Annotated in this window: 100 protein-coding genes and 2 pseudogenes (1 of these 102 cut by a window edge); 31 read left to right on the forward strand and 71 right to left on the reverse strand. The window is 37.2% G+C overall.

The window, feature by feature from the left end:
* Both coxB and cyoE read right to left on the reverse strand, forming a co-directional pair.
* Positions 1-891 carry the 5' portion of a cytochrome c oxidase subunit II gene (gene coxB / locus JOC76_RS17185; RefSeq protein WP_205179490.1) on the reverse strand. 174 nt of this gene lie to the left of the window's left edge, so only the first 891 of its 1,065 coding nucleotides appear in the window; it begins with the start codon at positions 889-891; its stop codon lies off the left edge, out of view.
* A gap of 200 nt (positions 892-1,091) precedes the next feature.
* The gene (cyoE, locus tag JOC76_RS17190) at positions 1,092-2,030 is read right to left on the reverse strand and encodes a heme o synthase (RefSeq protein ID WP_239557778.1); all 939 of its coding nucleotides are present in this window, start codon (positions 2,028-2,030) and stop codon (positions 1,092-1,094) included.
* A gap of 565 nt (positions 2,031-2,595) precedes the next feature.
* Between cyoE and JOC76_RS17195 the strand changes: the two genes are divergently transcribed.
* Positions 2,596-3,504, forward strand: coding sequence for a COX15/CtaA family protein (locus JOC76_RS17195; protein WP_205179491.1), 909 nt, complete (start codon positions 2,596-2,598; stop codon positions 3,502-3,504).
* A 289-nt stretch (positions 3,505-3,793) separates the two neighbouring features.
* Here the strand turns inward: JOC76_RS17195 and pyc are convergent, their stop codons facing one another.
* The 3 genes from pyc to JOC76_RS17210 form a co-directional block, all read right to left on the reverse strand.
* Positions 3,794-7,285: a pyruvate carboxylase gene (pyc, locus tag JOC76_RS17200; protein ID WP_205179492.1), complete on the reverse strand. Its 3,492-nt coding sequence runs from the start codon at positions 7,283-7,285 to the stop codon at positions 3,794-3,796.
* A 14-nt stretch (positions 7,286-7,299) separates the two neighbouring features.
* Positions 7,300-8,508 (reverse strand): FtsW/RodA/SpoVE family cell cycle protein, encoded by a 1,209-nt coding sequence (locus JOC76_RS17205; protein ID WP_205179499.1) that lies wholly within the window; start codon positions 8,506-8,508, stop codon positions 7,300-7,302.
* 161 nt (positions 8,509-8,669) lie between these two features.
* Positions 8,670-8,951 carry an Fpa/YlaN family protein gene (locus JOC76_RS17210; protein ID WP_101647471.1) on the reverse strand — a complete coding sequence of 94 codons (282 nt, stop codon included), beginning with the start codon at positions 8,949-8,951 and terminating at the stop codon, positions 8,670-8,672.
* Between the two features lie 198 nt (positions 8,952-9,149).
* On the opposite strand from JOC76_RS17210, the gene JOC76_RS17215 reads away from it, so the two are divergent.
* Positions 9,150-9,647 (forward strand): peptidyl-prolyl cis-trans isomerase, encoded by a 498-nt coding sequence (locus tag JOC76_RS17215; protein WP_205179500.1) that lies wholly within the window; start codon positions 9,150-9,152, stop codon positions 9,645-9,647.
* 84 nt (positions 9,648-9,731) lie between these two features.
* On the opposite strand, the gene JOC76_RS17220 is transcribed toward JOC76_RS17215, so the two are convergent.
* Positions 9,732-11,060 (reverse strand): PhoH family protein, encoded by a 1,329-nt coding sequence (locus JOC76_RS17220; RefSeq protein WP_205179501.1) that lies wholly within the window; start codon positions 11,058-11,060, stop codon positions 9,732-9,734.
* A 200-nt stretch (positions 11,061-11,260) separates the two neighbouring features.
* On the opposite strand from JOC76_RS17220, the gene JOC76_RS17225 reads away from it, so the two are divergent.
* A complete protein-coding gene (locus tag JOC76_RS17225; RefSeq protein WP_205179504.1) occupies positions 11,261-11,860 on the forward strand; it encodes a YhcN/YlaJ family sporulation lipoprotein in 600 nt (199 codons plus the stop codon).
* Between the two features lie 211 nt (positions 11,861-12,071).
* Here the strand turns inward: JOC76_RS17225 and JOC76_RS17230 are convergent, their stop codons facing one another.
* On the reverse strand, positions 12,072-12,527 hold the full coding sequence (locus tag JOC76_RS17230) for a pyridoxamine 5'-phosphate oxidase family protein (RefSeq protein WP_205179507.1): 456 nt from the start codon (positions 12,525-12,527) through the stop codon (positions 12,072-12,074).
* A gap of 168 nt (positions 12,528-12,695) precedes the next feature.
* On the opposite strand from JOC76_RS17230, the gene JOC76_RS17235 reads away from it, so the two are divergent.
* A complete protein-coding gene (locus tag JOC76_RS17235) occupies positions 12,696-12,896 on the forward strand; it encodes a YlaI family protein (protein ID WP_205179509.1) in 201 nt (66 codons plus the stop codon).
* Between the two features lie 184 nt (positions 12,897-13,080).
* Here the strand turns inward: JOC76_RS17235 and JOC76_RS17240 are convergent, their stop codons facing one another.
* Genes JOC76_RS17240 through typA form a run of 3 tightly spaced genes read right to left on the reverse strand, consistent with a single transcriptional unit; the run spans position 13,081 to position 15,560 of the window.
* Positions 13,081-13,371 (reverse strand): hypothetical protein, encoded by a 291-nt coding sequence (locus tag JOC76_RS17240; protein ID WP_205179511.1) that lies wholly within the window; start codon positions 13,369-13,371, stop codon positions 13,081-13,083.
* A complete protein-coding gene (locus tag JOC76_RS17245) occupies positions 13,372-13,722 on the reverse strand; it encodes a YlaH-like family protein (RefSeq protein WP_205179513.1) in 351 nt (116 codons plus the stop codon). It abuts the gene before it with no gap.
* A complete protein-coding gene (typA, locus tag JOC76_RS17250; protein WP_205179515.1) occupies positions 13,722-15,560 on the reverse strand; it encodes a translational GTPase TypA in 1,839 nt (612 codons plus the stop codon). The genes JOC76_RS17245 and typA overlap by 1 nt, the downstream gene beginning before the upstream one ends.
* 145 nt (positions 15,561-15,705) lie before the next feature.
* On the opposite strand from typA, the gene JOC76_RS17255 reads away from it, so the two are divergent.
* Positions 15,706-15,891 carry a YlaF family protein gene (locus JOC76_RS17255; protein WP_205179517.1) on the forward strand — a complete coding sequence of 62 codons (186 nt, stop codon included), beginning with the start codon at positions 15,706-15,708 and terminating at the stop codon, positions 15,889-15,891.
* Positions 15,892-16,213: 322 nt separating this feature from the next.
* Here the strand turns inward: JOC76_RS17255 and JOC76_RS17260 are convergent, their stop codons facing one another.
* A complete protein-coding gene (locus JOC76_RS17260) occupies positions 16,214-17,011 on the reverse strand; it encodes an inositol monophosphatase family protein (RefSeq protein ID WP_205179519.1) in 798 nt (265 codons plus the stop codon).
* Positions 17,012-17,262: 251 nt separating this feature from the next.
* Complete coding sequence (locus JOC76_RS17265; RefSeq protein ID WP_205179521.1) at positions 17,263-17,457, reverse strand: YkzI domain-containing protein; 195 nt, start codon at positions 17,455-17,457, stop codon at positions 17,263-17,265.
* Between the two features lie 181 nt (positions 17,458-17,638).
* On the opposite strand from JOC76_RS17265, the gene JOC76_RS17270 reads away from it, so the two are divergent.
* The gene (locus JOC76_RS17270) at positions 17,639-18,271 is read left to right on the forward strand and encodes a YktB family protein (protein WP_205179522.1); all 633 of its coding nucleotides are present in this window, start codon (positions 17,639-17,641) and stop codon (positions 18,269-18,271) included.
* A 237-nt stretch (positions 18,272-18,508) separates the two neighbouring features.
* Here the strand turns inward: JOC76_RS17270 and JOC76_RS17275 are convergent, their stop codons facing one another.
* A complete protein-coding gene (locus JOC76_RS17275; protein ID WP_205179524.1) occupies positions 18,509-18,781 on the reverse strand; it encodes a UPF0223 family protein in 273 nt (90 codons plus the stop codon).
* Positions 18,782-18,820: 39 nt separating this feature from the next.
* Entirely contained in the window at positions 18,821-19,780 is a 960-nt protein-coding gene (locus JOC76_RS17280) for an NAD(P)H-dependent flavin oxidoreductase (protein ID WP_205179526.1), read from the reverse strand.
* A gap of 210 nt (positions 19,781-19,990) precedes the next feature.
* On the opposite strand from JOC76_RS17280, the gene JOC76_RS17285 reads away from it, so the two are divergent.
* Positions 19,991-21,463 carry an aminotransferase class I/II-fold pyridoxal phosphate-dependent enzyme gene (locus tag JOC76_RS17285; RefSeq protein ID WP_205179529.1) on the forward strand — a complete coding sequence of 491 codons (1,473 nt, stop codon included), beginning with the start codon at positions 19,991-19,993 and terminating at the stop codon, positions 21,461-21,463.
* Between the two features lie 592 nt (positions 21,464-22,055).
* Here JOC76_RS17285 and JOC76_RS17290 read toward each other — a convergent pair.
* Positions 22,056-22,178, reverse strand: a complete 123-nt coding sequence (locus tag JOC76_RS17290; RefSeq protein ID WP_205179532.1) for a GapA-binding peptide SR1P — start codon at positions 22,176-22,178, stop codon at positions 22,056-22,058.
* Between the two features lie 270 nt (positions 22,179-22,448).
* On the opposite strand from JOC76_RS17290, the gene JOC76_RS17295 reads away from it, so the two are divergent.
* Entirely contained in the window at positions 22,449-22,883 is a 435-nt protein-coding gene (locus JOC76_RS17295) for a DUF1885 family protein (protein ID WP_205179534.1), read from the forward strand.
* Between the two features lie 487 nt (positions 22,884-23,370).
* On the opposite strand, the gene lpdA is transcribed toward JOC76_RS17295, so the two are convergent.
* The 5 genes from lpdA to JOC76_RS17320 all read right to left on the reverse strand — a co-directional run bounded on the left by lpdA (position 23,371) and on the right by JOC76_RS17320 (position 29,381).
* The gene (gene lpdA, locus JOC76_RS17300; protein WP_205179535.1) at positions 23,371-24,786 is read right to left on the reverse strand and encodes a dihydrolipoyl dehydrogenase; all 1,416 of its coding nucleotides are present in this window, start codon (positions 24,784-24,786) and stop codon (positions 23,371-23,373) included.
* 4 nt (positions 24,787-24,790) lie between these two features.
* Positions 24,791-26,077: a dihydrolipoamide acetyltransferase family protein gene (locus tag JOC76_RS17305; RefSeq protein ID WP_205179537.1), complete on the reverse strand. Its 1,287-nt coding sequence runs from the start codon at positions 26,075-26,077 to the stop codon at positions 24,791-24,793.
* Between the two features lie 113 nt (positions 26,078-26,190).
* Positions 26,191-27,168, reverse strand: coding sequence for an alpha-ketoacid dehydrogenase subunit beta (locus tag JOC76_RS17310; RefSeq protein ID WP_205179539.1), 978 nt, complete (start codon positions 27,166-27,168; stop codon positions 26,191-26,193).
* 3 nt (positions 27,169-27,171) lie between these two features.
* Positions 27,172-28,287: a pyruvate dehydrogenase (acetyl-transferring) E1 component subunit alpha gene (gene pdhA / locus JOC76_RS17315; RefSeq protein WP_205179541.1), complete on the reverse strand. Its 1,116-nt coding sequence runs from the start codon at positions 28,285-28,287 to the stop codon at positions 27,172-27,174.
* A gap of 464 nt (positions 28,288-28,751) precedes the next feature.
* Complete coding sequence (locus tag JOC76_RS17320) at positions 28,752-29,381, reverse strand: YkyA family protein (protein WP_205179542.1); 630 nt, start codon at positions 29,379-29,381, stop codon at positions 28,752-28,754.
* Positions 29,382-29,582: 201 nt separating this feature from the next.
* On the opposite strand from JOC76_RS17320, the gene def reads away from it, so the two are divergent.
* The 3 genes from def (at position 29,583) to rnjA (ending at position 32,498) form a co-directional block, all read left to right on the forward strand.
* Entirely contained in the window at positions 29,583-30,137 is a 555-nt protein-coding gene (gene def, locus JOC76_RS17325) for a peptide deformylase (RefSeq protein WP_205179543.1), read from the forward strand.
* A 477-nt stretch (positions 30,138-30,614) separates the two neighbouring features.
* Positions 30,615-30,827 carry a DNA-dependent RNA polymerase subunit epsilon gene (locus tag JOC76_RS17330; protein ID WP_205179545.1) on the forward strand — a complete coding sequence of 71 codons (213 nt, stop codon included), beginning with the start codon at positions 30,615-30,617 and terminating at the stop codon, positions 30,825-30,827.
* Positions 30,828-30,830: 3 nt separating this feature from the next.
* Positions 30,831-32,498 (forward strand): ribonuclease J1, encoded by a 1,668-nt coding sequence (rnjA, locus tag JOC76_RS17335; RefSeq protein WP_205179546.1) that lies wholly within the window; start codon positions 30,831-30,833, stop codon positions 32,496-32,498.
* Between the two features lie 206 nt (positions 32,499-32,704).
* On the opposite strand, the gene JOC76_RS17340 is transcribed toward rnjA, so the two are convergent.
* The 9 genes and pseudogenes from JOC76_RS17340 to JOC76_RS17380 all read right to left on the reverse strand — a co-directional run bounded on the left by JOC76_RS17340 (position 32,705) and on the right by JOC76_RS17380 (position 39,024).
* Positions 32,705-33,175, reverse strand: a complete 471-nt coding sequence (locus JOC76_RS17340; RefSeq protein ID WP_205179547.1) for a TlpA family protein disulfide reductase — start codon at positions 33,173-33,175, stop codon at positions 32,705-32,707.
* Between the two features lie 11 nt (positions 33,176-33,186).
* Positions 33,187-34,305: an N-acetyldiaminopimelate deacetylase gene (locus JOC76_RS17345; RefSeq protein ID WP_205179548.1), complete on the reverse strand. Its 1,119-nt coding sequence runs from the start codon at positions 34,303-34,305 to the stop codon at positions 33,187-33,189.
* A 99-nt stretch (positions 34,306-34,404) separates the two neighbouring features.
* Positions 34,405-35,106, reverse strand: a complete 702-nt coding sequence (dapD, locus tag JOC76_RS17350) for a 2,3,4,5-tetrahydropyridine-2,6-dicarboxylate N-acetyltransferase (RefSeq protein ID WP_205179549.1) — start codon at positions 35,104-35,106, stop codon at positions 34,405-34,407.
* A gap of 76 nt (positions 35,107-35,182) precedes the next feature.
* Positions 35,183-36,070, reverse strand: coding sequence for a transcriptional regulator CcpC (ccpC, locus tag JOC76_RS17355; RefSeq protein ID WP_205179550.1), 888 nt, complete (start codon positions 36,068-36,070; stop codon positions 35,183-35,185).
* A gap of 161 nt (positions 36,071-36,231) precedes the next feature.
* Positions 36,232-36,354, reverse strand: a pseudogene (locus JOC76_RS17360) (MFS transporter); the annotation flags it as partial.
* A 132-nt stretch (positions 36,355-36,486) separates the two neighbouring features.
* Positions 36,487-36,930: a cyclic-di-AMP-binding protein CbpB gene (gene cbpB / locus JOC76_RS17365; protein WP_205179554.1), complete on the reverse strand. Its 444-nt coding sequence runs from the start codon at positions 36,928-36,930 to the stop codon at positions 36,487-36,489.
* Positions 36,931-37,048: 118 nt separating this feature from the next.
* Complete coding sequence (locus JOC76_RS17370) at positions 37,049-37,285, reverse strand: YkuJ family protein (protein ID WP_098526949.1); 237 nt, start codon at positions 37,283-37,285, stop codon at positions 37,049-37,051.
* Positions 37,286-37,502: 217 nt separating this feature from the next.
* The gene (locus tag JOC76_RS17375; RefSeq protein WP_205179555.1) at positions 37,503-37,742 is read right to left on the reverse strand and encodes a hypothetical protein; all 240 of its coding nucleotides are present in this window, start codon (positions 37,740-37,742) and stop codon (positions 37,503-37,505) included.
* A gap of 70 nt (positions 37,743-37,812) precedes the next feature.
* Positions 37,813-39,024 carry an EAL domain-containing protein gene (locus JOC76_RS17380; RefSeq protein ID WP_205179687.1) on the reverse strand — a complete coding sequence of 404 codons (1,212 nt, stop codon included), beginning with the start codon at positions 39,022-39,024 and terminating at the stop codon, positions 37,813-37,815.
* Positions 39,025-39,160: 136 nt separating this feature from the next.
* Between JOC76_RS17380 and JOC76_RS17385 the strand changes: the two genes are divergently transcribed.
* From JOC76_RS17385 to JOC76_RS17405, 5 genes are all read left to right on the forward strand, one after another.
* Complete coding sequence (locus tag JOC76_RS17385; protein ID WP_307784738.1) at positions 39,161-39,988, forward strand: C39 family peptidase; 828 nt, start codon at positions 39,161-39,163, stop codon at positions 39,986-39,988.
* Between the two features lie 128 nt (positions 39,989-40,116).
* Positions 40,117-40,986 (forward strand): metallophosphoesterase, encoded by an 870-nt coding sequence (locus tag JOC76_RS17390; protein WP_205179556.1) that lies wholly within the window; start codon positions 40,117-40,119, stop codon positions 40,984-40,986.
* Between the two features lie 137 nt (positions 40,987-41,123).
* Positions 41,124-41,603: a YkyB family protein gene (locus JOC76_RS17395; protein ID WP_205179557.1), complete on the forward strand. Its 480-nt coding sequence runs from the start codon at positions 41,124-41,126 to the stop codon at positions 41,601-41,603.
* Positions 41,604-41,878: 275 nt separating this feature from the next.
* Positions 41,879-42,073, forward strand: coding sequence for a protein YkzT (locus JOC76_RS17400; RefSeq protein ID WP_205179558.1), 195 nt, complete (start codon positions 41,879-41,881; stop codon positions 42,071-42,073).
* Positions 42,074-42,223: 150 nt separating this feature from the next.
* The gene (locus JOC76_RS17405) at positions 42,224-43,375 is read left to right on the forward strand and encodes an aminotransferase A (protein WP_205179560.1); all 1,152 of its coding nucleotides are present in this window, start codon (positions 42,224-42,226) and stop codon (positions 43,373-43,375) included.
* Between the two features lie 38 nt (positions 43,376-43,413).
* Here the strand turns inward: JOC76_RS17405 and JOC76_RS17410 are convergent, their stop codons facing one another.
* The 8 genes from JOC76_RS17410 to ykzS form a co-directional block, all read right to left on the reverse strand.
* Positions 43,414-43,593, reverse strand: coding sequence for a hypothetical protein (locus JOC76_RS17410; protein ID WP_205179561.1), 180 nt, complete (start codon positions 43,591-43,593; stop codon positions 43,414-43,416).
* Between the two features lie 76 nt (positions 43,594-43,669).
* Entirely contained in the window at positions 43,670-44,548 is an 879-nt protein-coding gene (locus JOC76_RS17415) for an NAD(P)-dependent oxidoreductase (RefSeq protein ID WP_205179563.1), read from the reverse strand.
* 172 nt (positions 44,549-44,720) lie between these two features.
* Positions 44,721-45,194, reverse strand: a complete 474-nt coding sequence (locus JOC76_RS17420) for a hypothetical protein (RefSeq protein ID WP_205179565.1) — start codon at positions 45,192-45,194, stop codon at positions 44,721-44,723.
* A gap of 175 nt (positions 45,195-45,369) precedes the next feature.
* Entirely contained in the window at positions 45,370-46,005 is a 636-nt protein-coding gene (locus JOC76_RS17425) for an FMN-dependent NADH-azoreductase (RefSeq protein ID WP_205179567.1), read from the reverse strand.
* A 361-nt stretch (positions 46,006-46,366) separates the two neighbouring features.
* A complete protein-coding gene (locus JOC76_RS17430; protein ID WP_205179569.1) occupies positions 46,367-46,513 on the reverse strand; it encodes a hypothetical protein in 147 nt (48 codons plus the stop codon).
* A gap of 123 nt (positions 46,514-46,636) precedes the next feature.
* Positions 46,637-48,349 (reverse strand): phosphoenolpyruvate--protein phosphotransferase, encoded by a 1,713-nt coding sequence (ptsP, locus tag JOC76_RS17435; protein ID WP_205179570.1) that lies wholly within the window; start codon positions 48,347-48,349, stop codon positions 46,637-46,639.
* A 4-nt stretch (positions 48,350-48,353) separates the two neighbouring features.
* Complete coding sequence (locus tag JOC76_RS17440; RefSeq protein ID WP_205179572.1) at positions 48,354-48,617, reverse strand: phosphocarrier protein HPr; 264 nt, start codon at positions 48,615-48,617, stop codon at positions 48,354-48,356.
* A gap of 369 nt (positions 48,618-48,986) precedes the next feature.
* The gene (ykzS, locus tag JOC76_RS17445; RefSeq protein ID WP_205179574.1) at positions 48,987-49,181 is read right to left on the reverse strand and encodes a protein YkzS; all 195 of its coding nucleotides are present in this window, start codon (positions 49,179-49,181) and stop codon (positions 48,987-48,989) included.
* Between the two features lie 218 nt (positions 49,182-49,399).
* Between ykzS and JOC76_RS17450 the strand changes: the two genes are divergently transcribed.
* Positions 49,400-49,588, forward strand: coding sequence for a YkvS family protein (locus JOC76_RS17450; protein ID WP_205179576.1), 189 nt, complete (start codon positions 49,400-49,402; stop codon positions 49,586-49,588).
* Positions 49,589-49,675: 87 nt separating this feature from the next.
* Here JOC76_RS17450 and JOC76_RS30070 read toward each other — a convergent pair whose 3' ends face one another.
* On the reverse strand, positions 49,676-49,795 hold the full coding sequence (locus JOC76_RS30070; protein WP_239557780.1) for a DUF6254 family protein: 120 nt from the start codon (positions 49,793-49,795) through the stop codon (positions 49,676-49,678).
* Positions 49,796-49,941: 146 nt separating this feature from the next.
* Here JOC76_RS30070 and JOC76_RS17455 point away from each other — a divergent pair, with 146 nt between their 5' ends.
* Entirely contained in the window at positions 49,942-50,553 is a 612-nt protein-coding gene (locus JOC76_RS17455; protein WP_205179578.1) for a CPBP family intramembrane glutamic endopeptidase, read from the forward strand.
* A gap of 22 nt (positions 50,554-50,575) precedes the next feature.
* Here JOC76_RS17455 and JOC76_RS17460 read toward each other — a convergent pair whose 3' ends face one another.
* Positions 50,576-51,625, reverse strand: a complete 1,050-nt coding sequence (locus JOC76_RS17460; RefSeq protein ID WP_205179580.1) for a YkvI family membrane protein — start codon at positions 51,623-51,625, stop codon at positions 50,576-50,578.
* A 189-nt stretch (positions 51,626-51,814) separates the two neighbouring features.
* Here JOC76_RS17460 and JOC76_RS17465 point away from each other — a divergent pair, with 189 nt between their 5' ends.
* The gene (locus JOC76_RS17465; protein WP_205179582.1) at positions 51,815-53,971 is read left to right on the forward strand and encodes an ATP-dependent Clp protease ATP-binding subunit; all 2,157 of its coding nucleotides are present in this window, start codon (positions 51,815-51,817) and stop codon (positions 53,969-53,971) included.
* 36 nt (positions 53,972-54,007) lie between these two features.
* Here JOC76_RS17465 and JOC76_RS17470 read toward each other — a convergent pair whose 3' ends face one another.
* Together JOC76_RS17470 and JOC76_RS17475 are read right to left on the reverse strand one after the other, a co-directional pair.
* Positions 54,008-55,702: a M3 family oligoendopeptidase gene (locus JOC76_RS17470; protein ID WP_205179584.1), complete on the reverse strand. Its 1,695-nt coding sequence runs from the start codon at positions 55,700-55,702 to the stop codon at positions 54,008-54,010.
* A 92-nt stretch (positions 55,703-55,794) separates the two neighbouring features.
* Positions 55,795-56,235: a MarR family winged helix-turn-helix transcriptional regulator gene (locus JOC76_RS17475; protein WP_205179585.1), complete on the reverse strand. Its 441-nt coding sequence runs from the start codon at positions 56,233-56,235 to the stop codon at positions 55,795-55,797.
* A gap of 229 nt (positions 56,236-56,464) precedes the next feature.
* On the opposite strand from JOC76_RS17475, the gene JOC76_RS17480 reads away from it, so the two are divergent.
* A complete protein-coding gene (locus JOC76_RS17480) occupies positions 56,465-57,700 on the forward strand; it encodes an MFS transporter (protein WP_205179586.1) in 1,236 nt (411 codons plus the stop codon).
* A gap of 59 nt (positions 57,701-57,759) precedes the next feature.
* Here the strand turns inward: JOC76_RS17480 and JOC76_RS17485 are convergent, their stop codons facing one another.
* Positions 57,760-58,284 carry a hemerythrin domain-containing protein gene (locus tag JOC76_RS17485; RefSeq protein WP_239557781.1) on the reverse strand — a complete coding sequence of 175 codons (525 nt, stop codon included), beginning with the start codon at positions 58,282-58,284 and terminating at the stop codon, positions 57,760-57,762.
* A gap of 228 nt (positions 58,285-58,512) precedes the next feature.
* On the opposite strand from JOC76_RS17485, the gene JOC76_RS17490 reads away from it, so the two are divergent.
* Together JOC76_RS17490 and JOC76_RS17495 are read left to right on the forward strand one after the other, a co-directional pair.
* Complete coding sequence (locus tag JOC76_RS17490) at positions 58,513-58,860, forward strand: hypothetical protein (protein ID WP_205179587.1); 348 nt, start codon at positions 58,513-58,515, stop codon at positions 58,858-58,860.
* Between the two features lie 227 nt (positions 58,861-59,087).
* Positions 59,088-59,393 (forward strand): hypothetical protein, encoded by a 306-nt coding sequence (locus JOC76_RS17495; RefSeq protein WP_205179588.1) that lies wholly within the window; start codon positions 59,088-59,090, stop codon positions 59,391-59,393.
* A gap of 119 nt (positions 59,394-59,512) precedes the next feature.
* On the opposite strand, the pseudogene JOC76_RS17500 reads toward JOC76_RS17495, so the two are convergent.
* From JOC76_RS17500 to JOC76_RS17525, 6 genes and pseudogenes are all read right to left on the reverse strand, one after another.
* Positions 59,513-59,796: pseudogene (locus JOC76_RS17500) on the reverse strand (ferredoxin family protein).
* Positions 59,797-59,985: 189 nt separating this feature from the next.
* A complete protein-coding gene (locus JOC76_RS30075) occupies positions 59,986-60,162 on the reverse strand; it encodes a tyrosine-type recombinase/integrase (RefSeq protein ID WP_239557782.1) in 177 nt (58 codons plus the stop codon).
* Positions 60,107-60,718 (reverse strand): tyrosine-type recombinase/integrase, encoded by a 612-nt coding sequence (locus tag JOC76_RS30080; protein WP_239557783.1) that lies wholly within the window; start codon positions 60,716-60,718, stop codon positions 60,107-60,109. Before JOC76_RS30080 ends, JOC76_RS30075 begins: the two co-directional genes overlap by 56 nt.
* Positions 60,706-61,035 (reverse strand): Arm DNA-binding domain-containing protein, encoded by a 330-nt coding sequence (locus JOC76_RS17515; protein WP_205179589.1) that lies wholly within the window; start codon positions 61,033-61,035, stop codon positions 60,706-60,708. The genes JOC76_RS30080 and JOC76_RS17515 overlap by 13 nt, the downstream gene beginning before the upstream one ends.
* A gap of 118 nt (positions 61,036-61,153) precedes the next feature.
* Complete coding sequence (locus JOC76_RS17520) at positions 61,154-61,399, reverse strand: hypothetical protein (RefSeq protein ID WP_205179591.1); 246 nt, start codon at positions 61,397-61,399, stop codon at positions 61,154-61,156.
* A 191-nt stretch (positions 61,400-61,590) separates the two neighbouring features.
* Positions 61,591-61,803, reverse strand: a complete 213-nt coding sequence (locus tag JOC76_RS17525; protein WP_205179698.1) for a hypothetical protein — start codon at positions 61,801-61,803, stop codon at positions 61,591-61,593.
* Positions 61,804-62,252: 449 nt separating this feature from the next.
* On the opposite strand from JOC76_RS17525, the gene JOC76_RS17530 reads away from it, so the two are divergent.
* Positions 62,253-63,464 carry a Ger(x)C family spore germination protein gene (locus tag JOC76_RS17530; protein ID WP_205179593.1) on the forward strand — a complete coding sequence of 404 codons (1,212 nt, stop codon included), beginning with the start codon at positions 62,253-62,255 and terminating at the stop codon, positions 63,462-63,464.
* A 542-nt stretch (positions 63,465-64,006) separates the two neighbouring features.
* On the opposite strand, the gene JOC76_RS17535 is transcribed toward JOC76_RS17530, so the two are convergent.
* From JOC76_RS17535 to JOC76_RS17565, 7 genes are all read right to left on the reverse strand, one after another.
* Positions 64,007-64,258: a hypothetical protein gene (locus JOC76_RS17535; protein ID WP_205179594.1), complete on the reverse strand. Its 252-nt coding sequence runs from the start codon at positions 64,256-64,258 to the stop codon at positions 64,007-64,009.
* A gap of 89 nt (positions 64,259-64,347) precedes the next feature.
* On the reverse strand, positions 64,348-64,527 hold the full coding sequence (locus tag JOC76_RS17540) for a hypothetical protein (RefSeq protein WP_205179595.1): 180 nt from the start codon (positions 64,525-64,527) through the stop codon (positions 64,348-64,350).
* 452 nt (positions 64,528-64,979) lie between these two features.
* Positions 64,980-65,264, reverse strand: a complete 285-nt coding sequence (locus JOC76_RS17545; protein ID WP_202653741.1) for a ferredoxin family protein — start codon at positions 65,262-65,264, stop codon at positions 64,980-64,982.
* Entirely contained in the window at positions 65,264-66,559 is a 1,296-nt protein-coding gene (locus JOC76_RS17550) for an FAD-dependent oxidoreductase (RefSeq protein ID WP_205179596.1), read from the reverse strand. Before JOC76_RS17550 ends, JOC76_RS17545 begins: the two co-directional genes overlap by 1 nt.
* The gene (locus JOC76_RS17555; RefSeq protein WP_205179597.1) at positions 66,552-67,583 is read right to left on the reverse strand and encodes an electron transfer flavoprotein subunit alpha/FixB family protein; all 1,032 of its coding nucleotides are present in this window, start codon (positions 67,581-67,583) and stop codon (positions 66,552-66,554) included. Before JOC76_RS17555 ends, JOC76_RS17550 begins: the two co-directional genes overlap by 8 nt.
* Positions 67,584-67,615: 32 nt before the next feature.
* The gene (locus JOC76_RS17560) at positions 67,616-68,440 is read right to left on the reverse strand and encodes an electron transfer flavoprotein subunit beta/FixA family protein (protein ID WP_205179601.1); all 825 of its coding nucleotides are present in this window, start codon (positions 68,438-68,440) and stop codon (positions 67,616-67,618) included.
* Positions 68,441-68,963: 523 nt separating this feature from the next.
* On the reverse strand, positions 68,964-69,188 hold the full coding sequence (locus JOC76_RS17565) for an aspartyl-phosphate phosphatase Spo0E family protein (protein ID WP_205179602.1): 225 nt from the start codon (positions 69,186-69,188) through the stop codon (positions 68,964-68,966).
* 465 nt (positions 69,189-69,653) lie between these two features.
* Between JOC76_RS17565 and JOC76_RS17570 the strand changes: the two genes are divergently transcribed.
* Positions 69,654-70,439, forward strand: a complete 786-nt coding sequence (locus tag JOC76_RS17570) for a carbon-nitrogen family hydrolase (RefSeq protein WP_205179603.1) — start codon at positions 69,654-69,656, stop codon at positions 70,437-70,439.
* A 22-nt stretch (positions 70,440-70,461) separates the two neighbouring features.
* Here JOC76_RS17570 and JOC76_RS30740 read toward each other — a convergent pair whose 3' ends face one another.
* The 3 genes from JOC76_RS30740 to JOC76_RS17585 form a co-directional block, all read right to left on the reverse strand.
* Positions 70,462-71,583 carry an ATP-binding protein gene (locus tag JOC76_RS30740; RefSeq protein WP_205179604.1) on the reverse strand — a complete coding sequence of 374 codons (1,122 nt, stop codon included), beginning with the start codon at positions 71,581-71,583 and terminating at the stop codon, positions 70,462-70,464.
* Between the two features lie 185 nt (positions 71,584-71,768).
* Positions 71,769-74,063 (reverse strand): thiamine pyrophosphate-dependent enzyme, encoded by a 2,295-nt coding sequence (locus JOC76_RS17580; RefSeq protein ID WP_205179605.1) that lies wholly within the window; start codon positions 74,061-74,063, stop codon positions 71,769-71,771.
* A complete protein-coding gene (locus tag JOC76_RS17585) occupies positions 74,063-75,076 on the reverse strand; it encodes a 2-oxoacid:acceptor oxidoreductase family protein (protein ID WP_205179611.1) in 1,014 nt (337 codons plus the stop codon). The genes JOC76_RS17580 and JOC76_RS17585 overlap by 1 nt, the downstream gene beginning before the upstream one ends.
* Before the next feature lie 345 nt (positions 75,077-75,421).
* Between JOC76_RS17585 and JOC76_RS17590 the strand changes: the two genes are divergently transcribed.
* Positions 75,422-77,158, forward strand: a complete 1,737-nt coding sequence (locus JOC76_RS17590; protein WP_205179616.1) for a B12-binding domain-containing radical SAM protein — start codon at positions 75,422-75,424, stop codon at positions 77,156-77,158.
* 32 nt (positions 77,159-77,190) lie between these two features.
* On the opposite strand, the gene ykzE is transcribed toward JOC76_RS17590, so the two are convergent.
* Together ykzE and ykzP are read right to left on the reverse strand one after the other, a co-directional pair.
* Positions 77,191-77,319 carry a protein YkzE gene (ykzE, locus tag JOC76_RS30530; RefSeq protein WP_275591372.1) on the reverse strand — a complete coding sequence of 43 codons (129 nt, stop codon included), beginning with the start codon at positions 77,317-77,319 and terminating at the stop codon, positions 77,191-77,193.
* Positions 77,319-77,480 carry a protein YkzP gene (gene ykzP / locus JOC76_RS17595; RefSeq protein ID WP_205179617.1) on the reverse strand — a complete coding sequence of 54 codons (162 nt, stop codon included), beginning with the start codon at positions 77,478-77,480 and terminating at the stop codon, positions 77,319-77,321. Before ykzP ends, ykzE begins: the two co-directional genes overlap by 1 nt.
* A 133-nt stretch (positions 77,481-77,613) precedes the next feature.
* Here ykzP and JOC76_RS17600 point away from each other — a divergent pair, with 133 nt between their 5' ends.
* Complete coding sequence (locus JOC76_RS17600) at positions 77,614-77,967, forward strand: DUF3905 domain-containing protein (protein WP_205179618.1); 354 nt, start codon at positions 77,614-77,616, stop codon at positions 77,965-77,967.
* Positions 77,968-78,139: 172 nt separating this feature from the next.
* Complete coding sequence (locus tag JOC76_RS17605; RefSeq protein WP_205179619.1) at positions 78,140-78,343, forward strand: alpha/beta-type small acid-soluble spore protein; 204 nt, start codon at positions 78,140-78,142, stop codon at positions 78,341-78,343.
* A 57-nt stretch (positions 78,344-78,400) separates the two neighbouring features.
* On the opposite strand, the gene JOC76_RS17610 is transcribed toward JOC76_RS17605, so the two are convergent.
* From JOC76_RS17610 to JOC76_RS17625, 4 genes are all read right to left on the reverse strand, one after another.
* The gene (locus tag JOC76_RS17610) at positions 78,401-79,447 is read right to left on the reverse strand and encodes an anti-sigma-I factor RsgI family protein (RefSeq protein ID WP_205179622.1); all 1,047 of its coding nucleotides are present in this window, start codon (positions 79,445-79,447) and stop codon (positions 78,401-78,403) included.
* Positions 79,444-80,190: an RNA polymerase sigma factor SigI gene (gene sigI, locus JOC76_RS17615; protein WP_205179623.1), complete on the reverse strand. Its 747-nt coding sequence runs from the start codon at positions 80,188-80,190 to the stop codon at positions 79,444-79,446. Before sigI ends, JOC76_RS17610 begins: the two co-directional genes overlap by 4 nt.
* Positions 80,191-80,443: 253 nt before the next feature.
* Positions 80,444-80,923 (reverse strand): hypothetical protein, encoded by a 480-nt coding sequence (locus JOC76_RS17620; RefSeq protein WP_205179625.1) that lies wholly within the window; start codon positions 80,921-80,923, stop codon positions 80,444-80,446.
* A gap of 143 nt (positions 80,924-81,066) precedes the next feature.
* The gene (locus tag JOC76_RS17625) at positions 81,067-82,647 is read right to left on the reverse strand and encodes a peptide chain release factor 3 (protein WP_205179626.1); all 1,581 of its coding nucleotides are present in this window, start codon (positions 82,645-82,647) and stop codon (positions 81,067-81,069) included.
* A 241-nt stretch (positions 82,648-82,888) separates the two neighbouring features.
* On the opposite strand from JOC76_RS17625, the gene JOC76_RS17630 reads away from it, so the two are divergent.
* From JOC76_RS17630 to JOC76_RS17640, 3 genes are all read left to right on the forward strand, one after another.
* Positions 82,889-83,149: a hypothetical protein gene (locus JOC76_RS17630; RefSeq protein WP_205179627.1), complete on the forward strand. Its 261-nt coding sequence runs from the start codon at positions 82,889-82,891 to the stop codon at positions 83,147-83,149.
* Positions 83,150-83,284: 135 nt separating this feature from the next.
* The gene (locus tag JOC76_RS17635) at positions 83,285-85,021 is read left to right on the forward strand and encodes an AAA family ATPase (RefSeq protein WP_205179631.1); all 1,737 of its coding nucleotides are present in this window, start codon (positions 83,285-83,287) and stop codon (positions 85,019-85,021) included.
* Between the two features lie 86 nt (positions 85,022-85,107).
* Positions 85,108-85,560, forward strand: coding sequence for a YkvA family protein (locus JOC76_RS17640; protein ID WP_205179633.1), 453 nt, complete (start codon positions 85,108-85,110; stop codon positions 85,558-85,560).
* A 72-nt stretch (positions 85,561-85,632) separates the two neighbouring features.
* Here JOC76_RS17640 and JOC76_RS17645 read toward each other — a convergent pair whose 3' ends face one another.
* Together JOC76_RS17645 and JOC76_RS17650 are read right to left on the reverse strand one after the other, a co-directional pair.
* Positions 85,633-85,782: a YjcZ family sporulation protein gene (locus JOC76_RS17645; RefSeq protein WP_205179641.1), complete on the reverse strand. Its 150-nt coding sequence runs from the start codon at positions 85,780-85,782 to the stop codon at positions 85,633-85,635.
* A 20-nt stretch (positions 85,783-85,802) separates the two neighbouring features.
* A complete protein-coding gene (locus tag JOC76_RS17650) occupies positions 85,803-85,907 on the reverse strand; it encodes a YjcZ family sporulation protein (RefSeq protein WP_205179645.1) in 105 nt (34 codons plus the stop codon).
* A gap of 243 nt (positions 85,908-86,150) precedes the next feature.
* On the opposite strand from JOC76_RS17650, the gene JOC76_RS17655 reads away from it, so the two are divergent.
* The gene (locus tag JOC76_RS17655; RefSeq protein ID WP_239557784.1) at positions 86,151-86,969 is read left to right on the forward strand and encodes a glycerophosphodiester phosphodiesterase; all 819 of its coding nucleotides are present in this window, start codon (positions 86,151-86,153) and stop codon (positions 86,967-86,969) included.
* Positions 86,970-87,200: 231 nt separating this feature from the next.
* Here the strand turns inward: JOC76_RS17655 and phaP are convergent, their stop codons facing one another.
* The 5 genes from phaP to JOC76_RS17680 form a co-directional block, all read right to left on the reverse strand.
* Positions 87,201-87,773: a polyhydroxyalkanoic acid inclusion protein PhaP gene (phaP, locus tag JOC76_RS17660; protein WP_205179646.1), complete on the reverse strand. Its 573-nt coding sequence runs from the start codon at positions 87,771-87,773 to the stop codon at positions 87,201-87,203.
* Positions 87,754-88,191 carry a poly-beta-hydroxybutyrate-responsive repressor gene (gene phaQ / locus JOC76_RS17665; protein ID WP_205179655.1) on the reverse strand — a complete coding sequence of 146 codons (438 nt, stop codon included), beginning with the start codon at positions 88,189-88,191 and terminating at the stop codon, positions 87,754-87,756. The genes phaP and phaQ overlap by 20 nt, the downstream gene beginning before the upstream one ends.
* 124 nt (positions 88,192-88,315) lie before the next feature.
* A complete protein-coding gene (ppc, locus tag JOC76_RS17670; protein WP_205179657.1) occupies positions 88,316-91,075 on the reverse strand; it encodes a phosphoenolpyruvate carboxylase in 2,760 nt (919 codons plus the stop codon).
* 185 nt (positions 91,076-91,260) lie between these two features.
* Positions 91,261-92,577 (reverse strand): cadherin-like beta sandwich domain-containing protein, encoded by a 1,317-nt coding sequence (locus tag JOC76_RS17675; RefSeq protein WP_205179659.1) that lies wholly within the window; start codon positions 92,575-92,577, stop codon positions 91,261-91,263.
* Between the two features lie 180 nt (positions 92,578-92,757).
* Complete coding sequence (locus JOC76_RS17680) at positions 92,758-93,207, reverse strand: SRPBCC family protein (protein ID WP_205179661.1); 450 nt, start codon at positions 93,205-93,207, stop codon at positions 92,758-92,760.
* Positions 93,208-93,542 lie beyond the last annotated feature (335 nt).

Genomic DNA, 93,542 nt, shown 5'->3' on the forward strand with positions numbered 1-93,542 from the left:
CGATCTGTCACCAAAGTTCGTTAAGTTAGGTGCAACACGAGCAGTGTCCGGCATTTTATTTGCAGGTGTTACAGCATGACAGCCAATACAGCTCTTATTAAATATTTCTTGCCCCTTTGCTGCTGACGCTGAAGTTGCTTTTTGTGGTGCTTTTACATTCTGCATCGCTGTAACCCAGGCATTAAATTTATCACGGCTCATGGCTTTAACTTTAAAGTCCATTAAGGCATGTGATGGACCGCAAAGCTCCGCACATTTCCCATAAAAAAGATTTCCGGCTTCATTTGCACGCTTGTTATCAAATTCCAACCAAAACTTATTCACATTATCAGTATTGGTATCCATTTTACCGCCGACAGCCGGTATCCAGAATGAGTGTTTAACATCCATTGACTTTAAGCTAAAATACACTTTTTCATTTGTAGGAACGACTAATTCCTGACTAGTCACAATTTTTTGACCAGGGTATTCAAAATCCCACCAATATAAATGCGATCTTACATTTACAACAAGGGCCTTTGAATTCTTTTTATCCATCTGGTCCACATTTGCAAGTTTAAAGGTTGAGGCAACAGTTGGAACAGCCAAAATGAGAAGTAATAAAATCGGAATTGTTGTCCAAATAATTTCTAATCGATGACTTCCCTCAACTTGCTTGGGAATGGTATCGTCTTTTCTTCTAAAACGGATAAATACTAAAACAAAAATCACTACAACTACTAGGATTACTCCGACCATAACATAGGTACTTAATTTCATTAGATCGTATTCCATGTCTGCAACTTCACCGGCTGGTTGTAAAGCAGATAAATATGGTTTTCCACACCCGGAGAGTATAAGCGCTAAAATCGCAAATAACGAAATCAGACGCCACTTTGCAAGCCTTTTCATGCTTAATCAAACCCCTCTTTCGTTTTTGAATTCTGATGAATATACTGTTTGGTCAAAGAAGTATGTAAGTTGATTCTCCCCTTCATCAGTATTAGGTGGGCAGCTGTTTTTATTTATATGTATATGACCGCCGTCCATCAACTAATTAGGAAAAAGAACAGACAACCTTTCTTTTTCCTGGTTTGAATCTGTGGGCAAAACTAAATTAATGTTACTATAACCATCGCCACAAAAATAATTGTTAAATATTGCAAAGAATAGACAAACATTAGTTTCGCCCACTTAATGTCATCTTTGACTCTATATCCATAAATCCCTAATACTAACCAGCCGATATTTAAAACGGTAGCTAGAATTAGAAATAGGATTCCTAGTTTAGCAAGAAAAAATGGGATTGGTAGAAGAAGCGCTACCCACACAATAATGTGGATTTTGGTTGTTTTAAAACCTTTCACAACTGGCAGCATTGGAACACCTGCTGCTTTATATTCTTTTACTCTTCTCATAGCAAGAGCATAAAAATGGGGAGGCTGCCAAACAAACATTAGGATAAACAACGCCCAAGCCATCGTATCTAAATTGGGATCAACAGCTGCCCAGCCAATTAACGGAGGCACAGCACCTGAAATGCTTCCAATAATTGTATTAGATACCAATTGTCTTTTAGACCACAGCGTATAGAGAAAAACATAACTAAAAACTCCAAGCAGTCCAATTACTGTTGCAGTCACGGTTGTAAAGAATAAACACAAAGTACCCAGTCCAATAAGTAGAATACCAAGTACAAGAACCTTAGCAGGCATGACCTTTCCTGTGACTGTTGGTCTTGATTTGGTCCGTTCCATTAGATGATCAATATCACGGTCAACATAGTTATTAATCGCACACGAACCGGCAATAATCAGCGAAGAACCCGCTACGGTTAATAGGATTATGTCTAAATTATTTAAGAAGCTTAATCCAGAAAAATGCAGTGCCAGCCAAAGACCCGTAAAGGTAGTAATTAAATTAGAATTAACAATTCCTATTTTAATTAGGGCCAGAAAGTCCTTCCATGCAGTAGTTTTTTCTATCGTTCCATGCAGGCTTGCAGCACCATTTTCTATGGCCGAATCTCCAAAAGCCTTTGAGTTGGACATAATTTTTCCTCCTAATCCTACTATCAAATATTCACCAAATAAGCGACATCAATACTTCTAGAATTATTAATATATAGTGCTGACTAGGTATATAGATAAACCTTTTTATTGTTTTAAAAATCTATGACATAAATATATTTAAACGAAAAAAGCACATTTCACAAAACACTTTCTCTGTATATTAAATCACATTTTTTACTATTTTTGTGAATTTTTTTCGAATAATTTTAAGCTAAAATGTGACAAGGAATGAATAAAGTGGTTAATCCTTCCATTTGGTTAGATTATTATTTATTCCTTTTTCCATACTTTTAGCATACCTTTATTGATTATTTTACAGTCATAAAATTAAGATTCAACCATTCTCACTATTTTCACAATAATAATAGTGATATATAGTTATTTTTCATCTATTACTTTATTTCTAATTATCGGCTAAAATTCTGTTCTTTTTTGGTAATTTTGGTTATGATTAATAGGGACTTTTCAATCTAGTTTCTTTTTCATTAATTATACTGTCAGGATTAACCAATGACAAATTATTGAACTTTAAGAGGTGAACTTTTTGCGGCGGTCTTTAAAGTGGTTAGCGGTTGCAACGACAATCGCAATGATCTTTATTTTAATCGGCGGTGCCTTGGTAACAAAGACAGGATCTGGAATGGGATGCGGAAGGTCTTGGCCGTTATGTAACGGCAGCTTTGTTCCCTCGGAAATAACTCCAAAATTGGTCATCGAGCTAGCCCATCGGCTTGTCTCAGGTGTCGGTGGTATTATGGTGCTAGCCTTATCCGTTTGGTCTTGGATAGCAATAGGTCATATTAGAGAAACAAAATTTCTATCCTTACTCTCATTTTTCTTTTTACTGTTACAAGGATTAATTGGAGCAGCCGCGGTCATTTGGGGTCAATCAAGTTTTGTCCTCGCCCTGCATTTTGGAATTTCACTTATCTCCTTTGCAGCTGTTTTTTTACTTACGCTGCTAATATTTGAGGTTGATAAGAAATTTGATGCTGAAAAACTCTACATTGATAAACGGATGGGATTTCATATTGTTGGGGTTTCTATCTACAGTTACTTAGTTATTTATTCAGGTGCATTAGTCCGCCATATGAAAGCAAGCCTTGTCTGTCTCGATTGGCCTTTCTGTTCAAGTGACAAATTGTCCTTGCCAGCAGATATTTACCAATGGGTGCAAATGGGGCATCGTGCGGCAGCTGGGTTAATTTTTATCTGGATAGCTTATATTTTTTACCTTGCAGCACGTTATTATAGACAAGAGAAGGTAATTTATTGGGGATGGATGATTGCTTTCATCTTAGTCACCTTACAAGTGATTGCGGGTGCTTTGATTATTTTTAGTTTGTTAAACCTTTACATAGCTCTTCTGCATGCTTTTTTTATTACCTGTTTGTTTGGAGTATTAAGTTATTTTCTCCTTTTGTATTCAAGATCGCGACGAAATCACCATTAAAAAAGTTACCGGTATCCCGGTAACTTTTTTTATTCTTTAGCTGTGTTAAAACTGAATGTTGATTTCCGCTACAGGCGCTCAGCAAACCCGCGGGCGTGCCGGGGAGCCTCCTCGACGCAGAAGCGTCTGCGGGGTCTCCCCAGCCCCGTACTCCCGCAGGATATTGAAATTCTTCCTCGAATCCGCCCACGCACGAAGAAAATGCGATAGCATTTTAGAGGAGTCGAGCGCCTTCCGTTTCAATCAACATTGTTACAAAACAACAATTGCCTTTAATACAGCTAAATCTTTACGCTCTTGTTAGTTCAAGTAAAAGATCTCCTGTAAGAATGGAGTCTCCGCTTTTTACGTATAAATCTTTTACAACACCAGAAAATGGAGCTTGAACGGTTGTTTCCATTTTCATTGCTTCGGTAATCAGCAAATGATCCCCTCGTTCTACTTTCTCTCCTTTTTCCACTAAAACTTTAATAACAGTTCCCGGCATCGTAGCAGAAAGATGCTCTTCGTTTTTGGGGTCACCCTTTAATCTTGATACAACCGTCGCTTTAATACTATCATCTTTAATTGATACCTCACGCGGCTGGCCATTTAGCTCAAAATAAACGACTCTTGTACCATCTGCCTGCGGCTGACCGATTGAAACAAGCTTAACAATTAACGTTTTACCTTTTTCAATTTCTACCTCAATTTCCTCACCAAGCCTCATTCCATATAGGAATGTTGGTGTATCTAGCATCGAGATATTTCCATACCGTTCAACAGCCTTAACATAATCTAAAAATACCTTTGGATAGAGCGCATAGGATAAGATCTCAAAATCTGTTACCTGTCTGCCAAGTTCCCCATACAATTCTTCTCTAAGCTTGTCAAAATCTACTTCTTCCAGAAGTTCTCCAGGGCGAACCTCCAAAGGCTTTTTGCCTTTTAGAATCACTTTTTGAAGCTCTTCTGGGAAACCTCCATATGGCTGTCCTAAAGACCCTTCAAATAATTCAACAACAGAGTCAGGGAAATCCAGACTATTTCCTTTTAATAAAACATCTTCTTCCGTTAGTTCATTTTGAACCATAAACAAGGCCATATCCCCAACAACTTTTGAAGAAGGCGTTACCTTGACAATGTCCCCAAACATTTTATTTACTCGGGAGTACATGGTTTTAACATCATCCCACTTTTCGCCAAGCCCAACAGCTTTCGCCTGCTGTTGTAAATTGCTATATTGACCACCTGGCATTTCATGCTGGTACACTTCTGAATGAGGAGAAACCATTCCACTTTCAAAATCATGATAGTATTTCCGAACATCTTCCCAGTAATAGGATAGCTTCTCTACCCCATCAATATTTACAGTTGGTTTTCTCTTATTTCCATCTAGCGCATAGAATAAGGAATTCGCACTTGGCTGCGATGTTAAACCTGCCATCGTACTTAGAGCTGTATCAACGATATCGACTCCGCCTTCAATGGCACGTGCATAAGTGTAAATTCCATTTCCACTCGTATCATGTGTATGAAGATGGATTGGAATATCAACCGCTTCTTTTAATTCGGATACTAAGCGATAGGCCGCTTCTGGTTTTAAAAGACCAGCCATATCCTTTATCGCTAGAATGTGTGCACCTTGCTGCTCGAGCTCTTTTGCCAATGTACGGTAATAATTGAGATTATACTTGGCTCTAGATGGATCTAGAATATCACCAGTATAACAAATAGCTGCCTCAGCAATTTTTCCAGATTGACGGACTGCATCGATAGCAACTTCCATGCCTTTTACCCAATTTAGACTGTCAAAAATCCGGAAGACATCAATGCCAGCAGCAGCAGATTGATGAATAAATTCACGAATTAAGTTATCTGGATAATTCTTATAGCCAACAGCATTTGCACCACGTAACAGCATTTGAAATAAAACGTTAGGGATCTTTTCACGGAGAGCTAACAAACGGTCCCATGGGTCCTCCTTTAAGAACCTGTAGGCAACATCGAATGTTGCTCCGCCCCACATCTCAAACGAAAATAAATCAGGTAATAATTTTGCTGTTTCCTCTGCAATATGATAAATATCTGTAGTCCTCATTCTAGTCGCTAATAATGACTGATGGGCATCCCTGAAAGTAGTATCTGTTAATAACACTTGCTGTTGATTTTTGATCCATTGAACCAGACCATCAGGTCCAAACTTATCTAAAATTTGTTTAGTTCCATCTTGATAAGGCACATCATATTTTAACGTTGGAATTCTTGGTTTTGAAAAGACGGGTCTCTTCTTTTTTTCAATGCCAGGAAATCCATTTACAGTTACTGTTCCAATATAACTTAATAGCTTTGTTCCTCTATCCTTACTTACAGGGAAAATAAATAATTCTGGTGTATTATCAATAAACGAAGTATCATATTCACCATTTCTAAACTTTTCGTGTTTTACAACGTTTTCCAGAAACGGAATATTCGTTTTAATCCCTCTAATCCTGAATTCCTGTAAATTCCGAACCATTTTAGCAGCGGCTTGCTCAAAAGTTAATGCCCACGTTGATAGTTTAACAAGCAGTGAATCGTAATAAGGGGTAATCACAGCTCCTTGAAAACCATTCCCGGCATCAAGACGAACCCCAAATCCACCACCAGAACGATAAGCCATTATTTTTCCGGTATCAGGCATAAAATTGTTTAGCGGGTCTTCAGTTGTAACCCTTGATTGGATAGCAAAACCGTTCAACTGAATTTTCTCTTGGACAGGTATTCCAATAATTGGACCATGCAATTCGTGGCCTTCAGATACTAAAATTTGTGACTGAACAATATCAATTCCAGTTACTAATTCAGTAATTGTATGTTCCACCTGTACTCTTGGATTTACCTCAATGAAATAAAATTGATTATTGGCAACAAGGAATTCTACTGTACCTGCATTTAAATACTGGACATTACTCATTAATTTTACGGCTGCTTGACAAATCTCTTGACGTAACTCTTCCGAGATGGACACACTTGGAGCCACCTCAACCACCTTTTGATGACGTCTTTGGACAGAACAATCGCGATCATAGAGATGAATGATATTACCATGATGGTCACCAATGATTTGGACTTCTATATGCTTAGGATTTTCAATTAATTTTTCAAGATATACTTCATCATTTCCAAAAGCTGCTTTTGCTTCTGACTTTGCTCGTTCAAATGCTTCTTTCACTTCATCAGCGCTTTTTACAATTCTCATCCCACGTCCGCCTCCGCCTAGTGAGGCTTTAATGATAATTGGAAATCCATGAAGAGCTGCAAATTCTTCCACGTCATGAACATTATGAACAGGACCATTACTTCCTGGAATCACAGGAATATTGGCAAGTTCCGCCTGTTTTCTTGCTTTCACCTTGTCCCCGAACATATCCAAATGGGTTGAAGTAGGTCCGATAAAGATAATCCCTTCTTCTTCACATCGTTTGGCAAAATGGATGTTTTCTGAGAGAAACCCATAGCCAGGATGAATGGCATTCACACCGCTTTTTTTAGCAATGTCAATAATACCGTCAATATCTAAATAGGCGTCAATTGGCTTTTTCCCTTCTCCTACTAAGTATGCCTCATCTGCTTTGTATCGATGATAGGCACCTGAATCTTCTTTCGAATAAATGGCAACAGTCCGAATATTCAGTTCAGTACAAGCACGAAAAACCCGTATCGCAATCTCTCCACGATTAGCGACCAAAACTTTATTTATCTGTCTAATCACGTAAAACACCTCGTATTCTATGTATTTTAAAAACGCAAGGGAAATCATTCCCTGCGTTTTCTTTAAAGATAATAAACCTTTCCATCTTCAGTCTTCCGCTTTCTGTCAACTTGTCCCTGTTTGTTTTTATACTTACTCTCAAATTTTACAAACATCGACACATTTACAAGAATCCCTGTGGCTCCAGCAAGCATTAATAATGATGATCCTCCATAGCTGATGAATGGTAGTGGTACACCTGTCAGCGGAATCACTCCAGATACCCCTGCTAAGTTAATAAAAGTTTGAATACCAATCATACTAGAAATACCAAACGCTAATAAGCTTCCAAACGGATCTTTACATTTCATACCAATGTGTATTCCCCGTAAAACAATATAGGCTAGGAGGAGAATAACAAAACCTACCCCCCAAATTCCTAATTCTTCAGCAATAATAGCCATAATAAAATCTGTGTGGGACTCTGGCAAATAGCCTAGCTTTTGAATACTTTTCCCCAATCCAAGCCCGTTTACTCCTCCGGATCCAATCGCAATATAGGAGTTGGCCAGATGAAAGCCGGCATCCTGAACATATTTTTCATCAAATGGATTACTCATTACTTCAAATCGGCTCATTTGCTCTTTTGAAAATATCTTCCCCCATGAAACTAGAACTAGCGGCAGAAGAACTATTAGAGCCATCAGTACTAATTTCCAGATAGTTTTAAAGTTCATTCCAGAAGCAATAATAATGGTTCCACCAATTGCAGCGATAATTGCTGCGGTTCCAAAGTCCGGCTGTGCAGCAATAAGGACGCAGACGATAAATAAATAGACTAATGGTGGAAGAACTCCCTTATTAAATTGGTTAATATACGGTTGTTTTTTCGCATAAACCGAAGCTAAATAAATAATCACTGCGAGTTTTACAAATTCAGCTGGCTGAAAAAGAAAGGATCCGAGTTGATACCAGCTTTGGGCATTGTTCTTAACTTGTCCAAAAACAAAGAGACCAAGTAGGGAACCAATGGAAGCCATAACCATTGGGGCCTGAAACCCTTTCGTATAGTTCATTACTTTATATGGAACAAGTGCTGTAAATATAAAAATAACAGCAAATATTAACAAAAATACTTTTTGCCTTTGATAGAAAAAGTCACTACTTACTTGATACCTTTGAACAGCGTATGCCATGCTGGCACTATAAATCATGACTAGCCCAAACGCGCACAAAAGAATAATGGCAATAATCAAGGTATAATCATATGATTTTAATATTTTTTTCAGCATTTAAGACGTCCTCATTTTCAAAAATAGATAATATACCTAATTATAATAGAAAACCTAGTATATTACTTGAGGGAATTCTTATTTGTTACAAGATTTTAATAAAGAGATTGATATAATAAAAAACCCAAACATTACGTTGTATTGTTTGAGTTATTTAATGATTATTTTTTTAAGGATGCATCGTGAAGAGCAGATAATTCTCTCTCTAGTTGATCTAGAATTGCTTTTCCATCCTTAGCATCTATTAAGCCTAATCGTACAGCAAAGTCTATTTCTCTTGAAAGACCAAACATTTGTGTATCCAATACCTCTTCATAAAGAGGACATTGAGGCATCGTGAGATTGTCCATTTGCACTTTGATAAGCTTTAAAATTTTTTCAGCGTCAGCCTGAAGTAAGGCATAGGCTTTTTCATGGTGATTCACGATCATTTCAGACGCCAACATTGATCCCCCCATTTCAGAGCGATAATTCAACTTATCTATAAATTTTACCGTTAACCCCACAAAATTGCAAGAAAAATCAAGGATATTAACAAAAGGAGTTATACTTACTTATGACAACCACATTAAAAAAAGATATACTTAAGAAGAGTATTAACTATTATTTTAAACGCAGGTTAGACTTGAGGGGGATGGATGATGGAAAATATTTTGACCATATCTGGAAATGTAAAATACACCATAACTCTTGATCCGAGTGTGTGGATTTTTGATGACCGCCGAGTTGATTTAACCACTTACTTTACAAACAAAGTGGAAACAACAAATGCTAATGAGGCCTATACAAAAGCTGTCTCTAAACACTGGGATCGTGAAATAATGGAAGGGGCAATCTTTCCCCCAACATTAAAGACCGAAAGAAAATTCGAAAAAGAAAAAGTACTAACTGGTACTTTCGGCATTCCATTTAAACCATTCATATTAAATGCGGAGCCTGCTCCTGATGCAAAATATTTGGTGGTTCATACGTCAACAGATGAAATAGAATATCCACTTGAAACCGCCTATCATTTTATCTTAGGCTATTCAAAAAATGGAAAACCACTATCAATTGACGGACCAGTACATATTTATTTTGGTGATGGCTCAAATCAGCAAAATCCGATAAAAAATATTATCGGCTTTACCATCAAGTGACATTAGCGGGTGCCCAGTTGGCACCCGCTTTTAGATTTTAGTTTTAGCCCATCCGTTCTTCACATGTGCTTTTAACTTCTGTTCCTACAACAAATCAGCAGCCAATCTTGCCAATCCTGACCGTTCTCCTTTTAACAACTTAACATGTCCGGAAATTTCCTGATCTTTAAACCTCTCAACTACAAATGTTAATCCATTGTTATAAGCATCAAGGTATGGATGATCAATCTGTTCTGGATCCCCCATCAAAACTATTTTACTCCCTTCCCCTACCCTTGTTAAAATGGTTTTCACTTCATGCTTGGTTAAGTTTTGCGCTTCATCTATAATGATAAATTGCTTTGGTAAACTTCTTCCACGGATATACGTTAATGCTTCCACCTCGATTGACCCCATTCCCGCTAAAATGGCATCAAGCTCACCCGGTTTTTTCGTATTAAAAAGGTATTCCAAGTTATCATAAATTGGCTGCATCCATGGTCTGAGTTTTTCTTGTTTTTCACCAGGCAAAAATCCGAGATCCTTGCCAACCGGCACAATTGGTCTTGCCACTAAAAGCTTTTTGTACTCTCTAAAATCTTCTGTTTGCATTAAGCCAGATGCCAGTGCAAGCAGTGTTTTTCCTGTCCCTGCTTTTCCGGTTAATGTAACGAGCGGGATATCTTTACGTAACAACAATTCGATTGCCATCGTTTGCTGTACATTTCTAGAGTGTATTCCCCACACATGCTCCTGATTTAATGTTAACTTCTTTACTTTTTTACTAGTTTTGTCAACCATCCCGATTGCTGAAGCTGAACTGCCCAGTATATCCTTCATAATGAGAAATTGATTCGGATAAAACGGATGGTTAGCAACCTCAGAAAGTGACAACTCTCCTTTTTCGTAAAACCGTCCTAACATTTCGATTGGGAGGAGTAATTCAAAAAAACCTGTATAAATATGTTCCACTTCGACAACCCGGTCGTTTAAGAAATCCTCCGCTGCAAGTCCAATTGCATCTGCTTTTACTCGCACTAATGCATCTTTGCTGACAATGATGACAGGTTTGCCATTTTCCTTTGCTTGTTCCTCTAAGAATAAATTTTTTGCTACTGCTAGAATGCGATTATCATTTGTTTTTTCAACAAAAATGTCTTGTAGTTCGTGAAAGGATCGATGGTTTAATTCAATCCTAATCGTTCCCCCGTTCTCTAAGGGGATTTTTTCATGTAATTTTCCAGCGGCTCTAAGACCATCAATTAGCCGCGAGACCTCTCTTGCATTTCTTCCAACTTCATCCATATATCTTTTCTTTGAGTCCACTTCTTCAAGTACCACTGCCGGAATCACAACTTCATTGTCTTCAAACGAATAAATGGAATACGGGTCTTGGAGCAAGACATTTGTATCTAACACGTATATTTTACTCAAAGCAACGCCTCCTGCTTGACTGGTGTACGGCTAATAAGATTCAACAATCCTTTGCTAGATTGCACTTTGGTTAAATATATGATTATTGGAATAAAGATAGAATGCGTTCCACACAATAATTGTTATTAAGACTAAATACTTGTATAAAAGATTATTGTTCAAGCCTAATGAACCATTCATTTATTCTTGGAGGTGGTTTAATGAAGAAAATCGTATTACTAACAACCCTCAGTTTACTATTAGCCGGCTGTAATTTAACTGGTCAGAAGGAGAACGCAAATAACGGCAAACAATCACTTGTCAATGTAAAGAACAGTTATAGTGAAAATGTAGACCGTAAATCTGGGCAGGTAATTTCCAAGCGGCTTGTTGACCTAGCTACAAGTATCCCTAATGTGTCAGATGCAACTGCGGTGGTGTTAGGAAGATATGCCATTGTCGGTATTGATGTTAATTCAAAGATTGACAGGTCTCAGGTTGGTTCCATTAAGTATTCAGTTGCTGAAAGTTTACGAAAAGATCCTTATGGTGCGAAAGCTATTGTTGTAGCAGATGTGGACACGAATCAACGGCTAAGAGAAATACAAGCAGAAATAAAAAAGGGCAGACCGCTCCAAGGAATTATGCAGGAACTTGCAGATGTTGCTGGAAGATTAATACCTGAAGTACCAGGTGATATCATTACACCTAACCCTAAAAATGCAACCGAAAAATCTAATAACAAACTGCAAGGGAATGAAGAAAAAAAGCTGAAAAAAGAGCAAAATGACCAATCGAATCATTATAAGGAAAAGAAATAACTTAAAAAAACAAAAGCGCAAGCGCCTTGTTCAGCCCCAACAAGCATAAGACGTTCAGGGAAAGAAGGCGTTCTTTGCCTTCATTCCCTGAGTGGCTGTAGACCATCGAGGGGCTAGGCGCTGGAGCTGGACGTAGAAAGTCCTTATATTAACAGTTATCCACTAGGGAAAATTTTTTAATTTATAAACGATGAAAAAAGCTTAGATTCAACTAAGCTTTTTTCATTGCTTCCATGACTTGTTGGTCAAGCCTTTCAGCTGCTTTCTTATCATATGTCTTATCATACTGAACTTCAGTAACAATTTTAGACCCATAAAACATAACATCTCTAACTTCATTAATTGCAACTTCTACTAATGCCAGTTTTAATGGTACTTCTGGTAATCTTTCTTCTTTTACATGAGCTTTGCCTTGAATTGAGTATGTGGATTCGTTAGCAATTAAATTAATAACAACATTATGATTATGATTTATATTTACTAATATACGCGAACGATTATCAACAGCAAAATAGATGGTCCCTTCGTCTTTTGCCCATACCCAGGAAATAGCACTTACATTCGGACCCCCTGTTTCAAAATCAACAGTTGCCAAAGTAACAAATCTTTCCTTTTGCAGTTCATCATATAATGGCTGAATTAGTTTCGGTTCTACTTGATTTGCCATCTAACACACCCCCTTTAGTCATTCCTAAAAACAGATATTCTCATATTACTACTATCCCTATATTTCATCAACTCTAACCAATTGAATTACCAGTAGATGTTTGAACATGGTATACTATATTACAAACATTTGGTTATTCAAAAGAAAGAACGAAAGAGGTGTGCTTAAATGAGAGTAAAATGTGTAATTTGCGATAAGATAGAACCAATTGACGATGAATCCCTGATTGCCAAAAAGCTACGGAACCGTCCCATTCATACATATATGTGCCATGACTGCAGCAAGAGAATTACCCAAAAAACAAATGACCGAATCGAATCAGGAAATTTTCACCTATATAGACCAAAATCTGATAAAGATGAATGGTAAATAGAAAAGCGGAAGCGCCTTGAACAGGGGCGACAGGCATAAGACGAGCCGGCGAGAAGGCTGTTTTTTAGCCTTCTTGACGAATTGGCTTATGACCACGAGCCCCTAGGCGCCGGAGCTGGACAAGTCTCATAATAAAAAAAAACGCTTGTGATCTTAAGAAAGATCCAAGCGTTTTTTTAAATTAATCATTTGGGTAGTCTTTATATTTATCAGGCTCTAGATTAATTTGATTAATCATAATTTCAATTAGTTCACGAGGATAACGCCCTTTTTTTGTTTCATTTCCCTGTTGATAGGAAACATAATACATGACATCATCTGTTGTCGTTTCAATATTAGAAACATGATGTTGTGAGGCTAGTATCTCCTCAAAGAAATCCCGTGTCTCAATGGCTGCTGCATCATCAGGGCGGGCATCACAAACCACTTTAATGGTTAGCCAATTATAGAGTGCATCTTGTAATGACTGCATCTACTTCCCTCCTGTTACTTCGCTTTTTGACTGCTTTTTTGTTTGGTGCAGGCGTATTTTATAAACAATTAACAATAAAGCCGCAACACCTAACCCTTCTGCAATCGGTAATGCGTATGAGAAGAACAACATCAATATGCAGCCAACACATAGACTGAAATAAATTACAATATTTTTACCAAGGGGCAACTTTTTTGCAAAACCTAGACGATAAACAATAACTGATAAAATAACAATAAAAATATATTGTAAAATAACACCAGTTTTTATATCGTTTGTAAGTTCAATAAAGAATCTTAAACTCGGAGAGAAGGATTTTAATTCTTCCACGGTTTGCACCTCTTTAATCATTAACTCATTTCAGCATATTTCTTCTTTTTAGCCATTCTTTCACGTTCATTTTTATCAAGAATCTTCTTTCTTAGTCGAATCGATTCAGGTGTTACTTCACAATATTCATCTTCATTTAAGTACTCAAGTGATTCTTCTAACGTCATAATCCTAGGTTTTTTAATAACTGACGTTTGATCTTTGTTTGCAGAACGAACATTGGTTGCTTGTTTTACCTTCGTGATATTAACCGTAATGTCGTTTTCACGAGTATGCTCTCCAACAATCATTCCTTCGTAAATCTCGGTACCAGGTTCAACGAAGATTGTCCCGCGGTCTTCAACCTGCATAATTCCATAGGTAGAGGCTTTTCCAGATTCCATTGAAACAAGAACTCCTTGACGTCTTCCGCCCACCTGTCCTTGAAGCATTGGCTGGTAACTGTCAAACGTGTGATTAATAATTCCATAACCACGTGTCATAGTTAAAAATTCGGTTGTATAACCGATTAAACCACGGGCTGGAACATTAAAGATTAAACGCACTTGACCTGAGCCATTATTAATCATATCAATCATTTCGCCTTTGCGTGCTCCAATTGATTCCATTACGGCACCTGTATGTTCTTCAGGAACATCAATTTGAACACGTTCAACTGGCTCACAACGGACACCATCAATTTCTTTTACAATTACTTCTGGTTTGGAAACTTGAAGCTCGTAGCCTTCACGACGCATATTTTCGATTAGGATTGATAAATGAAGCTCACCGCGGCCGGAAACAATCCATGCATCAGGTGAATCTGTGTTATCGACACGTAAGCTTACATCTGTCTGCAATTGAGCACGTAGTCTTTCTTCAATTTTTCTTGCAGTCAAGTATTTACCTTCTCTACCCGCAAATGGACTATTGTTGACAACAAAGGTCATTTGTAATGTAGGTTCATCAATTCTTAAAATCGGTAAGGCTTCTTGGTGTTCAACTGGACAAACGGTTTCACCAACGTTTATGTCCTCCATACCGGAAACAGCGATTAAGTCACCTGCTTTTGCTTCTTCTACTTCTTGACGTTTTAATCCAAAGAAACCGAAGATTTTGGTAACACGGAATTGCTTAACAGTACCATCAACTTTCATAAGTGCAACCTGCTGTCCAACCTTCATCGTTCCACGGAATACACGTCCGATACCAATACGGCCAACATAATCATTATAATCCAACAATGCTACTTGGAACTGAAGCGGCTCATCACTATTATCAACTGGAGACGGGATATGTTCTACAATCGCGTCATATAATGACTGCATGTTTTCGTCTTGTTTCTCAGGATCAGTACTTGCCGTTCCATTAATCGCAGAGGCATAAACAACTGGGAATTCAAGTTGGTCTTCATTCGCTCCAAGTTCAATAAATAAATCAAGGACTTCATCAATTACTTCTAATGGACGGGCAAAGTCACGGTCAATTTTATTGACAACAACAATTGGGGTTAAGTTTTGTTCTAAAGCCTTTTTTAACACAAAACGTGTTTGCGGCATACAACCTTCATAGGCGTCAACAACAAGTAATACACCGTCAACCATCTTCATGATTCGCTCTACTTCACCGCCGAAGTCAGCGTGTCCTGGAGTATCCAAGATGTTAATTCGAGTATCTTTGTATTGGATAGCTGTATTTTTTGCAAGAATTGTAATTCCACGTTCTCTCTCTAAATCGTTTGAATCCATTGCACGTTCTTCAACGTGCTCATTAGTACGAAATGTTCCGGATTGTTTAAGCAGTTGGTCCACCAATGTCGTTTTCCCATGGTCAACGTGGGCAATGATTGCTATATTACGTATATCATTTCTTATATTCAAAAATTCCACTCCTACCTTTATTCATTAAAATTATTTTAATTATAGTTTTTCATATACAACTAAAACATTATACCACATTTAAAGTGGAAACCTGAAATGATTTTGTGTAAAATTATTATTAGCATGCAAAAAGGGGAATGGGCAGATGAATAATGTGAAATGGCCTTTACTTATCTATGCGATACTTGCAGCTGCAAGTATTGTCGGAATCGGAATTGCAATTAGTGAAAAAAGTTTCATTGGCGCACTAGGCTGTATTGCAGCGGTGATTATTATTATGGGTTTGGGATTTAAAACAAAAAGAAAAATGCGTGAAAATGGAGAACTATAAGAAAAGCGCAAGCGCCTTGTTCAGCCCCGACCAGCACAAGACAAGCCGGCCGAAAGGTTGCCTTTTAACCTTTTGGACGGATTGATCTAAATGTGGAGGCGACTGTTCTGGGACTTTAGGCTAAGACGCACCCTGCAAGAAGGCGTTCTTTGCCTTCTTCAGGGGGGATTATGACTTGAGTCCCAAGGAGCCGCAACTGGATAAGCTTGTGACCTCGAGGGGCTAGGCGCTGGAGCTGGACAATTCTCAAAGTCAAATGTTCTTTCTTATCTTTTAAAGAAGCCTGGGTACCCACCCAGGCTTCTTCTTAAGTTTTGGCTTATTACCATTGACCGCCTTTTAAGTAGTCATTTAAAATCGCTTGGTGTAGCCCTGGTTTCCCGGCTAACAAGGAATCAGTAGAAAGAAAGTTGAGTTTTTCCCCTCTTAAATTGGTTACCACTCCACCAAGTTCTTCTATTATAACAGCACCTGCTGCAACATCCCAGGGTGCCAGTCGCATAGAGAAATAAGCATCAACCCTGCCAGTTGCAACAAATACGAGTTCAATAGCTGCCGTGCCATAGGACCTGGTTCCCCTAGCATCTTTGACTAATGGAATCATTAGGTTATGATCAATCCGCTTATTCTCCACAACCCATGTGGCGTTCAAGGCTAGAATGGATTCTTTAATGGTTGTTTCTTTTAGTTTTGGTATTGGTTTTTCATTTATGTAAGCACCTTTTCCACGAATTGCGTGATACAACTCATCATGAACCACATCATAAATGAGACCAATTTTTCCTACTCCATTTTCATAAATACCGATAGAGATGGCAAAATTCCTTTGTTGATGAATGAAATTCATGGTTCCATCAATCGGATCGATTAACCAAACAATCCCATCCAGATTATGAAGTTTGTCGCCAAACCCCTCTTCACCCATGATTCTATGTTCAGGGTAAACCTCTTTGATTTTTTGGATAAAAAATTGTTCAATCTCTTTATCAATATTTGTAACAAGGTCATTTGGATTTGATTTCGTTTCAATATTTAACGTTGATTTAAAAGATAAACGAATTTTCTCTCCTGCCTCTTTTACCCATTGCTTTGCATGGGTATCAATTATTTCCCAATTCATAGTGTTCCTCCATTTCTTCCATGATCCAATGTATGTAGTATGAGACATGCTTGATAAATTGATGTAATTCTAGATTAATCAAAATGATCGGTAACAGCAACTTTTTGGCAAACCGAAAAGTTCAACTCCTCACACAAAGCAGCACAATAATAAACGAACTCCCCTATATCTCACTTGGAGTTCGTTTAAATCAAGCGATAAAATATTACACCATGGTTCATTCTAATTTTGTTCTCCTTAAATTGAATCAATCAGAAGGCCTTTAACCGTAATAATTCCAAACGGATCTTTTCTAATTTTTGCTTGCATTCTTTCATTTTCTTTTCATTTTTTTCTTCAATTGCCTCAAATAATGTGGCCAATTCATAATCCATTTCTAATCGTAATACGGCAGCTTTTTCCTTTTCACTAGCTTTTTTTAGGGATGTATTCATTAACTGTTTCATTAAACTCCTCCCCCTTTCTTTATTTTACTAATTTTTCTGATTATTTGTTTTAATGTATCATATGAGCCATATGGAAATGTTGCAACAAATATGTGCACTAACCTATGCGAGCAACAAATTTCTTGGAATATCTGTCTTATGCTACAATAAATGACAAACTATTTTCTATGGAGGTAAGTAAATGGATTTTAGTGGATTTACAAATGAGGATTTTGATGTTTTTTTAATAGATGGTTTAGAGGCCCGAATGGAAGCATTAAAAACTACTATTCGTCCTAAATTAGAAAAGCTGGGGGCTTCCTTTGCACCAACATTATCATCTCTAACCGGAGACGAGATGTTTGTCCATGTAGCTAAACATGCGAGACGAACCATTAACCCGCCTAAAGATACATGGGTGGCGTTTGCGGCAAATCCCCGCGGCTATAAAATGATGCCTCATTTCCAAATTGGTCTTTGGCATACCCATTTATTTATTTGGTTTGCAATCATTTATGAGGCACCGGATAAAGAAGTAATGGCTGAGCGCTTCATAAAAAAAGCCGCAAAGATTTACAAGGACATCCCAAATGAGTTTTCATGGTCCTTGGACCATACAAAGCCCGAAACAATCAAACACCAACAGTTATCAAAAGCTGATTTACTTACTCAATTCGAGCGATTAAAAACGGTAAAAAAGGCTGAATTATTATGCGGTTATACCATTGACCGAGAAAAGGCAATGGAATTAGGAGGTACGGGGTTATTAGCGCAAATAGAAGAGGTATTTCAGCACGTCTCCCCATTATATAAAATAGCTTTAAATATAAAATAAAGGAAGTATAAAAAATCGACTTTGAGAATTGTCCAGCTCCAGCGCCTAGCCCCTCGAGGTCACAAGTCAATCCGTCCAAAAGGTTAAAGAACAACCTTTCGGCCGGATTGACTTGTGCTTGGCTACAGAAAACTATCGTTTCCTGTTCGCATTAAGGAAGACTAATCTTTGGCTACGCTTTGCTTGCCATCGATAAATCTCCCTATATCGGGGCTGATCAAGGCGCTTGCGCTTTTCTTATTTCATTATAATTCGATCCCCTGAAGAGGAATCTTTAGCCTTTTTAATTGTCCGATAGGAAGAATAACCACTTTGTTCTTCAAATTCACCGCATAACGTCTTTTCTTCGGCTTTGCTCGGAACAATTTCTTTAAACCTGCGATAGGCATTCATCACCTCATCGCGTTCAATTCCTTTTTCATAGGCCTTTTCAATGGCTTCAAAAAATTTTATCACATCAACAATTTCCTCTGTTGACCAACTATAATCAATTGGATATTGATATTCCATTCAAACACCTGCCTTTTTTTACTATTGTGTATAATACCTCTATTTTCCCCATTTTGCACGTATTTGTTCCGCCTCATTAATCATCCGCTTGAAAAGCTCCGCCACAGTTGGTACATCCTTTATGAGCCCCATCACTTGTCCTGCCCAGGCAAAGCCTTCCGCTGTTTTACCATCGTATATGTACCGTTTATTGGCGTTTCCACTAATAAAATCTTTTAACTGTTCATATTCACCATTTTGTCTCTCTAGTTTTAATATCTTTCCTGTCCAGCTATTAGCAATAGCTCTGCCAGGTGCTCCCAGTGTTCTTTTGATGACTACTGTTTCGTACTCCGCACCTTCTACCAACTTTCGTTTGTAATCTTCATGTGCATGCACACACTCTTGGGTTGCGATAAATCTGGTTCCCATTTCAATTCCCTCAGCACCTAAACTAAGAGCCGCCATTAGTCCTCTGCCATCTCCTATTCCTCCTGAAGCAATGACAGGGATCGAAACAGCATCCACTACTTGAGGAATTAATACCATTGATCCTATATCATCTCTGCCAAGATGTCCTCCGCCTTCCTGACCTACAACCATCACTGCATCGGCACCTAACTCTTCTGCTTTTACTGCCTGCCTCCTTGCAGCAACGAGGACAAGTTTTTTTATTTTGGTCCCCTTTAATTGGTCAAAGATGGGGGCTGGGTTTCCCCCTGTCATGGAAACGACAGGCACTTCTTCCTCTATAGCAACTTGAAGATAGTCTGCGAATGGTCTTCCTTGCTGACCGATAGCAAAGTTTACACCAAAAGGCTTATCTGTTAATTGTCTTACTTTTTGAATCTCTTCTCTTAGTAATTCGGGATTTGCCAGAGACATCGCTGTAATTTGACCAAGACCACCAGCGTTCGAGACAGCAGCCGCTAATTCAGAATAAGCCAGATAAGCTAGCCCGCCTTGAATAATTGGAAATTGAATGTTTAAGAAATCACTGACTCTTGTTTGCCATTTCATTTGGAATCCTCCTTATTTAATATTCATTTGATTATTCTTGTTATAAGGTTAATTTTCCTTTTCGAATGGGAAACTAACTTTAGGAAAAATATATATCAAAAGTTAAAATTAAATCCTTTTAAATACAAAAGATTAATGCTATAATTCCTTTGTTTTATGTCGAATCAAGACGAATAATTTTAGCATTTTAATAAAGAGGTGTATATATCATTGTCACAAGAACAAACACCGTTATTTAGCGGTTTATTAGCACATGCGAAAAAGAATCCAGTTCAATTTCATATACCTGGCCATAAAAAAGGGGCTGGAATGGATACAGAATTCCGCCAATTTATTGGAGATAATGCATTATCAATTGACTTAATTAATATTGGTCCACTTGATGATTTACATTCACCAAAAGGGATGATCAAACAGGCACAAGATTTAGCAGCTGAAGCTTTTGGCGCAGATCGTACCTTTTTTTCTGTCCAGGGCACAAGCGGCGCTATTATCGCCATGATTATGGCAGTATGTGGACCTGACGATAAAATTATTGTCCCTAGGAATGTTCATAAATCGATTATGTCGGCTATCGTTTTCTCAGGAGCCATTCCAGTGTTTATTCACCCTGAAATAGATAAAGAATTAGGGATCTCACACGGAATTACAACAGACTCTGTCGAAAAAGCCTTAAAGCAGCACCCAGATGCAAAGGCTGTTCTAGTCATTAACCCCACATACTTCGGTATTTCAGCCGATTTGAAGAAAATTGTGGAAATTGCCCACTCCTATCATGTTCCTGTTCTGGTTGATGAAGCCCATGGTGTCCATATTCATTTTCATGATCAACTACCACTTTCAGCGATGCAGGCAGGGGCGGATATGGCAGCAACAAGTGTTCATAAACTTGGTGGTTCCATGACACAAAGCTCGATTCTTAACGTACGAGAAGGCCTTGTATCCGCAAAACATGTTCAAAGTATCCTAAGCATGCTTACTACTACTTCTACATCGTATTTACTGCTGGCTTCTCTGGATGTTGCTCGTAAACAGCTCGCAACGAAGGGAAAAGACTTAATTGATAAAACGATTAGATTAGCTCAGTCCACCCGCAAGAGAATTAATGAAATTGACCACATTCATTGTGTTGGTGAAGAAATTCTAGGATCTAAAGCAACATTTGATTACGATCCAACAAAATTAATTATTTCCGTTAAAGATTTAGGCTTAACGGGCTATGAGGTCGAAAAGTGGTTAAGGGAAAACCATAATATCGAAGTCGAATTATCAGACCTTTATAACATCCTTTGCATCATCACATTAGGAGATACCGAGGCGGAGGCTGACATATTAGTTAATGCATTAAAAGAGCTTGAAATGGAATGTGAGCATCGTGTTGGGCAGATTGAACCTCTAGAAGTTCTTCTTCCAGAAATTCCTGTCCTAGCCTTAACACCTAGAGATGCTTTTTATTCCGAAACTGAAGTGGTTCCATTGGAAGAATCTGTAGGACGAATTATTGCAGAATTTGTCATGGTTTATCCTCCTGGTATTCCTATCTTTATTCCAGGTGAAATCATCACCAAGGAAAATTTACATTATATCCGTAAAAACCTTGAAGTTGGTTTGCCCGTTCAAGGACCTGAAGATGATGAAATTAAAACCATCCGTGTTATTAAAGAATACAAAGCCATTCAATAAACTGCAAATAAAAAGGATTCAAAATAAAGGAATCCTCAGATTGTCGAGAAAAGGTATTTTTCTCGGCAATTTTTTATGTTGTCAGAATCTAAATACAAAATTTATAGTTTGCCCCTGCAATTGGGCCTGTTGATTTCCGCTACGGGCACTCGCTTTCCGTGGGGAGGTTCTGAAGCCTCCGCGGCACTTAGGCACCTGCAGGGCCTTCAGTGACGTCTCTATCCCGCAGGAGTCGAGTTCCCTCCGCTCCAATCAACAGAGAACAAATCAACTTAAAGAATTGCAACACACTTTTTCTAACCTTACCGAGTGTGTTGTAATCTTTTTATATTCTAACTGTCTACAGTAAGATGAGCGTGTTCACTTGTCTTCTTCAACTCCGTAACCGACAGTAGCGAAGCCAGTGCAGCTCTTTCCGAGTTATCGAAACTTCACTCAATTTTACTTTCTAAAATAAAGCATTTTTCCCGAACTAATATTCTAACAAATTAACGCGGTTGCTCATTAAAGGAAAAAGATAAAATAAAATAGGCTATCGAAATTATCGATAGCCTGAGGATTCCGAATAAGGAATCCTTTTTATTATTGCTTGTTATATTTCTTCGTCTTGTTTGAATTCATCGCAGCAGCTGCATTTAGCGTAAAGCACTGTTACTTTTTCATCTTCAAAATGATCAATAGTAGAATTACATGATTGGCATACAATAGTACCCATTTGTTCATCCCCTTTTTAATTTTATCCAAATTAAAACGCTTTCTAATATCCTTAAATCAATAATAATATATCACATTAAAGTTTTCAAGCCCAATTTGTATAACACATTAAAATATTTTTTCATATAAAAAGACCATTTTGTGGTCTATTTTTATCGTTTTGAAAATAGAGGATGATAAGAAATTTATTTTATTGTTTAATGTTGTCAGTACTTTTTAAACAGTGCTAGAATAGAATTGCATAAGACATGTTCGAAAAGGGGGAATGGTGATGGCTGTTAATGCATTTATTAAGCTCGTGCCCTCATCTGTTAAACAAACAATCACGACCGAGGAAGTAAAAGATTTATTTCATTATTATAAAGATATAACTGCCAAAACGGGCAATCAATTGAATTGGCAGTATGGGGAATCCGCATTTCCTTATGAAATAAAAGAAACGAATGAAAGTAAGGAAAAGGCATTTTATTTATACTCTGATCATGAACGCTACCATGTTATTTTAATTGGTATCGATAAGGAAATGATTAAAGAGGAAGAGGGCACAGAAAGAGAACAACAATACATACAAGTGACACTTCCAGATCAATCAACAACAGGCGATAAAGGAAAAGCAAATGAATTTTGCAAATTCCTTGCCAAAAAACTGCAAGGAGAACTTCATCTGTTTAATGACCGTGTCATGTACTATTATCCAAGAAAATAGCAAAGTATAGACCCTTAACAGCGGGGTCTTTTTTAATGAACAAAAAGAGCCAGCGTATAATGAATAGAGGTATAAATTACTAGGCTAAGCGCTGTAATGAATAGTGTTTTCCGCTTGGATTTGGTCACATAATTCCCAAGCATAAATGCTAAGTAAAAGAAGACAAAAAACATTATTACCTTATAAATAAGTTGATCATGCTTTGAAAGCCATTCAATGAATGTATAACCGCTCCAAATCATAAATTGTAATATGATTACTACATAGACTTTCATTATTCTCACCACGCAAATACGTTAATCCTTCTGTTAAGAACAAGGTCATTGGCTATGTGTTTTAAATATATGTTCCATTTTTAGCGGTTAGAGATAATTTCAAAATTTCTTTACCTTCCACCTTCTCTCAACTTACGTTATTTACTAGATAAATTCGATAGTAAATAAAGAAAGTCCTCTCCCTTATTGAGGGAAAGGACTTTTTATTCTAATTACTTAATGATATGAATCGGAGTTCCTAGAACAACTTCAGCTGCTTCCATGGTAATTTCACCAAGAGTTGGGTGAGCATGGATTGTAAGAGCTAAATCCTCTGCTGTCATACCAGTTTCAATTGCTAAACCTAATTCAGCGATCATATCTGAAGCACTTGCCCCAGCGATTTGAGCACCAATTACTACGCCATCTTCTGCACGAGTAATTAATTTCATGAATCCATCACTGCTATCTAATGATAAGGCACGGCCATTTGCAGCAAATGGGAATTTTGCAGCTTTTACCTTAATGCCCTCTTCTTTAGCTTGTTGCTCTGTATATCCTACAGAAGCTAATTCTGGATCAGAGAATACAACAGCAGGAATACCTAAATAATCAATTTCTGAAGGATGACCAGCGATTGCTTCAGCAGCAATTTTCGCTTCATAAGAAGCTTTATGTGCTAATTGTGGACCTGCTACAACATCACCAATCGCATAGATATTGCTGATATTTGTACGGCATTGCTTGTCAATTTCAATTAAACCGCGTTCAGTTAAGTTAACACCTACTTGCTCTAAGCCCATTTCATCAGTGTTTGGTCGGCGTCCAACCATGACGAATACATAGTCAGCTTCAATTTTCTTCGCTTCACCTTTAACTTCAAAGCTTACGACTACACCATTTTCTGTTTCTTCTACACCCTTAGCAAGTGCATTTGTATAGAATTCAGCACCACGTTTTTGCATAGTGCGCTTAACAAGTGAAGCCATTTGCTTATCGAATACACCAAGGCCTAAAATTTCGTCAGCACCCTCAAGGACGGTTACTTGGCTTCCAAAGTTCGCATAGGCACCACCAAGTTCAATCCCAATAACACCGCCGCCAATTACAACGATTTTTTCAGGGATTTCATTTAGATTTAAAGCGCCTGTAGAATTTAGAACGCGTTTTGAATATTTAAAAGTTGGCAATTCAATTGGACGAGAACCAGTTGCAATAATGGCATTCTTAAATGTATAGGTTTGAGCAGAATTTTCATCCATTACTCGTAATGTATTAGCATCAACAAAGAATGCTTCACCACGTACAATGTTTACTTTATTTCCTTTTAAAAGTCCTTCAACCCCGCCGGTTAATTTTTTAACAATTCCACCTTTGAATTCTTGAACTTTTGAAAAATCTACTTTTACGTTTTCAGCTGTAATACCGAATGATTCAGAGTGTACGGCTGTTTCATAACGATGTCCTGCAGCGATCAACGCTTTAGAAGGAATACAACCAACGTTTAAACACACGCCGCCAACATATTCTTTTTCAACAATCGTTACTTTTTGTCCTAACTGAGCGGCACGAATAGCGGCTACATATCCTCCAGGACCCGCACCGATGACTATAGTATCTGTTTCAATTGGGAAATCTCCAACTACCATTTTCTTACGCCTCCATTAACAATAGTTCTGGATCGTTTAATAAACGTTTAATATGATTCATTGCATTTTGAGCTGTCGCACCATCGATCATGCGGTGGTCAAAACTTAAAGATAATGCTAATACAGGAGCAGCTACAATTTCACCGTTTAGTACGATTGGCTTTTCAGCAATACGACCAACACCTAAAATAGCAACTTCTGGATGGTTAATAACTGGAGTAAACCATTGTCCGCCTGCAGATCCAATATTAGAAATTGTGCAAGAAGCACCTTTCATTTCGTTTGGAGCAAGTTTACCATCACGTGCTTTACCAGCTAATTCGTTAATTTCATTAGAAATAGTAAACACAGATTTACGGTCAGCATCTTTAACAACTGGTACTAAAAGACCTTTTTCAGTATCAGCAGCGATACCAATATTGTAATAGTGCTTATGGATGATTTCACTTGTTGCATCGTCAAGAGATGTATTTAATACAGAGAACTCTCTTAATGCACTAGTTAATGCTTTTACGATATATGGTAAGAATGTAAGCTTAATGCCTTTAGCAGCAGCCACTTCTTTGAACTTCTTACGGTGTGCTACAAGCTTAGTCACATCGATTTCATCCATTAAAGTAACGTGTGGAGCAGTGTGCTTAGAGTTAACCATTGCTTTTGCAATAGCTTTACGGATACCGCTCATTTTCTCACGTGTTTCTGGGTATTCACCTTGTGGGATTGGAGCAGGTGCTACTTTTGGTGCTTCCTCAGCCGCTGCAGGTGCTGTTGCTTGTGTAGCTACTGGAGCACCGCCACTTAAGAACGCATCAATATCAGTCTTAAGAACACGACCGTTATCTCCCGAACCAGTTACTTGACGGATGTCAACACCTTTTTCACGCGCATATTTGCGAACAGAAGGCATAGCAACAACACGGCGATTTGGATCTGCTTCAGCTTGTGGCTGAGCTTGAGCTGCTGGAGCTTGAGCCTCTTGTGCTGCTGGAGCTTCTGCTTGTTTTGGTGCTTCTTCGGCATGATCATCGCCTTTAAATTGTAGGTTTTCATATCCTGGTGCATCAAAAGTAACAAGTACTTGACCAACTGTTGCAACTGTTCCTTCTCCAACTAGTACTTCTTGAACTGTACCCTCAACTGGTGATGGAATTTCAACTACAGCTTTATCATTTTGAATTTCACATAGGACATCATCTTCTTGGACTTTATCACCTGGCTTTACAAACCATTTGACGATTTCACCTTCGTGAATACCTTCACCGATATCAGGCATTTTAAATTGAAATGACACAGAGATTCATCTCCTATTTTTCATATATTTTAGTCAAACATTAGGAATGGGAAAAGATAACTCTTTTCCCCGTCAATATATTTTTTTCTTGAATACTGTCAAGTAGCAGTTAATTAAAAAGTTAATACTTTTTTAGCTGTTTCAAGAACATCTTTATAATTAGGAAGCCATACTGATTCTGCTTGTGGGAAAGGGAATACAGTATCAGGAGCAGCAACACGTAATACTGGAGCTTCCAGGCTAAGAATAGCACGATCGTTTATTTCAGCAACAACATTCGCTGCTATACCTGCTTGTTTTTGCGCTTCTTGAACTACAATTGCACGACCAGTTTTTTCAACAGATGCAATAATTGTTTCAATATCGATTGGACTTACAGTACGTAAATCAATAACTTCGGCAGAAAATCCTTCTTTTTCAAGTTCTTCTGCAGCTTTTAATGATTCATGAACCATTGCACCGTAAGTAACGATTGTAATATCAGTTCCTTCACGTTTTACATCAGCTTTACCTAATGGAATGGTATATTCCTCTTCAGGAACCTCTTGACGGAATGAACGGTATAATTTCATATGCTCTAAGAAAATAACAGGATCATTGTCTCGAATTGATGAAATAAGTAATCCTTTTGCATCATAAGGAGTTGCTGGGATAACAACCTTTACTCCAGGTGTTTGCGCCATAAGTCCTTCTAAGCTGTCTGCGTGCATATCAGGAGTATGTACGCCTCCGCCAAATGGTGAGCGAATCGTAACAGGAGCACTGTATCTTCCACCTGAACGATAACGTTGACGAGCTAATTGACCAGCAATGGAATCCATTACTTCAAACACGAAACCAAAAAATTGAATTTCCGGAACTGGACGGAAGCCTTGTAAACTTAGACCTACTGCTAAACCGCCGATTCCTGATTCAGCAAGAGGCGTGTCAAATACACGATCTTCGCCAAATTCCTGATGCAACCCTTCAGTCGCTCGGAAAACACCACCATTAACGCCAACGTCTTCACCGAATACTAACACATTCGGATCATTACGTAATTCCGTACGTAATGCATCTGTTATTGCTTGAATCATTGTCATTTGAGCCATGGCTTACTTCGACTCCTTTTCTTTATATAATTCATATTGCTCTTTTAAAGTAGCTGGCATTTCTTCATACATAATAGACATTAAATCAGTTACCTTTTGTTTAGGTGCTGCATCAGCTTGTTTAAGCGCTTCTTTAATCTCTTCTTTTGCTTGCTCAATTACTTCAGTCTCTTTTTCTTCACTCCATAATCCTTTGTTTTCAAGGAACTTACGGAATCGTACAAGTGGATCCTTCTTTTCCCACTCATTATCAAGATCTGCTGTACGGTAACGAGTTGGGTCATCCCCAGCCATAGTATGTGGGCCATAACGGTAAGTTAAAGTTTCAATTAATGTTGGTCCTTCGCCATTAACCGCACGCTCACGAGCTTCGCGAGTTGCAGCATAAACTGCTAAAGGATCCATACCATCTACTACGATACCAGGAATACCAGCAGCAACAGCTTTTTGAGCTAATGTTTTTGCTGCAGTTTGTTTTTCACGTGGAGTAGAAATCGCAAACTGGTTATTTTGAATAATAAAGATAGCTGGAGCTTTATATGCACCTGCGAAGTTGATTCCTTCATAGAAATCCCCTTGAGATGTTCCACCGTCTCCTGTATAAGTAATGGCAACAGCCTTAGTTCCACGCTTTTTGAATGCAAGTGCTACCCCAGCAGTTTGAACATATTGAGCACCAATGATGATTTGCGGATGAAGTACGTTTACACCTTCAGGAATGTTCATACCTTGGAAATGTCCTCTAGACCATAAAAATGCTTGGGATAAAGGTAATCCGTGCCAAACGATTTGAGGTACATCACGGTAACCAGGTAAGATAAAATCTTCGCTTTCGAGCGCAAATTGAGATGCAAGCTGTGACGCTTCTTGTCCTGCAGTTGGCGCATAGAAACCTAATCTTCCTTGACGGTTTAAAGAAATGGAGCGCTGGTCAAGTATTCTAGTATAGACCATTCGGCGCATTAATTCCTGAAGTTGCTCATCAGTCAAGTTAGGCATTGCTGCTTCATTAACCACTTCACCTTGTTCATTAAGGATTTGAAGTGTTTGGAATTGTTCTTCTACAGCTTCAAGTGCTTTTTGGGCATCAAGCTGGGCGTTCTTAAGTTTAGAAGCCATTATGTCATCTCTTCCTTTCTATTTAGGGCCTATTTTTTATAAAATAAAATCCACTATTTTAGATTACCCAAAAGTTGCGAAAGCAACATGTAATGGATGACCTTTTGATATTACATAAAGAATTGAGAATTGATGTGGATGGATACATACTTTAGAACTAGTGTCTCACTGAAAAGATAAGATAAAACGAAAAGTTCCATTTAATTTACATTTTATTCTGTACCACTATTTTATGTAACACCATTAGTACAACTTTTATCACACCTATGAGTTTACAACTTTTATTTTATGCCGTCAAATACTAATTTTCACTATTTTTCATTAAAAGTACATTTTATTAAAAATATATTCTAATCAACTGTATTACCTTAATTATCATTCTGTTATATACAGTGTCACATTTTAGACACTTGTTATAATATAGAAAAAAATCAGCTGAGGGATCAGCTGATTTTACCTTAAACTTATTTCTCCGTTTTTAGTCCTGCTTTTTTATAAAATAAAAGTTTTTTTTCATTATATTGTTCCGTATATTTATTAAATTGGTCATTTGCGGTATAAACCTTTTTATATGTTTCATTTAGTTTATTTATTTGGGCTTCAAGATCTTCAAGCGGTAAATTTTTATTTTTAAACATTTGATATAGTTCTTTATCATATTGGATGGCATCAGAGTATTGTTTATACAACTCTCTGTGAGCATCATATCTTTTCATCATTATACTTTTAAGTTCATTGACCATTTTTTTTAGTGTGGGATCATCCAATTGATCCTCTAGGTCAGAAACTTTGGCAAATTCTTGTTCCGAAGCATTAAGACTTGCTGTTTCTTTATCCAGATGCTGCTTTCTTTTATCTGCTAAGGCAATGGCTTGATCTGAAAGTTTCACAATCTGATCATATTCCTTCATTCCCTGTTTAATAATTTGATCATATAGCTCTTTTTCTTGTTTTTCTAATGTAACCAATGGCTCTTGCTGTTCTTTAAAGCTTTTTTCTACTGTAGCAACTTTTTCTAAAACATCATAGATTTTTTCAACAGGGGTCTTTTCTTGCGTACACCCTGATAAAATATAGAGAAAGGCAATGATCATGATTAGGATACGGCTTTTTCCAATCAATAACAATTTATAACCCCCTAACGACTTCAATTTCTACTATATCGATATAAAGTTTGTTTGACAATAAATAATCGAAACGAATTAAAATTAGAAACAATTAATTAACATTTTTGCTATTGTTTGATAGACTAAACCTTATGATTTAACTTTAAGGAACTTTGGGAGTGAATGTTCATGATAATGATGGAGGATATCATTCGAGACGGGCACCCAACCCTTCGAAAAGTGGCAGAAGAAGTCGTCATGCCTGCATCCGAAGAAGATAAACAAATTTTAGCCAGTCTCTTAGAATATGTAATAAACAGCCAAAACAGCGAAATGGCAGCCAAATACGGTCTACGTCCAGGAATCGGTTTAGCTGCACCGCAAATAAATGTTTCAAAAAGGATGATTGCTGTTCATCTAACAGACGATAAAGGAACGCTCTATAGCTATGCTTTATTTAACCCAAAAATCGTCAGTCATTCTGTTGAAATGGCTTATCTTGAAACGGGTGAGGGCTGCCTGTCCGTTGATGAGGCCATACCAGGGTATGTTCCAAGGTATGCTAGGGTTACAATAAAAGGAGTCACACTTCATGGAGAAGAAGTCAAACTCCGACTTCGAGGTCTTCCTGCGATTTGCTTTCAGCATGAAATCGACCATTTGAACGGAATTATGTTTTATGATCATATTGATAAACAAGACCCATTTAAACCAGTTGATGGAGCTACCATCATCGAACGTTAAACACTGGCCTTTCTGTAAGGCCAGTGTTTTTTTATTGTTCAGCGTCTTGCGCTTTTCTTGTTCATTTTTATTCCAATTATAACCATGAAAGAATACCTATTTTACTCATATAATAATAGTAAAAAAATACTTTTAATAAAAAAATTTCAATTATCTGCCATCGGTTGCTTTACTTTGGACAAGGTTCGTATAAAATATAAGTAAGGAGATGATCCACTATGTTAAAGAAGCTAAGAAAGAAGCTTTTGAAACAGTGGAATGATTTACTTAGAAAAAAATCAATTGCCTAATTTCTTTGAGAGGGCCCTTCAAACTTGCGAAGGGCTCCTTCATTATTGTAAATTGAAGTAATATGATTTTTATTTACATACTTTTCATATATGGTCCAGAGGAAAACCTTAAGAAAATAAATGAAAAAGATGAAAATATTTTATATAATAGAAAAAGTTATTGATTCAATAAGGAGCGAATTTTGTCATGATATTTAAAGTGTATTATCAAAAAAGCATTAGTGAAGTTCCAGTTCGAGAAAACACTAAAACAATCTTTGTTAAAGGTGAATCTGTAAGAGATGTTCGAAATAAAATTGCTGATCGCGGATTTAATGTAGAATATGTTGAAGAAGTTAAAGGAGCACATTTGGAATACGAACAACAAAATGAAGACTTTAAAGTATTGGAGATTGGATAATTTATGAAATTTGTAAAAAATGATCAAACTGCTGTTTTTGCCTTAGGGGGTTTAGGAGAAATAGGCAAAAATACTTATGCAGTTCAGTTTCAAGATGAAATAATACTAATCGATGCTGGCATAAAGTTTCCAGAAGATGAATTATTGGGTATCGATTATGTAATCCCAGATTACACCTACTTGGTGAAAAACGAGGAAAAAATTAAAGGGCTATTTGTAACCCATGGACATGAAGATCACATTGGCGGAATTCCGTATTTACTTCGTGAAATAAACATTCCGATTTATGGCGGTAAGCTTGCACTTGGGTTAATTAAAAATAAACTAGAAGAGCACGGTTTATTACGAAATGCAAAACTTATTGAAATTAAAGAAGATGATGTCATTAAGTTCCGCAAAACATCCGTTACCTTTTTCCGAACCACCCACAGTATTCCTGATTCCTACGGTATTGTCGTAAAAACCCCTCCAGGACAAATTGTCCATACAGGTGATTTTAAATTTGATTTTACTCCTGTTGGTGAACCAGCTAATTTAACCAAAATGGCTGAAATTGGTAAGGAAGGGGTATTATGTTTACTTTCAGATAGTACTAATAGTGAAATTCCTGATTTTACTATGTCAGAACGCCGAGTTGGTGAAAGTATTCATGATATCTTCCGAAAAGTGGATGGACGGATTATTTTTGCAACCTTTGCATCCAATATTCATAGATTACAACAAGTAGTAGAAGCAGCTGTAGTCAATGGAAGAAAAGTTGCTGTATTTGGGCGAAGTATGGAAGCGGCAATAAATATTGGGCTTGAATTAGGCTATATTACGGCCCCAAAAGAAACTTTTATTGAATCAAATCAAATAAACCGATTACCTGCTGATAAAGTGACGATTCTTTGTACAGGCAGTCAGGGAGAACCAATGGCTGCTCTTTCAAGAATTGCAAATGGTACCCACAGACAAATTCAAATTATACCTGGAGATACAGTGGTTTTCTCTTCCTCTCCAATTCCAGGCAATACGATTAGCGTAAGCAGAACCATAAATATGCTTTATCGTGCGGGAGCGGAAGTAATTCATGGTAAATTAAGCAATATCCATACTTCTGGTCACGGCGGCCAAGAAGAACAAAAATTAATGCTACGTTTAATTAAACCAAAGTTCTTTATGCCAATTCATGGTGAATACCGGATGCAAAAAATGCATGCCCAACTTGCTGTTGATTGTGGTGTTGCGGAAGAAAATTGCTTTATTATGGACAATGGTGAAGTACTAGCCCTCTCTAATGACACTGCACAGGTTGCTGGTAAAATTCCATCAGGTTCCGTTTATATCGACGGAAGTGGTGTAGGCGACATTGGAAATATCGTCTTAAGAGATCGCCGCATTCTTTCAGAAGAAGGATTAGTAGTAGTTGTAGTGAGTATCAATATGAAAGAATTTAAAATAGCGTCAGGTCCTGATCTTATCTCTAGGGGATTTGTTTACATGAGAGAATCTGGTGATTTAATCAATGATGCTCAAAACCTTATCACAAAACATTTAAATAAGGTAATGGAACGAAAAACAAGCCAATGGTCAGAAATCAAGAATGAAATTACTGATACACTCGCACCATTCCTCTACGAGAAAACAAAACGTAGACCAATGATCTTACCAATTATCATGGAAGTATAAGAAAAGCGGAAGCGCCTTGTTCAGCCTCGCCAAGCATAAGACGCGCCCAAAAGGAAGGCAAAAAGCGCCTTCCTTTTGGGCGCGTCTGTAGACCATCGAGGGGCTAGGCGCTGGAGCTGGACATAAAGAAAAGCGGAAGGCCAAATGGCGCTTCCGCTTTTTTCTTCGTTCATAAACCTGCCTCCGGTTATTCCATTCCGTCCGCGTCAGCTCAATTCACATTCTTTTGCTTTTTCCATTTCATCAACTAGGCGGATTACACGTTTTTCAAGCATTTTCATAACATTTCCGCCAGCTTGATAATGCCTGAGATTGCCTTCTCGGTCGAAAATATAATAGGCAGGAACATATTGATTCTCAAATGCCTCCGTTAGTTTGTGCTCACCATCAACAAAAATAGGCTGAGTGATTTCATGCTCTTTAGCCACCTTTATAATTTCTTGCATGTTTGTATCAGCTTCTGAACGCGGCATATGGACAGCCACCACATTTAATTTTTCTTTATAATCATCACGAAGTTGATTAACCTGGTGCATCGCTTCTTTACATAAATGGCAGCTTATAGACCAGAAGTGAAAAAGTGTGGGCCTTTCCCCAACTAGTTCATCCTTTGTAACCTGCCCATTCACCCACTCTGTTGCCCCAGTTAACTCTGGCATTTTGTCCCGTAATTTCATGGATGGACCCCCTATTTGCCTTTAAAAGAGAAATAGCTTGTAATAGCCTTTACAGCAACATCAATAGCCGCTTCATTTGGATTAAGTTTAGCATGATGTAAGCCGTACGGCGAGTCTACACCAAGCCAAAACATTAATCCTGGTATTTCTTTAAGCATAAAACCGAAATCCTCACCAGTCATAGCCTCTCGACATTCTACCACCGTTATGTCAGTCTCATTTCTTATATATTCGATAAATTCCCTCGTAACAGATGCTGTATTGTAAACTTGATGATACATCGAACCATAGTCTATTATGGCTTCACACTCATACCCCGTCTCAATCCCTTTAACAAGTGCATCAATTCGATGTTTCACCCTGTCCATGGCTTCAGGAGACAATGTTCTAATGGTTCCTTCTAGTCTTGCCCTTTCAGCAATAATGTTTTGGACAGTGCCCCCCGTTATTTTTCCAATGGTAATGACGGCACTATCCAATGGATCAATATTTCTTGAAATAACAGTTTGCAATTGATTTACGAGTGTACAAGCAGCAATAACCATATCATTGGTCTGGTGCGGATAGGCGGCATGACCGCCTTTACCCTTTAAGTCTATAAATAACTCGGATGTATTAGCAAATAATAAACCTTCTTTAAGGGCAATTGTTCCAACCGGATATTCCGGTGCAATATGAAGAGCAAAAATTAAATCCGGCAGAAACGATTGCATTTCATCCGATTGCAGCATTGGTTCGGCTCCTCCAGGACCTTCTTCAGCCGGCTGAAAAATAAACACCAAATCATCACTAATTGGATTGTTGATGAAGTAAGATAATACACCTAACGCAATCGTCATATGAAAATCGTGCCCGCAGGCATGCATTCTTTCTTCGTGAGTAGACGCACAAGCTAAACCCGTTTCTTCTGTAATAGGCAGTCCATCAATATCGGCCCTATACCCTATTGTTTTGGTTGGTTTCAGACCATGAACTTTCACTAATAATCCCGTTTTCCACTTTTTAATGGAAATACGGTCCTCGGGGAATGACTGTATGATGGAATATAAATAAGCTTGGGTTTTAAATTCTTGAAAACCAAGCTCCGGAATTTGGTGTAGATCCCTCCGTATTTCTATTAATGATTTCATGATAGTTACCTCTCTTTCCCTATAAAAGAAGCGTGGATTATAGTCCACGCTCGCTTTTTAAGCTGCAATATTATTCAAAAAACGCACAGCTTGTCCTTCTTATAATTGGCGAAGCTCCTGCATAATTTCGGTTTTTGATTTCGTTTTTTCATCAATATCTTTAATTTTTCTTGCTGGTGTGCCGGCGACAACAGTATAAGGCTCAACATCCTTCGTTACAACTGCTCCAGCTGCAACTACTGAACCTTTTCCTACCGTTACACCCTCTAGAACGACTGCATTAGCACCAATTAGAACATCATCCTCAATGATAACAGGCTTAGCGGATGGCGGCTCAATTACACCTGCCAAAACAGTTCCAGCTCCGATATGGCAATTCTTCCCGACGGTTGCTCTTCCGCCAAGTACAACGCCCATATCAATCATTGATTTCTCGCCAATAACGGCACCAATATTGATAACAGAGCCCATCATGATAACAGCATTATCACCAATTTCTACTTGATCACGAATGGTAACACCTGGCTCAATTCGAGCATTGATATGTTTAGTATCTAACAAAGGTATTGCTGAATTGCGTCGGTCATTTTCAACTACGAAATCTTCAATTTTTTCTTTGTTAGCTTCTAATGCAGCATTAATTTCAGACCATTCACCGAAAACAACGCCTGTGTTTCCATTAATAAAGGCTTTCGTTTCAGTACCAAAATTGATTCCGTCTAAATCACCTTTCAGGTAAACCTTAACAGGTGTAGATTTTTTACTATTTGCAATAAAAGCAATAATTTCATGTGCATCCATTTGCTGACTTGCCCCCTATTTCATGTACTAAAAAATACTTTAACAAACAAAAGAACTGAAAACAAGAAAAAACAACCTAATCTTTTGAAGATTCCGCGATATATTCTTTTATCAGTTCCAAAAACGCAGAAACTTGCTTTAATTGAAAAGCAGATTCATACCCTAATAACCAAGTATCTCGTTTTAACGGTACATTATTCTCATCCACTAAAGGTATTTTAAAAATATCCCTTTCGGTCTTTCTAAGAGTAATGGAAGGTAATATTGCGTATCCTATGCCATTAAAAGCCATCTGCTTGCATGTTTCAATTTGGTCTACTACTACCGTTCTTTTCGGCGATGTTTTAAAATTGCGCATCCACCAGTCCTGTATTTCCTGATAATAATTCGAGTCACTTCTAAATTGGATAAACGGGCGATCAGTCTTTAAAACTTCCTCGGGCATGGTAAATTCCCTATCGACAAGATAAAGAGGGTCATTAAATAGATGGACTTTCAACCCTTTCCAATCAGGATTTCCACGGATAATTCCTACATGTACCTGATCGTCATATAAAGATTTTAAAATTTCACTGCTCCATCCTGTTACCAGGGAAATTTTGACTTGTGGATATTTATCAATAAATTTCTTTAAAACCTCTGGAAGCCAATTTTGTCCGACAATCGATGCCACAGCGATTTTTAATGTACCAGAGACCCCTTCTTGAAGCGAATCTATCGTTTGGCGTACCTTTTCCTGTTTAATTAAAATCTCGTTCACAAAGTCAATCACATGTTCTCCCGCAGGTGTTAAGGAAAGCCCCTTTTGAGAGCGGATGAACAATTTTGTTCCCCATTCTTTTTCAATGGTTTGGAGGCGTTGTGAAAGAGCAGGCTGTGAAACAAACAGCCGCTCCGAAGCCTTTCTCATATTCATTTCTTGTGCTAAAACCGATAATAACTGAAATTCTGATAAGGAGGACATATTCAAACCTCTATAATTATTTTGTTTAAACTTCTATCTTTTAATCGAATATATTATGGAGATTCCACTTTCTTTTTAGGAATAAATAGTATAAGAAGCATACAAATAACAGCAAAAGCCAAGACAACATAATAAACATTGTGTAAAGAAAAGGTTAGTCCACTAGAAAGATCCCCCTGAATTTTTTCCCTTTCTTCAGTGGTATAAATATCACCTACAATAGTGGTAGCGATAAGTGTTACAGCTCCTGCTCCAAACCCTTGGATTAATCGAAACATGGCAAGCATGACAGAAGCTAAGACCAATAATTTCTTTATTTGTTTTCTTTTAGGTGTTCCTAACACTTCCATATCAAGACCCAATTTCTCACCTCTAATGTAAAAAAAATAGAGCTCCCAATAGGGAGCAGATTTCTTTTATTTTTTAAACCGTTTAACCAATTTATTTAATTGATTTAATACGGTGCTTCTAGGTAAAATTCCTTCAAAGAAACCTTCTTCATTTTCAATGCATAGAAATGGATGATTTACTAATAAGTCTAAACACTGACTAAGTGATGATGATATACCAACCCGCGGAATGGAACTTTTCATTACTTCTTCCACCCGCTTGTTTTCAAGCTGTTCAAATTCTATTCGTTCAAGTCCTAATATAGAATCCATAATAATAGGGGTACTTATAAGCCCATGTAGTTTGTAATGTGGATCTAGAACTGGGATAGCTGTATATCCACTTTTCGTTAATACCAATAAAGCATGTTCAAGGTTATTTCCGATTTGCACATGAGCAACACGCTCAGATGATATCATTAATTGTTTAATGGTTAAATCTAAAAATTCCCCGCTAGGAAGACTAATCATAAGTCAAATACTCCTCAATATATGTTTTTCTACAGACTTATTCTACCACAGTATCCGGGGTCCGGGATAATTTAAAAAAACGGTATTCCAACAGAAAAAAAGGAACCGCGATTGGTTCCTATTGAATTAAATCAAAGATTTCAATTGTAATCATATCAATATTGTCAAATTGGTATCTTTTCGGTTTTTCCTTTTCATTATAGATTTCCAATTCAAATGTTTCTGTCTTTGGATGAAAAGTAACCTGACATTTTCTTTCACCATTTACTTCAAAATAACGTTGGGCAGGTTCCCCACTTGTAGATTGTTCCTGAAGGTTTTTTAACCTTGTTAATATACCTTGTAACTGTGACATTAAATTATCCTCCTTTTAAAACAAAACAAACTGTTTACAGTTATGTTTCTCATTTGGCATCTTTCTATCCTAATCGAATCTTTTCAAAATTTGACAGTAGAGATTTTATGCCAATATTAAAAGAATAAAATAATAGCCTCCATTTGTCCAAGTAAAAATGAAGAAATTATGATTTTTTTAAAAACTTCATAAAAAATAGGCCCCATGAACAGGAGACCTATGAATAAAACTTTATCGCAAAAAAGAGAACAATAAACAAAAGTAAAGCAAAAAAGATTCCATAAGCAAGAAAAATCGGGTTTGTAGTATAAACATTTCTTTGAACGGGTTTTGATATTTTAGCATCTAAGTTTCCTTCGACGGCTTTATGCTGCCTGGCAACTGAAAATGTATATAGAAGAGAAAATGCTAATACAGCAATAATCACAATCGACAGGATATTGACAAAAAGATTCATGAACATGGCTCCTTCTACCCAAGGTTATCATTAAATTTCCACTTCATGAATCATTCTATACCTCGTCTATTTACAATAATTCGTCATGTTCAAATAAATATCGATAAGCGATGTCGATAAACAGATATTCGTTTTCGTTCATTGGAAACGAAAACGTTCGAATGGTTTCACCTGTTTCAATATCACGATACAAATCAGATAATCTTCCCTTTTGTTCATGCCGCAACTTGATAATATTTTCTAAAAAATATGGACGCCAGCTCCAATTTTTATTTAAATAAGCAGTTTGGACCGTCCAGCCACTTTCCTCTTTAAAAATATTAACGGTTTTTTGAAATCCATCCTCATCACATACATACATCCGGAAAGCAATATCATTCATTTCTTTTGTTAAAGCTTGAAATAGAGCATCATACCCTGCCTTTTTGTTTTTGTTTACAATTTCCTGTACCATCGTATGAAATTGGCCGGCAGAATTATAAACGGCTTCTAACTTCCGTTTCTCATAAGCAATAAAATCGTGAAATTTTTCCTTCAAACGAGATTTAAGAAGATCTCGATTAATAAATTCATCTGCGGGCGGATGTAAATAAAACCCTTGATAGTAGTGACCGCCATTTTTCCAAGCGAATTGAAGTTGAAGACTCATTTCAATATTTTCAAAAAGAAGGGCCGCCCCTATTTTCCTAGCTAAAAGAGATAAAGAAAACAACACATCATTAAAGTTAATCCCTATCGCCGTTGATTTTAGGGGTTGAAGGTTAATTTTAAGAATATCCGGTTCGAGTTGACCGATCCTTTCAAAATATTGACTTTCATCGCCTATACTCGACATCGCTATTTTTATGCCATATGTTCGGTAATATTGAAGAAGATGATCAAATTGATCTAAATCTCCCTGATAATTACGATCAGATATTTCTAAAATAATTCGTTTTAAGTTTAATCCCTTCTTTTCAAACTCCAATAGCTCCTGTAAAAACGGTTCCCCATGTCCATACATTAATAACTCAGCGTTTCGGTTCAAAAAAATCAGGATATCCTCATCAAGTTCCATTACCTTCTCAAGGGCCTTCTTGACGATAAGTAAGTCTACTTCAAATTTATATTCATCGGGAATTTGATCATCATGAAAAAAAGGTCCTAAACTGATGGCCTTTCCCTTTGAAAAATATCGTCCCAATACTTCGTAAGCAATGACACGCTGCTCATCCGCATTAAATATCGGTTGAAAATAAGGAGAGACATTTTCAAGGTCCGATAATATTTCCAATGCATCCATCCATGTTCCTCCAATAATTTTTCTCATTATACCAAACGTTTTTTTCATATCTCGTTCTTTTCCAAAAGGATACCATTATAGCATCAATGATACAATCATAACCTATAATCAGGCCCATGGAAAAGGAGGCTATTTGGTGAAAAGCCTACTCATTTTGACATCTTTACTGACCATGATTGGCTGTGGCCAATCTCACATTAATCCTTCAAACCAAGTAAATCAGGAACATAAAATGACAATTGACAACAAACAAGATTCTTTTCATATAAATCAGAAATCTACATCCACTAAACATTTGTCTAATCAACTTAAAAATGTGGAAAAGCAGAAAAAGGATGAAGGATCAGTTAGCACACTTGCAATGAAACCATCTGCCATGTTAGACGTTGTTTTAATTAGGCAGAACCCAGAATTACGGTATGGGTGTGAAGTGACTAGTCTTGCAATGGTTCTAAATTACGCAGGTGTTAGGACCAATAAAATGGATTTATATCGAAGCATCCGTAAAGACCCTGACCCTCTCATTAGTTCGTCACAAGGCGATATATTACGGTGGGGAAACCCTGCTGATGGTTTTGTTGGTGACATGACAGGAAGACGGGCAGGCTATGCTGTTTTTGACCGACCAATGATTGCTCTCATCAATCAAAAACTTCCTGGAAGAGCAGTGAATTTAACCAATCAGTCCTTTAACCGAGTGCTAGCACATGTGTCTTCAGGACATCCAGTCGTGGTTTGGACGACAGGGGATTATCGATTGCCAGACCGTTGGGAGGGTTGGTATCACGGTAATCAATACATTAAAACACCACTCGATCTGCATGCAGTCGTGTTAGTAGGGTATAGCACAAATTATGTTTTTTTAAATGACCCTTTGTCAGGACGAAAACAAGTAAAGGTCTCAAAGGCACAATTTATTAGGTCCTGGAAAGCCTTACGCTCACGTGCGGTGAGTTATAATTAAGAGCAGTCGATGACTGCTTTTTTATCATTTTTTCACATTTTTTGAATAAACACTTACAAGTAACCTTTTTTGGACAACTTTTTTATTTATGAAAAAGGAAGCAGTAAAAAGGCAGGTAGATGGTGGATATGGTTAGAAAACAGACAAGAAGAACGTTTATTAAAAGGATAGCCGGCTCAATACTTACGGTTCTAGGATTAAGTTCGGGAGGTTATTTTTATGCTAATAAAATTGAGCCTTCACTGCTAGAAATGAAAGAAATACCCATCAGGCATCCTTTAATCCCTAAAGGTTTTGAAGGAATAAAAATCATACAGTTTAGCGATACCCATCTCGGCTTTCAATACAATCTTTCTCATTTCAACCATTTAGTGAAAAAAATAAATGGATTAAAGCCGGATATTATATTATTTACTGGTGATTTAATAGACGAGCCAAATAAATATTCACAAGTGCATGATTTGCTCCCTATACTTGGCAGCCTGCAAGCACCTAAGGGAAAGTTTTGTATTTTCGGAAACCATGACCATGGCGGATATGGTTCAGAAATATACCGAAATATTATGGAATCTACCAACTTTAAGGTATTATTAAATGAATCTACGGCAATCACACTAAAGGATGGCAGCTCCATCTATCTAATTGGGATTGATGATGCTATGTTGGGAAATCCCGATTTACCGTTATCCTTAAAAAACATACCTAACAATCAATTTAAACTTTTATTATCTCATGCACCAGATCTTGCTGAATCGGCTTCAGAATATCCTATTCAATGGCAAATCAGCGGTCACAGTCATGGAGGACAAATTAAATTGCCCATCCTAGGAGCCTTGATTAGGCCTCCATTTGCACAAATGTATCCGGAGGGTCTTTATGCGGTCAAGGGCAAATTCCCCTTAACACTTTATGTCAATCGAGGCATAGGAACCACACGTCTCCCGTTGCGCTTTATGTCAAGACCTGAGCTTACTATTTATACTCTTATTTCTTCCTAGTGGACTAAGAAGTCTTATTACTTTGGTATTCGCTTTTAATTAATTATACAAAAAAACGGAAAATACCCTCAACTTATTTCTATTTTCCGAGAAAAAAGGTATAATATAGTTGTTTTTAAAGACCGAAAGGAGCCCATATGTTGAATCACGATCAGAGTTATCCTCGTACCAAATTAAATCTAACCATTGAAAACCTCTCTCAAGCTGTCTTTATCGTGAATCGTCATGCAAAAACAGCAACAAACCCCAAATTTTTATACAAATTAAAACAAGAATCATTAAAAAAATTAATTGATGAAGGAAAGGCTAAGAAGGTTGGTCTTCATTTTTCCGATCATCCGCGAAACAGCCAACAGCAATCCGATGTACTAGTCGAATGTGGAAAATATACGTTTCATATTCCTCCAACAAAATCCGATTTCCATGACCTTCCCCATTTAGGAAAGCTCGATGGAAGTGTTAGAAATCCAAAGTCTCATCTCTCACTTAATACAGCTAAAGCATTATTACAATCCTATACTGGAATCCGTGAACTGGATAATCAGACTTCTTACCCTCGAGGAAACCAACCGACCTACCAAAAACCTATTTTTAAAAAATTGGGCGAACGCTACTAAGGATGACTTTTCTAAAGCCAGAAAACTTTCTGGCTTATTTTATTTTCATCCTTTGAATAGCTCTTCCAGCTTCATGGTTTGCGTAAGAACATTCACCGGTCAAGCCCCCTCCTCTTGATAGTGCTTTTAGTTGTAAGCGATTTCCGTTTTTCGCAACAACTTCTTGATAATTTTGTGAACAACCTCCCATCCCCTAGACTCACAGGTCCTTTAAGACTTACAATAATGACGGAAAAAGTATTAAGCAGCTAAAACTAGTAAAGAGGTGCTTTATTATGAAGGGAACAGCTATTCTTTTTCAGGAGCGGAATATTACGTTTATTGAAGATGTAGAACATTCCTTTTACGAAGAAATCAAGGAACAAGGTGATTTTCGGTCCTGCAAGATTCCTAACCAGACAGTAGATTTCGGTTTCGCTTCACCCGTTTTTTGGCATGAAGATGAAATCGATTGGGATTATGGATATTAAGATAACAATATATAAATACTATACGGTCTCGGAGAAAAAACTTTGATGGCCGTTTTTTATTTGAATAATAGAAAAGAGCTCTAATGTAGAAACTCCCCCCTAAATAGTCTATAATCATGATAATTATTGTTTGGTGGAAGGATGTACATAATGGAACACTTAATAAATCAAAGAGTTAAAAACATCGAAATTTCCGGAATCAGAAAATTTTTTAATCTCGTCTCTAATATAGACGACTTAATATCATTTACGATTGGGCAGCCTGATTTCCCTACTCCTGAGCATGTTAAAAATGCGGGGATAGAGGCCATCGAAGCGGACTTTACCTCATATACCCATAATGCCGGAACACTTGAATTAAGGAAAGCAGCATCTCAATTTGTCGAAAGAAAATATGGTTTACAGTACCAACCCGAATCAGAAGTGATTATCACAATGGGAGCAAGTGAAGCTATTGATATTGCCTTTCGAACCATTCTAGTCGAAGACTCGGAAGTAATATTACCCGGACCTATTTATCCTGGCTATGAACCAATCATTAAAATGATGGGCGCTGTGCCTGTACACGCAGATATAAGGAAAAATCAATTCCGGTTCACATTAGATATGATTAAACCGTATATTACAGACAAAACGCGTTGTATTGTCTTGCCTTATCCATCCAATCCAACAGGAGTAAGCCTTACAAGCAATGAATTAAAGGAAATCGCAGAATATATTAAGGACAAAAATATTTTTATACTTGCGGATGAGATCTATAGTGAACTCACCTATGACAAAGGGCATACTTCCATTGCAAGTTACCTTAAAGATCAAACAATTGTCATTAACGGATTATCAAAGTCTCATTCCATGACAGGCTGGAGAATTGGACTGTTATTTGCCCCTGAGTGGCTTACTAAACATATTTTAAAGGTACACCAGTACAATGTGTCATGTGCCAATTCTATCGCCCAAAAAGCGGCTCTAGAGGCCTTAACAACAGGTATCAATGATGCGGAAGTAATGAAAGAGGAATATTATAAAAGAAGAGAATATGTTTATAACCGATTAACTAGTATGGGTCTTGAGGTTGTAAAGCCGGACGGTGCCTTCTATTTCTTTGTAAAAATCCCGGATAGCATTCCGTTAAATAGTTTTGACTTTGCCTTAAAACTGGTTCAAGAGACGAAGGTAGCCGTCGTACCAGGCAGTGCATTTTCAGAATTTGGGGAAGGTTACTTCCGCTTATCATTTGCCTGTTCCATGGCAAATCTTGAGCAGGGTCTTAACCGAATGGAGCCCTTTATTAAAGGAATATAAATCGAAAAAGCCCCTCAAAATTGAGGGGCTTTTTTCGTTTATTGTCCTTTATACTCGCCATTATTTTTAGAAGCTTTTTCTTTTCTGGCCTTATCTTTATGAATTTTATTCGTATCTGCAGAACCCATCTCATGGGCAAATTCTTCATTTAATGTTGCAGAATCAAAGCCCTTCTTATTTTTTTGCTGTGGATCATTCTTTTTTGTTCGTTTAGCCACAATTATCCCTCCTATCAAGAATTAGTTTCTTGATGTCAGGGTTGGTTTATGCCTCCCAATATATAGCTTTTTTCTGCTAGTTCTTCCAATACTTATAAAGCGCATGGGTTCCGCTGTTTTCTTCACCCATTTCAGTTAACTGCTCATACAAAGACTTAGCTAAAGACAAGCCAGGTACGGGTAAGTCCATTCTCTCTGCTTCCGCTAGTGCAATTTTCATATCCTTAATGAAATGTTTTATGTAAAAACCAGGTTCAAAATTTCCTTTTAACATTCTTGGCGCAAGGTTGCTTAGAGACCAGCTTCCTGCCGCTCCAGTCGAGATACTTTTTAACACATTCTCAGGGTTTAATCCTGCTTTCTCTGCATAAATGATTGCTTCACAAACACCAATCATGTTCGAGGCAATTGCAATTTGATTGGACATTTTAGTATGCTGACCAGCCCCGGCTTTACCCTGGTAAACAATATTTTTACCCATTTTTTCAAAAAGCGGCTTTACTGTATCAAATGCTTCTTGCTCACCGCCAACCATAATCGACAATGTTGCCTCTCTGGCCCCCACATCGCCTCCGGACACAGGAGCGTCAAGAGCCTGAATTCCATACTTTTTGGCCTCCTCATAAATGGCTGTAGCAAGGGAAGGAGATGAAGTGGTCATATCAATATAAAAACTTCCTGGTTTTCCTGATGCAATCAATCCGTTTTCACCTAGATAAATTTCCTCAACATCTGTTGGATAACCTATCATGGTAATTATCACTTTTGCCTTTTCTGCTACATCTTTGGGGGTTTGGGCCCATTCTGCGCCGTTTTCTAATAGTTCTTGAGCTTTTTCCTTTGTTCTAGAATAGACTATTAATGGGTAGCCGGCCTTCATTAAATGAGCTGCCATACTTTTCCCCATTACTCCTGTTCCAATAAAACCAATAACTGTATTCTCTGGTGTTAACACTATTATTCATCCTCCATTTTATTGTTTTCTCTATTTTAACATTCCTTTACTCAATTAGCGTTTGAAATGATTGCAAAAAAAAACCGGATCGTCATACGTCCGGTCTATGTGCTCCATCTCCAAATTTATGCACATACTAAGATTGTCCTATATTGGGTCCTCTTAAACATTTTTATAACTCGGATGAAAAATTTGTTAAATAAGCACGACCTAGTACTTCTTTATCATTAAATACCTCAATCGAAACGGCCTGGTCATGCTCAATCATCTTTCGCAATTCTTGAATATGTAAGTCCACTTTTAACGGAAGCGGGTCCATAAAAATATATTTCTCACGAAGTCCTTTTGACTCTATATAATCACCATTTTGAACCTGCTCTTCTCCATATATTATCTCTCTTTTTCCCATTGCCCGGGCAAGTTTATCATCATGTATGGTTACCTTTACTTTATATAATTGTTGACCATTTAATAGTTCATTATTTATCCTAAAACGGAACTGTAATTCATTATTTTTTGTTAATAGAGCGTCAGCATAGCGATTGACAATTAATTCATTTGAATAAAGTAAGCTGCATCCGCTTAGATAGACAATGAAAATGACTACTAGAATAAAAGTGCCTAATGTTCGAAATTTCTTGTACATCCCTAACACTCCCTTATATTCTTACCTTAGCCATAATACATTGGTAATAAACGTTAAGAACGGTTCAATAATCACTCCTTCCTGGTTTCTATTTTTAATATACTAGATTATTTGTGGAAACACTTGGAAAGGCAATAAAAAATGAGACAGGTTTTCTGTCTCATTTTTATATAATTTAGAACGTGTGTGCTAAATCTTTAGCTCGAGCAATGGCATTTTCTTTAATTTCCTGTGCTTTATCCGGCATAGCATTATGCCCTTCGACAAACAGACCTTCTAGTGATGGGATACCAAAGAAACTCATGATTACACCAATATAGCGATGACCCATCTCAAGTTGTGCAGCTGGCCCTTCGGAATAGAAACCTCCACGTGCTTGAATGTGTAGAGCCTTTTTATCAGGAAGAAGACCCACTGGACCACTTTCAGTATACTTAAACGTCTTGCCAGCCACCGCAACAGAATCGAGATAAGCTTTCATTACTGGAGGAAAAGAAAAATTCCAAAGTGGCGTAACGAAGACATATTTGTCAGCAGCAACAAACTGGTCACTTAATTCATTTAGCCTTCCAACCTTAGATTTTTCTTCAGCAGACAGTTGATCAAATCCTTCTCCAGAACGAAGCTTGCCCCAGCCGCTAAAAACATCCGCATCAAGATGCGGGATATTTTCCTTATAAAGATCTATGTGAATAATTTCATCATTCTGATTGACCTGTTTATATTCATCGATAAATGCCTTTCCAACAGCCATACTATAGGACTGTGTTTCATCATGCGGATGAGCGGTAATATATAAAACCTTAGCCATTTTCATTCACCTTTCATGTTAGGATGGGAAGTCATTTTAGTATGAATCAAAATAGTGGATATTAGTCAAAAGACTGTTGTTAAACATGGATGTTGATTTCCGCTCCAGGCGCTCAGCAAACCCGCGGGCGTGCCGGGGAGCCTCCTCGGTGCTGAAGCACCTGTGGGATCTCCCCTGCCCCGTACTCCCGCAGGACATTGAAATTCTTCCTCGAATCCGTCCACGCACGAAGAAAATGCGATAGCATTTTCGAAGAGTCGAGCGCCTTCCGCTCCAATCAACATCGTTCCAAAATCAACCTTTAACACAGCCAATTAAAAAGGAATTTACCCAAACGGCAAATTCCTCCTGTTTTTTTATTTTACTCATTGGTATTCAAATAATATGGATTGCGGCCAATGTTGGTTCTCATTTCATCCGTTATTTGAAATGATTCATTAGCATTTGAATCTGTTAATGTCTGATTTAGTTGTAAGCTTCCATCATAATGTATTGGTTTTTGTTCCATGTGACATTCACCTCCAACGACTCTTACGTTTTTAGCATATGTACTTTTAACCTTAATTAATTATGGACAAAAAAAAAGACCTGCCAATCACGAATGATTAGCTGGTCTTTTCTTAATGATGATTTACTTTGTCGCATTATTAACTGCTTCAATTACTTGATCAGTTGTTTGCATGTTTAATACTTCTTGGGCTAATTTCTCCATATCGGATTTTTTCAGGTTCCGAATAAGTGAGCGAGCCTTCAAGATAGAGGTTGCACTCATAGAGAATTCATCAAGACCTAAACCAAGAAGAACTGGAATAGCAGTCTCATCCCCAGCCATTTCACCGCACATACCTGTCCATTTTCCTTCAGCATGAGCAGCATCAATAACCATTTTAACTAATCTTAAGATGGATGGGCTGTAAGGCTGATATAGGTATGATACACGCTGATTCATCCGGTCTGCAGCCATTGTATATTGAATCAAGTCATTTGTTCCAATACTGAAGAAATCTACTTCTTTAGCGAACTGATCCGCTAGTACAGCTGTAGATGGAATTTCTACCATGATACCAAGTTCGATTTTTTCTGCAACTGTTTGTCCTTCTGAAATAAGCTTAGCTTTCTCTTCTTCCAGAATTGCTTTTGCAGCGCGGAATTCATCTAAAGTGGCAATCATCGGGAACATAATTTTTAAATTTCCGAAGCTAGAGGCACGTAGAAGTGCACGTAGCTGTGTACGGAAAATATCTTGTTCCTCTAAGCATAAACGAATCGCACGGAAACCTAAGAATGGATTCATTTCTTTTGGTAAATCTAAATACGGAAGTTCTTTATCTCCACCAATATCCAAAGTACGAACAACTACAGGCTTACCCTTCATTCCTTCTAAAACAGCTTTATAAGACTCAAACTGTTCTTCTTCGGTAGGAAGTTGGTCACGTCCCATATAAAGGAACTCTGTTCGATATAAGCCTACACCCTCGCCGCCATTTTCGATAACGCCCTTTAAATCATTAGGTGTTCCGATATTTGCAGCTAGCTCTACATGGTGGTTGTCTGCAGAAATAGTTGGCTCATTAACAAGCTTTGCCCATTCTGCTTTTTGAGCTTCATAATCTTCATGAACTTTACGATATTGGGCAACTAATTCAGGGGTTGGATTTATATGTACTTCCCCTTGTAGTCCATCAACAATAATAAGGTCACCATTGTTAATTTCCTCAGTAGCTGTTTTGGTACCTACGACAGCTGGAATTTCCATAGAACGTGCCATAATCGCTGAATGCGATGTACGACCGCCAATATTCGTAGTAAAACCCTTAACAAAATTACGATTTAATTGAGCTGTGTCAGAAGGAGTTAAATCCTCAGCAACAATAATAGCTTCTTCCGCAATCATACTTGGATTAACAAGCTGAACGCCTAAAAGGTGAGCGAGTACACGTTTTGTTACATCACGGATATCTGCAGCCCGTTCTTGCATATATTCATTATCCATTTGCTCAAACATCATAACGAACATATCTGCAGTTTCTTTTAAGGCAAATTCAGCGTTTACTTTGTCTGATTTGATTTTATCTTCAATCGGTGCATTTAGCTCCGGATCGCCAAGAACAAGAAGATGCGCTTCGAAAATGGCTGCTTTGTCTGCGCCAAGATCTACTTGAGCCTTGTCACGAATTGCTTCAAGTTCTGATTTTGATTTTTCCATTGCCTTTCGGAAACGCTCAACTTCAGTTGTAACATCTTCAACTGTTATTTTTTCAAACGATAAATCCGGTTCAACAAGACGGTATGCCTTCGCGATGGCAATCCCGTTTGATGCAGCAATCCCCTGTAAAAACGCCATTTTATTAAGCCAATCCTTCTTTTTTCATTGTATCTTCAAGTGCTTGTAGTGCATCGTTAGCATCATTGCCTTCAGCTGCAATCTTAATATCTGCGCCTTGTCCTACACCAAGAGACATAACACCCATAATAGATTTTAGGTTTACTGATTTTCCTTTATATTCTAAAGTAATTTCAGAATCAAATCTGCTAGCTGTTTGAACTAATAAAGTTGCTGGTCTTGCGTGAATTCCTGTTTCTGCAACTACTTTAAATTGTTTTTCTGCCATGCTAAATCAAACTCCTTTTAAAATAAATAGTAATAATTAAAACTTGCCTAATTAAAAATAAACATTTCTAATCATTTAGTCAATAAGGAAGCTAAATGATTATTAAATAAAATAGTTCATTTCGCTTATTTTTCCAAAAATAAAAACAATCATACAGAATTTTTACTTTGGTAAGCGTCATACATACATGCTAGAATACCATTTTCATCTTTTTCAGACAACTACTTATCGAAAAAAGTTGAATTGTTCACAAATTTGTCAAAAATACAAGGAAAAACGCAGAAGAACTTCTATAAATTGTTAAAATATATTATTTGTATGAAAGAAATTTGTTGGATTTCTGAAAAATTCCTAGCCATTTAGTAGCTCTTAACTTCGAGGTTCTTTTAAATATTGATAAAGAACGTCCCCGCCCCGCTGGCTGATCCCTCGGAAATGTTTAAAATCTTGTCTTTTGACTAAGACCTTCCTAAAATCCAGAAATTCATCATTCTTTACAAAATACTCTGATAGCTCCCCTTTCATCAGTTTATTTAAAATATCTGTAACCAGCTCTTCCTTCATTAGCATCCACACCCTTCCTTAATATTAAAAAAATCACTTGTTTTAACAAAAATGTAAGCGTTTCCTCTTCTTTTCTTGTAAATTTGTTCATAAACTATAATATTCTAAAAGAATTACCATAATTGTCAAACAAAAGCCTTTACGAATTGGAAAAGATAGTGCAAACTGTTATTTAAATACTCTATTATTCGTTTTCGAAGGCAAAGGAGAGAGGCTAAATGAAAAGAGCAGAAGTAGGGAATATCATTGAATTTCGCGGTGGCCTGCAAGGAATAGTTGAAAAAGTGAATGAAAACTCTGTTATAGTCGATCTAACAATTATGGATAATTATCGTGACTTGGAATTAGATCAGAGGACTGTTGTTAATCATAAAAATTATAAAGTGATAAAAGAAAGCGCTTATTAAGTAATAGTTTGGTAGAAATGGCAGTCATTGACTGCCATTTCTTTTTTCTAAGCATCTTTATTAACCGATCCACAGTCATTTATATTATTATTTACCTTGTTCGGTTTCTTTCGAAATCTGTTTTAATGACTTTACTTTTCCATGTGGATTCTGATTTTGCTTACGTACTGTCCATTCACGCTCGTATTGGCTTTGTGATTTACTCAACTCTCTCACTCCTTTCCCTTTTATTTTTTTCTATTGGTTATGTTCTTATCAGTTGAATTGGACAAAATGTTTAAAGAAATCATTTCCTTTTAAAAAACTTCTTTGTTAAAATAAATTTTATTGATTATAAAAAGGAGCTTGTTAGGATGAAAAAGTGCTTCCAAGATATTCGACTTATTTTTGGATTCATTATTGCACATGCACTTATCTATTTTTCATTTCATGAAAAAACAATATTTTGGTATATTTTTTCTGGGTCCATTCTTATCCTAATTGCCTATGCTATGCTCCAAGGAGAAGTGGATGATGAGGCATCATTCATTAAGTATATTTTTTTCGGAGCTTTATCGGGGTTAGTGTTATATTTTATTTTTTGGTTAGGGTCACATGCGATGCAGTTAATGAACCTCCCGTTTGAAAAACCAATTAGAAAATTGTACCGATGGTATGCTCCACATGAGTTCTGGCAATATATTGCCCTTGTGTTAGTGGCAGCACCAGGGGAAGAAATTTTTTGGCGCGGTTTTATTCAAAAAAGTTTATTAAAATATACTAAGCCTTTTTTAGGTATATTAATCGGTGCTATTCTTTACGCCTCCGTTCATATCTATTCTGGTTCGTTTTTATTAGTTTTTGCAGCGTTGATATCCGGGATCGCTTGGGGACTAATATATTATTGGAAAAAAAGCATGCCGCTTGTCATTGTTTCTCATATTATGTTTGATATGATGATTTTTCTTATTCTACCGTTAAAATAAACAGCTGTCTGCTGACAGCTGTTTATTTTTTTTCAACATAGTCAAACGGTTTCATCCACAATAATATAAAAAAAACCATACAAATATACCCAAACAAAGGGTATAGATAGGATAATAATGTTCCATAATTCACAAGACTTATGACATAAGAAACAAAGAAAAGCACAGCTACAGAAATAATCGTAGGTATAGGCAGATATTGCTTCAATTGTCGATCAAGTCCAAAAATATTACCAATGACTGATGTAAAAATTTCACCATAAATGACCAGCACAAAAATCCAGTAAAGAAATGGGGCGAGGTTTTTCATGATAACAGCCATTGGAATATTATACATTTCTACATCTGGCAGCATAATTAAGGTGAAATGACTTGCCCCTAGAATAAGTGTTAAAGCCGCTCCGCCGAGAATGCCTCCCCATTTAATCGTCCAATCATCTTTCACTTCCGTGGCAATAGGGACAAGTACGGCCTGAGCCAAACCAAGATTCAGTGCTACATAAGAGAAAGGTGCCACAACACTTTTCCATCCATCATCAGCATGAGGGATATATAGAAGTTTATTGATAAAACCTGGAATTTGAACTGAGAATATCATCAAAATGACACTGAAACTTATCATTAATGGAACAACAAACGTATTGACTGCGAATAATCCTTTTGTACCTATTAACATCACGATCACTGAAAGGATGATGGTTAAAAATACACCAACGCTCTTAGATAAACCTAATTGTTCCTCAAACACTGCCCCTGCACCAGATAACATCACAGCACTAACACCAAGAAGCATAAAGAGCATAAACAGATTAATGATCTTGCTAGGCCATTTTCCGAATAAATATTGATTAAATTCTTGGTATGATTTTGCATCTATAAATGCAGCTATCCTCATAAGTTTTGATCCCAAGAAGATAAAAAGATAACCGCTCATAATTATACTAATTAAGCCGAAGAAACCGAAACGTGAAAAAAACTCAACAATTTCTTTGCCTGTGGCAAATCCGGCCCCTACCACAGTTCCAACATAAACTGCGGCAATTTGTAAAGCTTGCGACCAATTTTTCTTCACACCATCTCCCCCTTATCTTCAATATATGAGCAGATGGACAAACAAAGACGAGCTTTTTCTCCTTTGGAAACTTTTTCTACAAACAAAGCACTTGAAAGTCAAAAAAGGTCAGAGTATACTAGGATCACAAGGTCAAATATAGTCAAAGTCAAACCTTTGATAAATTAGATATTAGGAGGTTATTTACTTATGCTTTGTCAACAATGCCAACAAAATCAGGCTAATGTTCAATTAAATTTCAGTATCAATGGACAACGTAAGGAAATGAAACTCTGCCACGAATGCTATGCTAAAGAAAAGCAATCACTAGGAACAGGATTTGGTTCGAGCTTAAATTCATTTCCGAACTTCCCATTTGAAAACTTGTTTATCGCTAATGGATTCCCACAAGAATCAGAAAGTATGGAAGATGCCTCTCCTGCCGGGAAAAGAGGGAATGCGCCAAAGGGATTTATCGACCAGTTTGGACGAAACCTTAACACAATAGCAAAGGCAGGTTTAATTGACCCTGTTATTGGTCGAGATAATGAAATAAAACGTGTCATTGAAATTTTAAATAGAAGAAATAAAAATAATCCAGTCTTAATTGGTGAGCCAGGTGTCGGTAAAACAGCTATCGCTGAAGGTCTTGCATTGAAAATTGCCAGCGGTGATGTCCCCGGTAAATTACGCAATAAAGAAGTTTACTTATTAGATGTTGCCTCACTTGTCGCAAATACTGGTATTCGCGGTCAATTTGAAGAAAGAATGAAGCAATTAATTTCAGAATTACAGGAAAGAAAGAATATTATTCTCTTCATTGATGAGATTCATTTACTTGTTGGTGCCGGTTCTGCTGAAGGCTCCATGGATGCAGGGAATATTCTAAAACCAGCTCTTGCAAGAGGCGAGTTACAGGTTGTCGGAGCTACGACACTAAAAGAATACCGCCAAATTGAAAAGGACTCTGCTTTAGAACGCCGCTTCCAGCCTGTACATGTGATGGAGCCAACTCCGGAAGCAGCGATAAAAATACTACAAGGAATCCAAAAGAAATATGAGGACTATCACGAGGTTACCTATTCTGACGAAGCCATTGAAGCTTGTGTACAATTATCGCAGCGCTATATCCAGGACCGATTCCTACCGGATAAAGCCATCGATTTGCTCGATGAGGCCGGTTCTAAATTAAATTTAACTTCAGATTATAAAAGTACAGAACAAATTGAAAATCGCTTAAGAGAGATTGCCCGCGAGAAAGAAGAAACACTAAAAAAGGAACAATACGAAAAAGCTGCCTCTCTGCGAGATGAAGAAGCTAAGCTTGAAAAGAAACTAAATGAAGCATCAACTGGAATCAGACCATTGGTTACCCTCGCTCATATTCAATCTATCATTGAGGAAAAAACAAATATTCCAGTTGGGAAACTTCAGCAGGATGAACAGCTTAAGATGAGAGACTTAGAAGCAAATCTTAATAAAAAGGTTATCGGTCAAGAAAAAGCTGTGAAAAAAGTAGCTAAGGCCATCAGACGCAGCCGTGCTGGTTTAAAATCCAAACATCGTCCGATTGGATCCTTCTTGTTTGTTGGTCCAACAGGGGTTGGTAAAACGGAGCTAACCAAGACACTTGCTGAGGAGCTTTTTGGAAGCAAAGATTCCATGATTCGTCTCGATATGAGCGAATATATGGAAAAACACAGCGTTTCTAAACTAATCGGTTCACCTCCTGGATATGTAGGTCACGATGAGGCCGGACAGCTTACAGAGAAAGTCCGAAGGAACCCATATAGCATTATTTTATTAGATGAAATTGAAAAGGCACATCCAGATGTTCAACATTTGTTCTTGCAAATTCTAGAAGACGGTCGACTTACTGATAGTCAAGGTAGAGTGGTAAGTTTTAAGGATACGGTCATTATTATGACAAGTAATGCAGGGGTAGGTCATAAAACCATTCACGTAGGTTTTGGGGCGAATGACGCGATTAAAGAAGCGAGCATTCTTGACTCCCTTGGCAGTTTCTTTAAGCCGGAATTCTTAAACCGATTTGACAGTATCATCGAATTTAATGCACTTGATAAGGAACATATCCTATCAATTGTCGATTTAATGCTAGATGAATTACAAGAAACATTAACAGAACAAAACATTGAATTTAGCATTACCTTAGAGGCAAAAGAAAAATTAGCTGAACTAGGATACCATCCTGCTTTCGGTGCACGTCCACTTCGCAGAGTCATCCAAGAACAGCTTGAAGATAAAATTGCTGATTTTATCTTAGAAGTGCCAAATGCGAAAAAATTAGTCACAACCAATGAAAATGGGGAATTGAAAGTAGTATCTGAAGCCATTTCGGTACAATAAGATCAAAAGCGAAGCCATTTGGCTTCGCTTTTGATCTTATAGCTTTTGATCCTCAACAGAATTTAACCATTCCTCGATAACACCAACAACCGATTCTACACATCCATCTTCAAATGGAGAAATTAAGTTGGCTGCCTTAACAAGTTTTGTAAAGGATAGACTGCCGCCAAGATTACAAAGCTTTACATAATCAGCCCATGCCTCTTCCCTATTTTCGATCGAACGCTTCCAGAATTGAAAGGCACAAATTTGGGCCAGTGTATAATCAATATAATAAAAAGGTGAATTATAAATATGCCCTTGCCGCTGCCAAAAACCGCCGTTTTCAAGATAAACATTTCCATCATAATCTTTATGAGGTAAATATTTTTTCTCAATTTCACGCCACTGATGCTTCCGTTCTAAAGGTGTAGCTGAAGGATTTTCATACACCCAGTGCTGAAATTCATCTACAGAAACTCCATATGGGAGAAATAAAAGCGCACTGCTCAAGTGAGAAAACTTATATTTGTCCGTATCTTCCTGAAAAAACAACTCCATCCATGGCCATGTAAAAAATTCCATACTCATCGAATGAATTTCAGCTGATTCATATGTTGGCCAATAATATTCTGGAATTTCAAAATGACGGCTTGAATACACCTGGAAGGCATGACCGGCTTCATGGGTTAACACATCTATATCACCGGACGTCCCATTAAAATTGGAAAAGATAAACGGAGCCTTATAATTCTCAATAAATGTACAATAGCCTCCACCTGCTTTTCCCTTCTTAGCCACTAAATCCATTAGCTTATTTTTCTGCATATATTGGAAGAAAACACCTGTTTCTTTGGACAGGCCTTCATACATTTTTTGACCATTTTCTATAATCCATTCTGGTTCCCCTTTAGGGACTGCATTTCCAGACGGAAAATTAAATCCTTCATCATAATATTTTAACTGATCTACACCAATTCTTTCCTGCTGCCGTTCTTTTAATTTGGTCGCAATGGGAACAATAAAATCCTTTACTTGCTGACGGAAGTTCGCCACCATCTCTGCATCATAATCCGTTCTCATCATCCGATAATAAGCGAGTTCCACAAAGTTTTTAAACCCTAATTTCTGGGCAATCTCTGTCCTAACCTTTACCAAATCATCATAAATTCGGTCTAATTCCTCTTCATGCTCAGCAAAGAATCCAAATTTAGCTTCACTTGCTCTTTTTCTTATGTTACGATCCTTGGTTTCAGTGAATGGGTCCAATTGGGCAAGTGTTCTTTCCTCCCCCTCAAAATGGATTTTAGCGGAGGCAAGCAGTTTTGTATATTCAGTTGACAAGCGGTTTTCTTTTTGAAGTAATGGAACAATTTCTGGTTTAAACGTTTTGAGCTGTCCCTCAGCAAGGGCAAACAGTTGTGTTCCCCACTTTGTTTCCAACTCAGGGCGAAACTTAGATTCAACCAATGCTTGATAATATTTAGTTACCAGCCCCTCAATCTCAGGCTGCATCTCATCCATATAATCCTGTTCTTCCTTATAAAATTCATCATTGGTATCAATCGAATGGCGGATATAACAAAGGTTAAACATCGTTCCTAAATCATTTCTTAATTGATTAATTTCTTCCATATACCGGCATTGAGTCTTAACTGAATCTGCATTTATAAAGCCTTCCAAAACCGTATTAAATTTTGTTGTTACTCCTTCTAAATTTGGTCTTTCGTATGTATAATTTTCAAAACTCATATCAAAATATCCCCTTTCTATTGGTCCCAGTCTATCATTTCGACAGTATTATTAATATTCCTCTAATAAAAAAAATACGACCATTGGCCGTATTAAAATTTTCCTGCTGGTATTCCTACTTTTTTCAGTAGATCTATAGCCGTCGTTTTCTCAGATTCAGAAAGGCTTGACATAAGGGTATCAATTTGTTTTGCATGATCAGGAAAAATCTCTTCAATAAATGTTTTTCCTTGCTCCGTGATTTGAGCATATGTTACCCGGCGGTCATTCGGACAAGCAATTCTTCTAAGCAGTCCTTTTTGTTCTAACTTGTCGACTACATAGGTAATACTTCCGCTGGCAAGTAGGATTTTCCCCCCTATTTGCTGCATGGGCTGGTCACCTTTATGATAAAGAAGCTCTAGAACAGCGAATTCAGTTGGATTCAAACCGTTTGCCTGAATCGCTTTATTTACATGTTCGTTAATCGCTTTATATGCTCTTGAAAGTACGATAAATAACTTTAATGACTTTTCAACTGTTTCATTTTCCATAAAAAACGCATCCTTTTAAGATTTAATAAAAATATAATATAAGGAAAATTATCTTGATTTCAAAATTAATTATAAAAAATTTTTTTATCTCTGTCAAACTCTCCTTTGTAAACGGTGTCATTTTAAGAAATCTAATTTTTAAAATTTCGAAAATAGAAATAATAATTTCTTATTTTGTTAATTTAGTAGTAAGATAGAAAAAAAATATTAAAAATAAAGAAGGGATAAAATGAATCAACCTGCAGCATTATCGGCAAAGGCTACTAAAGCATCAGAATCCACCATCTTTAAAATTCTGATTATTATTGGTATCTGCCATTTATTGAATGATGCCATTCAAGCGGTGGTACCCGCGATGTTTCCGATTTTAGAAAAGTCGATGGGATTAACCTTTACCCAACTAGGAATTATCGCATTCTCGTTAAATATGGTCTCCTCGGTTATGCAGCCGGTCGTCGGCTTTTTTACAGACAAGAAGCCCATGCCCTTTGCCCTGCCAATCGGGCTTACCTTTACACTATTTGGCATCCTAGGCTTAGGTTTTGCAGACAATTTTGCCATGATTGTTCTATCTGTTATTTTCATCGGTCTTGGCTCGGCGGTTTTTCATCCCGAAGGCTCTCGAGTTGCCTATATGGCCGCAGGGAATAAACGAGGGCTCGCACAATCAATTTATCAAGTGGGCGGTAATACCGGTCAAGCTTTAGCACCGTTGATCACAGCTCTTATATTAGTTCCACTTGGGCAGATAGGCGCATCATGGTTTACGATCGTTGCAGCAATCGCAGTCATTTTACTCATTTATATCGCTAACTGGTATCAACAAAGATTACTGGTTTCTCCACGTGAAAAGAAAAAGGATGTAAAAACAGGTAAGAACTTAGGTTTATCTAAAGATGTGAAAAACACGTTGGCTTTTATTTTGTTATTGATATTTGCAAGAACTTGGTATACTTCAGGGATCACTAACTTTTATACCTTCTATGCCATTAAAGAATATGCTTTTTCGATTAAAGAATCTCAAGTGTTTTTATTTGCCTTTTTAGTTTCAGGAGCAGTTGGAACCTTCTTTGGAGGACCACTTTCCGATCGGTTTGGCAAGAAAAATATTATTTCATTTTCAATGTTAGCAACTGTTCCTTTTTCCGTTATCATTCCGCATGTTCCACCAACACTGGCTTTTATTTTCCTAGTTCTTACAGGTTTTATTCTAATGACAAGTTTTTCGGTTACAGTTGTGTATGCTCAAGAGTTAGTTCCAGGTAAGATTGGCACGATGTCCGGTTTAACGGTTGGTCTTGCATTCGGGATGGGGGCAATTGGTTCCGTCGGGCTTGGATCGATTGCCGACTGGATTGGCTTGCAATCTATGATTACTTGGCTGGGATTCCTTCCATTACTCGGTCTAATCGCCTTCCTGCTTCCAAGTGATCAAAAAGTCCGGGAGTGGAATCAACTGGGCTGATTTTGGAGACATAATATCGTACAAAAAACTAGAAAAGGATGGGCGCCGCCCATCCTTTTCTAGTTAATCTCTTGTATCTTTAACAATAACTCCGCCTTTTCCTCATCCGATAGCATCCTTTCAGCCATTGGAAATAAGACGTTTTCCTCTTTATTAAAGTGGTCTGTTAAGATCAAATAAGCATTTTGAATTAACACAGCTAATTTCTTCTGTTCGTCTATTGTAGGTTGACCTGATACAGCTTTCTCGAGAAATGCACCAATTTGGGATTTTGCTTGGTCGTGCTCATATTCCATGACAGCAATTGGACCAGAAGTAGTACCAATATAGACACCCATCATTGGGAATAGTACCCCTTCTTCTCTTTCTGAATGCGGATCTAAGTCACTTTTAAACTCTTTTACCTTTTGGATTAACTGATGGAAATTCTTTTCCTTATCTATTTCTTGATCGATTTGTTGCGTTAAAGCAAATAATTCTTCCATCTGCTTTCTTAATGCAGGATGTTCACCTTTTAAACGGACAAGCCCTTCACTTAACAGACCTTGGGTCATTCCACCTAAACCACTCATACAACTGCTCATCTGCCAATCACCTCTACACTCTTTTCTGTGTCTTTAGTATATAAATCACAAAGAAATCATGTAGTGATTAAGGTCACTATTTTTCCTACAATTATTTACAGATTGACATAAGTGTGATAACTTTATGAAAATGTTAAAATTTTTTGAAAATTTATAACAATTATCACACAAAAAAGGAGGCATCGTTTCATATAATATAGATATACCTTAAAAGGGAGGGTAATATAGATGAAAACTCCAAATTATCATGATTTTTATGAGAAGGCACTAGTCCCAATAGGACATAAGGACCTGATATCATTACAAAAATCTGACGCTTATTGTCCTGAGAAACCCTTTACCCATTGGCTGATAGCTGTTGAAGGAGTCCTTCTACCGCAGCCCCAAATATATTATCACTGGAAAGTGAGTATTTATCCTGCAACAGATGAGGGCGATTTTAATTGGAAAAATCCGTATTATTGTTCACCTAATATGGAATCAATGGATAATGCGAATACATTGGCTTCCACTTTGGTACAGTCAAGTAAAAAAGACGAACTTTCCTCTATTACTCTTTTAGAGAAAATAAGCTAAACCACAACCAAATTCTTCTGCTTCACCTTCTTTTTTCTCTCACTTGTGAAAAAACATACATATAGTACTAAAATTCAAACACCTTCTCAAATTTGATCTTTTAAAAAAGCATTAACTTTTTATTTATCAACTTTGTTAATTCCTCGTAAAGAGTTCTAACACGGCATTCTATCCTTACCTTTTAATGAATAACTTGAAATGTAAAACTCTTTAGGAGGTAATTTTTGATGGCATATCTAAAAGATAAGTTTACTATTCAAGACACCAAAGAAATAAACGAGAGGATAAATCGCATCTTCAATCAAGTTACACACGCAAATACGACAACAACTGTTGGTGTGACTGAACTACAATTACTTGGAATTATCGATCACTTATGCAGAGTCTCTGGTATGCTTTGTGACATGGTCGAACAACAATTAGAAGGACATATCGAAACCTTTGACCCTCATAGTTATATAGATAAAAAATTAAAGAATGCGGAAATCGGGATCAGTAATTTCATTAAGATAAAAAAAATAAATGTCACTTGAATTAATTTAATAGCTGGAACAAAAAAACGATGCTGACAATAGCACCGTTTTTTTTTTAATTACAAGCTGTTAAGATCAAACTTTCTTGTGGTCATGAGGGTGACCACAAGAATATTCTTTTAAGCTAACCGAAATCCAATCCCATGACCGCCTTTAGGATACTCCCATTTAATATTCTGATATGGACAGCCAATCCGGCAGCTGCCGCATTCGTGACAGCCTTCATAACCTACTTGCATCCGTGTACCTTCCCACTTATACACTTCAGCTGGCAAAATATTGTACAAATTTTATCGGGACATTTAGTCATACAGATGTCGTGATCGAGCACTGTTAAATGGGACTTCGTATCACACTTAAACCGAAGCAGATACTGTTTTTCCTCGATATTTTTCGTTGACATTATTTCACCGCCTTCCAAGCACGAAGGCAACTTTTTTAAAAAAAAGCTTGTTTTATCAACGTTTTTTCTTATCACAAACCACTAGCGCTCACAGAAATGCTCACAAAGTATTAACCATCTCATCTAATTTATTAGCAACTTCTTGTTGCATACTTGGAAGTACATGACTATAAATATCAAGTGTAATTCCTATCCTTGCACATGTCCTAATCTTTCAGATATGATTTTCGGATTAATGTTTTTACTTATTAGCATAGTTGCATGCGTATGTCTTAGGTCATGAAACCGAATAACTGGAAGTCCCACTTTTTTAACATCCTTTTTTAAACCCTCTGTTAAGATTTGATGGTTGAACAGGACGACCATGCTTAGTACAAATGACTAAATCGTTATCTTTATAAACATTGGAGTATTTTAATTTGTTTTCGATACGTTTTTTTCTTTCTATTTTCAGTTGCTTAATTAATGTATCTGGTATAGCTATGGTACGTATGCTTGATTTTGTTTTTGCAGCATTTCTTAGTTCTTTTCCGTCATGAGATAAGGTTTGTCTGATGTAAATGATTTTGTTTTCAAAGTCAATGTCTCTCCATCTAAGACCCAATATTTCACCTTGACGCATACCAATCAAAATCGCGAGTAAATAAGCTGTTAAATACTGACTTGGTCGTTTGATATTATACACTTTACTTAAAAAAAAATTGACCTCTCCTATATCCCATACGCTCATCTCCGTCTTTTGGATTTTCAGAAGATCCACAAAGTAAGCCGGATTTTCTTTGATCACTTTAAGTTTTACGGCTCTTTTAAATGCTACCTTTAACACATCAAATAATTTATGAATGGTGCTTGTCCTTAAAGTTGTAAATTCCAATAAATCATTTACGTAATTTTGAAGAAAAATCGGTGTTATTTCAAACATTGGTAGTGTGCCATTCTTGGTGCTATATAAATGTTATAAAATGCAAGTTGGTTTTGATATGTTGTCCGCTCAACAATTGATTTTCTCTCTTTAAACCACAACTCAAAAAAATCACACACAGTCATTTTCTGTGACTCAAAATAAGTTCCTTCATTTATATCATTTAAAATTTTCGTAATGGCTTTTTCTGCTTCCTGCTTGGTTAAAAAGCCCCTTTTCATCTTTTGTTTTCTTTTTCCTGTCCCTGGGTCTTTTCCTATATCGACTACAATATCAAATTTCCCTGTTTTTGAATTTTTCTTTATGCTACCTTTCACTAGTTAGAGCCTCCTATTTGGCTCTTAAACTGTTTGTATGACAAATATTTTAACATTTAGACACGAAATAACAACAATAATAAAAAGAGTGTTGTAAGCAACTCTAATTAATTTCTTATTAAAATATTGCAATAAGCAATCCAATCAACGCTATACCAAACAGAGTTGTCTTTATTTCATCTGGAATCATTTTTTCTTTAACAACAAAAGTACCATATGCCCCCTTAACCTTAACTAATTTTATTGAACGTGGCTTTTCCTTTGGTGAAACAAACCTTCCTTTCTTATCACGTGGTAAATGAACTTTTTCAACCTCTCCCATTACCTCTCTATGATCTAATTTTTCATTTTTATTCTTAGACAAAAAAGACACCTCCACTGTATTCATAACAAGCTTGTCCGCATGCTAATATACTGTGTCTCCAAAATTTGGATTAATATACCGATGAGTCTAAAAACATATTTTAATACTAAATAATTAAAAGTAGACTGATATTTTAATACTAAATAATTAAAAGTAGACAACAAAAAAGAGCGACCAAAATTGATCACTCTTTAAGCAATAAAATTTTCCATTGTATCTTGATCAATCACATCATCAAAGTCAATTGGTTTCCTTAGACTTATCCCTCTTCGACTCATTACAGAAAATATTAAACCAAGTTCATAATACATTTGTTTAGTTAATATTCCCTTTTCAATATTTTTATTAATTTCATTGTAAAAAGCAATAAGGACAGCATTCGGTAAATTATCATAGAAATCCATTCTTTTACACCTTCTCAAAAATTACTAATTTATAAATAAATATTAAATCAAAAGGAAAGCGTTTTCAATATTTATGCAATTATTTCATTAAATTTTCATTTTTATAATTTAATCATAAAAAAAGAGTGACCCTGATTGTTAAGTAAGTGAAGCAATGTATTTCAATCAAAATCTTCCTGACAAAAGAATTATAGGAACTAACCATGAGTTTTTTTATTTACTTGGATTTTTGAACCTTATTTGGAGAAAATAACTATATATATCCTTGTATATAGAGTAAATCAGGTGTCAATACAGTCACATATCAGAGAAAAAGTATATTGTGAGCTCTCCACTCTGGGCATTTATAAATATACGGTCTTTTATCGACAATGGAAATAGACCTATTGTAAGGGTAAAAGACAGAATCTCCTAGCCACGGTGACGAAAAAACTAAAAGGGTGAAGAGAATGAAAAAAGGCATTAGCATTTTCACAATTCTGCTGATACTAATACCTTTTCTTAGTGCATGTTGGAATCAAAAAGAACTAACTGATTTGGCTTTTGTGATGGCTTTAGGAATTGATAAAGGTAAGGATAAAAGGTTTAAGCTTTCCTTTCAATTGGTTAATCCAGGTAATGTTTCTTCCGGTCAAAATGGAGGCGGGGACGGACAAGGCCTTCCCATAGCTGTTTACCGAAGTACCGGTGATTCTCTCACCCAAGCTACAAGAAACGTGACCAAAATGGTATCTCGACGAATTTATTTCGCACACACAAACCTTGTGGTCATCAGTGAAGAAATTGCCAAAGAAGATATGGATTATATTTTGGATGCATTGGATAGAGATCCTGAATTTAGAATAACGAGTGAATTGGTTGTAGCTAAGGATTGTACAGCTGAGGATCTTGTCTCAACATTAACACCTTTAGACAAACTTCCTGTCAACAAGATTACGAAACAGATTAAGTCTACAGAAACTATGCTTGGAGAAAATATGAGCAGAAATATCGATGATTTCCTTAGTGGGTTAGTGAGCAAGGGAAAACAGCCATTTGTAAATGGCTATGGCTTTAAAGGCAATAAACAAAAAGCCAGATCAGCTAAGTTTCTTCAAAATTCAATAACTGACGCCTCTCTTTCTTCAGAAGGGTTAGCAATATTCAATGGGACAAAATTACGGGGGTGGGTTGATGGTGATGAAGCACGGGGCATTATCTGGCTTCAGGATAAGCTAAAAAGCACGTATATTTATGTAAATTGGAAGAAAAAGAAGAATGCTATTGTTGTTGCACCAATCCGTTCCAAAACTAAAGTCAGCGTTCAATATATTAAAGAGAGACCAGTGATAAACATAAAGATAGATAGCGAAGGATGGATTAGTGAAGCCAATACACCTATAGATTTAAATAATCCAGAGATTATAAGCGAAATCGATAAACTGGTTGAAATAGAAATAAGCAAGGAAATATTAACCTCAGTTAAAGCTACGCAAAAACTAAAATGTGATATTTTGGGATTCGGAGAAAAAGTTCATGTATCTAATCCGAAATTATGGAAAAAGTTGGAGAAAAACTGGGACAATGAATTTGCAGAATTACAAGTTAATGCAAAGGTGGACTTTTACATTCGTCGCGAGGGAATCCGAACGTTGCCATTTTGGTCTGATATGGGAAAATAAGCTTTAATGAAAAAGAAACAAATAAATAAGGAGTGAACTTTAATTAGCCCACTCTACAAATGAAGGGATTCTTAGGAGTCCCTTTTTCGTTAAATTTCTGTATTTCACGTTTACACAATACTGAAGTTGTAGGAAAATAACGCTTCGTCAACTTAATAAATTAAAGTGCTCTAAACAAAAAGATCGTCAATGAGACGATCATACTCCTTTATCTTCAATTCAGAAAAATCCACTAGTTTAATATCATAATAATTAGAAAGCTCTGTTCAGCTCTACTTTTGATTTTACCTTTAATAATCTAGAGTACCTAAGACGCATTAGAACGATTTTTAAACACTGACCCAACAATGTTTAAGGTTTTACCACTCCTTTGCCCGTCAAGGATATGTTTCACTCATGGGTTATAAATGAAATAAACATACAAATAGAGGCAAAGGATTTCTCCACGCCTCTTAGTAGTTTCTCCAATCGTAAACAATCGCTGGCAGTTCAAAGTAGAATGTTACCATAGGGTAGTCTTTGCCCGTTCACCTTATTTTGGCTTATTTATCTAAAATGTAAGTAAATCCGTATTTGTCACCCTCCTCTTTTGACCAAAAGCGGATGTGCATGTCTTGACGTTCGTTAAGGTATGTGATTTGAACACCCGTACCAGAGACCTCGTATAACCATACAATGACCCTATTCTCCATACCGTAAGACGCTTGAGTGAACTCCTCTTGTGAGAACCCTTTGATATCAAAATCATAGTGTCCGACCTGTTTAACGCTTTCGATTGGTGCGAACTTGTTCAAACCGTCGTACAAAACTTGAATAAAATGTTCTTCCGGTGTAGGTGGAGCGGGTGCGATTGGTGGAACGGCTTGTCCAGATGGAATCTTCTTTACTTGTCCATATCCCGCTCCTTACCGCCGTATTCCTTCCCTATCGCTTGACCTTTGTTCGTTTTGACTTGTTTCTGCGGTGGAGGATTATTGATATTTTGTTGCGTCTTGTCTTTTAGCGTCTGTGTACATCCAACGAGCAATAATAGGGTCATTACTAATCCGACTAGACTTTTCATGTTGTTTGACCTCCGTTATTTTTGGTTAGGATTTGCTCCCTTCTTATATCTTTTCGCAAACATCCTTTCATCGTTACCCGTCTAATTGGTAAAGAATTGATCGATTACCAATAATAAAAAAGTTGCCGAGAATCACCCCGACAAACTTTGACCAGACACTTCTTTTTTCTTCACTTTGTTTTTATTCTGCTCTTTTGAAGATCGACCATACAAACCCTTTTATTCCAAAAAAATAAACCAGCTATTTAAACTGGCTTAACTTAGGAAACCTATACAGAAAGTTTTTTGGTAACTCAGTTTAGTAATAAATGTTGAAATATAAGGATTTCTCAACAACAAATTGGTCACAATAGAAACCAAAAACGTTTGATATACGTCTGTTTTATATAATTTTCATTGGTCACAAGTTGGTCACTGATTAGCACTAATCCTCCATTTTGAAGCCAAAAACTTTAAGCTAACCGAAAAACAATCCCATGACCGCCCTTAGGATACTCCCATTTAATATTCTGATATGGACAGCCAATGCGACAGCTGCCGCATTCGTGACAGCCTTCATAACCTACTTGCATCCGTGTACCTTCCCACTTATACACTTCAGCCGGGCAAAATATTGTACAAATTTTATCGGGACATTTAGTCATACAGATGTCGTGATCGAGCACTGTTAAATGGGACTTTGTATCACACTTAAACCGAAGCAGGTACTGTTTTTCCTCGATATTTTTCGTTGACATTATTTCACCGCCTTCCAAGCACGATAAAGATCTTGAATAACTCGAATAGTTCCTTTTTCTGCCGTAACACTCTTCATAATTTGTTTTTGTTTTTCCCGTTTTGGTGTTCCGTCCACTGTAAAGAATTTGCTCATGGCTTTATTCATCATTGGAACATAATCATTAAAATATTGCGGGTATTTCTCAAAGGTATGGGCTGCATCTTTATATTTTTCTAAGTCTTTAATTATAAAACTATCATATAGCTTTTCACGGTATAGATTGAGAGTGGCTTGTGAAAAATCACCTCGTGTTTTTGCTTCAATAACGGTTTCAGCTGCTAATAAGCCTGAATGCATTGCCATATTGGAGCCCTCACGATGAATGGCATTTACTAACTGTGCTGCATCACCAACGACTATCACTCCGTTACCGGCAACCTTTGGAACAGAGCGGTAACCGCCTTCTGGAATTAGATGGGCTAAATACTCAGCAGATTCCCCTCCAGCAATGAGCGGTTTCACCATCGGATGATTTTTTAAGTAATCAAGCAGATCGTATGGCTTTAATTTTGCTTTAATCATACTTGATAGGGTCGTTCCAACCCCGATATTTAAACTATCTTTATTGGTATAAAGAAAAGCTGTACCTAAGTTGCCTTTCGTTGAATCCCCAAAAATCTCAATCGTACAGCCTTGATTATCTTCCAAGTTAAAACGATCATTAATTTTATCTTTTGGTAGATTAATTACTTCCATGACTGTTAAAGCAACCTCATCTGGGCGAAATTCTTTATGGAAGCCTAATTGTTTGGATAAAAGGGAGTTTACTCCATCTGCAAGTACTACCACATCAGCATAAACTTCCCCATTAGGGCGATCGGTACGAACACCAACAACCTTACCGTTTTCAACCAAACACTCTATTACTACTGTTTCATTGATAAGAAGTGCGCCTGCTTCCACTGCTTTTCCGGCAAACCACTGATCAAACTGGGCACGCAGCACGGTAAAATTATTAAATGGTTCCACAGCCCATTCAAGACCTTTGTAACCGAAGGATACGACTGATTCCTTATCCATCATCCAAAAACGCTGTTCTATAACGGGCCTTTCAAGAGGAGCTTCCTTCCAAAACTCAGGTATTAATTCCTCCATTTGCTTGCGGTATAAGACACCACCCATTACATTCTTTGCCCCTGGGTACTCCCCTCTTTCAATTAGCAAAACATTTAATCCGCTTCGTGCACAAGTAAGGGCACACGCCGTACCTGATGGTCCAGCCCCTACAACAATGACATCAAATTTTTCAGGCATAACTGATTTCACCGCCCTTTTCTGTCTTGAGCTGTTTAAAATGTTCAATTAGTTTTGGTACAATCTCCAGAGCATCTCCAACAATTCCGTATGTGGCTACATCAAAAATCGGTGCATTTGGATCTTTATTAATAGCAATAATAAACTCTGAATTTTTCATTCCCACGACGTGCTGGATGGCACCAGATATACCTATGGCAAAATAAATCTTCGGTGTTACCGTTTCACCTGTTTGACCAACTTGTTGTTCATGCGGAAGCCAGCCTGCTTCAACCACATCACGAGTACCGCCGACACTGGCGCCAATCGTTTCTGCTAACTCATGAATAAGCTGAAAATTTTGCAGGTCCCCCATTCCCTTGCCGCCGCATACAATTACATGTGCTTCTGCTAAACTAGCTTTTTTTGTTACATCATTCACAATTTTAAGTACTTTGGTACGCATATCTTCTTCTTTTAAATCTATTTTTTCTTCAATAATTTTCCCGTGTCTAGCTGAATCAGGCTCTAATGCCTTCATAACTTTTGGTCTGACAGTTGCCATTTGCGGCCGATGTTTTTTACATAAGATGGTGGCCATAATGTTACCGCCGAACGCCGGTCTGCTTGCCTCAAGTAATCGGTTTGTGGCATCCACATCAAGCATGGTTGTATCAGCCGTTAAACCTGTAGATAAGTCTGTAGCAACTGCACTTGCTAAATCCTTTCCATTTGGTGTGGCTCCATATAAGATGATTTCCGGTTTGTATTTTTGGGCTAACAGCATAACCCCCTGCATGTAAGATTCCGTTCGGTAATGCTTTAAGATAGGCTGATCAATGACATATACTTCATCTGCACCATATGCAATGACCTGGTTGACTAATGGCTTAATCTCATGTCCTAATAAAAATCCTGCTAATGGTACTTGTAACTTATCCGCCAGCTTTCTCCCAGCCCCGAGCAGTTCGAGTGAAACGCCTTCAATTTTACTAGCATTTTGTTCGATAAATACCCAGACTCCCCGATAATCGTCAAAATTCATTTAAACCCCTCCCTAAAGCAGAAAATACTTTTTTATTTAGATGACTGAATCGTAAATAGGTCCTTTTTATCCATTAAGACTTCCATGAGCTGTTTTACTTGCTCATCAGGTGTACCCTCTAGTCTTTTACCGCCTTCAGGTCGTGGAGGTGTAAACATTTTTCCTACGATGGTTGGTGAGCCTTTTAAACCAAGCTGTGTGCGGTCGACATTTTCGAGGTCACTAACCGCCCAGATAATTGGCTGGTATCGTGCAGCTTTAATCATGTTAGGCATTGGTGAATATTCAATCTGATTAATTTCTTTTTCTACCGTTAACAAACAAGGAAGTTCAGATTGGATTAACTCATATCCATTTGATAATTTTCGTTTGATTAACACCGTTTTTTCCTGTTCATTAACCTCTGCCACTTCAATGACATTTGTCACTGGGGGGATATCCATTCTTCTTGCAATCCCAGGTCCAACTTGACCAGTATCACCATCAATCGCATGCTTCCCACAAATCACCATATCAACTGGAAGTTCCTTGCCGATTCGTTCTAAAGCTTTTGATAAGGCGTAACTAGTGGCTAAGGTATCAGCACCGGCAAAGGCTCGGTCTGTAATTAAATAACCTCTATCTGCCCCTATTTCAACGCTTTTTTTAATAATAGCCGTTGCTTGCGGCGGTCCCATGGACAATACCGAGATGGTACCACCCGTTTTTTCCTTAATTTTGACAGCCTCTTGTACAGCATGCTCATCATAAGGATTTAAAATGGCTGGTGCGCTCCGGCGATCAAGTGTGTTGGTCTTTGGGTTAATTTTAATGATTTTTGTATCAGGTACTTGTTTGATACAAACGACAATGTGCATCTAGGAATTTCCCTCCCCCATTTAAACTGCATTTATTGAAAGCGTTTGCTTTCTTTGGTTATTAGAAATGCTTTTATTAACGATATATGTATCGCAACACAAGCATAGTACCAAACTTAACAGTTTCTTTATCTCTTAAAAAAATTAAGCATATCAGGAATGAAGTTTGCAAATTCAAGGAGTGTTTTCGACAAAACGAAAAATAAAGTTAATGTGACTAATGGTGGTAGATTAGGAGCAGATTATATGTGAATTTTCAATTAAGTTGCTATTAATATAACTATATTAAATAATATAATATTATATAATATAAACAATGATAAAAATCACAGTTATGACCTGTATAAAACAGATTTAGAAATAAAAAGGCAACGATGAGTGATGTGTACGATTGGAGAGGACGGCATTATACAGTAAAGGGGAGAAAAAATAACGGAAGGTCTTCTTGTTAGTTGTTAGAACTCTTTTAATATGATTAAAAACTAAAGACCTTCAAATTCGCAAGTTAAACCAAAACCTTTGGTCAAACCATCACCATGTGTTTAAAGGCAATTTTGACTTCTTCAGTGGATTTTGAATTTTGTCCAATGACCTTATGATAATGATTGATTAGTTCATCAAGCTCTTGGCTGTATTTAATTGTTTGTGGACTAGTGTAACCTAGACTGTTAGCACTATTAATCATTAATTCTCTTTTTGCCTTTATCTCTTCAATCATTTCCGATTGAAGATCACTATCCTTATTCAATGTTATCTCCTACCTTACATACTTACTCTATAGCATTCTAAAAAATAGACTACTTGAAGAATTATGACAAGAAATTCCTTAAAAGTAAATACAATCGCAAAAGTAGACAAAACATTTGTTTTCTTTCAAATTTCGACATTTTTTTCATTTCTAAACGACATTCGGATATCTTAAGGCTGTGTTAAATATGGATGTTGATTTCCGCTCCAGGCGCTCAGCAAACCCGCGGGCGTGCCGGGGAGCCTCCTCGGCGCTGAAAGCGCCTGTGGGGTCTCCCCTGCCCCGTACTCCCGCAGGACATTGAAATTCTTCCTCGAATCCGCCCACGCACGAAGAAAATGCGATAGCATTTTCGAGGAGTCGAGCGCCTTCCGCTCCAATCAACATCGTTCCAAAATCAACAAAAGTCTTTAACACAGCCCTACATAAAAAAACTAAAAACATTTTTTAGAGGAGAAGATTTTTATGAATATAAAAGTTTCATGTCTGCAAATGGACATTGCATTTGGTGACCCTAATTCTAACTATCAATCTGCGGAAAAACTAATCAAAAAAGCAATGGAGAATCATCCCGATATTATCGTCCTGCCGGAGCTTTGGACAACCGGATATGACTTAGCTAGATTAGATACGATTGCCGATATGCAAGCCAGGCGGACCATCGATTTTCTCCAAACAGCAGCCAAAAAACACAAGGTCCATTTTGTAGGCGGATCGGTTGCCAATCAAGAGGAAAAAGGAGTAAAAAATACGCTGCTGATTATTTCAAAGGATGGCTCTCTCCGTTATCAATACGATAAACTCCATCTTTTTAAATTAATGGATGAACATCTTTACCTTGAAGCAGGGGCAACAAAAGGCTTATTTCAATTAGATGGCCATTTATTCGCAGGTGTCATTTGCTATGACATCCGATTTCCGGAATGGATTCGCGCCCACACATCAGAAGGGGCTGAAGCTTTATTTGTTGTGGCCGAGTGGCCAACTGCCCGATTAAAGCATTGGCGGGCTCTCCTCATTGCCAGAGCGATTGAAAATCAATGTTATGTCATCGCTTGTAACCGGTCTGGCAGTGACCCTAACAATCAATTTGCCGGACATTCATTAATTATTGACCCATGGGGAGAAGTATTGGCAGAAGCAGGAGAACACGAAGAAATTATCTCTGCTGAAATCAACTTAGAACTAGTAAAAGAAATACGAAAGCAAATTCCGATTTTTGAAGATAGAAAACCAAATTCCTATCATTAAAAGCAATCTGAGATGGTTCGGATTACTTATGATTATTTTCTGTGCGCAGGGGCAGCTCTATGGAAAAAATTGTTCCTTTTCCTTCTTCACTGTCAATCGTGATTTTGCCTTGATGTTCATTGATAATTCGATAGCTAACCATTAATCCCAAGCCTGTTCCCTGTTCTTTTGTTGTAAAAAAGGGTTCGCCTAATCTTTTTACCTTTTCCATGGTCATTCCAGTACCTTCATCCTGGATACTAATTAAAATTCGGTCATAATCCAACTTCTTCGTGTTAATGGTGATATTTCCACCATGCGGCATTACCTCAATGGCATTCTTAATTATATTAATAAATACCTTTTTTAATTGGTTAGGTTCACAAAATAATGAAGGAAGGCTATTGTCAAAGTATGTAACAAATTGAACATTATGAAGTATGGCTTGTGCCGTAAGCAAATCAACTGTTTCCCTCATAATTTGATTAAGATCCTTTTGTTGGAAAATAGTTACTTGCGGCTTGGCAAGGTACAAAAACTCATTAATAATTGAATCAATCCTTGCTAGTTCAGAGGTAATAACCTGATAATACATGGCATGCTCTTTAATGATGGTCTCTTCGAGTAACTGAATGAATCCTTTCAGTGCGGTCATCGGATTACGAATTTCATGAGCGATTCCTGCTGCAAGCTCACCGATTACATTGAGGGTGTCAGACTTATGGAGTTGCTTCTCAATTTCGACCTTTTCTGTTATATCTTTAAAAATAGTAAAATTGATTCCATCCCAGACATCAATTTCGGAAGAACATTCATAAAATCTGTTATTTCCTTCGTCATTTTTAACAATCATCGTGGAGAAGATATGTCCCTTTTCAAGGACTTGTTCAATATGCTGCAAAAACTCTTGCTCTTTTGATTCGACAATTTTCTGTAAATCATAAACCCGTTTTCCAATTAACTTTTCTTTTTTTAGGCCTATCATTTTTTCTCCAGCACAGTTCACATCAATAATTCGATGATCGGTATCCCAAAGTATAAGACTATCCACTGAATGTTCAAAGATTCTCCTATATTTTTGATCACGCTCAGGAGAAACTATTAAGCTATTTTGTTGATCATAATTACCAAGAGGTAAAGCGTTTTTTTGGACTTGCTTCTCCACGTATTGCCACCCCGCAAACTACGTTTTATCTATAATTATATTAAAGCATATTTTCTACACATATCGTGAAAAATCCTTTAAAGTCGACAATTAATTTTCCCTAAACTTTGCAATCCATAATTTTTTTTGCAAATAAAAATAAACAGAGAACGGCTATTCGTTCTCTGTTTTAGGGTGACTATTACTTATAAAAGTGGATGGTCGTGTTTTGCTTTTAGACGCTGCCATCTCTTTTCAACTTCTGCTTCAAACTCTTCTAAAATCGATTTATTTTCTTCTTTTAGAAGATGTTTTGTTTTCCCCATATATTTTAACCAATCTGAAAGTGGAACACGCTTATTCTTATCTTCTGGATTGTACGTAATGGTTGTTACACCTTGTTCAATTTCATAAAGAGGGAAGAAACAAGAATTCACAGCTTCCTCAATGATTTTCGTACCATACCGATCATCAGATTTCCAATTTAAAGGACATGTGATGAGAAGTTTACCATAGACAGGTCCCACGTTCTGGGCATACCATTGAGCCTTTGCCCCTTTTTTCACTAAATCCTGCGGGTGTGCTTCAGAACCTGTAAATACATAAGGGATATTAGTTGAAGCCATAATTTGGGCTGTATCCTTATGATGGAAGGCTTTACCCCGCTGAACCTTACCAACACCTGATGTACTTGTCATGTGTCCAATTGGTGTTGAATAGGACAATTGTGACCCAGTATTCATATAACCTTCATTATCATACTCTAACATAATTAGTTTGTGCCCTCGCAAGGCTGTTCCGATAGCAGAGCCCATTCCAATATCCATACCGCCATCACCAGTAATCATAACAAAGGTTGCATCATCTGATACATTGATTTCTCCACGGCGTTTTAATTCCATAAAGGCTTCGACCGTTCCAGATAAAGTCGCAGCACCGCTTTGGAACAAATTATGAATCATGGTTTGTTTATGTGATGTATTTGGATATCCAGTCGTGGTTACATATGCACAGCCAGTCTGGAACAATGTAACAATATCTCCCTCAATTCCTTTAAAAAACAACTCAAGACCTGCAAAAATTCCGCAGCCTGGGCACGCACCATGTCCTGAAGCAATTCGTTTCGGCTTTCCTGTGAGAGCTCGAAGTGGAGGGATTTTTACCTTTAATTTATTCGTCTCTTCATCCATTTTCACATCAATTAAACCCGTTTTGTACACATCACCATGCTGAGGTAAAATAACTGGTTTAAGGGCGTTTTCTGGAACCCCTGGAATATGTCCATAGTAATCAAATGGTTTTTCTGCAAAACCTTTTTCCATCGCATCGATGGCCATATGAAAGAATGCATGAGCATCATCAGCATAAAAGTCTTTACCACCAAGACCAAACACTCTGCTTAAAACGATTGTCTTGTTATCTTTATCATCTTGAAGGGCTGATTTCACTTCATGTGTTAAGTTTGGTCCATTTGCTCCATAGGAATCGGCACGCTCACCGACTAATAATGTTTTCACATTCTTTAGGGCCTCACGAATTTCTTTAGATGGGAATGGACGAATAATATTAGGGCTAATCACACCAGCTTTAATGCCTTTTTCACGAAGTTGGTCTACGACATCCTTTGCTGACTCGGCAGCAGAATTTAATAAAAATAAAGCTACTTCGGCATCTTCCATTTTATATAAATTTAAAACTGGATATTCTCTGCCTGATAGTTTCGCATATTCCGCAGCTACTTCTTTAAATACTTCACCGGCATTGTAAATAGCTTCAGATTGTTGATAATGGTTGTTAATAAAATCGTCGCCACTCATATGGGCACCAATTGTTACAGGCTTGCTCAAATCTCTGATAAAGTTATAATCTGTAGGGCATTCACCGACAAATTGTTGAACCACATTTCGATCCTTAAAGTATTCTACCCGGCGCTTTTGGTGAGATGTAAAGAAACCATCATACGCTACAATTACCGGTAGGCGGACTTTAGAATGTTCAGCAATTTTTAATGCCATAATATTCATATCATAGACTGCTTGAGGTGTTTTTGCCGTTAAGATTACCCAGCCTGTATTCAAGGCATAATAAAGATCGGAATGATCTCCGCGGATATCAAGTGGTCCGCTGACTGCACGAGTAACAAGGTTTAAAACCATAGGATAACGGGTGCCTGATTGTACTGGCATCTGCTCAAGCATGTAGAGAAAACCATTGGCACTTGTAGCATTAATAACACGTGCACCTGTTGCTGCAGCGCCGTAGCAAATACCGGCAGAACCATGCTCACCATCTGCTGGAATCAGTTTAATATCATGCTGACCGCGCGTTTTCATTTGATCTAAAAACTGCGCAACCTCAGTAGAAGGTGTTATTGGGAAATAACCCATGATATGATAATTAATTTGTGCTGCTGCAGTTGCAGCCATCTCATTCCCTGATTCAAAGGTTGAAACCTGCTCTGCAACACCTTGTGATGTTAATTTATCTTCTAAAATAGCCATTATCTTACCCCTCCCACGATATAAGGAAAGTTTTGCTTCACACGGTTTTCTTCCGCGTACCCAATGATTTCACGAAGATCTCCTAATGCATCTGTAGGACATGCTTCTACACATTTTAAGCATCCTTTACAATATTGATAATCAATACCCTTTAGGAACTTTTGTTTTCTTCCACGTTTATCCTCGCCCTCTTCCCAGACAAAACAAAAATCAGGACAAACATTATCACAGGCCGCACAGTGAATACATTTGTCTTGTTTGTATTCAGGAAGAAAGCCTTGCCGTGATCCGCTCAAATCTTTTAGTATACTATTAGCTTGTGAAACCATTACTCCGCCGATTTCCTGCGTCATATAGCCAAGTTGTGGAAGAGGGCGTGTAAACGATTTCCCTTCAGCACCTGCAGGTACTTCATAAGTTTTAAATTGAACTTCATTATAACCGCGGTCAAACGTTCGGATATTCGGTTCAACTAAATGTGGATATTTTTTTGAAAAGGTTTTCCGAATTACATCTCTCATGGATTCTGGATTTAAGAAGTCACAAATACGATATAGAGCCCCAAGCATCGCAGTATTTACTTTTGTTTTCTCTTCTAATGCAATCGTTAATGCATCGACAATCGCAAGTGTACCATATTCTAATTGTAAATCTTTTTTTACATCATCAAATTCTCTAGCTGTATTGACTAAGACAATTCCATCCGCGTCTAAGCCGCTGACAACATTCACTGTTTTATATAAGGCTTCATGGAAAACTCCAACAATATGTGGTTGTTCAATCGGACTATGATCTCTAATTTCAACTTCTGGGTCACAAAAACGAATAAAACTCTTCACAGGTGAACCTTTCTTTTCAGACCCATAGGATGAAAAGTTTGAGCCTCTTAAACCTAAACTTAAAACACCGGCCTCTGCTAACATTTTTCCTGCTAAGTTAGCTCCGAGACCGCCAATTGATTCTAATCGAATTTCAAAGAATCCAAGTTGATTCTTTTTCGGTAAAATAGACATTGTGTCCCTCCCCATTTCGTACCATACGAAACAATCTATTAATTGATTTTCCCATCGTTATTGTAGGACAATTTTGAAATTTAATCTGTGATAAAAGTCAAACATCCACAAAAAATTTTTATAACACATTATTTTTTTTAGAAAAATCATTATGATGTCAGACTTAAAAACGTTTGCTATTTTGTATAACAGATTTAAAATTGTGATACAACAGATTGGAGAATAAATAGATTAAGTATAGGTAAATCAGTTATACCAAGACTATTTTTTGGTTTGTCTAATATTGTTTTGGTCAAAAATAAGCTATAATTATTATTTGGTATCTTTGATAAAGGAGTAATATTAATGAAAGTAATTTGTTCTACCCTGAATGCTAAGTTTATTCATACGAATCTTGCCATTCGTTATTTAAAGGCATATGCTGCACCTGAATTTAATATCAAACTAAAAGAGTACACAATAAAGGATCCGGTTCTAAATATTGTCTCAGACCTTTATCAAGCAAAACCTGATGTCATTGGTTTTAGTTGTTATATTTGGAACATAGAAGAAACTCTTAAGGTAGTAAATATGTTAAAAAAGGTAGATCCCTCCATTTTAATTGTCTTAGGTGGACCTGAGGTAACTTACGATACAGCGGAATGGATGGAAAATAATAAGGATGTCGATTTTATTGTCATTGGTGAAGGAGAACAGACTTTCAAACAGCTTCTCACTGAAATAGCCGCTTCAAAAGAGTACCGAAATGTTTATGGAATTGCTTATCGAAAAAATGAAGAAGTTAAAATGACACCACAAATGAATAAGCTCGACCTTAAAGAATTGCCTTCACCTTATCGTTTTCGAGAGGATATAGCTGATTTAGGCAAACGTATCACTTATATTGAGACAAGCAGAGGCTGTCCATTTAGCTGTCAGTTCTGCCTCTCGTCAATCGAGGTCGGCGTAAGATATTTTGACCGCGAAAAAATTAAAGCAGACATTCGTTATCTGATGGACCATGGGGCAAAAACGATTAAATTTGTGGATCGGACCTTTAATATAAGTAGAAGCTATGCTTTGGAAATGTTCCGTTTCCTTATTGATGAACATTTGCCCGGAACGGTATTTCAATTTGAAATTACCGCAGATATCATGCGTCCTGAAGTCATTGAATTTTTAAACCAAGAAGCACCAAAAGGACTTTTCCGCTTTGAAATTGGTGTTCAGTCGACAAATGATGAAACCAATGAGCTGGTTAGACGAAAACAAAATTTTACGAAGCTTACGAGAACAGTCACAATGGTTAAAGAGGGCGGCAAAATTGATCAGCATCTCGACTTGATTGCAGGGCTACCTGAAGAGGATTATGCCTCTTTCCGGAAAACCTTTAATGATGTGTTTGAAATGCGACCTGAAGAATTACAATTAGGGTTCTTAAAAATGCTTCGAGGCACGGGGGTTCGCCTAAGAGCAGATGAACATCAATATGTATATATGGATCATTCCCCATATGAAATCTTAAGCAATAATGTGTTATCATTTGACGATATTGTCCGAATCAAACAGGTAGAAGACGTATTAGAGAAATATTGGAATGACCACCGCATGGATTTTACAATTGAATTTCTAGTCAGTCATGTTTTTTCGTCTCCATTTGATTTTTTCCAAGAATTCGGTTCCTACTGGGATGAAAAAGGATGGGCACGGATTGGACACCAGCTTGAGGATTTATTCCGCCGTTTATACTCGTTCCTAGAAGAGCGCTCTGTTCATAATTTGGATGTAATCGAAGGGCTAATGAAATATGATTATTTAAGAAATCATAAATACAAACCAAGAAAGCCTTGGTGGAGTGCAGCTTTAGAAAAAGGGGATCGCTCAAAAATTTATAAACAGATTCTTGATCATCCAGCAATGCTTGGGGATAATTTCAGCCGATTAGAACTTGATGAAAAGGAATTATTTAAGCATACAATGCTTGAGGGGTTAACCTTTGATTTACAGCATTATTTAATAACAGGAAACTTAAATAAAAATTCAGGGTACTTATTAGCCTACTTTGAACCAAGCAATGATCGAACACTCATCTTCCCTTTTTAGAATAAAGGGTAAATAAGCCGGAACATTCCGGCTTATTTATTTTTCACATTTTTCTTCAAATGTTTTTTCGTTTCATAAAGCTTGACCCCATTTACATCACCAATTTCGATACTAAACTCTTCCAATGATGTTGGAGTCGGGGTTTGAGGCACTTTCCCCATTAACTTCTACCTTTTTTGCCCTGTTTTGAATTACGATTTTGGAACCGAATTGCATTATTATTATCAGTAAACTCTGCAGAAAATTCATTATCTTGAACATTTTTATGAGGGGTTTTCGTATATTTTTCCACTGCATTAAATTCTGCTTTACGTTTCGCCATAGAATATCCTCCCAAATGATATTGATCTTACACCCTTAGTTTGAGCAAAGAGTGTGGTATCATTCCTTTCCTAATTTTTCATAAATAAATTTGTAGCGTAAACAGAAAATAAGAGAAAAAGGAGTGAACAATTTTGAAAAAATCTGATCCTAAACAGTCCCGAGAAAAGGTAACGATTGAAGATACTATGCCACATCAAATAAGTGCGCCTAGCTTTGAAGGCACGGGAATCAAAATGGAAGCCCCATTTACGAATAAATATGGGGTAACGATTGGTGATAGTAAATATGCATCAGAAAACTCACCTTTGGAAAATTGGTCAAAAGATACAGATCCCTCCATTATGTCTGGGGATGAATGGGTTCATCCCACAAACGATATTGGCTGGAATACAGCTGAGAATCGAGATCTGCTTGAGAGCAAAAAAAAGCCGCAAGCCTATCCATTTATGCACCCGACCAAAGATGTCAGTATTGGCTCCGATTAATGAAATTATCCATAACCGAAAAACATTACCACTCATGAAAATTTTATGGTAAATAGATACTATTACTACAGAGGACAAAACATCCTCTATTCCCTTAAATTCAACTAAGGGTTTAACGAATATCAAAAAAAAAGAAAAGAATGGTTTTTCTTAAAACAAAGGAGTGTAATCAATGGCGAATAGCAGTAATAAATTATTAGTTCCTGGAATTGAACAATACTTAGACCAGGTAAAATATGAAATTGCCCAAGAATTTGGGGTGCAATTAGGCTCTGATACCGTTTCAAGAGCAAATGGATCTGTAGGCGGGGAGATTACTAAAAGATTAGTTCAACAAGCACAAGCACAAATGTCAGGTCAGTATAACAACCAATAATTTAATAACAATGGAAAAAGTCCGGTTTATAGCCGGACTTCCGTCATTTGTACTTTTTTATTTGGTTTTCTTTGGCTGATTCACGGGTTTAACTGGTTTACTTTTTGCATTTGTTTTAGTGTTCTTATTTTGGTTCTGTTGTTGCTTCGGTTTTGGATTCTGTGGTTGTTTCGGCTTTGGATTCGGTTCCTGTTCCGGCTTTACCTGCTGTTTGGACTTTTGTGTCATTGACGTTGGATTTTTCTGAGTTTGATTCTTTTCTTTTAGTTGTGCTGGTGGTACAACCTTAACAATTGGTGAAATCTGACTTGCAGTCTTTTTCTCGTTAACGGAATTAGTAATCACTGGTTTTTCATTCTTTTTCTTTTGCTGTCCAGGTGGTAGTGCCACACTTTTTGGTGAAATCGTAGTAGGTTTTTGATCTGCATTTTTCTTTGGTGGGGATGGGTTTATCCTTTGCTTATATTTCCCAGTGGAAATACCAAGGTTTCGTGCCTTTTTGCGTTCTTCCTTTGTTGCTTTTATAACCCTAAGATCTATTTCTTTTCTACTTGCGACAGCTTTAATTTCATTAATATCCATTTGAAGTTTCTTTTTACTTTGCTCATCTTGCTCTTTTGTAGCAACAGTAGAAATTATAACGGGCTGCTTATTTTCGGTTGGATTAATCTTCGCTAAAATTTCCTGAGTTACTTTCGTTACATCTTCTTTCTTCCATTCACCGAGCTCTGAAATGGTCGCCTTACCCTCTCTATTTAATCCAGTTAATTCTACAACTTGCATATTCTTATTTACTCCAAGTTCAATACTGGAGTTCGAATCGATGGACATATAGGCATATGCCTTATTATCTTTGTATATCGGAATAAAAGAACCTAGTATGATAAACAAAGCCGCTAAAACGGCCCAAACCGGTCTAGCTACAAAAATATTTTTTAATAAAGATAATGATTTCCTTTTTTGAACATTTACGTGTGGTAAGAAGTTTATTTCCTGGCCAATGTTATAAATTTGATTTTGTTTTTTGGATCGTAAGAATTCGCCCTCGGGGGTTAAAAGCGTTAAGTAAGCATCGCCTATTTCCATAATAATTCCTTTTTTCATACATCTAACACCCCCTTTATATAATCCTTCATGTAGACATAATCACTAGATAAAATAAGTGCAATTGCGATGATATATTTCCGATTACGTTCAATCGTTTTGCGGCTGACATTAACCTTGGTTTCTAATTGTTTAATCGGCAGACGCCTTTTTTCTAGTAAAAATTCCTTTAATTCTTGATTTGCTACTAGTGTTTGGGCAGTTAGGATTGCACTTTTACGGGCATCTGCATGTTTGGGTGAATTTTCAACTAAGTCACTAAAACTTAAATCAAACGTGGTTAATATTTTTTGGAAATGAATGATTTCCTCTTTTCTTAATTGATCATCGTTCTTCTTATGATATTCATCAAGAGAAAGTTCATTTACAATAACGGTTCCCGGTGATTCTTCCTCTTGCTGGGGATTCGTAATATCGATACTAATGTGTTGATTTTTGGTTTGCTTACGTATATAGTCGATAACTCTTCGCTTAATAATTACTTCGGAAAAACTTAATAAAGAGCTTCCCCGTTCTGGTAAATATTTCTCAATCGCTTCATTAAATGCGATAAGTCCAATACTAAATTCATCATCGGATTCATATATATAACGTCTGCATACGGAAGAAACAGTTTTGGCTATAAAAGGCTTATACGAATCAATTAATTGATCAAGCAGCTCGCGATTACCTTGTTGAATTAAAAGAACGGTCTCTTCCAAAGTTCTTTTTTTCTTCTTGGTCAAAAACAATAAACTTAGCATTTGCTCACCTCTATTCGACCCATTATACCATATATGTAGGTACATAAGACTTTATAGGGGAAAAGCCATTTTGAAAAAGATAACCCCAAGAATGGCTATCTTTTCTCGTTTATTGTTGTGTTTAAGTATGTTTTAAGTATTTTCATTACATATGTACGTTTGCTATGGAACCGTTTTGGGGGTTGTAAAAATAAAAATTCACAAGATGAAATAATCATAATAAAAAGCTTTAAACACCTGTGATTTAAAGCTTTTAATTTGGCATTTTTAGTTTTGCGTCTCGTAACATTAAAAGTTTTTTTATGATTCCACCCACAAGCAGACCGGGAATCAAGAAGAGCATGGGTAGAAAAATGGGTCCCGGATGTATGTTCAATATAGTCACCTTTGGCGATACCATTAAACCCACCGTTACAAAGTAGGCTCCGAAAACAAATGGTAAATAGGAATACTTTTCATCTGCTGGCATCGCAAATCGATAGGCATCCCACATCGAAAACATGTACATACATGGATAAAACATTAACCACTGATAATTAATAACCATTTCTGCCTGTTGAATTTCACCCAAGAAGCTGTGCATAATCGCCCGGTTAAAATGACTATTTACATTCATAATAAACTCTAAAACAACAAACATTACTCCTTTAATATACTGACCTGTTATTAATTGTGAAAAACCAGGAAAAGCAATATTCCACAAAACAGCTTCCAATTTGCTCATTTTTTTCATTCATCTATCCCGCTTCATTATGGCATTTAAGTGAGGAAAACTCTCCACTCGCTTATATTTCCCCACTAACTCACCATCCATGTAATTATCCAGATTAAGTTAAAAAAAAACAGCGGAACAATTTCCGCTGTTTTTTAATATGCCTATTCATGCTGGTCCATCGGGTTATAAAGTTTAATGTCAGGATTTTTTTCTTGGAACCATCTTAAAGCAAAATCATTTTCAAATAAGAAGACATAATGATCATATCGATCCTTAACCAGTAAGCTTCTCGAACTGGATAAATTTTCGTCTATTGTGTCATTTTCAACCCATCTTGCGATTTTTGAGCCCATGCGCTCCATTAATACCTCAGCATTATACTCATTTCTCATCCGGTGCTCAAATACTTCAAATTGAAGCTGACCGACCGCACCTAATAAATACTCTTCCATTCTAACTGTTTTAAAGAGCTGGATGGCTCCTTCCTGGACAAGCTGTTGAATTCCTTTGTAAAAGGATTTTTGCTTCATGACGTTTTTAGCCGATACTCTCACATATAATTCTGGAGTAAACTGCGGCAAACGCTCATATTGGAAGTTATCCTTGCCTGTTGTAAGTGTGTCGCCAATTTGATATGTTCCCGTATCGTATAATCCAATAATATCACCGCTGACAGCTTCATCGACCGTATTACGTTCTTCAGCCATAAAAGAAGTAGACTGGGATAGCTTTAATTGCTTTCCTAAACGTGGGATATTAACCGTCATACCTCGCTCAAACTTACCTGAACATACACGCACAAAGGCAATTCGGTCGCGGTGGGCTGGATTCATATTTGCTTGAATCTTAAACACGAACCCTGAAAATTGTTCCGATAATGGATCCACTTCACCAATTGATGAGTTACGTGCTTTTGGCGGCGGTGCAAATTGCAGGTAGGACTCAAGGAAAGTCTGTACACCAAAGTTTGTTAAAGCACTGCCAAAAAATACAGGTATTAATGCGCCCGCAGCTATTTTTTCAGATGAAAACTCATTTCCAGCTTCATTAAGCAGTAAAATTTCATCTATTGTTTGATCATAAAGACCTGTTGTTTTTAAAGGATGGTCTCCTTCAATTTCACCATTATCATTTAAAGGAATAAATCGTTCTTCATCATTTACACGGAACTGTTCCACCCGTTTATGAAAACGGTCATAAATGCCTAGAAACTCTTTTCCCATTCCAATAGGCCAATTCATTGGATAGGATTCGATACCTAGAACCTCTTCTAATTCAGCAAGAAGTTCTAGTGGTGTTTTACCTTGGCGATCCAGCTTATTTATAAAAGTAAATATTGGAATTCCACGCATACGACAAACCTTAAAAAGCTTTAAGGTCTGTTCCTCAATCCCCTTCGCTGAGTCAATAATCATGACGGCACTGTCAACAGCCATTAGTGTTCGATAAGTATCTTCACTAAAATCCTGGTGTCCAGGGGTATCAAGAATATTGACCCGAAACCCATCATAATCAAATTGCATCACACTGGAGGTAACAGAAATACCACGTTGCTTTTCGATTTCCATCCAGTCACTTGTGGCAAACTTTCCTGTTTTTTTTGCTTTTACCGTACCAGCATCTCTTATAGCTCCACCAAATAATAATAATTTTTCTGTTAATGTTGTCTTACCAGCATCAGGGTGGGAAATAATCGCAAATGTCCGGCGTGACAATACTTCTTCTTTAAAATTGTTACCCATCTTGTATTCCTCTCTTTAACCAAAAAAGTCAAACTTCTTTAAATAAAATTCATTCCCTTTTATCAAGGTAATAAATCGATTTGTAATCGTGTAGCGATAAATTTTTATCCATAACTTCAATCATATCTTGCAATCAGCAACTTTGCAATACATTGATGGTTGTTAACTCATGATTTTTCTTTAAACATGGATGGTAAAAGAATATAATAGACCTAATAAAATTTATCCTATGGGAGGAACTATGCATAATAAGCCAGTCGACCAACAAACCTTAAACTTATTACATAAAGCTTTCGAAATTGTTCTTGCACAAAATAATATTTCCTATAATAAAATTGGAATTGCTGAAGAAGGCGAGCAACTCTTATTTTTGTATGAAGCAAAAGATGAAAAGGTGCACATTTTTAAATGGAGTAAGGCATCATCCATTGGAATGAGCATTGGCACATTAGCACAAAGTGTCCTTACACCCATTATTCCACAGCTTCGATTATTATCATAAATTCTTAAACACACTTCCTATATTGGGATAGTGTGTTTTTTAATCCAGTCTTTCTTCCACTGATTCCCATATCCATTTTTCTGGAAATGGCTTTATAATGAAATATATAACTCTGCTAGAAGGAGATGAAGTGAATTGAATAAAAGTAAAAAGATAGTTTCAAAGTTTATACCGCTTATTACAGCGTTAATTATAGTGATTTCAGGTATTGTCTGGTACATTCAAACTTCTCATAATCAAATCTCAATCCCTTTCTCTTCAGTAGAGAAAACAATACAAGCACAAAATGGAAAGGTTGTTTCCCTTACAGAGTATGCGGACGGCAGCTTATACCTAAAAACAGGAAACACGGAATATGTTTCTCATATTCCGCCGAATAGTCAAGCGATTGAGAAACTTGTTGAAAATTATAATATTAATTACACCTATACCACCAGCAGCCGTTATGGTAAATGGATCATGGGCGGTATTATTCTCTTACTTGCCGGCGCTGCTTTTGCCGTCCAAAAAACAAAGGGTGGTTTCAGCATTCATAACTCCATGAAAAATAGTGTTGCTACGTCACGCCCACTTCCTTCTATTAGCTTAGAAGATGTAGGTGGACTTGGGGAAGAAATGAAAGAAGAAATCCTTCAAACTTTATCGACCATAAAAGAACCTGAGCGTGCGATTAACCTAGGAATCAAGCCGCCAAAAGGAATCCTTTTGTATGGACCTCCAGGAACTGGTAAAACCTTATTAGCCCAAGCAATTGCACACGAGTTAAATGCATCGTTCTTCTCTGCAAGTGGTTCAGCATTTAATGAATTATTTGTCGGTGTGGGGGCAAGTCGGGTTCGCTCCTTATTTCAATCGGCTCGAAAACAAAAACCTGCTGTTATTTTTATTGATGAAGTCGATGCTCTAGCAGGAAAGCGTAAAGCCCATGGCGGTGAAGAAGCAGAAAAAACCTTGACTGAACTTCTTGTTCAGCTTGATGGCGGTCATTCTAATGACGGGATTTTATTTATTGCTGCGACAAATCGAAAGGACATGCTTGATGAAGCCTTTATTCGTCCTGGACGTATTGACTTCTCCTTCCAGGTACCACTTCCTGATACAAAAGGAAGACGAGAAATTATTGGAATCCATACGAAAGGAAAAGCTCTTGCAGAAGATGTGTTTGCATCCCTAGATGATTTAGCAGAAAGCACCTCTGGCTTTTCGGGTGCAGAACTACAATCCCTCTTTGAAACAGCCTCAAGAAGAGCGGTAAGAAATGGACAAGATATAATTACAAAACAAGACCTAGATTATGCTCTTGACCGGACGATATTAGGCAGTACTTCCCGTTCACTGCATGATCATGATACAAAACGAAGGGTTGCCATCCACGAAGCTGGGCATGCCATTGTTGCATCGTTAACGAAACCAGGCTCCGTTCGAAAGGCGACGATTATTCCTCGTGGTGAAGCACTTGGCTATGTGGCGCCGATTCCAAAAGAGCTTCATTTATCTACCACCAGTGACTTGCTCGATCGAGTTGCTATGGTATTAGCAGGTGGTGTAGCTGAGCGTATTTTCCTTGGAGAACATAGTATCGGAGTTAGTGGTGATGTTCAGCAAGCAAAACACCTCATTGAACAAATGGTTGATATAGGTATGCTCCAGGACGGATTTACACTAACCTTTAACAAACAGGACAAAGAAAGCAAGATGCAAGAACTTTTTACAAAAGGATTAGAGCAAGCAGAAACTCTGATTAAGAATCATCAACTACAGTATCAACAATTAGTCGATGCTTTATTAAAGAAAGAAACCTTAGAAGGCACAGAAGTAGAAGCAATTGTTGGCAATACTTCATACAGTACTGATCATATTGCATTTGCATAAATGAACCAGGTGCATAAACTGCACCTGGTTTTTTCCTATGAATAAGCTATTTGCCTAATGAAATTCCAATTTGGTGGTAAACTAAGGTGGAATTCCGTAAAAAGGAAGTGATTCATATGTACACCAATGATGAATTAATTGAAAAAGAGCAGCACAAATACATTCAAAATGCTAAACAATTTATCGGCAATCCTGAGAAAATAAAAAATTTACTCCAAAAGGTAATCAGTAAAGCTACTGATAGGAAAGGCTATCTAGGAGATGCTTGGGAAAAGATACAATTATTTGTTGATTTAGTTAAGGCATACTCCAAAGGGGAGTACAAGAATGTACAACCAAGCACCATTGTTACCATTATTGGTGCCTTATTATATTTTATTTCCCCCATCGATATCGTTCCTGATTTTATTATTGGTCTTGGACTTTTTGACGATGCTGCAGTGATTGGTTATACATTAAAAAAATTATCGAAAGAACTGAATGAATTTGAAAAATGGAAAGATACAATCCCCAATATACTAGAAGACCCGCTGGATTAACCGAGCGGGTTCTCTAGTTACATATCTAATGAACGCATAAAGCGACTAATTCCTTAAATAGGCTCTTGCCCATTACCATCTAAAGCAAGATGCACCTACAATAATTAATAAGATGAATAATACGACGATTAACGCAAAGCCACCGCCGAAACCAAATCCACCACCATAGCCACAGCCACAGCCACCGAAACCGTAGCCGCCATAACCACCATAACCGTACATTTTATTTCCTCCCTTTCAAATTAATACCAACCGCAACCCCAAGAAGCTCCAATAATAATTAATAAAATGAATAATACGACTAGCAGGGCAAATCCGCCGCCATAGCCACCAACTGCACCAGACATTTCCATTACCTCCTTTATCGATTTCCATATATCCTATTCACCTAGTTATCGATGTGCGATAGACAAATATCCAGATTAGGCTTGTGTAATTAAAAAGAATAAGCCCATTCTTGAACCATATCTGCTAAGAATGATGGGTATTAAACCAAAAATTGCAGCAATATATTTAGTCTTATACCCAGGTTGACAAGAAGCTATATTTTTCTTACCATGTTCAAAAAAGGCAAATGGGGGTAAATCTATTTGAAATTTACTACAGCCATTTGGAATTGGATTTATTTATCGGGAGCTCGAAAAGGTTGGGCCCCAAAAAAGATAAAAAGTTCTTCCCAATTTCATGAACCAATAAAAATAGGACACAGGGGAGCAGCAGGATATTGCCCTGAAAATACCTTTGCTTCTTTTCATAAAGCTCTTCAAATGGGGGTCGATTATCTAGAATTAGATGTTCAGATGACAAAAGATGGGGAGTTAGTGGTTATTCATGATGCAACTGTAAATCGAACCACCAATGGGAAAGGAAAAGTGAAAGATTTTACCTTGAAAGAAATTCAATCGCTAGATGCAGGGAGCTGGTTTGACCCTGAGTTTAAAGGTGAAACAATCCCTTCTTTTTCCGAATTTTTAGATATGTTTGCTGATAAGGCCGGTATATTACTGGAAATTAAAAATCCGCACCTCTACCCTGGAATTGAAGAAAAAGTAGCGAATGAGCTCCTTTTAAAGGGACTGACAAACCAAGAACACTCTATAGTCATTGTTCAATCATTTGATCAAAACTCATTAATTAAATTCCATCAACTCTTACCTTCTATCCCATTAGGAGTATTAGTAAAAAAATACAGTGGACAAAGGATAACAGATAAAGAGTTAGTTTCCTATGCAAACTATGCAACATTCATTAATCCGAAGATTACGATGGTAAATCAACGTCTGATAAAAAGAATTCACCAACATGGTTTTCATTCATTTATATGGACCATAAGAAAAAAGCATGAAGTTAATTATATGAAACAGTTGCATGTTGATGGGATAATCAGTGACTTTCCAGACTTTCTATAAGAAAAGCGCAAGCGCCTTGGTCAGCCCAGACAAGCTTAAGGCGCTCCCAAAAAGAAGGCGCTTTTTGCCTTCATTTTGGGAGTGGCTTAAGACCTCGAGGGGCTAGGCGCTGGAGCTAACAATTCTCGAAGTAGAAATTTATACTTTCTTATAATTAAAAAAAGATGCGATTGCTATACGCATCGCTTCTTTTTTATAAGGATATTTTGTCTATCTGGGGTTAGTTCCCAATTAGCGTGTTTTTACAAGCTCTTTTAAGCTATTTTTACTACGTTCCACAAGATCTAGATGTGTGTTCCTTGCCTTATTAACATACTCTTTACGAACTTGTACCCATGCGTTTCTCCGTTCACGAGTATAGGCAATACCAGATTCTGTATTCTGTTCAAAAGTATCTTCTAATTGATCAACTACATGGAAAAAGGATTTAACTGGTGTAAATGCCAATTTTTCCATTTGTTCTGTTACATCTTTTAACTGGTTTGTCAGTTCTTCACGATCTTCGAAAGGTACTACCTCTTTTACAGCGATGCTATTAATTTGAGACATCACTTCAGTAAGCATATCCTTATTAGTCTTTTTAGCCTGCTCATATAAATTTACAAGGGAATGACGATATTGTTTATTAAATTGAATAACTTCCCTTACAGCATTAAAATAAGCATCTTCTCGATCTTCTCTTAGCTTTCTTGCACGCTCATTTGATTTTTCAAATTGCTCCCAAAATGTTGTTACAAATGATGCCATCGGTATCGATTCTACTACTTTTTCAGCAGGAACCGTTTCATTCTTCTTCTGAACCATGATTTTTCCTCCTCTTAGAATTATTAACTTTCTCTATTGGATCCTTCTTCTGAAATGAAGGGATGTAGAGCTCAAGGATACTAGAATACATTTTGAAGAATTGATCTAAGATGGACTGATATGTTTCAAGTTGGTTTGCATATCCTTTTAGGTATGTAATCCCAGCTTTTGTAGTTGAATACCTTCTTTTTGCCGGTCCGCTGCCCGTGGTATCCCATTCAGATGAAACCAGTTCATCCTTTTCTAGTTGTCTTAGCATCCGATATAAGTTCCCTTGATCAAGAGCCTTAAATCCGAACGTTTCGAGCTTTTGGCTAAGTTCATAACCATGAAGAGATACTTTGCTAAGAAGCAATAATATAAACGGTAGCACAAAATTTTTTGATGGATTTACTGATTGGTTATCTTGGTTCACCATATCTCTATCACCTCACCTATATGTATTTTACACCTATAGGTTATATTTTGCAATATTGATTTTTTTATGTAAAAAAAGGTCATAAGCTCTAAAGATAAAGAGTTTATGACCTTCTTCAGAATTATCAGCCTGTATTACGGAGACCAGCTGAAATTCCACTAATGGTAAGGAGAACTTCGGTTAATAAATCTTCATTTGTCTCTTCATGCTTTCTTAATTCTTTAATCAGTTCAACTTGTAAAAAGTTTAATGGATCGACATATGGATTTCGTCTATACACTGATTCTTTAATATTTGGAGCATGATCGAGTAATTCATTATCCTCAGTAATTTTAAGCAGGATCGCTTTTGTTTTCTCGTATTCCTCAAGGATATTCGTAAAGATTCTATCTGCAATGGCTTTGTCGTTAACAAGGGAGATATACTCTTTTGCTGTCGGAATATCTGCTTTCATTAACGCCATCTGTAAATTATCGATTGTTGATTGGAAGAATGGCCATCTAGCATACATCCGCTGTAATAGCTGTAGATTTTCCGCACTTTTTGATGCGAAGCTATCTAAACCTGTACCAGCAGCATACCAGGCAGGAATCAATTGACGACTTTGCGTCCAAGCAAACACCCATGGAATTGCCCTTAAGTCCTCAAAACGTCCGCGATTTTTACGGCTCATCGGTCTAGAACCAATGTTTAAGTCGCCGATTTCCTTTAATGGTGTTGCTTCATTAAAGTAAGTAAGGAAATCAGGGTCGCCAAAAACAAGTGATTGATATTTAGATAAGGCAGAACTAGAAATTTCCTCAATAGCTTCTTCCCAAACACGTTCTCGCAATGTTCCATCTTCTTTTTGGGAAACATGCGTTGCTGAAAGTAGAAGTGTGGAAGTTGCCTGCTCTAGGCTCCGATAAGCAATGTCTTCAAGCAGATATCTGGAAGACAGAACTTCACCTTGTTCAGTAATTTTAACACCATCACCAATGGTTTCAGCAGGCTGTGACAGAATGCTCTTATTTAACGGACCACCGCCACGACCCAGTGAACCGCCACGGCCATGGAAAAACTTAAGACCAATTTGATATCTTTTTGCCATCTCATGAATTTCGATTTGGGCTTTATACAGTTTCCAGTTGGCTGTTAAAGTCCCTCCATCTTTACTTCCATCTGAGTAACCAAGCATGATTTCCTGTTGGTCACCTAGGATTTGAAGATGTTTACGGTAAATTGGCATTTCAAAAAGGGTTTCCATAATTTTTGGACCTGCTGTTAAGTCATCAATTGTTTCTAGTAATGGTGCAACATTTAGATGACTTTCAAGCGTACCATCTGCATGTAGGCGGTAGATTCCAGCTTCTTTTGCTAATACAAGTACCTCTAATAAGTCACTTGCCGATCTTGTCATACTAACAAGATAAACGGTGATAGCCCGTTTTCCAAATTCCTCATGTGCCTTTTTGATCATTTGGAATACTTTAAGCATCTCTTGCGTTTCTGCTGAATAGTCCTCATTTAATAAAAGCAGTGGACGAGGATCCATCAAGATATTCTTTAATAGTTGGATTTTTTCCTGTTCCGCAAGTTCTGCATAATTTTCCGTTATACGTACCGTACGCAGGATTTCTGTTATTGCAGCCTCGTGTTCTCCACTATGATTGCGAATATCAAGTGTAGCCAAATGGAATCCGAATAATTGCACTTGTCTAATTAACTTTTGAATGGTCCTTAACTCATGATCACTAGGATGATGCTTTTTTAGGCTCCTATTAATCATTTTTAAATCAACTAATAATTCATCTGCTGTTTTGTATCCAATTTCGGATTTACCTACCTGTTTAACGCGCTCAATAATTACCGCTAGGACACGACGGTAAGCTTCCGGTTTATTTGGCCATTTTTTATCGTCTGTTAAGTATAAATCTTCTTTTTCCTCAAGGAATGTAAGAATTTCCTCACTGACGTTTACTCTTGTTGTCGAGTGGCTGTAGCGTTTCATGATGTCGATTAAAACACTTTTATATTTCTTTAAGACAACTCTCCGTTGTCTTTGGAGTGTCTCCCACGTTACATCACTTGTTACGTTCGGATTCCCATCACGGTCTCCGCCAATCCATGAGCCAAAACGGAGGAAATTAGGGACATTCCAAGATGTGCCTGGGTAATATTTTTCAAGGCACTCAGCTACCTCTTGATGAATTTCAGGAAGAACATCAAATAGGGTTTGATCAAAATAATAAAGTCCATTACGTACTTCATCCAATACTGTTGGCTTGTGATCACGTAATTCATCTGTCTGCCATAGAATCGCCACTTCATTAAATAAACTATCTTCAAGTTTTTTCTGTTCTTTAGTCGTTAAGAGTGGATTTTCAAGATTTTTCAAAATAGCAGCAATTCTCTGTTGAATCTCGAGAATAGAACGTTTTGTTGCCTCGGTTGGATGGGCGGTTATAACAAGCTCTAGCGACAATGTTTGTAAGATTTCTTGAATCACATTTTCACTAATAGCATGGTCTTTAATCTTGAGAATTGCACTCTCGATTGAAGCAGGCTGAACCTTATTTCCTTCTTCCATCTGGTATTGTCTCCGTCTGCGGATACGGTGATTTTGCTCTGCTGCGTTAATCAAATGGAAGTACATTGAGAACGCACGAATTACCTGTTTACGCATAGGTGAGGCTAAACTAGTAATTTCCGCTTTTAACTCTTCATAAATCTCTTCATCGAAATGCTCCCGAAGTGTTTTGCACATGAGTCTTATTTTTTCTACTTTATCCAATAGCTCGGTTCCGCCATGATTCACAAGGATTTCACCAAGCATTTTCCCAAGTAAATTCACATCACGACGCAATGGAAGACTGCTGTCAGTTACTTTCACTTCTGTTGTCATTCTATCACCTTCCCCTTATTTCAAAAGATTCATTAAATTTTTTTATATATAAATATAACATATTTTTTTAAAACTTGTTCAACTTTTTTTCTTTTTATTCTATTTTTTCTAAAAAAATAAACCTGACATGTAACTTCTCAGGTTTATTTTCCTGGATATTTTATAAGTATTCCCCAAATATCCCTTTAATTTGCTGCTCTATCAAAAACTAGAACATAGGTTTTACGATCTGTACTATTATAGGTTACTCTAACCGAAATGACTGTTTTATTGTCATCTTCCAACTGAATCGTTTTGCTTGTGCCGCCTTCGATTGTTATATTAGAACTACTAGAAGCTGCGGTAGGATTAATGGTAACTGTTTTTGTATCATGTGAAACAGCTATATGATAAGTATATTCGCTTGAAGTAAATGAACTATCCCAGGTTCCGGTTGATACAGTTAGGGCTGCAAGATTGGCATTGGTGGTCTTTGTAACAGTACCCGATACACCTTGCTGGGAAGAACCCGTTTGGTTTGTAGTATTTCCTTGTCCCGAAAAAGAGTTGCCGGTCAGACTAACAAGTCCGGTTCCAGTTTTCGCTGAATTGCTCATTCCAGTTTGTGCAGACCCACCACTACCATATGGAGCTGAACCACTGTTACCAGTTTGTCCTGTTTGTCCTGTTTGTCCTGTTTGTCCCGTTTGACCCGAACCACTGTTGCCTGTTTGTCCTGTTTGACCTGAGCCACTGTTGCCAGTCTGCCCTGAACCTGTGCCACCAGTTTGTCCTGAACCGGCACCATTTCCTGACGTTGAATCTTGGCGTTCCAGATGAATGGTATATCTTAGTTTCGATCCGTCCTCAGCAGTTACTACGATAAGAATATCTGATTTCCCTACAGGAATATTGACTGTTACACCTTTCTCAGTCACTTCAGCACCATTCACCTCAACTACTGCTGTTTTTTCTTTAGCAGTTGGCAGAACCGTAATTGTTTGTGTGGTATTAGGAAATTGAACATTATATTGTGTCACTGATGGAGAAAAGGTTGGAGAAAGTTTTCCTGTTGATAGTTGAATATTTTGTAACTGATTATCACTATTTTGCTTTCTATCCACAGTTAAAGTATAGGTATTCGTTAGATTAGTAGTGCTATCCTTTACGGTGATGAGAAAGATATTTTGCCCAGTTTGCAGGGAGTATTCATCAGCAGTACCACTTGTGACTGTTTTACCATTGATGCTGATGATAGAATTGGCATTTGTCCCCTCAACAAGTATATGGATGGAATCCGTTTCATTTTCTACTGTAGCGGAATATTGATTAATATCTGATGAAAAATCTTGGTCGAGCTTAACGCCTTCAATTTCTAATTTTGCCAAAGTGTTTGATATTTGGCTGACTTCGGTCCCGGTATCTTCCGCATAGACGGTGGGCAGATTATAACCAGTTCCAAGTCCGAGTATCGAGACAATAAGGACAGCACTTAGGCCCTTTTTTGATATTTTTGTTCTCATTGTTAATCCTCCCACTTTTAATAAGTGATTTTGGACTAACTTTATCATTGGATGCTTAAGATTATCTTAATTTTTAGATTGAAGAATTGTCACCTCCATTAAGTTAGTACCCGATTATTGGTGAATAAAACCCATCGATATTAAAATTCCGCAATCCATAGAGAATTGCGGCTCACACATTTACTTATTACTGAATTCTTCAAGCTTCGTGGAAATAGCGGAGGCTACCTCTTCATCTGACAGATTAACAGCCTTATTAAAAAGGGAATTAGCAAGTGTTCCCATGGGTCCCGTTGCATTTATATCAAGAAATCCTGTTAAAAGGGTTTTATTTCTGTTTAAGGCTTTGGCTTCGAAATATCCTTCGCCAAGGTATTTATCGTTCTTCCTTCTTAATTCAAAGCTTACCTTGCTTGGTTCATTCCATTCTTTAATATCAATTAACAAAGTGACCTTTTTTTTCATTATCCCAAGATCGCTTTTAAATTCCCAGCTAATTTGCTGGTCATTTAATTTTTGGTGCTGAATATATCCAGGTACAAGCGGCGCCCAATTATTTTCATCTCGAATAAAGTCCCAAATGACCTCAATCGGGATATCTAATTCAAGTTGTTGTAATTCGCTCGGCATGGTGTATCCCTCTTTCATATTCAAAGTAAAATAAAAGACCTTCAAGGACTGAAGGTCTTTTTTTAATACTATATGTTTGTTTTGTTTTTTATAGAAGCCTTTATTGATTATAAAGTGTGGAATAATTGTATGATTGGATTATGTATAAATTTGTGATCCCTCTATTGATACTAGAGATTTTCATGTTTTTTGTCTTCAAACCATCTTATTGAAGACACTTCCTCTTATTCTTTTACCAGTTTTGTCCTCAAGACCCCCTATTGAAGACACTTCCTCTTATTCTTTTACCAGTTTTGTCCTCAAGACCCCCTATTGAAGACACTTCCTCTTATTCT

Source organism: Neobacillus cucumis (assembly GCF_016908975.1).
GTDB classification, from domain to species: Bacteria; Bacillota; Bacilli; order Bacillales; family Cytobacillaceae; genus Neobacillus; species Neobacillus cucumis.

Bases quoted from the DNA above. Each gene is read 5' to 3' on its own strand.
- cyoE (WP_239557778.1), bottom strand. From the start codon at position 2,030: ATGTCCAACTCAAAGGCTTTTGGAGATTCGGCCATAGAAAATGGTGCT.
- pyc (WP_205179492.1), bottom strand. From the start codon at position 7,285: ATGATTTCCCTTGCGTTTTTAAAATACATAGAATACGAGGTGTTTTAC.
- JOC76_RS17205 (WP_205179499.1), bottom strand. From the start codon at position 8,508: ATGCTGAAAAAAATATTAAAATCATATGATTATACCTTGATTATTGCC.
- JOC76_RS17215 (WP_205179500.1), top strand. From the start codon at position 9,150: ATGGAAAATATTTTGACCATATCTGGAAATGTAAAATACACCATAACT.
- JOC76_RS17225 (WP_205179504.1), top strand. From the start codon at position 11,261: ATGAAGAAAATCGTATTACTAACAACCCTCAGTTTACTATTAGCCGGC.
- JOC76_RS17230 (WP_205179507.1), bottom strand. From the start codon at position 12,527: ATGGCAAATCAAGTAGAACCGAAACTAATTCAGCCATTATATGATGAA.
- JOC76_RS17235 (WP_205179509.1), top strand. From the start codon at position 12,696: ATGAGAGTAAAATGTGTAATTTGCGATAAGATAGAACCAATTGACGAT.
- JOC76_RS17240 (WP_205179511.1), bottom strand. From the start codon at position 13,371: ATGCAGTCATTACAAGATGCACTCTATAATTGGCTAACCATTAAAGTG.
- JOC76_RS17245 (WP_205179513.1), bottom strand. From the start codon at position 13,722: ATGATTAAAGAGGTGCAAACCGTGGAAGAATTAAAATCCTTCTCTCCG.
- JOC76_RS17255 (WP_205179517.1), top strand. From the start codon at position 15,706: ATGAATAATGTGAAATGGCCTTTACTTATCTATGCGATACTTGCAGCT.
- JOC76_RS17260 (WP_205179519.1), bottom strand. From the start codon at position 17,011: ATGAATTGGGAAATAATTGATACCCATGCAAAGCAATGGGTAAAAGAG.
- JOC76_RS17265 (WP_205179521.1), bottom strand. From the start codon at position 17,457: ATGAAACAGTTAATGAATACATCCCTAAAAAAAGCTAGTGAAAAGGAA.
- JOC76_RS17270 (WP_205179522.1), top strand. From the start codon at position 17,639: ATGGATTTTAGTGGATTTACAAATGAGGATTTTGATGTTTTTTTAATA.
- JOC76_RS17275 (WP_205179524.1), bottom strand. From the start codon at position 18,781: ATGGAATATCAATATCCAATTGATTATAGTTGGTCAACAGAGGAAATT.
- JOC76_RS17280 (WP_205179526.1), bottom strand. From the start codon at position 19,780: ATGAAATGGCAAACAAGAGTCAGTGATTTCTTAAACATTCAATTTCCA.
- JOC76_RS17290 (WP_205179532.1), bottom strand. From the start codon at position 22,178: ATGGGTACTATTGTATGCCAATCATGTAATTCTACTATTGATCATTTT.
- JOC76_RS17295 (WP_205179534.1), top strand. From the start codon at position 22,449: ATGGCTGTTAATGCATTTATTAAGCTCGTGCCCTCATCTGTTAAACAA.
- lpdA (WP_205179535.1), bottom strand. From the start codon at position 24,786: ATGGTAGTTGGAGATTTCCCAATTGAAACAGATACTATAGTCATCGGT.
- JOC76_RS17310 (WP_205179539.1), bottom strand. From the start codon at position 27,168: ATGGCTCAAATGACAATGATTCAAGCAATAACAGATGCATTACGTACG.
- pdhA (WP_205179541.1), bottom strand. From the start codon at position 28,287: ATGGCTTCTAAACTTAAGAACGCCCAGCTTGATGCCCAAAAAGCACTT.
- JOC76_RS17320 (WP_205179542.1), bottom strand. From the start codon at position 29,381: ATGATCATTGCCTTTCTCTATATTTTATCAGGGTGTACGCAAGAAAAG.
- def (WP_205179543.1), top strand. From the start codon at position 29,583: ATGATAATGATGGAGGATATCATTCGAGACGGGCACCCAACCCTTCGA.
- JOC76_RS17330 (WP_205179545.1), top strand. From the start codon at position 30,615: ATGATATTTAAAGTGTATTATCAAAAAAGCATTAGTGAAGTTCCAGTT.
- rnjA (WP_205179546.1), top strand. From the start codon at position 30,831: ATGAAATTTGTAAAAAATGATCAAACTGCTGTTTTTGCCTTAGGGGGT.
- JOC76_RS17340 (WP_205179547.1), bottom strand. From the start codon at position 33,175: ATGAAATTACGGGACAAAATGCCAGAGTTAACTGGGGCAACAGAGTGG.
- JOC76_RS17345 (WP_205179548.1), bottom strand. From the start codon at position 34,305: ATGAAATCATTAATAGAAATACGGAGGGATCTACACCAAATTCCGGAG.
- dapD (WP_205179549.1), bottom strand. From the start codon at position 35,106: ATGGATGCACATGAAATTATTGCTTTTATTGCAAATAGTAAAAAATCT.
- ccpC (WP_205179550.1), bottom strand. From the start codon at position 36,070: ATGTCCTCCTTATCAGAATTTCAGTTATTATCGGTTTTAGCACAAGAA.
- cbpB (WP_205179554.1), bottom strand. From the start codon at position 36,930: ATGATTAGTCTTCCTAGCGGGGAATTTTTAGATTTAACCATTAAACAA.
- JOC76_RS17370 (WP_098526949.1), bottom strand. From the start codon at position 37,285: ATGTCACAGTTACAAGGTATATTAACAAGGTTAAAAAACCTTCAGGAA.
- JOC76_RS17375 (WP_205179555.1), bottom strand. From the start codon at position 37,742: ATGAATCTTTTTGTCAATATCCTGTCGATTGTGATTATTGCTGTATTA.
- JOC76_RS17380 (WP_205179687.1), bottom strand. From the start codon at position 39,024: ATGGATGCATTGGAAATATTATCGGACCTTGAAAATGTCTCTCCTTAT.
- JOC76_RS17390 (WP_205179556.1), top strand. From the start codon at position 40,117: ATGGTTAGAAAACAGACAAGAAGAACGTTTATTAAAAGGATAGCCGGC.
- JOC76_RS17395 (WP_205179557.1), top strand. From the start codon at position 41,124: ATGTTGAATCACGATCAGAGTTATCCTCGTACCAAATTAAATCTAACC.
- JOC76_RS17400 (WP_205179558.1), top strand. From the start codon at position 41,879: ATGAAGGGAACAGCTATTCTTTTTCAGGAGCGGAATATTACGTTTATT.
- JOC76_RS17405 (WP_205179560.1), top strand. From the start codon at position 42,224: ATGGAACACTTAATAAATCAAAGAGTTAAAAACATCGAAATTTCCGGA.
- JOC76_RS17420 (WP_205179565.1), bottom strand. From the start codon at position 45,194: ATGTACAAGAAATTTCGAACATTAGGCACTTTTATTCTAGTAGTCATT.
- JOC76_RS17425 (WP_205179567.1), bottom strand. From the start codon at position 46,005: ATGGCTAAGGTTTTATATATTACCGCTCATCCGCATGATGAAACACAG.
- JOC76_RS17430 (WP_205179569.1), bottom strand. From the start codon at position 46,513: ATGGAACAAAAACCAATACATTATGATGGAAGCTTACAACTAAATCAG.
- ptsP (WP_205179570.1), bottom strand. From the start codon at position 48,349: ATGGCGTTTTTACAGGGGATTGCTGCATCAAACGGGATTGCCATCGCG.
- JOC76_RS17440 (WP_205179572.1), bottom strand. From the start codon at position 48,617: ATGGCAGAAAAACAATTTAAAGTAGTTGCAGAAACAGGAATTCACGCA.
- ykzS (WP_205179574.1), bottom strand. From the start codon at position 49,181: ATGAAGGAAGAGCTGGTTACAGATATTTTAAATAAACTGATGAAAGGG.
- JOC76_RS17450 (WP_205179576.1), top strand. From the start codon at position 49,400: ATGAAAAGAGCAGAAGTAGGGAATATCATTGAATTTCGCGGTGGCCTG.
- JOC76_RS17455 (WP_205179578.1), top strand. From the start codon at position 49,942: ATGAAAAAGTGCTTCCAAGATATTCGACTTATTTTTGGATTCATTATT.
- JOC76_RS17465 (WP_205179582.1), top strand. From the start codon at position 51,815: ATGCTTTGTCAACAATGCCAACAAAATCAGGCTAATGTTCAATTAAAT.
- JOC76_RS17470 (WP_205179584.1), bottom strand. From the start codon at position 55,702: ATGAGTTTTGAAAATTATACATACGAAAGACCAAATTTAGAAGGAGTA.
- JOC76_RS17475 (WP_205179585.1), bottom strand. From the start codon at position 56,235: ATGGAAAATGAAACAGTTGAAAAGTCATTAAAGTTATTTATCGTACTT.
- JOC76_RS17480 (WP_205179586.1), top strand. From the start codon at position 56,465: ATGAATCAACCTGCAGCATTATCGGCAAAGGCTACTAAAGCATCAGAA.
- JOC76_RS17485 (WP_239557781.1), bottom strand. From the start codon at position 58,284: ATGAGCAGTTGTATGAGTGGTTTAGGTGGAATGACCCAAGGTCTGTTA.
- JOC76_RS17490 (WP_205179587.1), top strand. From the start codon at position 58,513: ATGAAAACTCCAAATTATCATGATTTTTATGAGAAGGCACTAGTCCCA.
- JOC76_RS17495 (WP_205179588.1), top strand. From the start codon at position 59,088: ATGGCATATCTAAAAGATAAGTTTACTATTCAAGACACCAAAGAAATA.
- JOC76_RS30075 (WP_239557782.1), bottom strand. From the start codon at position 60,162: ATGGTCGTCCTGTTCAACCATCAAATCTTAACAGAGGGTTTAAAAAAG.
- JOC76_RS30080 (WP_239557783.1), bottom strand. From the start codon at position 60,718: ATGTTTGAAATAACACCGATTTTTCTTCAAAATTACGTAAATGATTTA.
- JOC76_RS17525 (WP_205179698.1), bottom strand. From the start codon at position 61,803: ATGGATTTCTATGATAATTTACCGAATGCTGTCCTTATTGCTTTTTAC.
- JOC76_RS17530 (WP_205179593.1), top strand. From the start codon at position 62,253: ATGAAAAAAGGCATTAGCATTTTCACAATTCTGCTGATACTAATACCT.
- JOC76_RS17540 (WP_205179595.1), bottom strand. From the start codon at position 64,527: ATGAAAAGTCTAGTCGGATTAGTAATGACCCTATTATTGCTCGTTGGA.
- JOC76_RS17545 (WP_202653741.1), bottom strand. From the start codon at position 65,264: ATGTCAACGAAAAATATCGAGGAAAAACAGTACCTGCTTCGGTTTAAG.
- JOC76_RS17550 (WP_205179596.1), bottom strand. From the start codon at position 66,559: ATGCCTGAAAAATTTGATGTCATTGTTGTAGGGGCTGGACCATCAGGT.
- JOC76_RS17555 (WP_205179597.1), bottom strand. From the start codon at position 67,583: ATGAATTTTGACGATTATCGGGGAGTCTGGGTATTTATCGAACAAAAT.
- JOC76_RS17560 (WP_205179601.1), bottom strand. From the start codon at position 68,440: ATGCACATTGTCGTTTGTATCAAACAAGTACCTGATACAAAAATCATT.
- JOC76_RS17570 (WP_205179603.1), top strand. From the start codon at position 69,654: ATGAATATAAAAGTTTCATGTCTGCAAATGGACATTGCATTTGGTGAC.
- JOC76_RS17580 (WP_205179605.1), bottom strand. From the start codon at position 74,063: ATGGCTATTTTAGAAGATAAATTAACATCACAAGGTGTTGCAGAGCAG.
- JOC76_RS17585 (WP_205179611.1), bottom strand. From the start codon at position 75,076: ATGTCTATTTTACCGAAAAAGAATCAACTTGGATTCTTTGAAATTCGA.
- JOC76_RS17590 (WP_205179616.1), top strand. From the start codon at position 75,422: ATGAAAGTAATTTGTTCTACCCTGAATGCTAAGTTTATTCATACGAAT.
- ykzE (WP_275591372.1), bottom strand. From the start codon at position 77,319: ATGGGGAAAGTGCCTCAAACCCCGACTCCAACATCATTGGAAGAGTTT.
- ykzP (WP_205179617.1), bottom strand. From the start codon at position 77,480: ATGGCGAAACGTAAAGCAGAATTTAATGCAGTGGAAAAATATACGAAA.
- JOC76_RS17605 (WP_205179619.1), top strand. From the start codon at position 78,140: ATGGCGAATAGCAGTAATAAATTATTAGTTCCTGGAATTGAACAATAC.
- JOC76_RS17610 (WP_205179622.1), bottom strand. From the start codon at position 79,447: ATGAAAAAAGGAATTATTATGGAAATAGGCGATGCTTACTTAACGCTT.
- sigI (WP_205179623.1), bottom strand. From the start codon at position 80,190: ATGCTAAGTTTATTGTTTTTGACCAAGAAGAAAAAAAGAACTTTGGAA.
- JOC76_RS17620 (WP_205179625.1), bottom strand. From the start codon at position 80,923: ATGAAAAAAATGAGCAAATTGGAAGCTGTTTTGTGGAATATTGCTTTT.
- JOC76_RS17625 (WP_205179626.1), bottom strand. From the start codon at position 82,647: ATGGGTAACAATTTTAAAGAAGAAGTATTGTCACGCCGGACATTTGCG.
- JOC76_RS17630 (WP_205179627.1), top strand. From the start codon at position 82,889: ATGCATAATAAGCCAGTCGACCAACAAACCTTAAACTTATTACATAAA.
- JOC76_RS17645 (WP_205179641.1), bottom strand. From the start codon at position 85,782: ATGTACGGTTATGGTGGTTATGGCGGCTACGGTTTCGGTGGCTGTGGC.
- JOC76_RS17650 (WP_205179645.1), bottom strand. From the start codon at position 85,907: ATGTCTGGTGCAGTTGGTGGCTATGGCGGCGGATTTGCCCTGCTAGTC.
- phaP (WP_205179646.1), bottom strand. From the start codon at position 87,773: ATGGTTCAGAAGAAGAATGAAACGGTTCCTGCTGAAAAAGTAGTAGAA.
- phaQ (WP_205179655.1), bottom strand. From the start codon at position 88,191: ATGGTGAACCAAGATAACCAATCAGTAAATCCATCAAAAAATTTTGTG.
- ppc (WP_205179657.1), bottom strand. From the start codon at position 91,075: ATGACAACAGAAGTGAAAGTAACTGACAGCAGTCTTCCATTGCGTCGT.
- JOC76_RS17675 (WP_205179659.1), bottom strand. From the start codon at position 92,577: ATGAGAACAAAAATATCAAAAAAGGGCCTAAGTGCTGTCCTTATTGTC.
- JOC76_RS17680 (WP_205179661.1), bottom strand. From the start codon at position 93,207: ATGCCGAGCGAATTACAACAACTTGAATTAGATATCCCGATTGAGGTC.